Origin of the sequence: Legionella cincinnatiensis (assembly GCF_900452415.1) — a bacterium.
Lineage (GTDB): Bacteria > Pseudomonadota > Gammaproteobacteria > Legionellales > Legionellaceae > Legionella > Legionella cincinnatiensis.
On record NZ_UGNX01000001.1, the window covers coordinates 2,940,077 to 3,055,419 of the forward strand.

Here is a 115,343-nt window from a genome sequence, read left to right on the forward strand (position 1 = left end):
TGCCCAGAAAAATAAAGTGAACGTATATCTCCACCAGCACAAAAAGCATTTCCAGGCCCCGCACGCACCACTACAGCATGAACAGTCTCATCTTCTTTCCAAAGACTTAATTGTCTTTGCATTTTAAGAATCATTGTTAACGTCAGGGCATTAAGGGCACCAGGTCTATTTAAAGTAATGACGCCCAATGAACCTTCTTGGGTAAAAAGTACTTCATCAGTCATGATCATTTTCCTTCAAACTTTGCTACTCGTTTCTCTAAAAATGCAGCAACTCCTTCTTGCTTATCCTGAGAAGCGCAGACTTTTGCAAAATGAATTGCTTCTAAATGTAATGCATCGGCCAAAGCCAAATCATAACCATGATCAATCACTTCCATAACACTTGCTATCGCGAGTGGCGCCATACTTAAAATTCCCTGTAATATGTTTTTTCCTTTTTCTAACAAGGCCTCAGGCTCAACAACCTCACTCACTAAGCCCCACTGTAACGCAGTTTCTGCCTGAATAAATCGACCAGTTAAACATAAATCCAAAGCACGCCCTTTGCCGATTAATCGTGCTAAACGTTGGGTGCCACCATAACCAGGAATAACCCCAAGCTTTACTTCAGGCTGGCCAAATTGTGCCTTAACTGAAGCAATTCTCATTGTTGCAGAAATAGCTAACTCGCATCCGCCACCAAATGCAAATCCATTTACTGCTGCTAAGGAAGGTTTTCCTAGAGTTTCCAAAAGTCTAAATACTTCCTGTCCTCGACATGCAAACTCATATCCAGTTTGGGCAGTACATTCCGCAAGTCGGCTAATATCAGCCCCTGCACAAAAAGCTTTTCCATTTCCTGTGATCATTAATGCTTTAACTTTTGAGTTTGTTCTCGCATAACTAAATGACTCCACTAAGGCATCTAATACTTCGCTACTTAAAGCATTCAATTTTTCGGGTCTATTTAAAGTTAACGTCAAAATTCCCTGATTATCTAATTCTTGTTCTATTAAATTCATAAACTCACTCCTTTTTTATTAGCACAAAAAGTGCTCCTCATCTAAAGTCGCTTTAGCTACAATTTCCCGCATAATTTCATTAGTACCTTCAAGAATTTGATGAACTCGTAAATCCCTAAAGATTCGCTCAATCTGATAATCACGTAAATAGCCATATCCGCCATGTATTTGCATTGCTTTATCACTAATACGAAATGCAACATCTGTGGCAAAACGCTTAGCCATAGCACAATACATTGGGACATTAGGATCATTTTTATCCATAGCATTTGCTGCTCGATAAACCATTAATCGTGCTGCCTCATAATCAGTGAGCATATCTGCAAAGTAAAAACGCAATGCCTGCATTTCCGAAAGAGGTTTTCCAAATTGTTTCCGCTCATGCATGTATGCTTGAGTCAATCGCAAACAAGCAAGAGCCCCTCCTAAGGAACAGGATGCGATATTAATTCGCCCACCATTTAATGCATTGAGTGCAATTTTAAATCCCATGCCTTCATCACCAACTCGGTTAGCAATGGGTACACGACAATTTTCAAAATAAACAATGCACGTAGGTTGAGAACACCAACCCATTTTTTTTTCTAATTTGCCGAAACTCAAACCCGGAGTATCTTTTTCAATGAGCAAACAACTTATTCCGTGATGCGATTCATCACCAGTACGAACCATACACAAATAAACATCACTCACTGAACCACCCGAAATAAACGCTTTTGAGCCATTAAGAACGTAATAATCTCCATCCTTTATCGCTTTAGTTTTTAAAGAAGCAGCATCCGAGCCTGATTCAGGCTCCGTTAAGCAATAACTCGCTAATACTTCCATTGCAGTTAATTTTGGGCCCCACTGAGTTCGTAAGTTCGAGTGAGCATATCGATCCACTAAAGAGGTGACCATGTTATGAATCGAAAGATAAGCACTCGTGCTTATACAGCCTGTTGCCAATTGCTCAAACAACAAAGCAGAATCCAAACGTGTTAATTGCGCTCCACCAATATCCTCTCGCGCCATCATCCCCGCCATTCCTAAAGCCGCTGCTTCACGCAAGACCGTAATGGGAAAATAATCATGCTCATCCCAATTATCTGCCATAGGCGCTAATTTCTCACGAGCAAAATCAGCCGCCATCTCTCTGAAAGCCAAATGCTCAGCCGTGAATTTAAAATCCATAAAACTATCCTTAGAAAAGTGGTTTCAAATGTACTATTATTGCGAATTTTTATCATCCATGAAAGAGATATGTTCCAAAAATTACCCAGAACGTTTTATGAGCGCGACACAATTATTGTGGCCAAAGCTCTTCTAGGCAAATACCTTATCCATCATAAAGATGGAATAGAATATATAGGAAAAATTGTCGAAGTCGAGGCTTATTTAGGACAACATGATCTCGCTTGTCATTCCTCTAAGGGTCTTACCTCAAGAACAAAAGTGATGTTTGGTCCCGCTGGCTTTGCCTATGTTTATTTAATCTATGGGATGTATTATTGCACTAATGTGGTTACAGAAACTGAAGGCACAGGCTCAGCAATCTTACTACGTGCCCTCGAACCCATTAAAAACATCCAGGGAAAAACGCAAGGCCCAGGGTTATTATCAAAAGCAATGCATATTGATAAGCAACTGAACCAACATGATCTAACGAGTGATACTCTTTACATTGCTGAATCAGGTTCCCCTCAAACTTTTACAATTGTTGAAAAATCACGAATTGGTGTTCATTATGCAAAAGATTGGGCAGAAAAATTACTTCGTTTTTACATAAAAGAGAGTACTTTTATTTCCAAACCATGATGATATACTGCGCACAGTATATCACTGTAATTCTTTGGCGCTTGTAAGAAAAAAATAAGAATAAGCACATGGAAACTATTGTAGCCCCTATAACTCGCAATACTTTATCAGTACTCAAAGAGTATTTTGGTTTTGATTCCTTTCGAACACCCCAAGAAGAAATCATCAATGATGTCCTTGTTGGCAATGATGTTCTCGTTTTAATGCCTACTGGTGGAGGAAAATCACTATGTTATCAAATACCTGCTCTAATAAGGCCAGGTGTTGGTATTGTTGTTTCTCCATTAATTGCACTCATGGAAGATCAAGTAACCGCTCTGCGCTTACAGGGAATCCGTGCTGCTTACTATAATTCTTCTTTAACCAGTAAAGAAGCAAAAAATGTATTAAGTCAGCTGCATCATGGTGAGTTGGACTTACTGTACATTGCCCCTGAGCGTCTTATCAATATATCGTTTTTAGAACGATTAAAGGAATGCAATATCGCTCTATTTGCAATAGATGAAGCGCATTGCATCTCTCAATGGGGACATGATTTTCGTCCTGAATATGCTGCTTTAGGTGTTTTAAAAACTCAATTTTCTGATGTTCCAATTGTTGCTTTAACTGCAACTGCAGATAGACAAACTCGTCAGGACATTGTAGCCAAACTCAACTATGTACCCAATAAATACATTGCTTCATTCAACCGCCCTAATATTCATTATAAAGTAGTGCCCAAAACTTATGCGCTAAAACAATTAAATCAGTTTTTACTCTCAGTGGAACAACAATCAGGAATTATTTATTGTGGAACACGTAATAGTGTAGAAAATCTAGTCGAAAAATTACAAACCATGGGTTTCAAAGCCCGTGCTTACCATGCCGGACTTTCTCACGATGAACGCAAAGAGGTGCAAACTTTATTTAGATACGATCGCATCGACATCGTAGTGGCCACAATCGCCTTTGGAATGGGGATCGATAAACCCAATGTCCGTTTTGTAGTGCATTATGATTTACCTAAAAATATAGAAGCTTATTATCAAGAAACCGGCCGTGCTGGAAGGGATGGATTACCTGCCCAGACGCTTTTGCTTTATGATGCAGCAGATAGTGCCCGACTTCGCTCTTGGATTGTGAATAACCCTATTGATGAGCAACGATATGTCGAAACCAATAAACTGAATCATATGCTTGCTTTTGCCGAAGCATCACATTGTCGTCGTCAAATTTTATTACGTTATTTTGATGAGTCCTCTGAGACAAAATGCGAATATTGTGATGTATGTGATAATCCACCTATAACCACTGATGCAACTGAAGATGCACAAAAATTTCTATCGTGTATTTATCGATTACGCCAAAATTATGGCTTAATGCACACCATAGATGTATTACGGGGCAGCACTTCCGATAAAATAAAGCAATACGGTCATGAGCAACTAAGCACCTTCAGCATTGGCAAAGACAAATCCATCCATTATTGGAAACAACTTGCTTGGCAACTTATTCATAAGGAATATTGTATACAAGACATGAATCATTTTAATGTGCTGAAATTAACACCTAAGGCTATTCCATTGCTTAAAGGTGAGGAAAAGATTTTTTTAACTCTGCCTAACAAGGAGCCTAAGAATGATAAAAAGAAAAACAAAGAGCGACGGTCTATTCAATCTACAAATAGTCCTTTATTTGAAATGCTACGTGTTTTAAGACGTAAACTTGCTGACGAAGAAAACAAACCGCCCTTTATGATTTTTAGCGATGCAACCCTACATGCAATGACTGAAATAAAACCTCAAAATATGGAACAATTACTGAGTGTACCTGGTGTTGGACAACACAAATTAACTCGTTATGGAAGTCAATTCCTCAATGCATTAAATGAATACACGGAATAAAAAAACTAAGAGGATGCCATCTCCTGCTTTTGCCAAAGACAGGGTTTATGGGCTTCATATCTTGCCTATCGAACCCGCAAAACGCTCGTACGCTATACTCAATTTACAATGGATTGAAATTAAGGATTTAAATTGCCTTTCTCTTATGAAGAAGAAATGATATTTCTTTTTGAAGGAGCACTTAGGGCTATACCTTTTAATGTAATTTTGGCTTTATTATTAACTTTAGATCTTCTCCACAATAAAGCACCTCTTCAATTAATTATCTGGATTTTATTTATTATCGTAAACAGCATCATCCGATGGATTTTTTGTCGTTATGTCATGATAAAACGTCTGTATATGATTCCTAAAATTCTAACGATTTTTGTTGTCTTGACTTTTCTTATGGGAGCTATATGGGGAGCTTGTTATTTGCTTGTGCTGGATCATATTTCTACACTTCAAGAATTTATCATTATTTTAGTATTAGGTGGAATGAGTGCTGGAGCAATTGCCCCGTTATCAGTTTATCTACCCGCTTATTATGCCTATATATTACCCATGTTTTTACCCATCATTACCTATAACTATTTAACATTTGAATTAGATAGAGCCATACTAGCTACTATGTTTTTACTTTTTGTAATTATGCTTTTCACCTCTGCAAAAATTAATAATTTATTGCTAAACAGGGTTTTTCGGTTATCAAGAGAAAAACAAGTATTAATTGATGACCTGCATCAATTATCCATAACAGACCCATTAACGGGGCTGTACAATAAGCGTTATTTTGAGTCAATTTTAAAAACAGAATGGAGTATAGCGCAGCGTAATCACTACTCACTTGTTTTGATATCAATCGACGTAGATAATTTTAAATTGATAAATGATAATTTAGGGCATCCTTATGGAGATCATTTTTTAATTTACATCTCAGAATTATTAAAAAGTTCTTTTCGTCGCTCGAATGACTTCATTTGTCGCATTGGAGGAGATGAGTTTTCAATCATTCTTGTCAATCAATCGATTAAAGAGTCTTTGGCTCTTTGCGATTCATTTAATAATAAATTCAATCAAAATAAACCCCAAGAAGAGACGATTATGAGGCAAATAACTTTGAGTATGGGCCTTGCATGGATAAAATCAAATTACAATCTTCAAGTTGAAAAACTCATTACTTGTGCTGATGAAGCTTTGTATCAAGCAAAGAAGAAAGGTAAAAATAAAATAGAAGTAATTGCTTTAGATTAATGTGAGTATCGTATAAGCGGTGAATTTACTTCGACCCGTTCGGACTGGAAGTGCATAGCTCTCTCTTGAGGCCTTCGCACGAATTTTCAAGTTCTGTGTCAAGGCTTCGAGACGGCATAAATGCCTCCTCAACCCGAACGGTTCAAAGCAAAGACTGGCTATAAAAAGCTCCTTTATCTTAAACTCACCTTAGATTAATGCCAACCCGATATAAAAAATTTATAAAGTCGCCAGGTATCCAAAATTATCTACTATTTATCTTGGTAATAACATAATTCCCGCAATACCGCTGTTGCATAAGAACCGGCAGGAAGAACAAAAGACAGCTCCACTAGATTGTTCTGAATGATACATTTAAGTTGTTCCACATGCAGAATATTTGCTCGCCAAGCCTCCTCTAATCCCAAAAGCACCAAACCATTCAACCATGATTGCCAATTGGTATAAATTTTATTGATTAATTCTAAAGCCTTATCTCTTGCTTTCTGTTTGCTTATTCCTGGCAAAGGACTTGCAGGAGAAATATCTTTATCTCTGATACGTTGCAACAGCTCCTCACTAACCTCATCAATAACAAAAATACTATTGGAACCACTAAGCTGTATCACATCACCAGGAAGGGGTGTATTCCAACAATTCTCTATAACACGTTGGGATAAAATTAAATTATAAAGCCATGAGCGTGCAGCAGAACTATAGATGCCCTTTAAAAATCGATCCTTAACTTTACGGCCATGCACCAACATTTCTTCGGCTTTAGATAAATTTCCTGCTTCACGACCAAATCGTTGCTCGCCAAAATAATTTGGAACACCAAATTCTTTAATTTGCGCGATACGTTGCTGCAAAGCCTCTAAATGAGAAACTTCTCGCAAACATATCACAAATTGATTGCCGGTTAAAAATCCTGGTCTTAATTTTTTATGATGACGAGTGCATTCTAAAACTCGCCAACCTGAAGCAGCATAATGTTCAATTTCTGGGATGATTTCTCCGGGGGCATGAATACTTAACCATTGTGTCGTCAGCGCCTGCCTGTCTTTTAATCCAGCATAACCAATGGATTTTATTGGCTTGTGCAGTAATTTTGCCAATGATTTAACAACTTCCTCTGTGGTTAAACCTCTTTTTTCAATTTTAAGGAGAATATGTTCTCCTTGACCAGTAAATGGACTATCAAAAAATTCATTCACTTGAAAATCTTCTGGAGTATTTTTAAAAACTGCGCGGGACTTCGGTAGACCATAAACTCGTGACCAATCTAATGAATACATCAAAAACAACCTTATCTGAAAAAACCATAACGCTAATTGTCTTGCAAAAAGTCTATAAATCAAATAATTTTCAGTGCATACTTAAACAATTGTTATTGAATGGATGAATTAACAATGAATTCAACATTTTCTTCCATAAGAAAAGCTGTATTTCCTGTAGCTGGTTTAGGGACACGATTTTTACCTGCAACAAAAGCAGCACCTAAAGAAATGTTAACTGTAGTGAATAAACCCTTAATTCAATATGCTGTTGAAGAAGCCTATGCTGCGGGCATACGCGAAATGATTTTTGTCACTTGTCATAACAAAACAGCCATCGAAGATCATTTTGATCTCGCCTATCAACTGGAAAATGAATTAAGAAACCATGATAAAAATGAACTCTTATCTATAGTCCAATCCGTTACACCTCCGGATATGGAGTGTTTTTATGTTCGCCAAGCAAAGCCTCTTGGTTTAGGACATGCCATTTTATGTGCCGAGAAAATCGTAGGTAATGATGCATTTGCAATAATTCTGGCTGATGATTTAATGACTGGGCAAATACCGGTTATCAAACAATTAATCCAATTATATGAGACATACGGTCATAGTATTATAGCAGTAGAAAATGTACCTAAAGAATTAACCGAATGTTATGGAATTATTCAAGGTGTTCCATGGCACGATAACATTTTGAATATACATCATTTGATAGAAAAACCGAAATCACACCAAGTTTCATCTAATACAGCTATAGTCGGACGTTATGTTCTTACGCCAGGTATTTTTGACCAAATCAGAGCCTTACCCCATAAAGAGCATAAAGAAATTCAACTTACTGATGCAATTAATGGTTTGCTCCAAAAAGAAACAGTTTTAGCTTGCACCTATGAGGGAAAACGTTATGATTGTGGTAGCGTACTTGGATTTCTAAAAGCGAACGTAGATTTAGGAAAAATACACCCAATCGAAGGTGAGAGCTTTTCCAAATGGCTTACAGCGCAATAATTAATGAAGTTTAAATAGGAATGTTATGGAACAACTTACACAAAAAAACGCTTGGAAAAAGCTCGAAAAACTTGCAAAAAGAGATAATGGAGCGAATGTTGAAATAAAAAATCATCCTAAATCTGCTGCTCATATTACTTTGGATTACAGTGGGCAACAGGTAAATTCTACAATTATGGATACTCTTTTTGACCTTGCCAATGAATGTCAGCTCTCTGAACATATAGATGCTTTAATGAGTGGAAAGCCTATAAACAATACAGAAAACAGACCTGCTTTACATACAGCACTTCGCGTCCCAGAAAGTGAAAGAATATGGGTTAATCAACAGAACATTGTTCCTGAAGTCATTAATGCTCGAAAACAAATGTATGAGATTTCAACTAAAATCAGAAACAAAGAATGGCTTGGTTATTCTGGAAAACCGATCACTGATGTCATTAACATTGGTATTGGTGGTTCCATGCTTGGTCCTTTCTTTTGTATTCATTCACTCAGTGATTTAGTAACGAATCAATTGCGATTCCATTTTATTTCTGACCTAGACCCTCAGGCTTTTCAACGTGTTACAGCAACACTGAATCCAGAAACCACGCTGTTTATCATTTCCTCAAAATCATTTACTACTCCAGAAACTTTAGCTCATTACCAACAAGCATTGAAATGGGTTAAGGTGCAGCAGCATCTTGAAAAACACTTTATTGCAGTGACTGCCAATGTAAAAAAAGCGCAGGAAATGGGTTTTAGTACAATTCTTCCCATATGGGATTGGGTGGGTGGGCGCTACTCTTTCTTCTCTGCAATTAATTTGATTTCCTGTATTGCAATTGGTTACGACCATTTTTCTGAAATCATCTTTGGCGCGCATGAAATGGATATTCATTTTCGTACTGTGAATTTTGCCGATAATCTGCCTGTATTATTGGCATTACTTGGCATATGGAATATTAATTTTTTAAATACGAATAATTTACTGTTGATGACTTATGCCCAAGATCTCCAACATTTTGTTTCTTATCTGCAACAGCTTGATATGGAAAGTAATGGAAAATCAATCAATAAACAAGGACGAAAAGTAGATTACGCAACTGGCCCTATTATTTGGGGCGGTTTAGGTAATCACGCCCAACATAGTTATTATCAACTTTTATGCCAAGGAACCCATAAAGTAGCAGCTGATTTAATTAGTGTTCAGACCTACGAAGATAATGTAATTAACAAAATATGTCGGGCCCATAAAGAAGTACTCACCAAAGGAGGAAACCCAACGGATAATCCTCATAGTGATATAGCTGGGCAAATGCCAGTAAATCTTCTTTCATTAAGAGATTGCTCACCAAAGACTCTAGGCTCTTTAATTTCTTTATATGAACATAAGATTTTCGTACAAGGCATTATCTGGAATATCAATTCATTTGATCAACCTGGGGTTGAAAGCTCTAAGGAAATAATTCGACAAAATAAGTGGATTAACTAATATTTTAACCAGATTGGGTTTATTGTTATGGCTAACGTAAACCCAAAGCAGTTTTTATTTAGATCAAATCATTTGAAAAAAATTTAAAATACACGAAAGAGCTGTTGTTTCCATTTTGTCCCCTATGGAATCTTGACATCAACATGTTCCTCTTGTATCTTTTCAAAAAGATAAAAATATAAGCCAATATGATTAAAAACAAAGCTACTTCTATTATAGGCACAGGCCACTTAGGTTGTGCATTTGCACGGGGTCTTATTAAAAGCGGATACCCAACAAATTTGCTCACCCTTAGCAATCGTAACTCCCATAAATCAGAGCAATTAGCTAAAGAATTAGGTGTCTTATCTACACCCACAAATACTCAGGCAGTTCAAGATGCGGAGATTATTATTCTTGCAGTAAAACCTCAATTTATACAAGATGTTTGTCAAGAAATTGCTCCAACAATTCAGAACAAAAATCCTATAATTATTTCTTTAGCAGGTGTCATAGACATAGATAGCATTTCTCGATGGCTTAACAATAAGGCACTAGGAGTTATTCGAGTCATGACGAACACCCCAAGCGAATTTTGCAAAGGAACATCAGCATTATTTGCCAGCCCATCAACCACATCCGAACAAAAATTATTGATTGAAACTCTTTTTAACAATGTGGGTTATACATTTTGGGTCGATCAAGAATCCATGATAGACACCCTTACAGCGCCTATTGGTTGCGCACCGGCTTATATTTTTCTATTTTTAGAAGCATTGCAAAATGCAGCAATGAGTAGAGGGATTTCCGCAGAGCTCGCAGAAAAAATTTCCTTGGAATCTCTATTTGGTGCCGCAGAATTAGCAAAAAAATCCGGTCGCTCTTTTGCGCACTTACGAGAAGGTGTGACTACACCACAAGGTGTTACGGCCTATTCTTTGGAAAAACTGTCTATGGACAATTTTTTTGATATCTTCAAGAAAATTTATGCAGATGCCGAAGAGCGTATTGAACAAATTTCACAAAAATTGCCATCCTAATAAATAGAGTATCGGCACAGAGAGACTCTATTCCCTCTTGAAATCATATCCTATCTTTTACCTAGGTGTTAGCGAGGATAAAGGTGTCTCATCATTTCGAGCTTGGAAGCTCTCGTTGCGAACAACCGATTAAGATTCTGGGCAAAATGTTCCACTGGTACTTCCGAAACTTGCAGCTTATCAAAAAATTCCATCATTAATCCGCCATGCTTAAATAAATGGGATGTTATAGTTGGCGTTAATTCAAAAGCTTTATCCACCAGATTAATGAGGATTAGATTGGTTGCAAAAAAAGAATCATATTTTTTGGACAGGTAGTTTTTAAAATCTTGCTGTTGTTCTGAACTAACATTAAGGCTTTGTATTATTCGTATCTTTTGCGCTCAATACCTCCCCATCAATGCTTTTATCCCAAGCTTCTTTAATGACATCACCATTGCTTGAATTAATTGCTTTTTTGAAATGTGCCACCAGAAACTCATTGATTTCTGCTTTAATGACTTCCCCTGTAACTAACTTCAGCAACGGGTGCCCGAGGACTGCTTGAAAAAGCCTACGCTTTATCCCAGAATAGCAGCTAGGGCGATCTCCTTCCAGATCATCGTATTGTTCAAGGTGATTGTTTTGGTTATATCTACTTTGATCCCAATTGTGCGCACGTCCTATGTGAGCCAGTTCATCGATAAAATGTTCCAGACGAGTTTCCAAAGTGTAGTCATCAATACATGGGGTGTCTTTATCGATAACAGCCAAATACAGAAGGCTAATGAGCGACTTGTATTCTTCAAATGTGGACCAACTCTCGGTATGACTATCGTTGGTGTAGACATAACTGGCATGCTTATGCATCCAGTAATTGGGCTTCGAGAGATAACGCCAAGCAGTATGCGCTTTGTTTTGATAGTAAGCTGTGAAGGCTTGCGCGGTTTGTATTGGGTCTAAATTAAGGGATGTAAAGTCATTCCATGCCATAGGTAGGATTAACTCATGACTATGGCCATTTTTTTGGAGGGTGATCGTGGCAGGATGAGCTTCATAGTAAGCTTGCAAAATAGTACGCAAATCGTTCATCATCAGTTACTAAAGTATCTTTTATAGACCAAGAGTTTTAATCAATTCTGAAACTTACTTGGCGATCTATCTTGAATAAAATACTCTCCAAATACTTATATGGTCCTCTATGTCACGCTTTTGAGAGTCATTTTGATCCAACCAGGACTCGAATCTGAATTTTTCCAAAATTTTTAAATTAGGATTAAAAGACAAACAAAAGAAGTTGATCCAAGACAAGTGTTCACGAGTATGTTTATTTTGTCGTTGCGAGCCTTGATGAAGCAAAGCAGAACAATGTCATATTGAGGATTTGAACTGGATTGCTTCACCTCGTTCGCAAGGGCACCTGTTTTCTATTCTGACGCTAAAAAATAACATACCTGTGAATGTTTACGATCCAAGTTGGGTTTAATTCAGGGATAAATTGTTTTATCCAAAACTAGATACTGGTCTAACCCAAGGATGCAATTTTGCTAAACTTGTTGGCAACTTGCTGACGCGGTGCTGTGCTTGAACTTTATTTTGATATTCTCCTAAAGTAAGTACATACCACACACCTTGTGAATTAGTAACACGTCTTAATTTAGCATTTTGGGCAAGCAATTTATTCGTCTTACGAAAATATTCAATGTGCTTTTTATCATGACTGGCAGTTAATTGGATTGTATAGAGATTAGTAGCTAATTTAGGAGTAGTTTTTTTGGCTGGGGATTTAGCCAATTTAATTTGTTTTTTTGATGAAACTTTCTTCCGTTTCGCTTCCCCAACATGTTTGGCGGGCATTTGATGTTTTTCGGCAAGCAGATTGTTTGCAGGTAATTTGGGGATAACAACAACCTTATCTACAATTGCCTTAGTGTCACTGAGCATTTCATCATCTGGATCCTCGAAAGCTTCCTTTTTGGGTAAGGAAGAGTAAACCAATTGACGAGTAGAAGAATCCTGCCAAGAAGCAATATAACTCTCTAATTTTTCAGGCAATTCGGGTAGCTTCATTACAATAGTTTGTATCTCTTCGCTATGAGCAGGAGGAGTAGCTATGCTGTCCTGAGAAGGTAAAAAATGAAACGCCTGAGATAAATAAAATCCCAAAAAACCAGCTACAACTATCGTACCTGCAGCAATTCCTGCTGTTTTTACCCTCTTGAACACGTCTTTTTTCTTAGGAGGAGTACATTGATTTACAAACGCTTCCAAATCATTATTGATTTTTGCTAAATTACCCTTAGTTAATTGATAAAATTGTTGAAATTGAGCATCACTCAGAGGCTTACTAATTAGATGCGATGCCATCGCACGCTGTAATACATAAGTTCTTGCCTCACTTTCATTTAATGTCCCTAATTCTATAGTATGAATAAAACTATCGCTCAAAGAGGCTCTTAAATGATTGAGCGATGCAACTATTGAATAATCTGAGAGAAAACATAAATGAAAAAAACTATAATTTTCTTGGCTTTTTATTGCAAACAATATCTCCTCGATTAAATCGTCAGGCAAATACTGCGCATCATCAATCAACAACAATACATGTGACTTTTGCTCGTTAATTTGTCTTACTATTGAAATTATATCCGTATTTTCATCGGGGTTAAGCTGTAATTGAGTTGCAATATCTTTTATCAGGTTTTCTTTATGATAAGGAGGTTTAATCACTATGGAAGCTGATTTAATTTGTTGATCCAGATTATTCTGTAATAAAGTACCAAAGGAGGTTTTACCCCCTTCTTTTTCAGATAATACAGTAACGAGCACATTGTTAAAAAGAATCAAATGATTAATGAAGTCAATTTTTGCCAGCCAAGATCCAGGTTTAAACAATACTCTTGGTTCGGTTTCAGCCTTTGCTTCAGACTGAATCATTCCCTCTGTCATTTTTATTCTCCTCCTACAGCCGTAGCAAGTGCATGATACAAACTATCTTCTGTGATTCTAGCCTCGAGATAACAACTACCAGGACTTTTAATTAAGATAAAGCGTAAGCGATTATTTTTAACTTTTTTATCCAATCGCATTAAATCTATAAGTTTTTTTAGATTTATAGTGCTTGGAATTTTATGAGGCAAACCAGCACATGCTAATATTTGCTCAATTTGCTCTACCAATTGCTCATTGATCAATTTCATTTTATAAGACAAAACCGCCGCGCAATAGATACCTATTGCAACTGCTTCGCCATGCAGCCATTGTTGATAATGGGTATACGCCTCTAAAGCATGAGCAAAAGTATGGCCAAGATTGAGTAATGCACGTTGACCTGATTCTTTTTCGTCGTTTTGAACAAATTCAGCTTTAATTTTGCAACATGTTGCGATTAATTGAGGTAATTGCGGGTTATCAGCAGTTAATCCCATTTGCAATGCGGCAAATAACTGCTTGTAAAACTCTCCTCCAGCAAGTAGTCCGTACTTGATCATCTCAGCAATTCCTGCACGAAATTCTCTTTCTGGAAGCGAGCTTAAGGTAGCTAAATCAATAACTACTGCTTGGGGTTGATAAAAACTACCAACCATGTTTTTACCTAAAGGATGATTAATTCCAGTTTTTCCACCAATTGACGCATCGATTTGCGCTAATAAAGTAGTCGGTATTTGTATAAACTTCACCCCTCGTTGGTAAGTTGAGGCTGCAAATCCTGTTATATCACCCACCACACCCCCGCCTAAAGCGATAAGCGTAGTATCCCTATGATGTTTGTTTTGTATTAACGCATCATAAATCGCAAATAAACTTTGCTGATTCTTATATTGCTCACCATCTTCTAAAATCACCACATCGCATTGAATTGCAGCAAAAGCAGCTTGTATTTTTTTTAAATAAAGTGAAGCAATGGTTTGATTCGTAACAATCAAAACCTGTGAAGAAATCACCAATGTTTGCAAAAAATTCAAATTTTGCAAGCCATTTCGACAAATAATAACAGGGTACTGATGTTCGGTTAAACAAACATCAACCTGCTTATAAACTTCAAAGTTCGCCATAAATATATTTTATTATATTATTTGCAACTGCTTTAACCGTTAACTTATCAGTTTCAAAACTGACATCAGCTAACTCATTGTAAAAAGGCTCTCGCTCATCTCTTAATGATTCTAATCTTCCTTCAAGATCATTTGTTTGCAGTAAAGGACGCTTAGTATCTCGCTTAGTTCTTTCAAACTGTTGCTGTAACGAAGTCTTAAGATAGATTACGGTTCCACGCCCTGCTAGGGCATTTCTGTTTTCAGGAGTGATTACCACACCACCGCCAGTTGCTAAAACAATGTTGGTTTTTTGAGTTAACTCATCAATAACTTTTTGTTCACGACGCCTGAAACCTTCCTCACCTTCAATATCAAAAATCCATGATATATCAGCACCAGCACGTTCCTCTATAACTTCATCCGAATCAAAAAATTCTAACTTGAGCTCCTTTGCCAAAGCACGACCTATTGTGCTTTTACCAGCACCCATAGGCCCGATGAGAAAAATATTTCGTACTTTAACTATGCTCATTTTTTATTACATACCTCTTTAAACTATAAAGTCATTAATTCACAGATTGGATTCTAAATAACCCTCTTTGGCATCAATACAGAGATATCATTATTGCCAAAAAACAGGAGGTTATTGACACTCAATCCTAATTGTACCTCTCGTAGTAAAAATTCTCGAACAGTATTCTACAACAAATGGACATATTTTATAACCATTTACTTTTAATCATTTACTATTATATCACCTTCTTAAAAAACATAAGCCTATGTCATCAATTAAATAGTATTTTCTTTAATTATAAATCGAAGCCACAACTTAATCTCTAAATTGAGAGTGCACTCCCTTATTTTTCATCAAAACGTAGTAGATTTCGACCTTCAATTGTAGTGATAGATAATGAATTAGCTATTATTTTAGGAGTAATAAAAATAAGTAGCTCATCATTTTTAATGCCAATTTGTGTATTTTTAAATAAATTTCCTACTACCGGTAATTGGCCCAAAAAAGGCACTCGAGTAATCGTCTTGCTCTTATCTTGTTGATAAATCCCTCCCAATACAATAGTTTTTCCATTGCTCACTAAAACATTTGTCTGAATTTCTTTAGTTGCAATTGCTGGAACTCCATTATAAGTCTGATTAGGTAATGCAATATCTTGATTAATCTTTAAATCCATAAGGATTTTATTATCAGGAGTAATTTGTGGAATTACTTTTAAACTCAATACCGCTTTTTTAAATGATACTGCAGTTGCCCCACTAGAAGTTGATTGCTGATAAGGGATTTCCTGGCCCGAGTCAATTAATGCGGGCTGCTGGTTTGCTGTAATCAACCTTGGACTGGAAATTAGCTCTGCAAGACCTTCACTTTCTAAAGCAGAAAGCTCCAAATCAAGTAAAATATTATCACCAAGCTGAGCTAAAGCAATACCTACTGTAATCGGATTTGCCTTTGTCAAAGGCGCTGCTATCAAATCCAAATTTAATCTATCTGTAAAAGGTGTAACATTTGCAGGAGCAGCTCCTTGCGCTAATTGATTTGCTCCAGCTAAAGTACCACTTAAATGTTGAGGCTTAGAAACACCCCAACGAATACCTAGATCTTGAGCAAAATCTTTAGTCACCTCCACGATACGAGCTTCAATCAGCACTTGTTTTACAGGAACATCTAATTGTTTAATTAATTTTCTGATCTCATCTACTCTACTGCCATTATCTTGAAGCCATATCGTATTAGTACGTGTATCGATACTGACTCTACCCTTATCCGATAAAAGTGAGTTTTGCCTGTCTTTAATTAAGATCGCGAGATCAGCAGCTTTGGCATAATTAATTTGTATTAGTTCAGAACGTACTGGTTCGAGTCTTTGGATTTTATGTTGACTTTTAAGTTGCTGCTCCTCCATGTCATTAAACGATTTTTGCGTGTCGATCACCATCACGTTTCCATTTTGATGCTTTGCCAAGCCTTGTGTTTTTAAAATAATATCTAATGCTTGATCCCAGGGAATATTATTTAATCGTAAAGTGATATTACCTTGAACTCTGTCACTTGCAACAATATTTATCCCTGTGAAATCAGCAAGTAACTGTAATACCGATCGTATGCTGATATTTTGAAAATTTAAAGAAATCCGTTTTCCAGAAAATATCTGTTTCTTAAGTTTTTCCTGTTCTATTTCTTCTTGGGTCAACGGAAATACATCAACCATGAATTGCTTGTTAACCTGATATATATTGTGACCAAAATATCGTTCACCCAATAACGTCATACGCGCATTTTTACCTTCCTGTTGCAGGGTAATCAGATTCACCGGACTGTGAAAATCAGAAACATCAAAGCGTTTCCTTAAGTTCTGTGGCACTTTAGTATTTAAAAATTTAACTCTAATTTCTTTGTCATGTTCTTCTACATCAATTGGAATACTGGTACTTGAAACATCAACTACGGTACGTCCACCCTGGCGCTCAGCTCTTCGAAAATCAAAATGGATAATTTCGTAGCTTGTAGCCAAAACCTCTTTAGGAGCTTGAAATACTTCCTTGCTCTTTCCATTTAAAACAATCGTATAAACTTTGCCTGAGACCGAGCCTAAATAAGGCACGGCGTAATTTAAATCCAAAACAGCTCGAACACGAGCGCCAACAGTTACAAGGGTATAATTATTCAGAGAACCTAATTTAATTTTCTTGATTTTCTGCTTCGTAGGTAACTGTAAGTGAGCATCAACAAAATCTACAACAATACGTGCCGGATTTTCGGTTACAAAACACCCTGGTTGTTGTTTAATCGGATGAGCAAATATAAAATCCATACGCAACTTCTCCTTCGGTAAAGGAATCACCTTTACGGATATCAAAGAATTATTCTGGGCAAAAGCCATCCCTAAGCTCATTCCTATAAAAATTAAAAAAACAACTATTCTTCGCACTTATGCTCCTACTTCCCAGTATATAACTTAATTTTAGTTCTATGTTTTTTCCATTTTCCTGAACTTTGAGTTGTTTCAATTAACTCTATTGAATCATTCTTTATGGACACAATACGACCATAATTGTGTCCCATATAATCTCCGATTTGCACTGGAGTTATTCCCTGGTTAGGTAGCTCAATTAAGGCCCATACTTCATTATCTTGTTGCAAAGTACCTACAAATTTTAATGCATCAAGAGGAAAAGCCTCCAAAGGGTGCTTCGGCCTATTTTTATCAGGCGCATTTACATCAACCTCTTTTTTTTGAGAAATAGGCCTAAATGGGCTACGCCTGTTCCCATTATGTGGAAATTTAAAAGAAGGCAAAGGGGTAAATGAAGGAAGCGGTTCAATTTCTCGTGTTTTCTTGTGTTTTACCTCATTAATATAGTTCGCTAAATCCCCATTATCATCGGTGCAACCAACCAATAATAAAGATATGAAACAGACACAACAAATTCCTTTGTTCATCATTACACGCGATATCGATATATTTTAGCGGTAATATTCATCACCAATTCATCCTCTGAAATAACTTTATGATCTTTGGAAGATACTCCTTCAATACTAAAGTCATGTAAGGTAACAATCCTTCTCATTTCAGCAACTCGACTTACAAACATTACTAATTGAAAATAAGTCCCTGTCACTGAAATTTTTATAGGTAATTCTATATAAAAATCATGAATTACCTCTGGCTGAGGGGCAAATAACTCAAACCTTAAACCTGATGCAACTCCGGTTTTAGAAATTTCTTCAAGTAAACCAGGCATTTCATTTTTTTCAGGGAGCTGCGTAAGCATCAATGCAAAACGGTTAGCCAAAGTCTTTAATTGAGTACGATAAACAGGTAAATTATACAAGTGGTGTTGTTTGTTTTCAAAATCTGCTTTTAAAGTTGTTTCTTGCTGTTTTAGCGTATCAAACTGCGTAAAATTATCTTGAATAATGAGCCAATATCCCAATGCAATAATTAAAAAACTTGTGCCTAAAAAAATTCCAATTTTTACTACTAGCGGCCATTTTCCTACATTTTCCAAGGTTAATTCACTGAGATTAATGGAATTCATCGTATAATTCCAAGCCGAAATTGAGGTGCAAGCACAAAATTTAACTTAAATTCATTATTGGCAGACTCGTGCCTGTTTTCCTTCTTAATTTCACTCAGAACAGGAGAATGAATCCATTCATTATTCTCTATATTTTTCATTAAAATTGAAACGTAGGTATTCGATTCAGTATAACCAGTGACAGAAAGAATATCATTTTTTCCTTCTATCTTTGTGAGATAAATTCCGGAAGGCATTACGTTAATTAATTCATCAAATACATGAACCATTACTGTTCGAATTGATTGTAAATGTTGAACTATAAACATTCTAGAAATGAATATTTCTCGAGTTTTTTTCAAATTTTTAATTTTGTTTAATTGGTTAGTCATAGCTGTTATTTCATCTTGCAACATCTGATTGCGAACAAGTTGATTACTCACTAAATTAGAGGCATAAGCATTAATTAAAAACACAATTACTACTGAAAGCGCTATAATTATGAAAAATAAAACCAGGAACCGCTTTTTTTCTCGCTCTCGCTTTTGTTCACGCCAAGGAAGAAGATTAATTTGAGCCATAGAGTCACTCTATATTTCTTAATGCTAGACCACAAGCAACCATAAGTGCAGGTGCATCATTATTTATAGCATCCAAATGTATCTTTTTGCTTGGGATCATATATGAAAGTGGATTAGCAATAGTGGCTGTTTTTCCTAATTGGTCTTTAACTAAACCAACTAAGCCTGGTAATCTAGCTAATCCTCCCGCCAATAGAATATGATCAACATCTCCTGCTTGGTTTGTAGAATAAAAAAACTGCAATGTTCTCTTAATCTGTAACAAGATATTTTCTTTAAAAGGGTCTAAAACTTCTGTTTCATAATTAGAAGGTAATTCGTTTTTATTCCTGGCAATCATTACCTCTTCTAAAGTCATTTTATAGCGTTCAGCAATCGATCCAATTAATTGCTTCTCGCCAAATTTTTCTTCTCGGGAGTAAACTAATTTCATTCTATGCAATACGAATAAATGGGTATAACATGTTCCAATATCAACAATAGCAATTGTTTTATCTTTACCAAGTATGGGTAAAGATAAAACAATTCGTTGTGCTGCTCGCTCCACTGCATAAGATTCAACATCTACTACCACAATATCTAAACCCGCAGCTGCAGCTACGCCAACACGTTGGCTGACATTTTCCGCTCGCGAAGCAACAATAAGTACATCAAGTAGATGTGGATTTTTCCGAGAATGCCCTAAAACTTCGAAATCAAGATTAATTTCCTCAATTGGATAAGGAATATATTTATCAGCCTCAGCAACGATCAGCTCCTCCATCTCCTCCTCATTTAAGTCTTCGTTAATTTGCACTACTTTACTGATGATTGCCGCATCTGGCACAGCCAAAGCGGCTTGCTTACATGGAGTATGCAAACGGCCAACTATTTTTTTAATGCATTGGGAAACTGCATCAAGATCCTTAATAACATTCCCATCCATTGCATTGGGTGGCAATATTGCATGGCCATAGCTCTCAATAACAAGCTCACCAGTCTTACTTGAGATTTCTAATATTTTGACTGCTGTGGATGTTATGTCTATTCCGAGAATTGAACGATGCTGAGGTTGTAATAATTGAAGTATGTTCTTTATTCCTTTGAATCTTCCATGCATTGAGGTATTCCTTGTAGCGTACATGCAAATTTTAACGTAACCTATTAAAAAATTACACTATTTTTTACTCCTTTAAGTTATTGCAAATAATTATCAATTATCATTTTTACTTCGATAACCAACTTGCGCTTCATCAAAACATTTAATATAGTGAAAAACCAACTTGCAAGGGGATTTTACATTTATGCTTTAACAAGGAGATTCGCATGACTAAATTAGAGGATTTAATCAATTCTTTGGCATCCATCATTGTACGCTATCACGACACTCAAAAAGATGTTACTAAATTAATCGTCGAAAGCGATCAAACGCTACTCAGAAAAAAATCTCGTAGATATGCGATTGATATCATGCAAAATACGGAAGTCAAGTTTGACCAAAGACTTGGAAGATTAATCGATGCATGTACCAAAAAATATCCTGATCGTAAGCCCTTTCTTACATTCATATTAAAAGAAACTATTTTTCTAAAAGAACAACTTGATAGAAAAGTTCCATTTACTTCTGAAGAACTAGAAAAATTGAAGCAACAAATAAGTCAGCTTTTTATTGATAGTCGACAGCTATTAAAAATTTATAAAAATACCTCATACAAAGTAACCTACAGCAGCCTGGACGACAAAACCTTAGCCTATGATGATTTAAATGGTTTAATCAACGATGCTTATTATGGTAACCATTTTTGTAATTCAGGAGATATACTTCTTGACGAAGTTCTAGGTAGATTTCACATAACCATAGACTATACTGATGACGAAATTAAAGAGATCGCAGCAGCTCTGTGTCTTGAACATCAGAATGCCCTACTCGTTGCAGAACTTAAAAATCAAAAATTTGAATTAGAGTCTCAACAATCCACTTTGGTGTTACAAAAATCTGAGTTAGAAAGCCAGAAGTCTACATTAGAACTGCAAGTATCCCAATTAGAAAGCGATAAATCGATATTATCACGTCAAAAATTGGAACTAGAGGAACAACAATCCACCTTAAAGCTGCAAATATCTGAATTAGAGAATGAGAAATCTACTTTAATGGATAAAAATACTGAATTAGAGGAACAAAAATCTACATCAGAGCTACAAATATCTCAGTTAGAAGACGATAAATCGATATTAACTCACCAAAAATCTGAGTTAGAGGCGCAAAAATCTACATTAAAGCTTCAAGTATCTCGGTTAGAAAAAGATAAATCTACCCTCACTCACCAAAAATCTGAGTTAGAGGTACAAAAATCTACATTAAAACTTCAAGTTTCTCAGTTAGAAGAGGAGAAATCTACTTTAACACACCAAAAATCAAGCTTAGAATCAGATAAATCCTCACTAACACTTCAAAAATTAAAGCTTATGGAAACCAATAAAACACAGGAAAAAACTATTGAGGAATTGCATCGTGATTTGAAAAATGCTCAAGCAGAACTAGAAAAAACCCAATTAGAGTTTGAGAGCTTCAAAAAACAAAAAGCTGAAGAAGTACCGTTTACAAAACGCCCCTTCCCTTCTCTATATAGTGGTTTAGCTCCATTCTATTTACTCAACCAGCAAAAGGGAAAAGGAACATTTTTCCAATCGAAACTCTCTTCTGAAGAAGACATAGATATCGTTGAGGACAATACTAATACTTCACGGCCAAACGTCGATTAAATAAAGATTAGACATTAGATCCGCATCTTTTGCGTGTTTGCTGTATTGAAAGTGTTTTTATGGCGCTTCGTTTCATTGAATTTTTAAAAGAAAATTCAATGAAACAGTTAAAATCAGTATAAAATTCCTTCTCTTTTTTGCACAAAACTCGCAATCTTACTGAGAATCACTGTATAATACCCGCCAAATTTCATTTAAACCATATAACTCTATGAAAATGGCATACTTCTGGCGTAAAGGTCTATGGGCGCTGATGAGCCTACTTTTTCTTTTATTAGTAGTAGGTAGTTTTTTATACCTCTATCTTGAAAGTCAACTTCCTAATGTAGATTCATTAAAAACAGTACAATTACAAGTACCTTTACAAATATTCAGCAAAGAAGGTTTGCTGATTCAGGAGTATGGCGAAAAAAAACGCATTCCTGTTACTTACGATGAAATTCCCCCAATGCTTATTCATGCATTAATAGCCACAGAAGATCAACGTTTTTTTGAACATCCTGGCGTCGATGTTATGGGCCTTGGCCGTGCTGCAGTTCGCATGATAAAAACTGGAACAAAATCCCAGGGAGGTAGTACAATTACCATGCAAGTAGCACGTAATTTCTTTTTAAGTCGTAAAAAAACATTTTTACGTAAACTTAATGAGATTATGCTTGCCATAAAAATTGATAGAGAATTAAGCAAAGAGAAAATCCTTGAACTTTATCTGAATAGAATCTATTTAGGTAATCGCGCTTATGGTGTCGGTGCTGCAGCGATGGTTTATTTTGGTAAACCACTTAATGAATTAAACCTAGCAGAACTTGCAATGATTGCAGGTCTTCCTCAAGCACCTTCAACACAAAATCCTATTGCCAATCCCCTGGCGGCTAAAAAACGCCGTGATCATGTATTAGAACGCTTGTTAGAAGAACGTTATATCAATGAAGAGCAATATCAAAATGCGATTAACCAACCCATTACAGCTAAGTATCATGGTACTCCTATTGAAGTAAAAGCCCCTTATGTTGCAGAAATGATTCGTCAATCTTTATATGACAATTTCGGTCCAGATGCCTATACCAAAGGTTATAAAGTTTATACTACTATTGATGGAAAACTGCAAAATACAGCAAATAGTGTAGTAGAAAAGAATTTGATTGCTTATGATCATCGCCATGGATATAGAGGGCCTATTGCTACTATTGGTGAAAAAGACAGTAAATCTCTGCATGAAATTCAAAAAAATCTAGAGAAATATCCCGAACTTAATCATCTTTCCCCAGCCGTAGTAACCGAAGTACGAGAAAAAGATGCTACTGCTACATTACCAAATGGCCAAACTGTACTGCTCCCTTGGAAAAGTTTGTCATGGGCAAGACCAGCCCTTAAAAATGGGTGGGTAGGAAAAGCTCCCGTAAAAGCCATGCAAGTAGTTGCCGTTGGAGATATTATTTATGTTCATTCAACAAAAGAACATTGGGAATTAGCACAAATTCCTGAAGCAGAATCAGCAATGGTAGCACTTAATCCTAAAAATGGAGCCATAGAAGTTCTAGTGGGTGGATTCAACTTTCAAAAAAGTAAATTTAACCGGGCCACTCAATCAAGCAGGCAACCTGGTTCCAGCTTTAAGCCATTTGTCTATGCTGCTGCACTAAATAATGGTTATACTTTAGCAACGTTAATTAATGACGCCCCTATTGTTGTTGATGATCCAAGCCAACCAAATTTATGGCGTCCTCATAATGTAAACCTGAAATTTAATGGCCCAACGCGCTTAAAAACGGCTTTGGTTCAATCTAAAAATTTAGTATCGATACGTATTCTTGATGACATAGGTATCAATTACACGATAGATTTTCTTACTCGTTTTGGATTCAACAAAAAAGCATTGCCTAAAGGTTTATCCCTTGCGTTAGGAAGCTTGTCTATTAGTCCTATGGAATTAACCACTGCTTATGCTGTTTTTGCAAACGGCGGCTATAAAATAGAACCTTATCTTATCGATCACATTACGGACGCAGATGGAAAGATTTTATTGCAAGCGAAACCCACTGTTGTTTGCAACAACTGTGACAATATGGATCATTCTACTTTAGCTCCACGAGTCTTACCTGAAGATATTACCTTTTTAATGAATACCGCATTAAAAGATGTGATTCAACATGGCACTGCACGTGCAGCCAGAGTGCTTAATCGCCAAGATATAGCGGGTAAAACAGGAACAACTAATGATCAGGTTGATGCGTGGTTTGCAGGTTTTAATGCAGATCTTGTGGTGACAACCTGGATTGGTTTTGATAACCCTAAATCGTTACACGAATATGCTGCAGGACTTGCTCTTCCTTTATGGATTGACTTTATGAAAGTTGCCTTAAAAGGAAGACCTGAAAGCGAAATGAAACAACCAGAGAATGTAGTTGCAGTTCGTATTGATCCCAATAGTGGATTATTGGCCCGTCCTAATCAATCAAATGGTATCATAGAGTATTTTCGCAATAAGGAAGTTCCAGCAGAAGAAGAGCTTGCCCCTGTTTATAATGCAAGCAATGATCAGCAACAGCTGGCACCGGTAGAAGAGAGTTTGTTTTAGTCATTAGCTTGTGGAGATGTAACATCTGTTATTAAAAAGGAAAAAGTCATCTCCACATAGAAAGCTCATTCTCTATGCGATTTATATACACTTTGTGGCTTCTTCTCTAACGGAGTGATGACAACTTTTTTTAACTAAAATAGTTATATTCTTAACATTGATACTCCTTTCAAGCCTATTGTGTTAGCACGTTATTATTTGCAGAGAAACTAAAAAATGTCAGACGAGTTGATAAATTATAAAGCGATGCAAAAAGCAAGTTGGGGACTGTTTGCTCCTCTAGAGTTATTAACCACCCTAGTTGCGCCGAAATTGATTCAATTTTCTGGAATTAAAGCTCATGATCATATATTGGATGTAGGATGTGGAACAGGAGTGACCGCGATTACCGCTGCTCGTATAGGAGCCAACGTATCAGCGCTTGATTTGAGCCCGACACTATTAGAAAAAGCGGAACTAAATACACAATTAGCTCAGGTTGCTATTGATTTTAAAGAAGGTGATGTAGAGCAACTACCTTATCCTGATGCAAATTTCGATGCGATTTTAAGCCAGTTCGGCCATATGTTTGCTCCCAATGCACAAAAAGCAATCGATGAAATGCTTAGAGTTTTAAAACCTAGTGGTGTGATAGCCTTTTCTACCTGGCCGCCTGATGATTTTGTTGGTCAATTGTTTGCATTAGTCAGTAAGTATAATCCTCCGCCACGTAGCATTGATCCGCCAGTAAAATGGGGGGATCCCGAATATGTTAAATATCGATTAGGTAACCGTGTAACAAATGGATGCTTTGATTATGGCATAATGCATGTACCAACAATGAGCCTAGGGCATTATTTGAATTCTATTGAAAAAAGCTTAGGACCTGTGGCAAATCTAGTAAAACGCTTTGGAAGCGACTCATATGAAATGAATAAATTTCGAATTGAAGTTCGTGCTCTTGCTGAAAATTATTATCATGACAATATCATTCATCAAACTTATATGATGTATCGGGCAGTCAAACTTACTTAATTCATGATTCAGGTAATTAATTACAACTTCATATAATCTTCCAAGCATGAGGGAAGCAAAAAAAGCGGTGTCTCCTAGGCGAACAGTTAATTCTATTAAATATAAGCTTGACAAAAACAGAACATCCACCGACACTTAGTCGTCAAGCTTTATTAGCCTTTATTGAATGGTTTCAAAACCAAAACCACTGGCAAAACACATCAAGCCATAGCTAAGAACATAGTCAAAGCTCACGGAAGATATCGAAATCTTAGTTAATGTTGTGTTTTAGTTTAGACTGATCAAAAATAGCCCCCAAGGACACAGAATAAAAGTGCACGCCCTAACATAACGCTTAAGGTTAAAACGGCAATAATTAACAAATAAAGCATCTATACGTTTAACATAACGCGAGACATTACTGGAGCAAGGAATTAAAACTTAATGAACAATAGTAGTAAATCTTCGTATCTCTTTTTAATTTTAATCTCATTTCTTTTATTGCTACGAATATTCTTTATGTTTAAGTCTAATTTATTAGTTGAAGAAGCATATTATTGGAATTATTCGAACCACCTTGATTTTAGTTTTCTTGATCATCCACCTATGGTTGCTATTTTGATTAAATTGGGGACCTTAATTTTTGATATAAATGAATGGGGGGTACGCTTTGCGACAATTCCTTGCTGGATTTTAACCTGCTACTTTAGCTTTAAATTAACAACATTAATACGAAAGGAAGCAGGATTGTATGCAGTAGTATTACTGTCCATAATGCCATTTTTTTTTATACATTCTTTAATTATTACCCCTGATATTCCTCTTATTCTATGTTGGTCGGCAACTCTGTATTATCTTTATCAGGGACTTGTTTTAGATAGATATAACAGTTGGTACTGGGCAGGAATGTGGATTGGTTTAGGACTCCTTTCAAAATATACCATTGTACTGTTAGGATTATCAACAATAACCTATTTAATATACGACCCTGAATCCCGAAGATGGTTCTTGCGTAAAGAACCTTATTGTTGCGCGTTAATAGCATTCATTATATTTATGCCTGTTATTTATTGGAATGCTACTCATGATTGGGCATCTTTTTTATTTCAAAGCTCACGACGATTTCATGATTATTATGCTTTCTCTTTTCATAAATTAATTGCTTTAGTCCTGGCGTTTTTAACTCCTACTGGTATTTTTGGTGCATGGCTTTTATTCTCACAGAAATATTCGAAAAAATTTATAGCGATTAAAACAAAATACTTTTTTCAAATTTATATTGTTGTTCCACTTTTATTTTTTTCCTTGTTTAGTTTATTTCATGGAATAAAAATGAATTGGATTGGTCCCATCTTTCTAGCTATTATACCGTGGCTTGCACTCTTAATAGCTGATAATCAACACATACTCGGTATGACTTTTCGTAAAAGTTGGGCCATAACTTCTGTCATTACGGTTTTTATTTATAGCAGTATTATTTATTGTATTTTGTCCGATAAGCCGGAAAAAATTAATCATTATTTTTTTGAAAAATTAATTCCTTGGGATAATCTTACCTGGGAAATTCATCACATTGCCCAACAATTGGAAGATAAAACTCATAATGCGCCTATTATCTTACCTCTAGATACTTATAATATTGCAAGCGAGCTTGCTTTTTATCAAAAAAAATACTTCGAAGAAGGACAAATAAATACTTCATATGAAGTTATTGGTTGGCATGTTTTTGGTTTAAATAGTTTAATGTATCAATATTGGGGAAATATAGAGAAGGCTAATGGTAAAATTTTAATTTTAGTTTCCCCCAAAATTTCCTTTTTTTCACATCCCCAAGTGAAGCAAAAAACAATCTCTTTAACTACTGTAAAACCTATCCATTATCATGATGAGAATGGGCATGAATCGCCAGCTTTTTATTATAAAATTGTTAAGATGATTTAGTATAAAGATGCTGTTAAGTCCATGAAGAATACTTCATCTCTAGGATTCAACAACATCTTTAGGATTATCGCCCAGCCAGGGCTATAGCAGCAGGTGTATACTCATAACCTAAATCACGAGCAACTGCTTCAAAAGTAATTTTACCTTGATGAACATTCAATCCATTAAGTAAGTGCTGATCATTTAATAAAGCCAGCTTCACCCCTTTAGTAACAATACTTAAGACGAAAGGCAAAGTTGCATTATTCAAAGCAAAAGTTGAAGTCCTTGGCACAGCTCCTGGCATGTTTGCAACACAGTAATGAACTACATGATCAATAACATACGTTGGTTCTTGATGTGTCGTTGGACGACTTGTTTCAAAACATCCACCTTGATCAATAGCAACATCTACTAAAACTGATCCTGGGCGCATTGAACGAAGCATAGCTCGAGTTACCAATTTAGGCGCTGCTGCTCCAGGAACCAAAACTGCTCCAATCACTAAATCAGCTCTAGCAACATATTTTTCTATAGTATCAGCAGTAGAATAAACAGTATTAATCTTAGAGCCAAATTGAAAATCTAATTCATTTAAGCGCATTAAAGAACGATCAAGTACGGTTACTCGCGCTTCCATACCCATAGCCATGCGTACTGCATTAGTACCAACCACTCCTCCACCAATAACCACCACATTGGCAGCAGCAACTCCGGGCACACCACCTAATAAAACACCACTACCTCCCTGAGCCATTTCCAAACAATGCGCACCTGCTTGAATAGACATACGACCAGCAACTTGAGACATAGGTGTTAATAATGGCAAACCACCATCATCTTGAGTCACCGTTTCATAAGCCACTGCTGTGACACCAGACTCTTTAAGCATACGTGTTTGATGTGGATCTGGAGCCAAATGCAAATAGGTAAATAAAGTTTGGCCTTCACGAAGACGTTTGCATTCAATAGGCTGTGGTTCTTTTACCTTCACAATTAATTCGGCCCTAGAATACACTTCATCAGCAGTATCAACAACTTCAGCCCCGGCGTGCCGATAATCATCATCAGAGATACCAATCCCTAAACCTGCACCCTTCTCAACAATAACTGAACTTCCTACTCTGATAATTTCCCTAATACTAGAAGGAACAAGACCCACACGATTTTCTTGAGGTTTAATTTCTTTTGGAACACCTACTAACATACTTTCTCCCCTCTAACGATTTTTTAATTGTTCGATTAACTGTGGTACTAATTCAAATAAGTCGCCAACCAAACCGTAATCTGCAATTTGGAAAATAGGCGCATCTTCATCTTTATTTATTGCAACAATCACTTTGGAATCTTTCATTCCTGCTAAATGCTGTACAGCACCGGAAATCCCGATAGCAATATAAAGCATAGGTGCAACTATTCTTCCTGTTTGTCCTACTTGATAATCATTAGGAACAAAACCAGCATCAACAGCAGCACGAGAGGCCCCTACTGCAGCCCCAAGAACATCTGCTAACTCTTCGATTAATTTAAATTTCTCAGCACTTTGCAAACCCCGACCGCCCGAAACAATAATTTTGGCACTTCCTAAATCAGGTCTTTCCGATTTACTTAATTCATGTTTGACAAATTGAGTTCGTTCAGCAAAAACCTCTTTATCGATGACCTCAATATGACAAACCGCTTGGTTGGCTGTTATCGGGGTAAATGCTGTTGATCTAATTGTTAATACTTTGATGGGATCCAAAACACGCACTGTTTCTATAGCATTACCTGCATAGATTGGATGTTCAAAAGTATTTGCATCAATTATCTTGCTTACATCGGAAACTTGAGCCACATCTAATTGTGCAGCAATACGTGGTGCAATATTTTTACCAAAAGTACTAGCAGAAACTAATATATTATCAAATGAGCGTGCAAATGAAAGCACTAAATCACTAATTTGTTCTGCTACCGGATGCTTATAGCAGGGCTTATCAATACACCAAACCACATGAGCTCCTGCAAAGCTCGCAGCTTGTTCTGCCACTGATTTACATTCATGTCCTATCACTAATAAAGTTGGCTTATCGTCCAACTCTAATGCTGCAGCTAAAGCATTACGAGTAGATGGATGTACTATTTTATTATCATGTTCAACAAGTACTAAAGTGCTCATTGCTTCTCCCTATCAAAGCACTTTGGCTTCATGATGTAATTTATTTAATAACTCAGTCACTGATTCAATTTTCACACCAGCACTGCGAATCGCAGGTGCGGTCACCTTTAATACTTCAATATGCTTTTTAAGTGACAATCCCATATTTTCTAATTCGAATACATCTAACGGTTTCTTTTTCGCTTTCATGATATTTGGAAGGCTCGCATATCGAGGCTCATTCAAACGTAAATCGGTACTCACAATAGCTGGCAAATGCACACTTAGAGTCTCTAAGCCCCCATCTATTTCACGAGTTACCTGAAGAAGAGTACCATTTGGCTCGATTTTGGAAGCATAAGTAGCTTGTGGCCAATTTAATAAAGAAGCTAACATTTGTGGCGTCTGATTACTGTCATCATCTATAGCTTGTTTACCCATTAACACCAAATCTGGTTTTTCATCTTCACTAATTTTCTTTAATATTTTAGCGATATTTAGGCTTTCAAAAGAATCTTGGGTTCGTACCAAAATTGCTCTATCAACACCTAAAGCTAAAGCATGGCGCAATGTTTCCTGTGCACTGTCCCCACCAATACTTACTGCAACAACTTCAGTCGCCCAGTTTTTTTCACGCAAACGTAATGCTTCTTCAACAGCAATTTCATCAAATGGATTCATTGCCATTTTGATATTTTGTGTTTCAACTCCGGTATTGTCCGATTTGACTCTAATTTTTACATAAGGATCAATTACACGCTTCACTGCCACGAGAATTTTCATAATTCCTCACTGGATAATCAAAACAAACGCATCTTGCCAGAGATACGGTATCTAATTCAAGGGAAAGTAACAATTTAAACAAAATTTACCGTAGTGTTTGTTTATAATTCTACTATGCTGTTCAAAATAGCTTGATTTTTTACGCTGTGACGCTTACAAGCACACTACTAAAAATCAAAATATTTTGACCCAAGTTTGTGCATTGTATACCGCCCCTAACGATTCGACAACGTCATCTGATTTACCATATTCCCTGTTAATAAACGAATCACTCGATCAGCTCGATCAACTGCTAATGCAGTATTACCAGTATAAACATTTGAGTCTTGTTTCACCAGGAGTAACCTCTCAGAAGCTTTTTTTATTTTTTCCTCTACTTCTATATCATTCTCTTTATCGATAACACGCATGTGGAGTAAAAATGCTTCTAACGATCGAGATTTTGCTCCTCCTGCGCGCCAATTTTTAAAAAATTGCTGATCCAATAATCCAAGGTATGACTCAATAGGGGCTGCAATCATTTTTAGTTCTGGAGTTCTAAAATTTTCAACAGTACTTTGATTTTGACTTGCTAGAACTAATTCCTTACATATTGACACATCACTAGGCTCTTCATAGGGATCCTTCGTAGTTGAAGAAACCGCAATAAGAGGAGTTAAAAGAGCGGAGCCAATCTGTAAACTCACATCATAAAATTGGCGCGTCGCCCAGAAAGTCATTTCAAGTAAACGAACCAATAAAGTTGTTGTCGCTGTTGCTGTCACTGCACTAATCTTCTGTAATGTTTCACCCAGTTTTTGTAATTCCTTAGATTGACTACTCCCCAGGAATTGTCCACTTTTTAATAAAGCAAAATAAAGCGCATAAACAGCAAATAGCTCTTCTGCAAAAACAAAAGTTCCAAAACTGATAAATACCATAGGAAGAAACGAGATTAGAGCACGTAGTCCCGTTGGTTTTATCTTACCAACTTCATCAAAATAGCTGGTGGACTCATCTAATAAACCTAAGAGGCTGGCATAAAAATGACGCTCGGTATAAGTTCTAGAGCGATTTTTTAACATTTCCAACCACCTTTTTAAATCTTCGCGAGTAGTAATTTCATCAAACTGAATGGGTTTAAAATCTTGTGGTGAAGTTAATTTCTCATAACAAAGCATTAACGTTTTAAAACATGCTCCATCACTACGACCTTCAGATAAATTTTGCTCAAGCCATTCAATTTCAGGACCAAATGTAGAACGATGATCTGGATGAAACTGAACTGCTATTTTTTTATAATTTTTGCGAATTTTTATTTTGTCCGGACCATCTTTTAATAATAGCTTATTGATAAATCTAATAAAATCAGCATCTAAACGTAAAAGGGTTGTTTTATTCAAATGACTCAAATAACTTTTTTTTTCCTCATCATAACTGGCATAAATGCTAACCAGAGTTTTTAATTCCGTTTCTATACTCATCAGCACTCCTTTGCATTAGTTATGGATCGATACTGTTACACTTAAGATTGCAATTTTACTCCGAACAATACCACCCATTTTTTTGAACCAACCTTCTTTTTAAGATATTCAGTAAAAAAGCTCACTACTAATACACTAATATAAAAGGCACTCATCACATCACTCAAATAATGAAAACATAATAAAATTCTTGATAGAGCCACTAAAAATGCAAGAATAAGTAAAAGATAAAAATAACGCGGAAAAAGTACCCCTAATCCTGTGGCTAAACTGACAACAGTTGTTGTGTGCCCTGAAGGAAAAGACCAGTAATTACTGCTCAATTTAAACCAATAAAACCCAAATTCATGACTCGAAAACAATAAATCAGGGCGAGCACGACTTAAGGCAACTTTCAGAATCACACAAACAAAATTCGCAATAAAAACACAACCTAACAAATACCAAGACCTTGCTTCGTATAAGGGATTAATCTTAATATAATGAAAATATAATCCTGCGATAAAAAATAAAGCAATATAAGCAATCCATTTGCCTAAAGCAGTTAATATCTCTAATAAAGGAACTTTGGTCCCTAGATCTAATTGATGCAAATAAATTGCCAAAGATCTATCAACAAAATAATAGGCTACAATAACGGAAATTGCATAAACAAAAATAACCCAAGGTTTTTTCATAAAATAAGCTGTTTTTTCAAATTGTGTCATCAATCAATCCTTATTAACGTAAATACCAAGGTATTGTAATTACAATAATACGAGGCTCTCTTTCTAAAAAAAGTAACGCACGTAAACCTGTTGCATGAATATTGTGTAATAAATACTCATACCATTTAGGCTCTACTAATTCAGGTATAATAATCGCAATAAGTTCATTTTTCCTGTCTTTTCTTACCTTACTTACAAAATTTAATAAGGGTTTATAAATACGGCGATATGGAGATTTAATAATTTCAAGTTTAGGAATCTTTTTATCTGCCTTTTGAGCGGGTATCTCAATTTTTTCATGCCAAAGTTTTTGCAATCCCTCAACATCCTCATAACCAGCATCGATAAAAACAGCCGTAATATCCTCTGAAAGTAACATTCCAAATTGTATTGCTTTTTCGGCGATTAAATCTAGGCCATGTATTGGGATAATAACTATAGGGGGTTTTAAGGAGTTAGGATTTATCTGAATTGGATTTTTAATTTCATGGGCAATTTTTTTATAATGAAGTTTTATACGGTGCATTAAAAATGCGAGTGTGGGTGCTAGAACAATAATTATCCAAGCACCTTCTATAAATTTTGTAATGATAATAATAAGTAGGGCAATTGCAGTTACCAAGGCACCTAATGCATTGACTATTAACTTATAACGTACTTTGCGATTTTCTTGGCGTAGCCAATACATTACCATACCACTCTGAGAAAAAAGAAAAGCACTAAAAGCACCCACAGCAAATAATGGAATCAGGTTACTCGTAATTCCATTAAAAGCAATGAGGATGATAGCCGAAAAAATTGCCAGAATGACAATACCGACTGAAAAAACCAGACGCCGTCCACGCTCAGCAAAAAAATAAGGCAAATAATTATCTTCGGCAAGTAAACGACATACTCTGGGAAAACCTGAGAAACTAGTTTGTGCAGAATAAGCAAGAATAATAAAAATACTAACAATTGAAATATAATAAAAAACGCCTTTTCCTGTGGTAACCATAACCAATTGTGACAATATAGTCTGATACCCAGGCTGATTTTGATTCATAGCTACAATATGATAAGCAGGACATAAGTAGCCTATGAGTATTAAAAAAAGAGCTAGAGTAATAACAATTATAGTTAAGGTCCATTGTGCATTACGAACAGTGGGTTTATGAAATAGAGGGACTGCATTACTGACAGCCTCAACTCCCGTCATGGCAGTTAATCCATTGGCAAAAGCCGTTAACAACATCCAAAATGTTAATGCTTCAAACGAACTCGTTTGTATTTTTGGAGGTTCATGAACCGGATGTGGATGCCCACCGCTAAACCAAATATCTACCACACCAATGCACATAGCAATTAACATACATAAGATAAATATAAATACTGGAATTAAAAAAAGAGTTCCTGTTTCGCGAATTCCTCGTAAATTAATTAAGGTAAGCATGAGTAAGATAACAAGACATAATATAAGAGTATAGGGTTGTAATGATGGAAGCGCTGAAACTATTGCACCAACACCCGCTGATATTCCGACGGTAACATTCAACAAATAATCCAATATCAAGGAAATTGCTGCACCTAAACCGTATTTTTTACCTAAATTATCACTAGCGACAATATAAGCACCACCTCCATTTGGATAAGCTGCTGTCGTTTGCAAATAAGAAAAATACAAAAACAAGAGAACAAGAACCACAAATAAAGAAACAGTAAAAAAATGATTTAGTCCTACTATTCCTGCTGGTAATAAAATGGTGAGTGCGGCTTCCGGACCATAAGCGGTCGAAGATAAAGCATCTAATCCTAATGCAGGAATACCTGTTAGAACAGACAATTCTTGTTTCTTTCTTGCTTTTAAAGTAAGAGGCTTTCCTAAGATTTTATTAATTAATGACATATCCCTATCATTTCATTATGTTTTGATCTATTGTAACCATTCAATAAATCATAATCAAAGTTTCCCATTTGAATTATGGAGTTTATTTAGATCCAGAGCCTACCTGTCTGCGTTGGGGTAAAAAGATCCACTACTACCATTAAGTTAGGTTAGCCTTAAGTTTTACTCGACATGTTAAAAAGCCAAACGACGGATGGGGTCTTAACTTAACGTGGATTTACTTAGCGCCGTTGGCTGAGAAGGTATTTAGGTCGTCTCGAAATCTTAGCACAGCACTTGAATTTGTACTAAGGCTTCGAGATAGTGCTTTGCGCTTCCTCAGCCCGAACGGCTCTAAGTAAACCCATGTTCGCTTATAAGAAGCTCATATTAATGACCGTGAGGAGGTAATGATTCGCTTTCTTCAACTAGATCGCATGGACCATTGCCACTTGCTCAACAGGTGCCTTAGTTTGAGATGTGGTTGTTTTTTCGTTAAAAAACCGATGCTTCCTTGAGTCAGATCTTAGAGAGGTTAAAATATCCTCCTTCATCGACTCCATCCAACTTGGAGTATCTCTATATCCTCCAAGGCAATATCTTTGCCACGCCCCATCTAGCTTCATTTCAATAAAACAATGATCGGAGTTAACGACAACAGAAACAGGAACTTCAGGGTATAAATGTTTCATTTCTTCTTTAAATGCAATGGCTCTTAAGCGACAACTTGCAATACCCAGGTTTCGCGCTTCCTTAAGATATTCATATCCATTGTGAATGCTGACTCCGATAGAATCGCGTAATGCTCCATGATCTTTGCCAAACTTTAGGTATTTCATTAATAAACGATGAATTTCTGGATGCTCTGGATTCTTTGCTAAGGTATTAAATACAGGATTTGCTCTATAATGTTTGGACATACGCAGCAGTAAATGCACTGTCGTATCAACAGGAATTGCATTGGGTTTGGCTAACCGAATGTAGTAGAGATGATTTTCTTTAGAATATTTTATCTCAAAATCATCTTTTTTTAATCCTTTAATCGCAATATCCACCAAAGTTTCATTGGGATCTAAGGAAGGCAAAGCTTGCCAGTCTCTTGTGAGACAAAAATTCTTTTCTCCTTCAAATAGCGTCAATGCTGACTCTTCTTTCCTTCTTTTTATTAGCTCTTTTGTGATTCCCTTTGCATGAAATTTATACTTACAATAAGCCAGCTTTTCAGTAGCATTCATTCCTAGCAATTCGAAATATTGGAATGGAGAAGATGGAGTCTTATGAATCGTTAAATCAGAATATACTTCATTACGGTAATACTTACTTGATGGAGTCAAAGTGGTTAAATCAACAGACTTAAACACAGATTTTCTGTATTGAGGCTGAGAAACAAAAGCCTTAGTATCGATACCACTTTGAAAAGTTCTTTGCTTCACATTCACCCGTGCCGCAATACGCTCCTTGAGTTGTTGCAATCCAACTCGCTCTGCTGGATTATTTTCGACATTTGCAATCTCAACATCAAGAATATCTTGCTTCGCCTGGCCCAAATGATAATCATCAAGTTTTGCTGCAAACAAGGGAGCAACATGATCGAGTTTTGCTTCTAGCGTTTCACGATCCTCGACTAGATTCTGACATGCTTTATAGTCAAGAAATTGTATCTTTGTTATATCTAATTGTTGTTGTTCTGCCTGTTGAGTCAGTATAGCTCTCGTTGCCGGCATTAACTTAGCAGCTAACAAATCGTCAAAATCTTCGCCATTGATGGCTTTTTGCAAAGATTCTTTGTTCATGTTAACCAGTTGTCCATTCTCCCAAGTATATAAAGAATGCCCTGCGGCAAGTAAATCAATCATATGTTCCAGTAAAAGCTCACGTTTATTTGTTGGCCAGCTAGAGAATGACCAATCTGCAAAAATATATATTTGACTTTTTGCAGCACTTTCAGGATGCATACATTTTTTTTCTTGAGTATTTTTATCCTCTATAATCCCTCTAGAAGGTTTATTGTTTAATTTCTCTACCGCTTCACGAATATCACCATCAAAAATACCTTGGGTTCGTGCAAATGCGCGTACATTAGAATACGAAGTTGCTGGAAACCACTCTCCTAAAAGCCCAGTTTTTCTTTGCAGTGTAGGAAGTAACGTTGCAATAAGCTTTAAACCAACATCAACCTGCAAATTAACGGGATATGCTTGAAATTTAGGATTACGGAAAGGCAACAACAGCTTTTTCAAATCAGATGCTTTTTGCCGGTCTGCTTCATTAGCCCACCACTTGGATTCGATTCGCATAATTTCATTATCAACCACCTCTAACAAAGTACTCACCAACTTGCGACCTGAGGAAGGTAAAATCTGCAAAGTAAACGGTGGAAGTAATTGTTCTTGTGCCGCAATCATATCCTCAAAATCATCGAATTGTTGTTGCTTAACTGTACTTTCGACCTGTATTTTTCTTTTTGTGGCTTCTCTAAAACCTGCCTCCAAAGTTTTTGGTAACACATGTCTCCCACGATCTACCAAATTAGGATCTACTTGATTCAGAACTTGTATTAGATTGCGTGAACAATAAGTAGCTTCCGAGGGGGGATTTTTTTCTCTATCTGTCTTATCTTGGCCTGACCATTTAAAAAAAGATTTGATAAGAACCCAAAGACTAGTACGCACTTTTCCTTGAGTATGAAGCTTTTCGGTCAGCTTCACTTGCTCTAAATACGCATCAAGAAATTGCTGCCTTATTTTACTGTCGGTATGCTTAAAAAGTAATAAACTTGAATTAACTACAGGGAGAATTTCAGCTTGCCCTGTAGCACGCCAAAAAGTGACTAATAGTTGAATTAAGCGATCTTTATTCTCTTTAGATGCAGCAAGAAATTGTTCAATAAGCTCATCTTTATCCTCTACCCCTTTCATATTTTTAGCCAATCGCTTCATCCAGCGAGGACCAGTTGCAAGTGCTTCTTTGATGCGGGTAGCAGTAAACTCTTTAGTACAGTAATTTAAAAGCAGTACAGATAGCTCTTCCACAGTTTTTTCTTGGAGGGTTTTAGTAAATGACTCCGTAGATAAGGATAGTTTTCGCTCAAAATTATGACAAATAATGCCATATTTATTCTTTTCGGTGCAAACAAAGACAGAAATAACTTCTCTATGTCCATGTTTGCTCCGAGATGTTGTTAGTGATTGTGCTGCTTGCTTAAATAGAGCCAAGGGCTTTTTGCTATTGGTCACCACAAACAAAATATCGCCTGGATCAATAGCGCAGTCATTCATCACTAACATGATGACTCTCCTAATAGATTAATTACCGATGACCATGGAAATGACTGTGTGCGTAAGGATGGCCATGATGATGGCTATTACCAGACAGCAAAGAAGTTTCACTAGTAACTACTGAAGTAATAAGAGTAGCGAGATCATCATCATTGACTCCAGGTTGTTCCATCCCTTTAGTAATTTCATCGATGGAATCATTAGAAAAATCAACTTCTTTTAATCGAGATGCTACATCTCCTGGTTTTGAAAATGATACAGCAACGACTTCTCCGGCATGCTTTTTTAATTGTGCAAGAAAAGGCTCTCTTCTGCTTTCACTAGTAGAAGTTCCTTCAATTGCCTTATATCTTCTTATTACAGAATCCACATACTTAATAGCATCTTGGTTATCTCTAAGCGATTCATGTTTGCTTTTTTGAAGCAGTGTTTCATATTGAGGTCCAAGTGTTTTACCTAAAGCATCTTTCATTTCAGGTGTTAACGGATTTAACATTGGCATTTTCTCTCCTAGACTAGTTAAATTTGGCCCGCATTCTATCACCCCAAGATCAATCAATCAACTTATTGGTTTTTATTTGAACTTTTTGGTTTGAGGCACTTTATTTTATTGTAAAAATTCTGTTTTTACATCGTATTGCATGAGTAGGATTCTAGTCTACATGGCTCAGAGTCTGTAGATTAACGAGTAGCTCATAAATCAGCTCCCAACGGCTTACAACTCAGATTATAAAAAAATAATGTCGATAATGACCATATTTTGACCTTTTTTTTACTTGTTATTTCAAGTCACAATTCGTTAGAATCAGAGTACTTTGATCATGAGTCATTTTTAATGTTGGAATTTACTTTAATTCAAAAAATATGCATTTGGGCTATTCCTATTTTGCTTGCAATCACCTTACATGAAGCAGCCCATGCTTATATCGCCTATCGATGCGGAGATACTACTGCAAAAATGTTTGGTCGTTTAAGCATAAATCCCATCCGTCATATTGACCCTATAGGTACGATACTCATTCCTTTGTTAGTTGGTGTTTTGACTCAGTTTAATTTTGTTATTGGTTATGCCAAACCAGTACCTATTAACTGGAGACAATTTCGTCACCCTCGCCGCGACATGATTTTTGTTACTCTTGCAGGACCTTTTGCAAACATACTTATGGCATTCTTATGGGCAGCTTGTTATAAAGTTTCTCTAATTCTCAATCCTGGATCCTCGATGCCTGTACTTTTTCTTTATGCCACAGCCCAAGCTGGGATATTGATCAACTTGATTTTAGCTACTTTAAATTTGCTTCCCATCCCCCCATTAGATGGTAGCCGAGTAGTGAGTAGTCTTTTACCTCCTAAACAAGCCATCGCTTATGAAAAAATAGAACCTTACGGATTTTTTATTCTACTTCTTTTAGTATTTACTGGAGCTTTGGGGATCATATTAACACCATTGATCAATTTAGGTTTAGTTACACTTAGTGCCATTTTCAATATATGAACATTTTAGCTGATGCTTCCCTTCCAGGATTAGAGCAAGCTTTTCCTAAGCCTTTTAACTTAATACGTTATTATCATGCCGATGAACTTGCTCACTTACTTGTTGGACAAGATATACTTCTTTGTCGTTCTACTCTTAAAGTAAATCGAACTTTATTAGAAAATCATTCGATAAGATATGTAGCTACTGCAAGCTCTGGCACTGATCATCTCGATCGCTCCTGGTTAAACTCACAACAGATTCAAATCATAGATGCCAAAGGGTCAAATGCTCGAGCTGTTGCTGATTATGTGGTTGCCTGTATTGCCTTTCTAGAGCAACACCATTTTATTCAAGCACATAAAGCAGGTGTAATAGGTTTAGGTAAGGTGGGAATCCAAGTCTCTGCTCGATTGCAAGCAACAGGTTTCCAAGTAGTTCACTATGATCCACTCAAAGCGATGCGTGAATCTGACACTTTTCAAAGTTGTTCTCTAGAAGATTTGTATCAAGCTGATCTTATATGCATTCATGCAGAACTACATGACAATCCACCCTTCCCAAGTCGTCATTTAATCAATCAAAATTTTCTGACACAATTAAAGCCTGGCTGCATTATTATTAATGCCGCACGCGGAGGAATTGTTGATGAAAGTGCCTTGCTTAATGAATCTAAGCCTTTGATCTATTGCACTGATGTATTTCTAAATGAACCAACAATTGATAAACGTATTATTGATAAAGCGGTACTTTGTACACCTCACATAGCAGGCCACAGTATTGAAGCAAAATATGCTGCTGTAACTATGGTTAGCACATCTTTACATCAAATTGCGAATTTGCCAATTCCTCAATTTTTCACGCCCCAAATGATAAAAACTATGCATATGGAAAAAAATAAATCATGGTATGAATCCGTATTAACCCTTTATAACCCCATTGAAGAAACATTGTCTTTAAAAAAAGCTATAGATAAAAAGTCTGCGTTTATAGAATTACGCAAACAGCATCAAAATCGTCATGATTTTTGTCAGTATTCTATGGAATGGATTTGTGATAAAAAAACGAGATCCTTATTGGGAATGTAAATCAATAAAAGTGCTCCATAATTGTATTTAATGTCATTAAGATTAACTTTGTTCATTGTAAATTAGCAAATCAAATGATACTCTCATACCGGTTTTTATAAAAATAAAGGAGTATTTATAATGTCTTTAGGAACAAAGTTAGCCTCTTTCACAGCTGCTTTAATTTTTGCTGGTTCTACTTTTGCCCAAGATGTGGTATGTCCTGATCTCAGTGAAATCCAAAAAATAGGAATCAATCAAGCCTCAATAGTTGATAGAAATCATTATGTAGGCTACTCAGTTCACCACTACAACACAGATTCGGATTGGGGCTTCGCCATTGGACCCGTAAAAGCAAGTTCAGAGGAAGAAACTCTAGAAAAAACCAATCAAATCTTATCAAAGATGAGTGGCTTTGGCATTCCTGACTCATATAATGATGAGGTAATTTGTTTTTATGAATCAGGCCAGAAAGACGTTTTGGCAGTCGCTATCAAAGGATATTATGAAATCTCCCCAATGAAATTAAAACAGTTGATGTATAAAGCACATTAAAAATCAATGCCTGGGCGAAATTTGACGCAGAATGCGCTCAGGCTAAATCAAAAACACACGTATAATCATTTATCTTGGGATCAATCTTCTTACTACCTCTTGATCAGAAAATTGATATTTCACTGTACCAATCTGCTGATACGCTTCATGCCCTTTTCCTGCGATCAGAATCACGTCGTTTTCATCTGCTTTATTTAAAGCATAAGCAATTGCTTCCTCGCGATTGACTAATTGAATCACTTTAGAAGAGAGAACGATGCCTTGTGAAATTTCATTGATAATTACTTGTGGCTCTTCAGTACGGGGATTATCACTCGTAATAACTATTTGATCCGCCAGCTTATCAGCAACTTTTCCCATAATGGGTCTTTTGGTTTTATCTCTATCGCCACCACAACCAAAGACTACCCATAAACGTCCTTTTTTCAATTGATTTAAAGTCATTAAAGCGTTCTCTAAAGCATCAGGCGTATGAGCATAATCAACCAAAACATACGGGGAATGGGCAACAATTTCCATACGCCCTGGAGCAGCTTTTAATTGGGACATTACCTCTACTACCTGTTCAGGAATATAATTAGCAGCTAATAAACTACTAAATATTGCTAAACTATTGTAAATATTAAATTGCCCTAAAGATTTTATGTTTATTTGATGCTGGCCCCAAGGTGAGTGCACTTCGATTTCCGTGCCATAAATATCCATAAACCAGTTTTTAGCTCTAACATCACAATCTCGATGTATTCCATAAGTTAATTTTTTTACGTGTGGTTTAATCGCAGCAGCCATAATGTTATGATGAGAATCATCTTGATTAATAATAGCCCACTCTAAAGACTCTCTGGCAAATAATAAAGACTTTGCAGTAGCATAATTTTCCATACTTTGATGATAATCTAAATGATCTAGAGTCAAATTAGTAAATATAGCTTGCTTAAATTCAAGAGCATCAACGCGATGCTGTGCAAGTGCATGAGAAGACACTTCCATACATACTTGTCGCATATCCTGACGCTTATATTGATGCAATAATTTCTGTAAACATAAAGAATCGGGAGTTGTATTATCTAATAGTTGTAATTCATTCACATTGCCTTGGCCAATAGTACCTATATAGGCAGCTTTTTGTCCTAGTAAATGATGTGCTTGAGCAAGTTGATATGCAATTGTTGTTTTTCCATTAGTGCCTGTCACGCCTGTTATATTTAAAAAACATCCTGGATTATCATAAAACTGTTTTGCAATATGAGAAAGTTGCATCGATAGTTCTGGTACAGGAATACAAGGAACTGATTCAAGTAATATGCAGTTTTTAGGAAAATTGGCAGGATCATAAGCAACTGCAACTGCTCCAGAGGCGATAGCCTTATCTATAAATAAACGACCATCAGCTGCAGTACCTGCATAGGCAATGAACAAATCTCCCGGATGAACTCGGCGGCTGTCATTTTCTAGACCAGTAATCATACAATCTGTTGGCGATTGTTTTATCCAAGGCTTTAATAATTGAGAAAGTTTCATTAACTTGTTCCTAATAGTTAAAATGTAGCCCAGCGCCTTAAGTTAACAGCAATTATGGGTAAGGATGTAATTATAAGTTATCGAACCGTTCGGGCTAAGGAGACGTTTTTTACGCCGTCTCAAAGCCTTGGCACCAGGTTCGAAAGTACCTGTCAAGGCTTCGAGACGGCGCTGGCGCGCCTCCTCAGCCCGAACGGTTCGTATAACCCGATCTCTTATCCACAACTCACGTAGTCATCCTCACAACGACTGGGGTCTATTTTTGATACAGCACTGTGCTACCTTTATCAATGAATTCCCGCCTGCACAGAAAAGAGAAAATTTACCCCACTAACTCATCCGTAGGTATATTAAACAATCTCAACGATCCGGACATGACTTTGGTAAACAAAGGAGCTGCAACAGCGGCAGCATAATATCCTTTACGAGAGGGTTCATGGATTATAACCACCACAACAAATTTAGGTTTTGAAACAGGTGCAATACCGACAAAACTTGCGGTATATTTTTTATCTTTATATCCATCCTTTCCTGCTACACGAGCTGTTCCGGTTTTCCCTGCTACACGATATCCCGGTACTTTTGCGGCTCGACCAGTTCCATCTTTCATAACCGCTTCCATCATATGTAGAACCTGTTGTGCTGTTTCAGGTTTTATGACTTGTGCTCCAGGAGTGGGTGGATCATTATGCAACAATGTCACCGGAATCAATTGTCCTTGATTTGCAAAAATCATATTAGCCTTTGCCAATTGCAATGCCGTAACAGATAGACCATAACCGAAGCTCAAGGTAGCCAAAACGAAAGGGTTAGCATCTTTGACATTAACAATTCCACCTTCACTTTCCCCAGGATAAGTACTTTCAGTACGTTGCCCAAAACCACAACGTTGTAATAGCCCTATTAATTGTTCTGGAGGGCTTGCCAACACCATTTTTGTTACCCCAACATTACTCGAGTGTTGCAACACACCTGTCACATCCAAAACACCATAATTATGAATGTCACGTACCGCATGGCCATGAACAACCATCCAGCTCGGGTTTGTATCAATAATAGTTGACGGTTTAAACAAACCGCTTTCTAAGGCACTTGCTATACTGAACGTTTTGATTACGGATCCTGGTTCAAACGTATCCGTAACCGCCCTATTTCTATAAGTATCTTTGTCATAACGGCCGCGCGAATTTGGGTTATAGGAAGGAACATTAGCCATAGCTAAGATTTCACCATTTTCAGTATCAACGACCACCACAGAACCGGATTTTGCAGCAAACTCGTCAACAGTTTTACTCAACTCACTGTATACTAAATACTGCAATCGTCTATCGATACTTAAAGTCATATCACGGCCAGGCCGTGGCTCTTTAATGACACCTAATTCGTCAATAACTCGACCTAAGCGATCTTTAATTACTCTTTTTTTACCAACAACTCCTTTTAGCCAATCCTGATAGGCTAACTCTATTCCTTCTAACCCCTGGTCATCTACGTTTGTAAAACCTATCAACTGTGAAATACTGTCTGAATCAGGATAATAACGTTTAAACTCTTTTTGAAAATTAACCCCAGGGATCTTAAGTGCTTTTATTTGTTTCGCTAAAGGAGGAGGCAATTGCCTTTGTAAGTAAACGAATTCTAATTCTTTATTTTCAGCATCTACTATTTTGCGACTTAATTGTTGGGGAGTAAAATTTAAATAGGCTGCCAAGGACATAAATTGCTCTTTGTCAGGAGCAAATTCCTTAGGATTGACCCAGACTGATTCTACAGGAGTACTAATTGCCAAAGGGGTGCCATTCCTATCCATGATCATCCCTCTATGAGCCGGAATATCAACTACCCGTAAACTTCGTGCATTACCTTGACCTTGAAGAAATTGACGATGAAGAACGGTTAAATCAATCATTCGCAAAACTAAAATGAGTAAAAGCAAAGAAAAGAAAGCAGATACAATGATAAGTCTATTTAGATGGGTTGATTTTTTCATGGGTATCTACCATTTATAAGCTGGGGCAATGGTACTCGTTTGAAACAAAAACTTCTACTGCTGAGCTTGCAACCAGTAAGTATTTTTAGAGTTTGGTAAAACCATTTGTAATTTCTCGTGAGCTAGCTCTTCTACACGAGCTGGAGTAGCCAAGCTCGCTTGCTCCAGAAGTAATTGCCCCCATTGCAACTGCAAATAGTGGGTAAGCTGTTCTTGTTGTTCTACTTGATTTAAAGTCACACGATATGAATTGGTACTGTAAACAACAGCCAATGCACTTACCAATACAGCTATTAACAATATAACCAGCATGTATAATGACTTAGACATATGTATATCTGCCAGTTGACCATTAAATAAAGTACCTTCTTGGTTGATCACTTTCGCTGCAGCGTTCATGATAATTTCTCCCCTATTCTAAGTACTGCACTTCGAGCCCTGACGTTCTCAATTACTTCATTTTCTTGCGGCATTATGGCTTTACCTATTCTTTTAAAATTTGTTTTTAATTCTTCATAACGTATAGGTACTTCAGGAGGTGGTTTAGCACCTTCTTCTTTATTCTTCATAAATTGTTTGACAATTCGATCTTCGAGGGAGTGAAAACTAATCACTACCAATCTGCCTTTAGGTGCCAAAACATGGATACATTGTTCCAAACAGCTCTTTAAATCATTAAGTTCTTGATTGATATAAATCCGAATCGCTTGAAACACTCGGGTTGCTGGATGTTTGTGTTTTTCCCATTTTGGGTTTGCTTCTTTTACAATTTCTGCTAATTGCAACGTGGTAGAAATCGGAGCTACATTTCGTGCAGCAACAATTGCTTTTGCTATTCTTCCAGCAAAGCGCTCTTCCCCATAAAGTTTAAAGACAGCAGCCATTGCATCAGCTTCTGCTTCATTAACAAAACGTGCAGCACTCATTGGTTGAGATCTATCCATACGCATGTCTAATGGACCTTGCTGCATAAAACTAAAACCTCTTTCTGGATTATCTAATTGCGGTGAAGAAACGCCTAAATCAAGTAAAATACCATCCACTCTACCCAATACACCTGCCTCAGTTGCGAATTCTTCAATTTTTGCGAAAGAACCTTGAAATATATGAAAGCGTTTATCTTGGTCAAAATGCTCTCTGGCATATGTGATAGCATCTAAGTCCTTATCTATAGCGTACAAATGACCTTCTTCATTTAAATGACTTAAAATCTCCTTGCTATGGCCGCCTCGTCCAAAAGTGCCATCAAAATAAATACCATCGCTTTTAATGGCTAAGCCTGTTATTGATTCATGCAATAATACGGATTGATGTGTTGCCATATTTGTTTCCATTACAAAGAAAACGTTTTCATTTCATCGGGTAAACCAGAAGTTCCAGAACTTTCCTCAGCTAACCATTGTTCGCGCCGAGTTTCCCAAATATCTTTATTCCAGACTTCAAATTTATTTCCTTGGCCTATCATCACTACATCTTTTTCCAACTGCGCATAATTCCTTAAAACTGTTGGCAGCAACACGCGTCCATTTGTATCCACTTCGACATCCGTTGCATGACCAATCAATAAACGTTGTATTCTTCGTGCAGCTGCATTAAAGCTAGGTAGTTTTTGCAAATTATTTTCAATGATTTGCCACTGAGCTGCTGTATACAGCAACAAGCATGTTTCTTCAGTATCAATAGTCACTACTAAGGGAATTTTTTCATCAGCTCCCAAAGCGGCTCGATAACGCGTAGGAATCGCTAAGCGTCCTTTGGTATCGATAGTAATGGCATTTATTCCCCGAAACATGCTTTTCTGTATGTGAAGGTTTTTATTCCTCCACAATTCTCCACTTTTTTATTATTTTACTCCACTTTTATACACTATAGAAACACATTTCTCCATGCGTCAAGATAAAAAATTGCTTTTTAAGTAATTTATTTAAGGTAATGAAAATAATCGATTAAAAAAAAATCTAGGTAGTAAAATAATGAGCAAACTCACAATAATAAAGAAAATCCATTTTGAAAAAACAGGTTTAAAACGGGGCGTAAATCATAAGTTAGGTTTGATTAACTACGCGTTTGTTTCTGAGAAGGCTTTTCCCTCCCTATCTTCTTAAAACTAAAACTCGCATCATGAGGCCAGGTGGGTTAAAACAACGAATCAAAATCAATTATTCATCAATGCAGCTAAACGTATTCCCTGAAGTACTAGATCTGGAACTAAATGATCGTATAAGCCTTGCTTCTCGAATAATGACGCAAATCCTCCCGTAGCTAAAATTAAAGTTTTTTCTGCGCCAAAAACCTCTTGAGTCATGCGTTGAATCAACTCTCGGCAAGCACCAAGAACGCCATAATAAACACCGGATTGTATGCTCTCGATGGTCGAACGTCCTATTGAGTTTTCTATTTTTATTATCTCCACTGCCGGCAATTTGGCAGTATTTTTTGACAAGGCATCTACTGAAAGTCTAACTCCAGGTAGAATAGCTCCTCCCATATAGGCTTTTTGTGCGCTAATCACACAAATAGTAGTTGCCGTACCAAAATCAATAACAATCACATTTTGATGGGGATAAAGATGAGTAGTGGCAATTGCATTGGCAATTCTATCTGCTCCAACTTCCACAGGATTACGGTACTTGATATTTAATCCCGTTTTAACCCCTGCTTGTAATAAAAAGGGTTCTATAGAAAAATATTTAACGCATGCGGCACGCAAAGAATAGTCAATTTGAGGAACAACAGAACAAATACCGATGTGTTTAATTGATTCTGGTAAACAATTATTTTCTCGCAAAACACTTTTTAAAAAAATACCCAATTCATCTGACGTACTTATCTTAGATGTATGGCGAAAACGCAACTTTATCTCATCACCATCAAAAACACCGCCATAAATATGTGAGTTTCCAACATCAATACAAAGAATCATAACTTAATCAGATCCACTTTAAAAAAGTACGATAGTAAATGTCGATTCGGTTATTAGCAAGTTGTTCCTATGAAAAAAACAATAGAACTCATTAAAACTCATCATAAAAGAATAGGAATAAGCGGGTGCCAAAATCAAAGAAGATGCGCTGTTAATTTATCAATAAATTATTCTGCTTATTTAAAAAATAAAAAAGCCCTACATTTGCAGGGCAATAGGAGATAACGATGTTATTAAGCTAGAGTTTTAATATGGTTTTACAATTACTGTTGTTCCAATATCAGCAAAATCTTCATTTAGCCATTTTGCGGCACTCGGTAATACACGAATACAACCATGACTTACGTTGAAATTAGGTACTTCGTATGCGGCATGAATAGAGTATCCTCCGTGGAAATGCATACAATAAGGCATTCTTGCCCCTCCATGAGTTTCAAGAGGATAAAGGCTAGAGGTACAATCCTCTCCTTTCTTGGAATAAATACTAAAGGTTCCTGTAACAGTATGGCAGGGCTTGCCTTCATCTTCACAAAAGTCCTTCCCCCCAGACGCACTGCCAGTGTTCACCCTGTTTCCATCTTTATCGTAAGCCGCCCAGGCTGTTGCTTTTGGATCAAATACAATAACTTTTTTTCCTGTTGCTTCTCTTTTCACCGGAAAATAATTAGACCCTTTATGATCAGCACCCATGCTCATTGTATAGTGAGTATAACCTGCGTCATCCACAATAGGCACTGATCGATCCATAGAGGCACAAGATGCCGTTAATGCACATACGGGAACTAACACGAGATATTTTTTCACTTTATTTCTCCCTCTTTTTTATCTTATTTATCGGGAGTTTTAAAAATAGGTTTAGGCTTTTTTGTAATTTTTTTTGCTTTTTTGTATTTTTTATGAACTTATAGAGGGAATAATGATTATTGTTTAGAGGGCTTGGGTAGCATATATTGAATCGCTAACATCAGTTGTTTATCAGTGCATTCAAAACATCCACCTCTAGGAGGCATTGCATTTAAACCTTCCTCTGTATGTTTAAAAAGGATGCTTATCCCTTGCTTTAAACGAGCCTCCCATTCGTCTTTTTCACCAATTCTTGGCGCACCTATAGAAATTAAAGGCTTGATCGCATGGCAATTCACACAAAAATGATTATAAATTTGCTCTCCTTCATTTTTGGTTCCACTAATTGATTGTAAAAACTCCTGAGGATGGTGGCTCTCAGCATAAGCTGATATTTGGAAAATCAATAAAATTACTATATATAAACTGAAACGAATCACCATTTATACACTCCTAAAATTGGCATAGCTGATACTCATCAGAATAGGAGCATACTAAGTGTTTTACTATTTTTTGCAAGTAGGAAGCTTTCTTTCGGAGGAAGAGTAAGAGATTAAATAAGCTTATCATTCAAAAAAATCAATAAAAATATCTAAAGATTTTTTAAAAGAAGCCGATAAAGATAGAAGTCGAATTGCTTAAGGAGAAATTATGTTAAATTCAATCAGTGATATCGCTCCTGTAAAAACAATAGAAGTAGAGGAACATTTAAAAAAAATACATGAAGAAGTTAAAAATTTAGTTGATACTCCCTCATCACATATCAGTATCAATGAAACCTCTAAACAACTAGAAGCAATAAAAAACTCCTTAAAAGAAATTTCAGAAATTAATGAAGCTCGTGTTTTATATTTTAAAGCTGAAATCGCACTCGGCAACTATCAGATTGATAGTGACAAAATTGCTATGAGAATGTTAAAAGAACCTATTATCGTTGATTAAAAAAATTGCGAATAAAAAATAAGAACTAGCCTATTTATCAACAAATCCATATGCTTACCCTATTATCTTTCCATTTAAAATTTTCTAAATCCCGAGCTATTTTTTTCAGAAAAGCTCGCTATTTGCTTTTCTGAAATCGTAGTGGAATACTCGAGTGCTTATCCTAGGCACGAAGATTTTACTAAAATTATTTACCTAAGATACTCCTAATACAAACCTCACTGCATACGAAGAGCCCCATCAAGACGTATCACTTCCCCATTCATCATCTCATTTTCAATAATATGAGCGACCAATGCGGCAAACTCACTGGGTTTTCCAAAACGTTTAGGAAAAGTCATTGTTGCCACCAAATTATCTTGTACTTCCTGCGGCATATTCAGCAACATTGGTGTAGCGATCAAACCCGGTGCAATTGTGTTTACACGAATTGCAAACTGAGCTAACTCACGAGCTGCAGGAAGAGTCATAGCAACAACCCCACCTTTCGAAGCACTGTAAGCAGCTTGGCCAATTTGACCTTCAAATGCAGCAATCGAAGCAGTGTTAATAATCACACCTCGCTCCTGGGAGTTACTCTCCAACTCCAGGCTACTCATCGCATGAGCGGCTACCCTCATCACATTAAAAGTACCAATAAGATTCACATCAATTACTTGCTTAAAAGCAGCTAAGGGCATGGGGCCGTCTCTTCCAACAATGCGCTTTGCTGGCGCGATTCCCGCACAATTAACACAAACTCGAGGGACACCTAATTGTTCTATGGTCTGCTGCATTGCTTTTTCGGCAGACTCATCAAGGGTCACATCACAACTAATAAATAAATCTGCTTCACTTTGTTCATCAACTTGTTTATCCCAAACAACAACACGCATCCCGCGCTGCTGTAGGTATTGAACACAAGCTTTTCCCATGCCCGAAGCACCGCCAGCAACTAAAACGATTTGATTTAAAAAATTCACTCTTTACTCTCCATGAATTATCACTAGGCAAAATAAAACAAAAATCTGTTGTTTTAAAGCATACTTTGTTTTTGCTTCTCTTCAAATAATTACTTTAATTTAACGTGAGTTTCGGATAAAGAATCTATTAGATCCAGTCTTCATCTCGAACCGTACAGGCTAAGGAAGTATTTATGCCGTCTCAAACTGTTCTATCTTCATGAAATTTAAACTAAAAAATGATTTTGAGCTATTCCCCAGTTGGATCGTTCGGGCTGAGGAAGCGCAAAGCGCTGTCTCGAAGCCTTATACCAAGCCTTCGAGACGGGGCATTTTGCCCCTCCTCAGGCTGAACGGCTCTAAATAGTGACTGGAATTCTCTTTTTTAAATTTCATGAGACGGCATAAATGCTTCCTCAGCCCGAACGGTTCGAAGTAAATTCACATTCGCTTATCCGATACTCACGTTAATTTAACTAAAAAACTCTTTACTTAACATCTTAAATTCGGGAGTTCCTGCTTTTTTTAACCATTCAAAAAATACCATCTCAGAAGTAACTAAATGAACTCCTTCTTGTTTCATTCTTTTTAATCCATATTTCATATTTTGTTCACCACGACAGCTTACTGCATCAACAACTACAAAAACATCATACCCTTCACTTCTCATTTCTAGCGCAGTTTGCAAAACACAAACATGGGTTTCAATACCTATCAAGATAAGCTGTTTTTTTTGAAATTGCTTTAAGCGTTCTGTATATTTGGACTCGCCCATACAGGAGAAGTACACTTTATCGATACATTCTTGTTGATTAAAATAAGGGTGAAATTGTTTAATAGTCGGACCAAGTCCTTGTGGATATTGTTCACTAACCAGAACAGGAATTTCTAATCTTTGTGCTAATTTGAGTAACCATTCACAGTGGTCTATCAATGCTTCACTATTAAGAACAGCTGGTGTTAGTTTTTCTTGTACGTCAATTAATAATAAAAGTGAATCATCTTTATTTAATAACATCCCTATTCTCCCTAGTATAAAGTCATCATGCAGCAAGAAAAACTCATATTATCTCGCTGCATTATATAAGTTTTTTATTTAATGCAAATTCAATATAAAAATAAACATCATTTTTTATATCGAACTGATTTTATTTAGAATTGGCTCCCACATAAATGCTACGCATTTATGGGATAACGTTCGTTTAACGACGTAAGGAATGGAAATACCTTACGTCGAACTCAGTTATTTATGAAATTCCAGCTACATCAATTGTTCTCATCGTTACATCCATTTGCTTGTTACCACGCTGAATAGAAACAGTTACGCGTTCACCTACTTTGATTTCAGTGAGCATGTTGTATAAAACATCATAGTTTCGAACTGCATGGCCATTCAATGCCACAATGATATCACCTAATTCAATACGGCCCCAAGCATCTTTATGAGTACCTTGCAAGTGCGCTTTACTCGCAGGTGTATTTGGTAAAACATCTGCAATAAGTATTCCTTTGTGTATCCCTAATCGATGGGCAATATTAGATGGAACACTTTGAATACCGATTCCAGATAACACCACACGGCCATTTTTAATGATTTGCGTCACAATACGCTCAATATCATCAGCAGGGACAGCAAAGCCAATCCCAGCAGATGAGCCTGAATTAGAGTAAATCATAGTGTTCATACCAATTAATTGCCCAGCACTATTTAATAATGGACCACCTGAATTACCGGGATTAATTGGTGTATCTGTTTGAATCATATTGTGAATCGTCACTCCACCAATTCCTGGAACTTTTCTACCTAATGCAGAAATAACCCCTTTAGATAAACTATGATCGAGCCCAAAAGGATTACCTATTGCAATTGCTTTCTGTCCCACCATAAGATCATTAAGATGTACTATTTCAAATGGCTTAAATCCTTTAAGTAAAGCTAGTGCTTGTGGTGAATCAATCTTTAACACAGCAATATCTTTACGTGGCTCTGCGGCAACTACTTTTGCGGGTACAGTCAATTTACCTAAAGTAACTGCTAACTTTTCAGCCCCTTTTATCACATGATAATTTGTTACTATATAACCACCGTTATTCCACACAATACCAGAACCAGCACCAGCTGGTATTTGCATTTTTTTTAAAGATTGATTGGTTACAGTTGCTAATCTATGAACATAAACTACTTTAGGCGATGCCTCATGGAAAACGGTTACTGTGTTTTGCTCATCTGGAAGTAGTGAGTTCACACTTAAACTATATCCTGGAAACGTCAGAATGGAACATAAAATAAAAGAAATAAATCCCAAAAAACGATCTCTTGCCATTAATATATCTCCTCCAATTAGCTCAAAATCACGCATTTCCCAAAAATGCAGGAGAATTGTAATATATAACAACAAAAATGTCACCAATTGACTTAGAAGAATAATTTTAAATCAAATATTGATTGATGCTCTTTAGTCTCCAAATGTACCAAGAAATTAATGGTGATACTCTCCCCATTCACCCCGAGTCTTATATAAATCGCTAAAAACCCAGCCTAGTTCGACTCTCCAACGTTTCACGGCTTGTTCGCGAAATCCAGGAATACCACACTAAAACACTGGCCCCCGCGAACACGTCGCAGGGCATAGTTAGAGCAGTGCTTATGCAGAGAGTGTAGAAGGCAAATCATCACTTTGATCAATGCCGTCCATGAAGTACGGCATGCAGTTTAGAGATGCAAATGTATTAATTGAGTATGTATTTCAATCGCAAAATACTGATTAAATGCTTGAAAAGAATCAATAATTGGCCATTGTTCACACTCATCCAGTATATTCCTCATTGCAGTTGCGGATATTGAAAAAAAGTTTTTTTGAATAAAGGGTTTTATTTCAGTCAAATTGGAAAAATCTCTGACTAAAACTGTTGTATTTTTTTCTAACTGAGTTAATTTTATTTTTTCAACGACATCTCGCAAACCCTCTTGTCTTTTTTCTACGGAATTAATCCAATTCAACAAGGTTAAACGTGGTTGAATCAATAATAATTGATGGCCTTTTTCGATTGAGGGTTCCATCAAAAGAATATGATGATGTAATTCAAATTTAAAACAACAAAGAAAATCAAGAAAATTGATTTTTATCTCGCTTTGTACTTTATCTCCTAACCAACGAAAAACTTCATGACGAAACATAATTGAAAAATGTTTTTCTATTTGATTAAGGATAACTTCAGAATGATGTTTTTCCAACGCATATGCAGTATTATCAATTTGCAACAATCTTAAATCAGGTAATTTAATCCCGGGTAACTTTGACGTGAGAAATGATAAGAAGGCAGCCGTAGGTTTTAACACAACTATTTCATACTGACTTTGGCGCATATATCTCTCCTTGATTGGGGTTACTCATCCTAAATACAACAGGCCCTTGTCAACGTTAGTTTCGAATAAACGATTGAACGAATATTTCGAACCGTTTAGGCTGTAAAACATTTAAGCAGTCTTAACGCTTGCCCTGACGTTTTGAAGATTCTTAATGTTTCATGCCAAGACGTGGAGAAGAAATACTCAGATTCCTCAACTCGAACTGACACAAACTAGCTCCCATAAAACTCTTATCTGAAACTGACGCTATTTAAAACGATAGACTATATATCGTCATTTTGCGAATCCGCTTTAATTTTTCTATGAGTTATAACGCGGAATTTCTGATCCTTGATAAGCTAAAAAAACGATGAGCTTTTTTAATGATTGACCTCAAACCTTACTTTTTTTACAGTATGCCCCTAAGAAAACATTACAAAGAATCATATTAGAGTGAACAAACAAAATTTATATGAGCAATTTAGTAAACCATTACTTCTTTGGTTTACTCTTCATGGTCGTAAAAATCTACCCTGGCAACATCCACGTACTCCTTATAGAGTATGGATTTCCGAAATTATGCTGCAACAAACCCAAGTACAAACAGTTATTCCCTATTTTGAGCGTTTTATGCAGCGTTTTCCCAATATTAGTGACCTAGCACTTGCACATGAAGATGATGTGCTCTCTTTATGGTCAGGACTAGGCTACTACAGCCGAGCTAGAAATCTTCATCAAACTGCAAAAATCATTTTGCAACATCATCAGGGAATATTTCCGAATGATTATACGTTATTAAATGAATTACCAGGAATTGGTCCTTCCACTGCGGCGGCTATCTTATCGCAAGCATTTAACAAGCCCGCAGCGATTTTGGATGGCAATGTGAAAAGAGTTTTAACCCGCTTTTTTAGAATCCAAGGTCATCCAGAACAAACGCAAGTCAAAAAAACATTATGGGAACTGGCTGACTCCTGTATGCCTCAAGAAAACTGTGCTGACTATACCCAAGCAATTATGGACTTAGGAGCTACCTGTTGTACCACAAAAAATCCCCATTGCCCTAATTGCCCCTTGCAAAAAAATTGCTTGGCCTTTAAACACCAAGAGCAATATTTATATCCTACAAAAAAAATTAAAAAATCAATACCTATTCAATATCAGCAATTATTAGTTTTACATAATGAGCAAGGACATATTTATTTAGAAAAACGTCCTCCTGTGGGATTATGGGGCGGTTTATGGTGTTTACCAAGCATTGATACAGAGGAATGCCCCTTGGATTTTATTCGAGTAAACTATGATTTATCGGGTGAACATCCCCAACCATTACTTGCTTTTAAACACCGTTTTAGTCATTTTCATTTAGAAATTAACGCACTAAGTATAAAAACCATATTTTTAGGCATGCAATTGTCCGAAAATCAAGGTCAATGGTTTGCAAAAGAACAGTTAAATTCCTTAGGATTAGCTCAACCTACCCGCAAAATACTCTCTTATCACTACAATACATTCCAGAAATTATGAAAATTATTTTAGCGCAAGACACGCAAAATAAAGGCTTTCAATAGGGGGGAAGAAAACAAATTACGTCCCACTTATTCGAAATCTACAGTTTTTATTGAGAGGCGTAAAGCAGGTTCAGTTTAACTCAAAGAGCCACCACGGGCTAAAATTCGAATTGCTTCTTTTGCATCAGGCTGACCTAAATTTGCTGCAGCATTGATCCAAAACCAAGCTTTTTTACGATCTTCTACAACGCCTTTACCATAATAATACATATAGCCTACTGCATATTGAGCATCAGGCTGACCTTTTTCAGCCTCTGGTTTTAACCGGATAAACGCTTTACGGTAATCTTCAACTCTAAAACTATCGATGCCCTCTCGCAAATTAACGGCGCTGGATAGAACACAAGCCCCAAGAGTAAAAACAAAAACGACAACAGTTAATAATTCCAATACACGTCTCATAAATCCTTATCCTCTGTCAAAGGCTTTGCTGTTGGCTCAAAGAGTAATTCATTTTTAGGTAAACTTAAACTCTCTAAAGTACCACGTCGATCTACTAAAATTCCAGTGGCCATAATACGCTTAATAACAGCGCCACCAGGTACTGTATCACCAATTTTATAGGTTTTTTCATCACCATTAGCAGAACGTATAATTACTTGAGAATCATTTATTTTATTAGCAAATAAGATTCCAACCAAAGTGACATTCAACATTGATTTCTTAATACTCGATAAATTATTAGAAACATAAACGCCAAATAATGAGGAATGCAATAGAGCATCAAAGGAGTTCTGTGCCTTTGTTACTTGTACTTCATTTATTGTTTCAGATGGAGATTGAACATTTGCAGAAAAAAATAAAGTAGACCATTCACTAATGATCAATAGAGAAAAAAGAGAGATTAAAGCAATAACAACCCACTGTGCATATTTTGCTGTTAACAAAGCAAGAAGATCAAATTTCATTGTCAAACGCCCTGATTAATAAAAAAACCGAAGTCTGAGTAAACCACAACAAAAAACACACCTTTTTAGACTCATTTAAGAAAGGTAAACTTTTCTGTACATATAAGCCCCACTAGAATATCCTACATCATCTAGTCTGAAAAGATCGCTCTTCAATACACGAAGAAAAATCAAGTTACTTAAAAAGGATAGATCTCAATGAAAAAAAACCATTTTGATACCCGTGCAATACATGCCGGCCAAGAACCCTGTCCAAGCACAGGCGCGGTAATGACTCCTATTTATGCTACTTCCACCTACAAACAAAGTGCTCCAGGCGAACATCTAGGCTATGAATATTCGCGTACCCACAATCCCACCCGAGGAGCTTATGAAGGATGTATTGCTAGTTTGGAGTCAGGGGTACGTGGTTTTGCATTTGCCTCTGGAATGGCAGCAATTAACACAGTCGTTGATTTGTTAGACGCCGGAGATCATGTCGTAGCTATGGATGACTTATATGGAGGAACTTTTCGCTTATTTGATAAAGTGAAAACACGCACCTCACACTTATCTTTTTCATTTGTCGATATGTCGGATTCACAAAAAATAGAGGCCGCAATTACCCCAAAAACACGCATGCTTTGGGTTGAAACTCCCTCAAATCCTATGCTAAAACTCGCTAACTTACGAGAAATAGCCTTAATTGCAAAAAAATATAATTTAATCGCTGTTGCCGATAACACCTTTGCAACCCCCTGGATTCAACGCCCTCTCGAACTAGGATTTGATATAGTCCTTCATTCTGCTACCAAATACCTTAATGGTCATTCTGATGTAGTGAGCGGGGTTGTGGTTGTCGGTGATAATCCAAATTTAGCAGACAACCTTGCTTTTCTCCACAATTCATGTGGAGGAATTGCTGGTCCATTTGATAGTTTCCTTGTTTTAAGAAGTTTAAAAACTCTATCCTTGCGAATGCAAAGACATTGCGAGAATGCCCATCATTTAGCAAATTGGCTCGATAGCCATCCCAAGGTTATTAAAGTCATTTATCCAGGGCTTGAAAGCCACCCACAATATAAACTTGCGAAAGAACAAATGCATGGCTTTGGGGGGATGATTTCCATGGTTATAGATGGTGGTCTCAATGCTGCTAAGCGATTTTTATCACGCTGTGAATTATTTACTCTAGCTGAAAGCCTTGGAGGTGTAGAAAGCTTGATTGAACATCCTGCAATTATGACCCATGCCTCAATTCCTCCAGAGCAACGAAAAACATTAGGAATAGAAGATGGATTTATTCGCCTTTCAGTAGGTATAGAGCATATAGATGATTTACAAGCTGATTTGAAATATGCGTTTGAAGATTGAAAATATTTAAACTTAACTGCCATTGACTTAAAGAACTTGTTGTCGACCTCGCAAAAACCTTTAAATAATGGCAGTAAAGCGAACCAAACATCAGGTAATATTATACACAGGAAAAAAAGATGCACACGTTACAAACTCTAATTGAACACGCATTTGAGCAACGTCAAACTTTATCCATTGATACAGCAACGCCTGAACTCATCACCGCAATTAGTGAAGTACTTTCTTGCCTCGACAATGGCCAACTTCGTGTTGCAGAAAAAATAAATAACGAATGGGTTGTTCATCAGTGGATAAAAAAAGCCGTTCTCTTATCGTTTAAACTAAATCCTAATCAAATTATTGATTCTGGTTTTTGTCAGTTTTACGACAAAGTACCTCTCAAATACAATAATTATACCGAAGAACAGTTTAAACAAACCGGGGTACGAGTAGTCCCTCATGCTATGGTTCGTAAAGGTGCCTATGTCGCAAAAAACTGTGTTTTGATGCCCTCTTATGTGAATGTAGGGGCATATATTGATGAAGGAGTCATGGTAGATACTTGGGCAACCGTGGGTTCTTGTGCCCAAATCGGTAAAAATGTCCATCTTTCAGGTGGAGTAGGTATTGGAGGGGTGCTTGAACCCTTACAAGCTAATCCTACAATAATTGAAGATAACTGCTTTGTCGGTGCCCGCTCAGAAGTAGTTGAAGGGGTTATCGTAGAACGCAATTCCGTTTTATCTATGGGGGTTTACTTAGGACAAAGTACTAAAATATACAATCGACTCACTGGTGAAATCACTTATGGACGAATCCCAGAGGGCTCGGTAGTTGTTGCAGGGAGTTTACCCAGTGACGATAAAAATTATAGTTTGTATTGTGCCGTCATCGTAAAGCAAGTGGATGAAAAAACAAGAGCGAAAGTGAGCATTAATGAATTACTGAGAGCAAATTAAGATGACTCAATCCGCAGAAATTGTATCTTCTCATCGTGTTGAAGAGTTGCAAAAAATCTTAGATACACTTATTAGTTTTCCCTCGATTACCCCAGAAGATGCTGGATGTCAGGAGTTTATGATTCAATTTTTAGAGCAAGTCGGGTTTGTTTGCCAACGCATGAATCAAGGCCCTGTATCTAATTTTTTTGCATCCTACGGCGACACCGGCCCTCTTTTAGTCTTTGCAGGACATACAGATGTGGTTCCTATTGGCGAAATCACAAAGTGGTTGACCGATCCGTTTGTGCTCGAAAATCGAGATGGGCTGCTCTATGGGCGCGGTGTAGCTGATATGAAGGGAAGTTTAGCGTGTATGCTCTTGATGGTACAACGTTTTGTTAAAACATACCCCCAATTTCACGGAAGATTAGGCTTTCTGATAACAAGTGCAGAAGAAGGTGAAGATTATGATATGGGTACACCTTATGTGATGCAGCTTTTAGCAAGTCAAGGTGTTCATATTGATTACTGTGTTGTAGGTGAACCTTCAAGTACTCATAGCGTTGGTGATGTCATTAAAATCGGCAGACGTGGGTCACTGAGTGCAAAAATCAATGTTCATGGAAAACAAGGGCATGTCGCCTACCCTCATTTGGCAGATAACCCAATACATAAAATGAGCCCTGTATTGACTAAGCTTACTACTACAGTATGGGATCAAGGTAACTCCCATTTTCCACCGACTACCATGCAAATTACCCATATGCATTCTGGTGGTCATGCTGCAAATATTATCCCGGGTGAGCTGATTTTGCATCTTAATTTTAGATATTCAACAGAACAGACCCATCATGCATTAAAAGAAAAAGTGATTTCTACCTTTCAAGAATTTAACCTTAACCCAGTCATCGAATGGCACCTCAGTGGTGAACCTTTTTTAACGACTCATGGTAGCTTACTCGAAAGTTGCAAAAAAGCAATCATCGAACTCACAGGAAATTTACCCGAGCTATCTACAAGTGGAGGTACATCAGATGGCCGTTTTATAGCGCCCTATGGTGTTGAAGTTATAGAGCTTGGGCCTGTAAATGCAACAATCCATCAAGTTAATGAATGTATTACTTTAAGCCAATTAGAAGAATTGGAAACTTTATATTTTTTAATTTGTGAAAAACTATTCATTAAGTAATTCTTTAGTCTATACTTCCAAAGAAATTAAGGAGTACAAAACAAAAGGGAGTAAAGACACTGGGCCAACCCCGCTAATTTGGACATTTTAATCTCTCCTTTTAACAGAGTAATCTTTAATTCATTTCCGAATATCACGCATAAAAAACCCATCATTAGGGGGGTACTATAGGGAGAGACAAATATGAAAGGTTGCCAATTAAATCCTGTAGCTTTAGGTCTCGCATTTGGAGTTCTCTGGGGAATATCCATATTCGTTTTAGGATTACTCGCTTATTATTATACTTATGGACATGCTTTTGTTTTAGCTGTCGGTTCGTTATATCCAGGTTATGCGCCTTCAATCAAAGGCAGTATCTTGGGGGGAGTTGTAGGTTTTATTGATGCGTTTATAGCAGGTTTTCTTATTGCGTGGCTTTATAATCTGTTTAATTGCTGCACATGCATCTGCTGTAATAAAAATAAAGATGAAACAGCTAAATGACATTCATGTAGCCTGAAACCTTTCAGGCTACAAAAAACATATCAACTGTGATTTGAAGATTATTTAATTAACAACATGCCATGTACCATCTGGCTGACGACATGCACTACCACGTAATGTTTCTGTTTTTCCATCAATAATGGCTTTAGTAATATACTCTCGACAAGGCAAGCGCTCACGATAATAAGTACGCGTTGGTTGTACGGAATATCTGTATCCTGTATCAGGATTCGACCAATTTACCGCTTTACCTGTAGGAGCAGTTTCTAATGCGCGTTGCATTTCCATTCGATCTACCTTATCCATGGTTTTACCAATTTGGCCACCCAAGTAAGCACCAACAATGGCACCACCTGCTGCTGCAGCCATTCTAGCTGCTGATCCACCACCAAATTGACTTCCAATCAATCCACCGATAACGCCACCTGAAATAGTGCCTACGTCTTCATGAGTTACTGGTCCGCAACCCACCAAAAATAAAGACAATGATGCAACAGCTAGCTTTTTCATAACATATCACCATTTAATAAGGTTACAAAATCGGTTCTCATTCTAACACCACGTTCAGTTATTATCCATAGTTGTAACGATCATCCTATAGATCTCATGTAATCATGTAGGAAATCCAAATAAGAAACACAACAGCAATCGATAATCCTACAATCTACCATGGCGTACTCGCTCGGAAATTTGGCATAGCAATTCATAACCCGAAGTGCTCGCAGCATGTGCAACTCGTTCAACTAAAATGTGTTTTCCCCAAAGCTCAACTGGTGCTCCAGGCTTAACCTCTGGATGATCTGTTAAATCTACAGCCAGCATATCCATTGATACTCGCCCAACAATAGGCACTTCCTTACCTTGAACCCACACCGGGGTATTTTCCATAATATGTCGTGGATAACCATCCCCATAACCCGCAGCAACAATACCTATAACAGAAGGCTTTTCGCTTTTCCAAATACCACTATACCCTACTGAGGCTAAAGGGGGATTATGATGCACCGCACTGATTGCTGATATAAAGCGCATTACTGGCTGCAAACCCAGTTCTATCGCCGTCTGGTTGGCAAAAGGAGAGACGCCATAAAGCATAATACCAGGTCTCACCACATCCACATGAGTTTGTGGAAAAGAAATAATGGCGGCTGAGTTAGCAATACTTCGTTGACTAAACCCAGCAACAGAAATACTCTCAAATAAAGAAATTTGCTGAAAATTTTCCATACGCTCAGGCTCATCCGCACACGCTAAATGAGTCATCAAACCAATCTCTTTATCTATCCAGGGGCAAGTTTGTAATGCATCCATTACTTCCTGTAGTTCTTGAGGTTTAAATCCTAAACGATGCATGCCTGTATTTACCTTAACCCATAATTTAATAGGTCTATTTAAAGGGGTATTTAAAAGCCATCGTAATTGATGAGGTTGGTGTATGACACATCCAAATTGATGTTGAGCCACTATTTTAAATTCATCCGGACTAAACACGCCTTGAAAAAGAATACAAGGAGTACGACTGCCTATTTTATGGAGAATTAAAGCCTCCTCAATACAAGCGACCCCAAAAGCGTCAACATGCCCTTCCAATACCGGGGCCACAACATGTACACCACAGCCATAGGCATTTGCCTTAACCATCGCAATTATTTTCTTGCCTGGAGCAAATCGTCTTATTTGCTCTAAATTATGAAGTAAAGCACTTGGCTCTATTACCAATCTAGTAGGTCTTGACACCTCAATCTACCCCTTGATAACCAGTATAAGCTAAATCTTCAAAACGCGTGTATTTACCTATAAAGGCCACACGCACCTTACCAATAGGACCATTTCTTTGTTTGGCCACAATTATTTCTGCAGTACCTTTATCAGGGCTGTCTTCATAATAAACCTCATCTCTATAAATAAAACAGATTAAATCAGCGTCTTGTTCAATTGCTCCCGATTCTCGCAAGTCAGACATAACTGGTCGTTTATCCGCCCGTTGCTCTAAACTTCGATTTAATTGAGATAAAGCAATTACGGGTACCTGTAACTCTTTAGCCAATGACTTAAGGCTACGGGAAATTTCAGAGATCTCTGCAGTCCTGTTATCTGCACTAAATCCGGGTACTTTCATTAATTGCAAATAATCCACTACAATAAGCCCCAATGAACCATGTTCTTTGGCTAAACGTCTAGCTCGCGCCCGCATTTCCCCAGGACTTAAGGCTGGAGTATCATCGATAAACAATGGCGCTTCTGACAGCATGTGCACGGCTGAAGTGACCCGAGGCCAATCATCATCATCCAGTTTTCCAGTCCTAATCTTGTGCTGATCGATACGGCCTAATGAAGACATCATTCTCATGGCCAAAGAATCTGCGGGCATTTCCATAGAAAAAACCAGTACAGGTTTACCCGACTTAATTGCAGCATGTTCTGCCATATTCATCACTAAAGTAGTTTTACCCATGGAAGGGCGACCTGCAACAATGACTAAGTCGGATGGTTGTAGTCCAGAAGTCATTTCATCTAAATCAGATAACCCCGTAGCCAGACCAGTAATCGCATCCCCATTGTGGTAAAGAGCATCAATTTTTTCTACTGCACGGACTAAAATGGATTTTATGTTTTCGGGACCTCCATCCCCTCCTGTTTGCTCACCGATTGCAAATACTTTAGTTTCTGCTAAATCGAGCAACTCAGGAACTTCTCGACCTCCAGGATTATATGCTGAATCAGCAATTTCTGTTGCTACCGCAATAAGCTGTCTTTGTACTGATTTTTCACGAACAATCTCAGCATAAGCCGATATATTAGCAACACTTGGTGTATTATTAGCAAGTTCAAATAAATAAGCTTCACCACCTGCGTCATCTAATTCATTATGTGATGTTAAGCCATCAAGTAAGGTCACAACATCAAAAGGTTGATCTTTTTTTGCTAATGCAGAAATGGTCCGAAATAAAATTCGATGTTCCGTACGATAAAAATCAGTTTCGCAAAGCTTATGGCTAATTTTATCCCAAACCTGATTATCCAACATCAATCCACCTATAATGGATTGCTCCGCTTCCACTGAATGAGGTGGCCGTTTTAATGGATCAACCGTTTTTTTGGAGTTTTGTAGCTCATACATGGCAATGATACAATGAAAATTAGAACAAAATGTATTGTAATGTTCTTTTAAAAAGATGTCATCCCGAATAGATGTTATTCGGGAGCAATTATCCCAGATAACCTTAGCGTTATTTTATAGTATTGCTTTATTCTCTATGCCAAACTTGGGTACGGCCTAATAAAGAAATTCCAATATACCCTCGAACCAAAACTTCATTTCCTTGAGCAATGAGCTTAGCGCGATAAATTTTACCTGTTTTGGGATCTAAAATAGAACCACCACTCCATTCATTATCACCTTCTTTCTTTAATCCCCACATAAACCGAAGCCCCACTATTTTTTTGCCTTTAAAAGCGCCAGGACAATTTTCACAAATTCCAGTATCCCCTGGTTGAGGATATATTTTATCAATAACACCACTTAACACGCCTCCAGATTCAGTAATAGTAACAACCGCTCTTTTGGCGCCCGTTTTATCATCTACAGTGACCCAGTTACCGACTGGAGCTTGAGATGCAGCTAGTACTGTAGGGAAATAAAAAGTAGCAAGAACAAGACCACAAGCTCGCTTCCATAAGTTCATAATTTTCTCCATGTTTACAATCTGTTAATAGCTTATGCTATGAATAAAAACTATGCTAGTTTTTATTTCAATTTAACTTAATGGCATAAAAAATTGATCAATATCTTTTTCACTTAAAACCGTTGTTTTTGCGGAATCCTGGGATAGTACGCTTTCCCCCAAGAGCCTTTTTTTCTCCTGCATCGTTAAAATAGCTTCTTCTACAGTACCCGCGGTAATTAATTTATAAACAAATACCGGATTTTCCTGGCCTATGCGGTGAGCTCTATCTGTAGCTTGGGATTCAACAGCAGGATTCCACCACGGATCATACTGAATCACCGTGTCGGCACGCGTTAAATTCAAACCCGTACCACCCGCTTTTAAACTAATCAAAAATACAGGTGTATTGCCCTCTTGAAATTTATCTACCATGGCCTGCCGGTGCTGCGTTTGGCCTGTTAACTTCAAATAATCATATTGACGCGTACGTAATTCCTCTTCAATTAATTGCAACATGGAGGTAAATTGTGAAAATACTAAAACTCTTCGACCTTCGCCAATTAAATTATTCAACAAATCCATTAATACTTCGAGCTTTGCAGAAGTGCCATGAGCTATAGCTGCTTCTGGCAAAGACAATAATCTAGGATCACAGCAAACTTGGCGTAGCTTAAGTAACGCATCAAGTAAAAGAATATGGCTTTTACCTAATCCTTGTTTGGCAATCGCATCACGTACTTTTTTTTCCATACTCATACGTATCGCCTCGTAAAGATCGCGCTGGGCTCCAACAAGGTCTATAGTATGAGTCATTTCCGTTTTTGGTGGCAACTCTCTAGCAACCTGATTTTTTGTTCTTCTGAGAATAAAAGGTTGTACACGCTTTCGTAGAATTTCTCGTCTTTCTCTATCGGCATATTTTTCAATAGGCGTTCTAAACCAAAGCCTAAATTGCTTGGCATCACCTAATAAACCAGGCATTAAAAAATGAAATAATGACCATAATTCACCTAAATGGTTCTCTAAAGGAGTGCCTGTTAGACATAAACGATGAGTGGCATGTAATTGTTGAATAATTTGGGTTGTTTTGGTACGCGCATTTTTAATAAATTGAGCCTCATCCAAGATGAGATAATAAAAAGGATAACTTACAAATTTTTCCTTATCACGTTGAATTAATCCATAGGTGGAAATCACTAAATCATAGTCATCAAAATTATCTTGATGTCGTTCGGCTCCATGATGGATTAGAACATTTAATTGGGGAGTAAACCGTTTTGCTTCAGCCAACCAATTACCTACAAGACTTGTTGGTGCAACAATTAATGTAGCTGCTTGAGTACGTCCTTGTTCCTTTTCATAGAGCAAATGTGCCAAAGTTTGTACTGTTTTACCTAATCCCATATCATCTGCCAGAATACCGTTAAAATGGCTGCTGCGTAAAAACTGCAACCAATTTAACCCATAACGTTGATAATCTCTTAATTGGGCTTGTAATCCCAAAGGAGGTTGTACCTCAGGAATATTGGTTAATAGGGTTAAGTGTCTTATTTGTTCCCTTAGTGTCTCTGCGCCTTGCCAACGAGTTTTAATTGCTGCAATAGCTAATTCAGCCTCACGCATCAAGATTAATTGATATTTATTAAGAGAAACACTTTGATTTGCATCAAAATGGCGCAAACCAAATTGCAATAATAACCGAACCAACGGCTTAATTCGCCCCATTTCCAACTGCAACGCACGACCATCTTGCAAAGGAAGCTTTATCAATTGATCATCAGAAAGATTATCCAAGCTATTGGCACTATAACGCTGAATTAAATCAGCAATTAAAGGCACAATGCTCACTGGTTTGCCTTCCACTAAAATTCCCAATTGATAGGAAAAAAAATCAGTGGTATTTTCCTGAAGATCAGAATACCACTCTACTTCATCAGCGCTGACAATTTCCTGATACAAGAAACCAATACACTCTACTCGCCAACCTCTTTCTTTTAGCTCAGGGATTGATTGACTACGAACAAACTCCAAGTCTTCTAAAACATTAATATTCTGAATAATAAAATCTACGTTCTTTACTTTGCCCCATTGCTCATCTTCCCAAGTTCTAGGCACCCTTAGGTCTAATATAGACTGAACTTCATCCCATTTTAATTTTTCAAAATCTTTATCGCGTAGATATTCAATTAAAACATCTTCCTGCTGGCACACAACTGTGTCACCTGGATCGGCACCAGTAATTATTAAGCCCGCATAATCAAAAACAATATGTACTGTAAATAAAGCATGTAATTCTTCCTCGGTATCATAGAGCCAAGAAGATTCTTCATCAAATTCACTAATAGTATCAAGAATCAGCACTGGTATGGGAATAACTTGCCGTACCTCTCGTTGTTTAAAAACTTGTGGTACTGGAAATTCAGGACAAGTATGAGCCATTTTATTTGCTAACAATTCAGCCTGCTCCAACGGAATTGAAGGTGCTTCCAATAAATAACTCAATTGTTTTATGGGATATGTGGTAATTAAACGCCCTATTTTGGCTTCTGAATAATTAAAATACCAACTGTTATCAAGTAATAAAGGTTTAACCACCTCGTCTTCATGCATTAATAATAAATTTTGATTTCCATTATGAGACAGTACCCATTGGCAAGTACCTTGGATGGATTCACCTAAGTGAATTGCCTCATTATGATTTTGTACAAAAAAAGATCTTCCAGTGGTAATAATTCGCTCAAGCAGTTCACTATTACGGATGTTTAAAGAATCAAACCAACCTGAAACACCACATTTAAACAGCAATAAAGCCACAAGATCATTATCATCACCAATAAAATGCTGTTTTTTGGAATCAGAAAGACTATTAAACGTGATCATTTTTCCATAACCACCACGTTTTAATAATTTAGCCAAAGCTAATCTAATGACAACTCGATGCTCATAACCATCAATCTTTAGATCCAGAAGATAAACTAAATGATGCGTAGCCTCTTGTGTTTTAACGATCGCAGCTTCTTGAGCTCGTAAATTTTTCAGCCAACTGTCTAACCTTTTATCTAACTTGTTTGCAGGCAAAGACTGAGAACTCCCTTTTTCTCTATCTCGTAATGCCAATAGACAGGCTGCGGCATGTTTGCAATTATATTGATACGCACAAGTACAATGAGCCTGTTTCTTCGGCCAAGCTTTTAAATCCATATGAACATCATAAATCTGGCTTGCACTGCCCTTAACTCGTCCCTTAAGCAAACCATCACTGAACCGAATATTAAGCACATGCCCTTTTTCAAAATATTCTTGTCCACGCAATAATATCTTAGTCTCAAAAACATCTGGCATTGTTGAAAGTGCTTCTTTTAACATAAAATGTATTTATTACTAGGCAAAGGATCTATTTTAATGTGAATTCGCTATAAAAATAAGTGCTTTTATAGTGGGCGGCTGTTATTTAGAACATTTTTACGTAAAATATGTAGCATTTATACAGTGTCATGTTCGTTTAATATCATAAAAAGACATTTCTATGCCTTTTACGTCAAACTCACATTATTTTAGTCAAATTTTAAATTAATTAACAATTTTATCTTTTAATTAATAATACTTTGTATTAATTTATCGCACTTTGATTCTCTTAGAGTATATATCATGCAAAATAAGCTTACAGTTTTAATGGCACAAATTAATCCTACTGTAGGGGCATTAACATCCAATAGAAATCAAATCATTGAGATTATCAAAAGCCAACAACTTAATCATGATGTCATAGTCTTTCCTGAACTCGCATTAACAGGTTACCCTCCAGAAGATTTACTGTTTCGTAAAGAATTTCAACAAAAAGTCAATGAAAACTTACAGTTAATTCAGTCTGTAACCGAAGATTGTTATGTCCTGATAGGGCATCCATCTCAAGAGAAACAACACCGATATAATAGCGTAAGCCTCTTTTATCAAGCGCAAAAAGTTGCTGAGTACCATAAACAAAATTTACCGAACTATGCAATCTTTGATGAAGCTCGTTATTTTACTCCGGGTAAAAAGAATCCATGCATCTTAGAAATCAACCATTATAAAGTAGGAATTATTATATGCGAAGATTTATGGCAACCAGGTCCAGCAGAAGATTTAATTGAACATGGTATTTCAGTTCTCCTCATTTTAAACGCATCACCATTTGATTACAGTAAATATCCAAAAAGGGAAGCCCTATTAAAATCTTATGCCAAACGAGGCATAGCAATTGTATATGTAAATCAAGTTGGTGGCCAAGACGAACTTCTTTTCGATGGGCAATCAATAGCTATAGACTCCCAAGGAAGAATTAGTGCGCGCGCAGCAGCATTTACAGAAAATTTATCTACGGTTGAAATACAAGGAAATCAAATCAAAGGGCTTGTGTCGCCCTTGCTTGAAAATGAAGCATTACTCTATGAAGCCTTAGTTTGTGGTACTCGCGACTATGTTAATAAAAATAATTTCCCAGGCGTTTTAGTTGGACTATCTGGGGGGATTGACTCTGCTTTAACATTAGCTGTTGCCGTAGATGCCTTAGGTGCAGATCGAGTTCATGCCGTACTCATGCCTTCGCGCTATACAGCACAAATGAGTAATGAAGATGCTCTAACACAAATTAAACATTTAAACGTATCTCATGCGATACTTTCGATTGAATCAGCATTTGAAGCCTTAATAACTACGCTTGAACCTCTATTTAGAGGATTAACTCCTGATACTACAGAAGAAAATATACAAGCAAGAATTCGCGGATTATTAATCATGGCCCTTTCCAATAAAACAGGTAAAATGGTGCTCACTACTTCTAATAAAAGTGAATCTGCAGTCGGCTATGCTACTTTATATGGGGATATGGCTGGTGGCTTTGCAGTACTAAAAGATGTACTTAAAACCCAAGTTTATGCCTTAGCACGCTATCGCAATAGTCTTTCTAAGATCATTCCCGAACGTGTCTTAACTCGGGCACCTTCTGCGGAATTAAGACCCGATCAAACCGATCAAGACAGTTTACCTGAATATGCGGTGCTCGATGCAATCATCGTTGGATACGTGGAACAAAATTTAAGTCCCGAAGAAATCATTCAACAAGGATTTGCGCCTAAAACAGTGACAAAAGTAATTCAACTGATCAAACATAATGAATACAAACGCCGTCAATCTCCACCTGGAATTAAAATAAGCCCAAGAGCTTTTGGCAAAGATTGGCGTTATCCAATAACTAATGGATTTGAAAATCAATAGATAAATATTAGAGGACCCGTACTCATTCACACTAATAAGCGTGCTATCGCACGCAAATATGTTTCCAATTTTAGAAGCTTTTCTGAGTCCCAAAACTTTGATGTTTATTTCAATGAGTTATTAAGGGATTGAGGTACCTCTTCCGCTGTCATTTCTCGTTGTTTTTGCCAAAAAGTTGGTAACTGGGAAAGCACCGCATATCGTTCTGGTTCCAATTTTTTAGGAGGACTCTCAATATCGGTTGACTCCTTAAGAGGCTCAGAAACAAAGGGGGCTCTCTCCGCTATTTTTTTTACTCTATCTTCCAGATGATGTTTTACTTGATTAAATAATTCCAAATCCAGCTTGCCAATATGATCGTCCTTGGTAAGCTCATCTTTTGGAGCTTGTTTTTTTAGCACTTTCTCCAACATTTCATTCATACTTTCTAGTTTAGAGGTAGAAAAAGGTTGTGTCGTTTTGATATGCAGCAAATTAGCTTTTAATTGTAACCTATCTGCTTCATTCAATGGCGCTGTATGAGTAGCCAACCAAGAATCCAATTTAGGATAATCACTCAAAGTAATTTTATTTGAAACCCCTATGCTATTAATCCACCAAAGGCTAGTTTCCTTTTCTGCATGGCGCAACACAAAAGTTGATGTAATCCCGTTGGTTATCAAACTTTCATTGGTCAACGAAGTATGTGAGTTTTTATCTTCTGGATTAATCATCACTTGAATTTTAGAAAGATAGTGATCTCGAGCTTTAAGGCATTCTTTTTTGATTTGTTTTAAACGAACTGAGCTTAGTTTTTCAATATCAGGTTCCTCCAATGTAGCAAGCTTCAGAATTAGCTCATTGCTTGGAGAAAGTGGGTAAGTTTCCCCATTTTCATCAACCCAAGACAAATGCCATAAATCATTTTTAAAACTCAAAGAAAAAACTGTTTTATCTTGCTGTTTGCAGAGTGTTTCTTTTGCAATAGTTAATTCATTGCAAATTAATATATTCTCAAGTGACTGGTTCTCATTTTGACGTATTGTTTCTCGTTCAATCTCTCGAGCCTTAATTGTTTCTAATGTAGATTTATATTGAAACATAAAGCTATCAATTTGTTTAATGACTGAATCTTTAAGTTCAAGAATGAATGAATGGACAAATGGCTCGTCTAGAGAAGCGTAGTCAGGAACAGCATCAATTAACTCTAAAAAAAGCAGGTAATTATATGAACCTATATTCCACTCACCATCACTGATTATCAGTTTAAATTCTTGCAACCGAGTATAAGCGTCTGGAAAGTTCTGCATCACATTGATAGATTGATCTACCTTCTCACCACGAGTGCGGGTATATTGATAAAACCATCCTGTTAGCCAGGATTTTATAGGACGCTCATATTTTTCTTCCGCTCTTTTTGCGATAGCAACAATTTTTTTACGTCCTTCCTCTGATTCGTTTGCAATTATAGCCAGCACTTGATCAACAAATTCTTTAGATATCTCGAATGGTTTTTTTTTTGGCATTTTTTGAAACTCCCTTTTCATGATGCAAAATCATCATTACATTAATGTTTATTTTATACAAGTAGAAAATTATTATGCTAAATTGTTCGCATAAATCTAGAACCATCAATTTTTCTTCATTATGCATTTTTAGGCTTTAATAATTATCTTTTTCTCTCAATTACTATCTTCCATGAGCTTTTTGCCTAGATTTTTATCTTTCAAAGATAAGGCTTTGATTAAGGTTGGAACAGATACTCTACATCTAATTGTCTATTAAGAATCTTTAAGATTTAAAAAGAACACATTGAAGTATAGACATGGTTTTAGATCTTGCCACAACAAATCCATCACTCTTTAAAAAAATATATGCTTCTGATATTGCAAATTTAAAGTAACGCGTTAACATGATTCGACAAAAAAATAATAACGAAGGGATGTTATGAAATTAGCATTATTTTCTACCGCATTATTAGCTAGTGGCCTTGCTTCGGCCGCAACTCCAGTCAATGGTTGGTATTCCAGCGTCTTTGGTGGTTATGCATATATACCTGGATATACTTCTCGATTTGATTCTGGGTTTTTCTTTTCAGACACGGCTTATCGAAATGGTTTTAACGTGGGTGGTCGGTTAGGGTATCAAAGTAATCCCATCCGCTACGAAATTGAATACACATATCTCCAAGCAAATACCAAAAAATTTGATGTTTTTCTTATTCCTCAAACTGGTGTTTCAGGTAACACTCATGCAAACATTGGTATGGCAAATATTTACTATGATTTCGCAGATGTTATTCTACCTACAATTTCCCCTTTTCTTGGTGTCGGTATCGGCTATGCCTATATTCAAAACTCTTTAGAAAGCAGTGGTCCATTTGATGCCATCTTTTTTAAACAAAATAATGGTGTTTTTGCCTATCAAGGCACTGCTGGATTGACTTATAACTTTGCAGAAAATTTCGCCTTAAATGCTTCATATCGTTATTTAGCAACGAGTTCTTCGAATACATTTGGAAAAACATTTCAATCTCAAATGGGTGATGTGGGTATCGTTTATCGCTTTGATCAATGCGATTACAAATAGTTATTTTTGTTCAAAGTTTACTCTTGCTTTAGAGGTTAGTTAAAAATCCTTCTCCTTTAGAGTAGGCCCTGATTTCACTACTAAACTTTCGAAAAAATATCACCCTCCGCTCAAGTGGGGGGCCCACTAAAAGTTATGCTGTAAGTGGTGATGACTACGAGGGATAGTGAAGCTCCGGTTATTCATAGCGCCTTCATATGCTGCTCATTTAATTGATTACAATTTGCACGAACTTGTGGCTCTTGCCATAAAGTAACAAATAAAACCATAACTAATGGTCCTACAAACAAACCCAGCAAACCTAAAGTTTCAACCCCCCCTAATATACCAAATAAAACAGCTAAAAAGGGTAATTCAATCGCACCACCAATTAGTGCGGGTTTAATAAAATGATCGGCAACAAACATAACGAAGGTTCCCCAAACAAGAACAACGATTGCCCCAAACATACTACCAAATGCAAATAAAATCATGGCCACCGTAATAAAAACTATAGGCACGACAAAGGGAATCATTGCTGCAAGTGCAGTAATAAATCCAACCAAAGTAGGTGCTGGAAAACCAACTAAACCATAACAAACTCCCATTAAAAAACCCACTCCAAGCCCTACAACTATTGTTCCATTCACTGTTGCTCTCAAAGCTCTAGGAAGTCTATCTGCATAGCGAAACCATCTTTTACCCAAACAGTTTTCACCTACCAGATAAATTTGGGTGATTAATTGATCTCCGTCGCGATAAAAGAAAAATAAACTTAATAAAGTAAAACCCACTTGAACACTTCGATGGGCTAAATTAGAACCAATTTGTTTCACATAGTAACTGGTTGGTGTTAAAGATAAATGAATATTGGATAACAATCCTTTAATCATTCCGGGCTTGCCAATATTATTATCCCAGTAAACTATCAAGTCATTTCCTATCCACGGAAAATGTTGCAGAAATTCAGGCGCTCCGCCTCCTTTTTCATTTAAACTTTGTAAAAAATTGATGAATATTTGTAACTCCTTGATGAGAAGCCCCACCAACCAACTGAGAGGAAGTAGAAACAGCAATCCAATTAACGTTGTGAAAAGTAAAGCCGATAAATCATCCTTACTTCCAAAAAATCGACGCCATCTTTCGTATAAAGGATAAGTAGCAATAACAATAATAGAGGCCCATATCATAGATGGAATAAAGCGATGAATAATAAATAAGCTAAGAACTATAATTCCTATAGTTAAGCCCATACTAATGAGCTCTTTGTGATTCTCATTCATCAAGCAAAACCCCATGCTAAAATTTGCATAATTATCCAAGCAGGAATCGCTGCTAATACATCATCAAGCATAATTCCTAACCCACCATGTACTTTTTGATCTATATATTCTATAGGTTGTGGTTTCCATATATCGAAAACTCGGAACAAAACAAAACCACAGATCATCCATGACAATCCTTTGGGAACCATAAACATAGTCAATAAATAACCAACAACCTCATCCCAAACAATTCCTTTATAATCGTGTATTCCTAATTCTTGCGAAACTTTCTCACAAACCCAAACACCTAAAATAAATGCGATTAATGTAAAAAAAAGATAAGTCGTCCAAGAAGTCCCTATAAGTAACAAATAAAGAGGTATAGCAGCTAATGTTCCCCAAGTGCCAGGAGCCTTAGGCATTAAGCCGGTGCCAAATCCAAAAGCAATAAAGTAAATGGGGTTTTGAAATACACTTCTCGCTAAATTAATTTGTTTCATCATTTTTTCTCAACCTCATTTATCGTCAATGTAGATAATTAAAAACACTCTACCTAACGAAAAAAATTTAAAAATGTGTGTAACCTACTGGTTTTAATACATTGCACTGATTATTAGCATTTTTTATCCTTACCCCAGGCACAGACTCTATCACACCTATAGGATAGCAAGGTAAATTCGCTTTCTTAAATTCATTCAGCAATGAAGGAAATTTATTTTCTGGCACCGTAAAACATAGCTCATAATCATCGCCGCCTGTTAAGGCTAAGTCAACTGCTTTACTGTGCAAATATTTCTTAAGTAAAGGATGTGTTGGAATAGCATCTTCATTTAAGCAAGCCCCTACATCACTGGCAACACAAATATGATTTAAATCTGCACCAAGTCCATCAGAAATATCTATAGCTGCAGTTGCATACATTTGTAAAAAACGAATTAAATCAATCCGAGGTTTAGGATGCAACAGTTTTTGCATTAATTCCTCTTTATCTTGTTGAGGTATTTCCATATCAAGTAATTTAATAGCTAATGCTGCGGCACCTAGCTCTCCTGAAACCAAAATAATGTCACTAGGTTTCGCACCACTTCGTGATACGGCTTGCCCTTCCGGCGTTAGACCCAAAATAGTAATTGTAATCGATAAAGGACCTCGAGTTGTATCACCACCAATTAAAGTCATATTGAACTGATTTAGAGAATCTTTTAATCCGTGCGCAAACGAGGTTAGCCACTGTGAATTTAATTCAGGCAAAGTTAAGGCAAGCGTAATCCAACATGGTTTTGCAGCCATAGCCGCCATATCACTTACATTGACCATGATGGATCGACAAGCAATATCATAGGCATTCCACTCAGGCAAAAAATGTACGCCTGAAACTAAAGTATCTGTACTGACCAGCAAATTCTTTCCACCAGAGAGATGCAAACAAGCTGCATCATCCCCAATACCTAATAAAACTTCATCACTTTTTAAATCAAGCGGTTTAAAAAACTGGGCAATGAGTGAAAACTCATCCATTGCTATGACTGATTTCAATTGAGCGAACCTGGTGTGCTAAATTGTTTAATACGCCATTCACATAACGATGTCCATCTTGGGAACCAAATTCTTTGGTTAATGAGATGGCTTCATCCAGTACAACTTTATAAGGGATTTCAGGACAATAAAGTAACTCAAAAGAACCTAAACGTAATACTGTAAGCTCAATTGGATTAAGTACAGAGATTTCTCGATCGAGAAATGGAGTAATACTTACTTCTAATGAACTAACATGCTCAGGGATGCCATGTAATAAACGGCAAAAATAATCAACATCTACTTTATCCATTTTATTAATGACTCGAAATTGTGCTTCTATTTCATACAAATCAGTTCCCGACATTAACCATTGATAAAGGGCCTGAAGTGCTAATTTTCTGGCTTTTCTTTTACCACTTATTGACTGCTTTTCCACCTTAACCTCATAAATTTTCTTAAATAACAATATAAATTGATCAATATACTAATTGTAACTATTAGTACTCTAAGTGAAAATCTTGGTGAACATCCTTATTTGGCACATCTTGATACAGAGGGAGTGGTTATTCTAATCTTTATTCATCTGATCAATAGTTAGCCTGAAATCACTCACATCTTTAAAGCGTTTATATACCGAGGCAAATCGTACATAAGCTACATGATCCAGACTAAATAATTCCTTCATCACTAACTCACCTACAATTTGAGAATCAATTTCTCGCTCTCCTCTGCGACGAATTTCTTGAGTTATTGAAATAATTGCGGCCTCCAATGCATCAACACTCACCGGTCTTTTCTCCAAAGCACGTAACATACCCGAACGTAAGTTTTCTATATTAAAAAGCTCACGTCTACCATCACGCTTTACAATTAATGGCATGATTAACTCAGCTGTTTCAAAAGTAGTAAAACGTTCATGACACACAAGGCATTCTCTTCTTCGACGCACTTGAGCCCCTTCCGCAACTAAACGTGAATCAACTACTTTTGTTTCTTCTGCATGACAAAATGGACAATACATGATTATTTATAAACCGGAAACTCACGACATAAAAGTAAGACCTGTTCTTTCACTTTTGCTATAGTCGCTTCATTATTAATATCATCAAGAATATCTGCTATCCAATTTGATAAAAGAATAATTTCTTTTTCTTTAAATCCTCGGGTTGTTACCGCTGGAGTTCCTAAACGCAAGCCGCTGGTGACAAACGGAGAGCGCGGATCATTAGGAACGGTATTTTTGTTCACAGTAATATTTGCTTTATCTAAAGCAGTATCCGCATCCTTACCTGTAATATTCTTATCAATCAAATCGACCAATAATAAATGATTGTCTGTACCACCAGAAACAATTTTATAGCCTCTAGTCATTAACACAGACGCCATTGTTTTTGCATTTAATAAAATTTGTTGTTGATACACCTTAAATTCAGGGAGTAAGGCTTCTGCAAAAGAAACAGCTTTAGCTGCAATGACATGCATTAATGGTCCACCTTGGGAGCCAGGAAATACAGAGGAATTTAATTTTTTCTCAATTTCTTCATTAGCACGACATAAAATCATTCCGCCTCTTGGGCCTCTTAATGTTTTATGCGTCGTAGTTGTCACAACATCTGCATAAGGTATAGGAGAAGGATACAGACCAACAGCAATTAATCCAGCAACATGCGCCATATCTGCCATTAGATAGGCACCTACTTTATCTGCTATTGTCCTAAATCTTTGCCAATCAACTACACGTGAATAAGCGGAAAATCCAGCAATAATTAATTTAGGTTTATGCTCTAAAGCTAAATGCTCAACAGCATCGTAATCAATTAAACCAGTCTGAGCATCTACACCATAGGATACGGCTTCATACAATTTACCCGAGAAGTTAACCTTGGAGCCATGCGTTAAATGTCCTCCGTGAGGTAAGGCCATTCCCAAAACTACATCACCAGGAGCTATTAATGCCATCATTACCGCCGCATTCGCTTGAGAACCGGAATGAGGTTGGACATTTACGTAATCAGCACCAAAAAGTTTTTTGGCACGAGCAATAGCTAATTGCTCAGCCACATCAACATACTCACACCCACCATAATAGCGCTTGCCTGGGTAGCCTTCAGCATATTTATTGGTTAATACAGAGCCTTGTGCCTGAAGAACACGTGGGCTGACATAATTTTCTGAGGCGATAAGCTCAATATGCTCTTCCTGTCGCTGTTGCTCATTAACTATCGCTTGAAAGAGTTCATCATCAAAATTTTTTATGGTATAGCTGTCATCAAACATAAATCATCCTAAAGAAAAAAGTTAAGATCGAACAATGATGTCATTACGTACCCTTCTCACACCATCTACATTTGCAGCAATTGCTCCTGCACGTTGTTTTAATCGTTCAGTAGCCACAAAACCACTAAGTTGTACTTCATCTTTAAAGGTTTTTACTTGTATTGCTAAACCAGTAGTTCCTAATTGATTCACTAACGTGGCTTTTACCTTAGTCGTTGTGGTAGAACTATCAAGAAATTCTCCTGTGCTTTCTCTACCTGGAGAAGCGACGCATGCTATAATTATTATAGATAAAAGCACCACAACCATCATTTTCAGTGAGTTACGCATCTCCAACCCCCTAAAGAAAAAACCCCATTAGACTACCACAAAATTTAATGGTATACGAATTGTGAATACAAATTAGAACAAATCATACTCAAGAAGAGTGTGCTTGAGGATTTTTAGAATCAACATTTACTTTTTTCACAGCTGGGCGATGACCATGCTTAGGATTTCGGTAATCATGGGGATGCTCATCAAAACCATATATTTCTGATCGAGGAGGAACAGAATGAAAATATCCAGCATCATAATATTCAGGCTGAGTCATTTTACAAGAAATCAAACTTGAGAGTAGTAAAAAACAAATCATCAAACGTTTCATGAGCAGTTTCCCTCATACAAAAAAGGGAAGTTGCATTAAAATGCAGCTTCCCTTTTTGCTAATAAGTAACCTTAATTCTTACTTATTTTGCTGTTACTTCAACTTTAACATTTTTATCATTTTCGCTCTTATTAAGGCCATTAGCCAAGTAAGGGACGATTCGAATTGTAGAATTTACAGAAGTATATTGATCATAAATTACTACGTTATATGGGAAGCGTATCGATTCAATTGTAACACGCATGCCAGAGTGGCAATAGCCATAATAAAATAAATCAATATAATGAGCTGAATCCAAGCGAGGAATCATAAAACCAGGTAAACCAATGCCATCATCGAAAATACCATAGACATAAACATCATCATAAGATCTGTTTATCACTTCAATTTGGCAGTAACCTGGAACCATAGAAGGCTTAATGGCTGCACTCTTACTATTGTTAACTTCATTAGCTTTAGGATGCATATGTTGATTTGCTGCAATAGCATGACCAAACAATCCAAAACAAATAGCAAACAACAAGGACTTCAACTTCATGGTTTCTCCTTTGATTGATGAAAGCCGCATAGTAGCAAAGTGTTGAATTTAGTCAATAGGATATTTTTGTAACCATGAAATATATTCTTAATAAATCTCATATCGATAAAATTGAATCACATAAAACAATTATAAAATTTATCTTTCGTGTTATATTTGGCAAACTTGAAAATTTGCCGTTTTCTAAAAATTCGGGGGAGCATTGATGAAGTTAGTAAAAAAGCGAATGACCATTATGGGAATAATCTTACTGATTGTTTTCGGTGGGATCATTGCGTTTAACTTGATAAAAGCATTCTTGATCAAACGCTTTTTTGCAAACTATCAACCACCGGCTGTTTCTGTAGCTTCAGCGGTTGCAAAAGCAGTAGACTGGCAACCAACGATTAATGCAGTGGGTAATTTCGTAGCTATTAATGGGGTAGATGTAAACTCACAAGCATCAGGAAATGTCATTAAAATTGATTTTGAGTCTGGGCAGTTTGTTGATAAAGATGCACCATTGATCACAATTGATGACAGTGTTGATCAAGCAGTACTAAAGTTTAATCAAGCTGAACTCGCCATTAAAAATTTAAATTATCAACGCCAAAGTGATTTATATAAACGTGGTGCATCACCCATATCTAATGTGGATGAAGCTAAAGCAAATCGCGATCAAGCTCAAGCTAAGTTAGAGCAAACTGAAGCACAAATAAAGCAAAAACATATTACTGCTCCTTTTGCAGGAAAATTAGGGATACGTCAGATCAATTTAGGACAATTTATCAGCCCAGGACAAACTTCGATTGTTTCCTTACAATCACTTGATCCGCTGTATTTGCAATTTTATCTTCCAGAGCAACTTTATAAAAAGATAAAACCAAATCAAACCATTACATTTTCTGTAGAGGCATTTCCTCATGCTCTTTTTGAAGCAAAGGTTACAGCAATTAACTCCAAAGTGGATCAAAACACTCATAATGTGCTCGTCCAAGGGACTCTTGCTAATTGCCCTACTTCAGCAATTAAAGATCCTGCAAAATCATCCCTAGTAAAAATTCGCAAAGAACATTTGGGAAATAAATTGATTGTTTCTTGTAATTCAGACCTTAACGCCCAAAATAAAGTCCATAGTTTTACATTTGTTCCAGGAATGTTTGCTTCGATTGAGATAAACCAACCGTCTCTACCCAACACAATTATAGTTCCCTCTACCGCAATTTCTTACAGCTTATACGGCAACGCGGTCTATATTATCGAAAAGAATGCGGAGGGTAAGAAAAATAAAGATGGATCTGATCTTCTAACCGTTAAGCGTGTCTTTGTCACTGTAGGTGAACAACAGGGTAATTATACAGTCGTTAAAAAAGGGATTAAAGCAGGACAATTAGTAGTGAGCGCAGGGGAAATAAAATTACAAAATGGCACTCCTGTATCAATCAATAATGAAGTCAAACTTGATGAAGTGAGTAATCCAGATATGTTAGGACAATAGACTCAAAATAACTTGTGTTCGATACAAAAGGCATAAAAATGCCTTTTGTGTTGCTAGCAGAAGTTTATGCGCGCATCGTCTGTTACAGAATTTTTTAATCAGGAAAAGTTATGAAATTTACCGATCTCTTTATCAAACGGCCTGTGCTTGCCATGGTAATTAGTTTGCTTATTTTTCTTTTTGGTATTAATGCCATTTACAATATGCAAATTCGCCAATATCCTCGTATGGATAATACAGTGATTACCATTATGACTGGTTATCCAGGAGCTGATGCAGATCTCATCGCGGGTTTTATTACTTCTCCTATAGAAAAGGCCGTAGCCAGCGCTGAAGGTATCGATTACATGACTTCTTCAAGCACCCAAGGCTTAAGTACAATTACATTAAATATTAAATTAAATTTCGATCCACAAATTGCCTTTACCGATGTAATGAGTAAAGTGCAACAAACAATCAACCAACTTCCCAAAGAATCTCAGCAACCCGTTATTCTAAAAACATCCGATGCTTCCACGGCATTGATGTACATCAGTTTGGATAGTACCCAAATGACACCCCAGCAAATCACTGATTATGCAACCCGTGTGGTACAACCGCAACTGCAAACAGTAGATGGGGTAGCCAAAGCGGACATCCTCGGAGGCTCTACTTACTCGATGCGTATTTTTCTTGACCCAAAAAAAATGGCTGCATTGGGTGTTGCACCTTCTGATGTATCGGCGGTGCTTGCTAAAAACAATTTCTTAACCGCAGCGGGGAATACAAAAGGAGAATATGTAGCACTCAGCATTACGGCAAAAACAGATCTAAATAGTGCAACCCAATTCAGTAACCTTATTGTCAAAAGTGATAAAGGCTCTATAGTGCGCTTACGAGATATTGGAACAATAGAGTTAGGTTCGCAAAGTTATGATTCCTCAGTAACCTTTAACGGAAAAAAAGCGGTATTCATTTCTATAACACCCACTCCAACAGCGAACCCTCTAACCGTGATCAGTGCTGTTAGGAAGATGTTGCCTTCTGTGATCAAGGAATTCCCTCCTTCTTTAACAGGAACAATAGTCTATGATGCAACGGCGTTTATCAGAGCTTCTCTGGACGAAGTAACACATACTATTATTGAAGCTGCTTTAATTGTTATTGTGGTCATCTTTTTATTCTTAGGCTCTATTCGCTCTGTTTTTATTCCTATAGTGACCATTCCTTTATCATTGGTAGGTGTGTGTACCCTCATGCTTATACTGGGATACAGTATTAATTTATTGACTTTGCTTGCTTTTGTTTTAGCGATCGGTTTAGTTGTGGACGATGCAATTGTAGTGGTTGAAAACGTACACCGTCATATAGAGGAAGGGAAAACCCCTTTTGACGCTGCGATGATAGGCGCACGAGAGATTGCGACACCTGTTATTGCGATGACGATAACACTTGCTGCAGTTTATGCACCTATTGGCTTTATGGGGGGGCTGACTGGCGCTTTATTTAAAGAATTTGCTTTTACCTTAGCAAGTGCAGTAATTATTTCTGGGATCATTGCGTTGACTTTATCGCCAATGATGTGCTCTAAAGTTTTATCTAAAGACATAACGAGCGGTAAGTTTGTCCATTTTCTTGATAATTTTTTTAATAAACTTAAATCAAAATATCAAAAAGCATTACATAGTTTACTCGACACTCGTGTGATTATGCTCTATTTTGCCGCGGTTGTGATTCTGATGCTTCCTTATCTCTATACCCATACTGCAGCAGAAACAGCACCCGATGAGGACCAAGGCTTCTTTTTTGTCATGGCAATGATCCCTCAATATGCAACACTTAATTATATTGAAGCATTTACCAAACCTTTTGACGAAATTTATAAAAGTTTTCCTGAGGCAGAAAATTACTTTACTGTAAATAATAATCAGCCTATATCCGGTATGGTACTTAAGCCCTGGAATGAACGCCAAAAAAGCCAATTTGCTTTGAAACAACCCTTACAAGATAAGTTATCCAATGTCGCAGGATTAAATGCTTTTGCTATTGTTCCTCCTCCTCTTCCTGGTGGTGGTGGAGGAACACCTGTTCAATTTGTTATCAAAACAACAAATGATTTTCAGAGTTTGCTTGATGTATCTAACAAACTTACTGAAAAAGCCAAAAAAAGTGGCTTATTTATCTATGTAGATAATTCACTTAAATTCAACCAACCTCAAATTGTAATGAATATTAATCGCTCTAAAGCATCAGAAATGGGATTAGACATGCAAGCGGTTGGCAGTAGTTTAACGAGCGCTCTATCAGGTAATTATGTCAATTATTTTAATCTTGAGGGACGTAGTTATCAGGTGATACCCCAGTTAAGTCGTTCCTTTCGTATGAGTCCAGAAGAATTAGGACAAATTTATGTACGAACCATTAATGGCACTATGGTTCCACTCTCAACTGTAGTAACCTTGGTAGAAAAAACCGTACCAAATGCAGCTTCGCATTTTCAACAAATGAACTCGGCAACCATTCAAGCAGTAATGATGCCAGGAAAAACCTTAGGTGAAGGATTACAATTTTTACAAAAAGAAGCAGATCAAGTATTACCCAAAGGATTTTCTTATGATTATGGTGGCGAATCAAGACAGTTTATGCAAGAAGGTAATGCATTGCTCTTTGCTTTTGTTTTTGCAATCATAATTATATTCTTAGTACTTTCTGCTCAATATGAAAGCTTTCGCGATCCACTTATTGTCTTAATTAGTGTCCCTATGTCGATTTGTGGTGCCTTGATTCCTTTAAATTTAGGATTAGCAAGCATTAACATTTATACCCAAGTCGGTTTAATCACCCTCATTGGCTTAATCTCAAAGCATGGAATTTTAATTGTAGACTTTGCCAATCAATTACAACGAGAAAAAAATCTTGATAAGCGAGCTGCCGTAGAAGAAGCTGCTGGAATTAGATTAAGACCCATTCTCATGACCACCGCTGCAATGGTATTCGGAGTTTTGCCACTTTTAATTGCCAGTGGTGCTGGTGCTGTGAGTCGCTTTGACATTGGGCTAGTTATCGCAACAGGATTACTCATAGGAACTGGATTCACCTTATTTGTGGTCCCTACCTTATATACTTATCTTGCCGAAGACCATCGTTCAAAAACATCTGAACCTCAATTTGATGAAGCAAGAATTCCTGATGTGCACTTGCCTAATCAACATCATTAAATAAGGTGAATTTCTACCTAGATCTATTCAGGATGAGGAAGCACTGCCCTTGACTATAAGAGACACTCGACGTCCCGCGGCTTGTGCACGGGACGTAGGAATAAGAATAAATTCCTTAAGTTAACCAGTTATGGATAAAGATATAATTATAACGAGTCTCTATCACGAGCCGTTCGAGCTGAGGAAGCATTTATGCTCTCTCGAAACCTTGGCATCGGGTTCGAAAGTACCTACCAAGGCTTCGAGACGGCGCTGGTGCGCCTCCTCAGCCCGAACGGGTCGAAGTAATAACTCGATCTCTTATCCATAATTGACGTTAAGTTAACGTGAGTATCGTATAAGCGAACGTGGATTTACTCCGAACCGTTCGGGCTGAGGAAGCGCGTAGCGTTGTCTCGAAGCCTTAGTATGAATTTTCACATTCTGTGCTAAGGCTTCGAGAGAGCATAAATGCTTCCTCAGCCCGAACGGTTCAGGGCAAAGACTGGATCTAAAAAGATTCTTTATCCGACACTCACGTTAAGTTAATGGCAGTGAGGCCGAGGAGATGCGCCCGCATCGTCGCTAAGCATACCAAAGCTTAGCGACAACAGCATAAATGCCTCCGTGAGGTAATATTTGCTTTCTTATCCCATAACCAACCTAGTGTGACCCTTGCATTTAGCACCGAAAAACGCCAGTATAGTCGCCCCAACTGCGCACATCCTTGCTCAACTTATTAAATAATTTGTGATACCATTTCTAGTTTTATCAGTACAGGTTTAATTATGGATAAAATCTATTCCCCAGAAGCAATTGAAAAAGCGCGCTACAAGCATTGGGAAAATCATCATTATTTTCAACCTCATGGTGACGGCCAAAAATTTTGTATCATGCTCCCACCTCCTAATGTCACTGGTAGCTTACATATGGGGCATGGTTTTCAGCACACAATTATGGATGCATTAACTCGTTATCACCGAATGTTAGGTGATAAAACGTTGTGGCAACCTGGAACTGATCATGCAGGTATTTCAACTCAACTTGTGGTGGAGCGACAACTTGAAGCATCAGGCATTTCTAGAAAAGATCTCACTCGTGATCAATTTCTCCAACGTGTGTGGCAATGGAAAAACGAATCGGGCAATACCATAACCCAACAAATGCGACGTTTAGGTGCGTCAGTTGACTGGAGTCGCGAACGATTTACCATGGATGAAGGATTGTCTGCTGCTGTGCAAAAGGTATTTGTACAACTTTATGATGAAGGGTTAATTTATAGAGGTACCCGTTTGGTAAATTGGGATCCTAAGTTAGGTACTGCTGTATCAGACCTTGAGGTAATTTCAGAAGAGGAAGATGGCTTTCTTTGGCATATTCGTTACCCAATCGTGAATTCAACAGAGTTTCTGATTGTTGCTACCACGAGACCTGAAACAATGTTAGGTGATACAGCTGTTGCTGTACATCCCGAAGATTCAAGATTTAAACATCTTATTGGACAAGAGGTACAACTGCCTCTTTGCGACAGAACTATTCCCATTATTGCTGATGAATATGTTGATAAAGAATTCGGAAGCGGTTGTGTTAAAATTACACCAGCCCATGATTTTAATGATCATGAAGTAGGTAAGCGTCATCAACTACCCTTAATCAATATATTCACTAAAAAAGGCTCTATTAATAAAAATGCCCCCATAAAATATCAAGGCATGGATCGATTTGTCGCGAGAGAACAAATCATTAAAGATTTAACCGCAATCGATTTATTACTTAAAACAGAACCACATAAACTCAAAGTTCCCCGCGGCGAAAAATCAAATGTCATTATTGAACCGCTTTTAACCGATCAATGGTATGTTAAAACTCAACCTTTGGCAGAGCCAGCTATTGCTGCAGTACAAAACGGTGATATTCGTTTTATACCCGAAACATGGACGAAAACTTATTTTCAATGGATGAATAATATTGAAGATTGGTGCATTAGCCGTCAATTATGGTGGGGACATCGAATCCCTGCCTGGTATGACAATAATGGTAATGTATACGTAGGCTATAGTGAAAATGATGTACGCTTTAAGTATAAAATTAAAGACTCTACGGTACTAAAACAAGATGAAGATGTCCTTGACACTTGGTTTTCCTCGGCTCTCTGGCCTTTTTCCACTCTAGGTTGGCCTGAGCGTACCCCTGAATTGGAACAATTCTATCCAACTTCTGTCCTAGTTACCGGTTTTGACATTATCTTTTTTTGGGTAGCTCGTATGATTATGATGGGCTTAAAATTTACAGGTAAGATTCCTTTTAAAGAAGTATTCATTACCGGCCTCATCCGTGATAGTGAAGGGCATAAAATGTCCAAATCAAAAGGGAACGTACTTGATCCTTTAGATATTGTTGATGGTATTGATCTTGAATCATTAATTGCAAAACGAACATCTAATTTAATGCTTGAATCAGTTCGCGATAAAATCGTTAAGGCTACACGTAAAGAATTTCCAGAAGGCATTAGTGCCTATGGGACAGATGCACTTCGCTTTACATATTGCTCACTTGCATCAACAGGACGTAATGTACGTTTTGATATAGGTCGTGTTGAAGGATATCGAAACTTCTGTAATAAACTATGGAATGCTGCACGATATGTCTTATTGAATACAGATGAAGAGCAAATTGATTTCGGAGATGGAGCATTTCAGTACAGCCCTGCCGATCAATGGATTCTATCTCGCTTACAACGCACCATAAGCAAAGTTCACCATTATTTTGAAACCTATCGATTTGATTTATTATCAAACACTATTTATGAATTTGTCTGGCATGAATATTGTGACTGGTACTTAGAATTATCTAAGCCTATATTACAAGATGAACATGCATTGAGCGCCTTGAAAAGAGGAACACGAAAGACACTCATTCATGTCTTGGATCAAATTCTAAAAATGTTGCATCCGTTAATGCCATTTATTACCGAAGAAATTTGGCAACGAACCACAAAATTAACCAGTGAGAATGGTGCAAGCATCATGGTCAGCGCCTATCCTCAGGTCAATGAAGAGTTTATTGATAATACTATTGAAGAAGAGTTAGAGTGGTTAAAATCAGCGATTCAAGCAGTACGTACCATACGCAGTGAAATGTCGATTTCACCAGCCAAGTATATTCCACTTTATATTCGTAATATTACACCAATACTCAAAGAGCGTTTAGAAAAGTACCAAGATACTTTCAAAGCATTGGGTAAATTAAACCATATTCATTGCCTTAATCCGGATGAAAAAGCCCCTGTCTCAGCAACAGCAGTATTGAACGAAATTGAATTACTCATTCCGATGGCTGATTTAATTGATAAGGAAGCTGAATTAACTCGACTCGCAAAAGAATTAGCGAAATTGGACAAAGACATCAGCCTTGCTGAAGGTAAATTAAATAATCCTAAATTCACGGATAAGGCACCTGCAGAAATTATTGCCAAGGAACAAGAAAAATTCACTCAGGCACAGCAGGCTAAAGAAAAATTATTAGAACATAAAACAAGGATAGAGTCGCTGTAAACTGGAGCACTACTGATGGTTACAAACAAATTAAACTACGAATATCACCATATGGGCATACCCACCTCTACGCCTATGCCAAATGAAAAATATAGTTCTACATTTAAAATGTATACAACAGATGGTAACAATCCTTTCCGGATCCAATGGCATCGTTTTGAAGAAGACTGCCCATTGCATCCGCTTATTCAATCGACTCCACATGTGGCATTTAAAGTAAGGAGTATTGATGAGGCTATTGCAGGAAGAACTGTTTTACTCGAACCTTATTATCCTTTCGCTGGTTTTCGCGTTGCAATGGTGGAAATTGATGGTGCTCCCGTAGAGTTCATTGAAACGACATTAAGCGAAGAAGAAATTTGGGGTAACTCTCATAAAGGTTCTGTGATTTATCCTGAAAGAGAGTAAAGGCTCCAGTTACAGAAAAAAATGTAAGCGCTCACGCCTCATGCACCGAAAGGCTGCATTTGGCTTTGGAGTGTACGTATACTCAATTGCTCACTTTCCTCGGCATACTCTCCGATTAATCCACCATGCCAATAATAAAGTTGATAATACTCCTAGATAAACACCCGTATCTTTCCAATCACTACCAACCAATTGCAATGCATCTGGACTATGCAAAACTGAAAAGGGTATCGCCAGCAAAACATCCATAATTGCCGAACCTGCAACAAGCCCACAAGCAATAAGAGTTCCTTTTTGCTTTCGAAGCACTACTTCATCTTTAACAAGATTACTTTTTTTCAAATGATTATTCACCCAAAAAGCAATCATACCTCCAATAAATAATGGAAAAGAGGAAGAAAGAGGTAGGTACATCCCTATAGCAACTCCTAAAATGGACAAGTTTAAATAACGTCTTAATTTAAAAAAATGATTTAAGAAAATAATAATTAAAATAATACTTGAACCAATTAACATCATTGCCCATGGCAATGAATTTCTAAATACTGCTTCAGTAATCGCAGCCATTAATGCTGCTGTAGGCGCGGGTAAAGATTGATTTATATCCATATTAGGATGAGGCATTACCCCTGCTATACCATACACTTCAAACAGCAATTGCATTACTGGAGGAATAACCAAAGAAGAAATAACTACGCCAAGCAATAACATGAGTTGCTGTTTCCAGGGTGTTGCTCCAACTAACTGACCCACTTTCAAATCTTGGGTATTATCATTAGCAATGGCTGCAATGCCTGTGACTACAGCCCCAATCATGATCGTAATTGCCTCCGCTGCTTGAATTTGTTCCGTGCTTAATGGGAGAGGTAACATATGATCAATCGCGACCAGCAATAGCCACGCTGCAAAAAGCATCCCTGAAATAACCACCGAACTTCCGGGACTTGCTGTTACACCAACCATCCCTGAAAAATAGGCAGTAATTACTGAAAAAATAAATCCAATAAATAAAACATAAAGTACCGCTAAGAAAACTAAGGTAGGTGAGTATTGATTGTCTAATCCTACCTCCCCTAATGGTAAAACAAGTTGAAAAAATAAAAATAATATTGCTGCGAATGCACCAATGCCTATTAAGATAAAGGGTAGCGGTATATCTTTATCAATACGAGGCAGCTGCTCCATTTTTCCTTTAGAGCTAAAACTATTTAACGAAGCCCGAATATTTTTAGACAAAGGTTTAATTAGCTTTAAAAAGGTCCATACTCCAGCAAACAGCATAGCCCCTATTCCCATATAGCGCATCTCACTGTTCCATAAAAATGATGCTGCTTGTTCCGGAGGATAATGATTGATAAAGTCTGGGTAAATGTGACTGACTACAGGTAATGCAATTAACCAAGAAATTACTGCCCCTAAAAATATGCTGATCGCCATATCATGACCAACAAGATAACCAGCACCTATCATTGTTGCGGAAAATCCAGCACCAAGACCAAACAAAGAGCGCTTTACCACAAACCAATATCCCCAACTATTGGCAATTATTTTAAATCCAGTTTGTAATAATTCAATAAAACCACCAATTGCACCACCAATTAATATGTCTTTAATACCTGATTTTTCAACGGATGATTTTAATACTTCAGCGATAGCTCTACCTTCTGGAAATTTTAAAGACTGGTCATGGACCAAAATACGACGTAATGGAATGGAAAATAATACGCCCAAAATCCCCCCACAAACTGCAATAAAAAAATTGGTTAGATAATCAAAATGATTCCAAAAACCAATAATAATTAATGCAGGAATAGTGTATACAATTCCACCAGCAACTGCTTCACCAGCAGAAGCTGCAGTTTGAACCGCATTATTTTCGAGAATAGTAGGATTTTTAAAAAAGCGTAAAATCCCCATGGAGATAATCGCTGCTGGAATTGAAGCCGAAGTTAGGATCCCCAACTTCAATGCAAGATAAGCATTAGACATGGCTAACAATACAGTAAGTATGATAGCAAGTAGTATCACTCGGACAGTAAGTTCCGATACTTTTTTGTCTGCAGCTATAAAAGGTGTATCTGCCATTAACGACCCCAAACTTTGTGTGCTATTTCAGGTTTTAATAAAGAAGCGATTTGAGATAAAGGAACATTCACTGTCTGCGCGCCATAGACATAAGCCGCAACTTGATACGTATCGAATATAACATCTATCCCTTTTGGCGAAAAAGACCAGATTTTATAGTTTTTATCTGTAGGCTTAGTACCTTCTGCAATCCATTTTTTATCTGAGATATTTTTTGCAATTATTTGCTTATAGCAAAAATCGGCCATAGGCTTTAAATAATCTGCTTCTGGGCGAAATAGCTCGGATAGTTGAACTTGAGATCCATCAATAAAATTTAACGTACTTACTGTATTTGCAGGATGTGCCGCACCTTTATGATAGATAGAAACCATAATACGTACACTTAAAGCATTTTTTGTTTTGTAGGGTAATGAATAGGTAATATTCAAACCTGATTTACCTGGTGCATCAGCAGAAACATCAGCATCTGCTCCAACTTCTTTAAAAAAACGTTGCTTTGTATTTTCAATAAATCCCTGTAAGGCTGCATCAATACGAGGATCTTTAAATCCTTGGGGATACTTGATATCCAAAATATAAGCAGAAGTTTCTTTTTGAACTGATGCTGGATAAATGGCATAAACAACAAAAGAACATACTATAAGACCTAAAGATAAAACGATTTTTACTAATTTTAGCATAATATTATTCCCAATCATTTTTCTTAGAAGAAACCCATTCCCCTGCTATCATCATTTGATGAGGTAAAGGATAGGCAAAATAATAACAAAGGGCGGCGCTGTCATCCGTAGACCAAAGCACTAAATCTGCTACCATACCAGGGGCAATTACTCCTACTTCATGTTGTATTCCTAATGCTTTTGCTGCTTGGCTCGTAACAGAAGCTAAAACTTCAGGAACAGTTAACGAAAAAAATTGGCAGGCCATACTCATCATTAAACGTAATGATGCAGTTGGTGATGAGCCAGGATTACAATCAGAAGCAACAGCGATATTCACAGCAGCTTGACGCAATAAATCAACCGGAGGTTTGTGTTTTTCACGCAGAAAATAATAGGCTCCTGGAAGCAAAACAGCAACTGTGTTTGCCTCTGCCATGGCAAATGCTCCTTGAGCATCAAGAAATTCTAAATGATCACAAGATAAAGCACCAAATTCGGCTGCAAGCTTGCTTGCGCCGAGATTGGATAGCTGCTCAGCATGACATTTTATAGGAAGACTTAATTCACGAGCGGCACTAAAAATTTGCTCTGTTTGCTCAAGCGAAAAGGCAATAGATTCGCAAAAAACATCCACAGCATCCGCTAAATTTTCTTCAGCTACGGCAGGTAGCATTTCTTGACAAATCATATCAACATATTTTTGACTGTTTCCTTTAAACTCAGGCCCAATTGCATGTGCCCCAAGAAAGGTTTTTCTAACTCTTAAACCCGTTAACTCACCTAAGCGTTTGGCCACACGTAACATTTTCACTTCATTGGATAAATCTAATCCATAACCTGATTTAATCTCAACAGTAGTCACTCCATCATCTCGTAGAGCTAGAATTCTTGGTAACGATTGCTTGAGCAATTCCTCCTCAGATGCTTCTCGGGTCTGTTTGACGGTGGATAATATCCCGCCCCCTTTTTTAGCAATTTCAGTATAACTTACTCCAGCAAGTTTCATTTGAAACTCAGACGAACGATTGCCTGCATAAACCAAATGAGTATGACAATCGATGAGACCGGGAGTAAGTAACTTTCCATGGCACTCTTCTTTGTGAGGTGATTGATAAAACTGGGGTGGCATTTGTTCTTGGGCGCCACACCACACTATAAGGCCGTTTTTAATTGCTACAGCTTGGTGTAGCAATTGATTTCCTTGAGCATCAATAGTTGATGCATTTAATAATAATTGATTGCAAGCAAGCATTAAAAATCCCAATGAAGAACTTGATGAGGAGGCTTGAGCCAAGCGTGGTGATGCTCAGTATCATATATATCCCATTCCTTAGATGCATAAGTTTTCTTATCGATATCTAATAAAAGCCATGTCAAAAATTCAGCAACTGTATCTGGGGAAATCAAGCGATTTTGATCTTTCAAGCTCTGATAAAAATTGATCCGTTCATAATCTGGATTAGTGCTACTTCGGGCTATCACCTGCATATGAGTATCAATTATTCCAGGCATAACACTCGCAAAAGCAATATCCGCGGACTCTAACTGCCAACATTGAGTCAGCATTGATAAAGCAGCCTTAGAGACACAATAAGCAGCCCAACCCCTAATAGGAAAATAAGCTGCTCCTGAACCAATATTAAGTACTCTTCCATGAATTAATTTATCATAGAGTTTTTGCGTCAGAAAAAGAGCCGCATTCAAATTGGTATTTAAAGCATGCTGCCAATCTTTTAGTTCAACTTCTCTTAAAGGGACTAAAGGATTTAAAGTACCCGCATTGTTGATCAGGGCCTCAATGTGAGGAACCTCAAATAAATAATTTCTAATAGACTCAAGCCCTTCAGAAGTTGTAATATCAGCACATACATATTGAATCTTTGCTGAAGTCGCTGCTGTTTCTTGCAATAACTGCTCTCGACGACCAACAATTAAAACAGATTGATCACGTTTTGCCAAAGAAAAAGCTAAAGACTTCCCAATCCCGCTTCCACCGCCAGTAATTACAAACATGATATCCTCTGCACATTTATTAATGTGTGCAAATGATACCAGACATTGACTAAACTTGGCATAATTTTATGCGTTCTTGCTGCAGAAAAGAACAGGTACATGATCAGGGTTGAATTAATGCAAAAGTTTCCTGATAGGACTAAAAAGCATACCTCATGTATAATACATAACTTTCTCAAGTTATTGCTATCGATTATGTGTCAAATTGAGATTGGCGTAAACATCATCTATCAAAACAGAGGAGGAATTTAATGTTTGAACATCTTTCCAATTATCACCAACCCAATCCTGCACTTTGGCAAGGCAGAAAAGATACAATAAAAGCGGAGCGATTTTTTCAAAAAATTATTTTTCCCAAACAACAAACAGATCTAATCACGAAAGAGAAAAAAACAATTTTCTTAGGGTTTGCTAGCGATGCTGGGGTTAAACGAAATCTGGGGCGACCCGGAGCAAAATTAGGTCCTGATCACATAAAAAGCCAACTGGCGAAATTACCTTGCTCTCTGGATAAGGAATTTTGGGATTTAGGAAACATTATGTGTGAAGAGGATGAATTAGAAACAGCCCAATCCCAATTTGCGCATTTGATCAGTTTTTGTCATCAACAAGGCCATCAAACCATTGCCTTAGGTGGGGGACATGAAATCGCATGGGCACACTATCAAGGACTAGCACCACATTACACTAAATTAGGTATTATTAATTTTGACGCCCACTTTGATTTAAGACCTTATCAGAAAAACCAACCAGGTACATCGGGCACCCCTTTTTCACAGATTGCTGCTTATTGTGAAGAAAACAACCAAAATTTTAAATATTGTTGCCTTGGCATTCAAAAAATGGGGAACACGGATTCTTTATTTCAACAAGCTAATGCACTTAATGTCCATTACCTCACTGCCGAAGAAATCTATGCCAACAGTTTAGCTTGGCATTTAGCTTTTCTTGATGATTTCATGCTGAATCTGGATCATATATATCTAACCATATGCTTAGATGTATTAGCAGAGTCTTTCGCTCCTGGAGTGAGTGCCCCACAACCATTAGGACTTACTCCATGGCAAATCCTACCTCTCTTGAAATACATTATTCAAAGTGGCAAAGTAGTAAGTTTTGATATTGCTGAATTGTCGCCGCCTCTGGATCAAGAACAAAAAACTGTTAGACTAGCGGCTCTTATTGTTGCAGAATTGATACATATAATTTAAGGAGTCAGTTTCATGAAGAATACGATACTCTGGGGTGTTCTTATCACTTTGATTGGTACTCAAGTACAAGTATATGCTGATGTTGCTCAACCATCAGCCCCAGCACCTAATGCACTTGCTAGTCCTCAAACGACACAAATGCCTCCACCAGCAGCCCAGAGCGGGCCATCACTTAATCCAGCACAGTCTACACCACCCCCTGTGATCAATTGTAACTATAAGATTCCACCTGAAACAAAAAAAATTGACCAATCACTTGTTATAACTTGGTCAGAAAAAGCGGTAACCCAAGCTTTTGACTTTGATCCAAATAACTTAGATGATCAATTACAAAAATTAGAAGCTTGTTTTACAGAACAAGGATGGACAGGTTTTAATACAGCACTCCAAAAATCAGGAAATCTAGAAGCCATCAAATCACAAAAACTTACTGTAAGTAGCCAAGTAATGGGACAAGCTGTTGTTACTGAAGCCAAAGAAAATCAATGGAAACTTAATTTACCGCTCCAAGTTGTTTATCAAAATGATAAGGAAAAAGTAACCCAACTACTTAGTATTGACGTGACTGTTGGTCGAAAAATAACTGGGGATTTGGGAATTGTGCAAATGATTGCTGCACCAAGAAATACTGAAAAATCGCCAAACTCAAATACAACAAGCACTACCCCAAGTAACAACAATGGAGCAACTTCCACAACCACTCCAGCTGCAACTACTCCTGCTGCAACTACTACTGGACAACCAACAAAACCGGCACTACCAGCAAACAGTCAATGATTTTTCGACATAAGACAGGCCTTCTTTTCACCAGTGAAGGGAAGGTCAAGCCAGATAATTCTCTATTTAATAGTAAGCGTTTACGTAATGGTGTCTTAAGGAAAACCGAGTTCTATTCTTCTGTAATCCGGGGGAATGTGGCAATAAATCCCCGGATTACGGCTTTGCCTAATCCGGGCTACACGTACTTAAGTCAATAATTCCCCAAAACGGTTATGCTGCTTGTTTTTTATGAACCCCATTTTCGTCAGGATAAGCCAAAACAATTACCTTAGTTCCAATTTGGAAGAAGTTTTCACTTAACCATTTAGCCGCACTCGGGAAAATACGGACACAGCCATGGCTTGATGGATGCTCAGGAACTTCGTATGCCGCATGGATAGTATATCCTTGATAAAAATAGGTACAATAAGGCATTTTTGCACCACCTTTTGTATCTACTGGGTATTCCCCGGAGCGACACTCAAGTCCTCTTCGATTATATACCTTAAAAGTTCCTGTCACTGTTCTACAGGATTGATTTGTATTTTCCTCACAAATATCTATCCCGGCTGAACCACCTCCAGTTAATAATCGATTTCCTTCTTCATCATATGCAGCCCATGCAGAGGCCTTTGGATCAAAAACGAATCGTCTTTCCCCTGTTGCGCTAATTTTCTTAGGAAAATAATCACGGCCACGCTTATCTTTTGTATAATGAACCGTTCTGTGAACATAACCTGCATCATCAGTAATTAAAGTGGATTCATCATATTCAACACATGCGGTTAATCCCAAGCATAATAACAATGCCCCAAACAACTTATTCATCTAAATTCTATCTCCGATTAATTTTAATTATGATTCTAATTTTCTGTATTTAATACGTGAAGGTCTATCCGCAGCATCACCCAAACGACGTTTTCTATCCGCTTCATAATCACTGTAATTTCCTTCAATAAAGGTTATTTGCGAATCCCCTTCAAAAGCCATTAAATGTGTGCATATTCTATCCAAAAACCAACGATCGTGGGAAATTACAATAACGCAACCCGGAAAATTGAGAATCGCATCTTCCAAAGCACGTAAAGTTTCAACATCTAAATCATTACTCGGCTCGTCAAGTAACAATACATTTCCACCACTTTTCAGTAACTTAGCCAAATGTACACGGTTTCTCTCTCCTCCAGAAAGTTGTGACATTTTCTTTTGCTGATCAGAACCTTTAAAATTAAAACGTCCTACATAAGCACGTGAAGGCATTTGAAAACTACCTACTTGCATAATATCATGTCCATCAGATATTTCTTGCCATACTGTTTTGTTGGAATCTAATTCATCACGTAACTGATCCACGTAGGCTAATTGCACCGTTTCACCGATACGAATAACACCGTTATCAGGTTCTTCTTGACCCGTGATCATTTTTAAGAAAGTTGATTTACCTGCACCATTTGGACCAATAATACCTAAAACACCTCCTTTGGGAAGTTTGAAATCGAAATTATCAATTAAAATACGATCACCAAATGATTTAGTAATTTTTTCTCCTTCGAGTACAAGATCACCCAATCGTTCACCAGGAGGAATATAAATTTCATTAGTTTCATTCCGTTTTTGGAATTCTTTAGAGTTCATTTCTTCAAAACGAGCAAGACGTGCTTTATTTTTAGCATGCCGTCCTTTAGGTGAAGTACGTACCCACTCTAGCTCTGCTTTAAGAGAGCGTTGGTGTGCATCCTCTTGTTTTTGCTCCATCTCTAAGCGTGCTTCTTTTTGCTCAAGCCAAGAAGTATAATTACCTTTATAAGGAATCCCTTCGCCTCGATCTAATTCTAAAATCCATTCAGCAGCATTATCCAGAAAATATCTATCATGAGTAATTGCTACTACCGTACCAGGAAAACCTTCAAGATAATGCTCTAACCAAGCTACAGATTCAGCATCCAAATGGTTTGTTGGTTCATCGAGCAATAACATATCTGGATTGGAAAGCAATAAACGACATAAAGCAACACGCCGCCGTTCACCTCCTGATAATTTTCCAACCACAGCATCCCAATCTGGTAATCGCAGTGCATCAGCAGCAACATCTAATTTTCTATCTAAATCCCAGCCGCCACCCGCTTCAATTTCATTTTGCAATTCACCTTGCTCCCCAAGCAAAGTATTCATTTCATCATCACTCATTGGCTCAGCAAAACGCATACTGATTTCATCAAAGCGCGCAAGTCTCTCTTTCATGTCTTTTACGCCCTCTTCAACGACCTCACGCACTGTTTTATCCAAATGAAGTTGTGGTTCTTGTTCAAGATAGCCAATCTTAATCCCTGCTTGGGGTCTAGCTTCTCCTTCATATTGTGTATCAACACCCGCCATAATGCGTAATAAAGTTGATTTACCAGAACCATTTAAACCTAAAACACCAATCTTGGCGCCTGGGAAGAAACTTAATGATATATCTTTTAATATAAATCGTTGATTTTCAACAATTTTGCTAACACGATTCATGGTAAAAATATATTGTGACATAACTACTCCGTCTTTCTTTAAACTTGTCTGTATAGCCAGGATGATGACTCAATCAATCTACCACTCAAGAATTACTTTACCTGATTGGCCTGAAGCCATAATTTGAAACGCATGTTGATACTCATCAATTGGAAAATGATGGGTTATCACTGGTGAAATATCCAAGCCACTTTGCAACATGGCGATCATTTTATACCATGTTTCAAACATTTCGCGACCGTAAATCCCTTTAATGACCAGCCCCTTAAAAATAACCTGATTCCAATCAATGGATGTTTCCTGAGGAGGAATACCCAACATTGCAACATGGCCACCATGATTCATAGCTTTCATCATGTCATTTAAAGCCATAGGATTTCCTGACATTTCAAGTCCTACATCAAATCCCTCAATCATTCCTAATTCAGCAGCCACATCAGAAAGTTTTTCATATTTGATATTTACTGCTCGTGTTACACCCATTTTTCGTGCTAACTCTAACCGATGATCATTAACATCAGTAATCACTACATGACGTGCGCCTATATGTCTTACTATAGCAGCCGCCATAATACCAATTGGTCCAGCACCAGTGATCAATACATCCTCTCCAACAACATCAAAAGCCAAAGCACAATGAGTTGCATTACCAAAAGGATCTAGAATTGAAGCCTGCTCTCCAGTAATGTTATCGGGAAGCACAATAACATTAGTAGCCGGTAAGGATAAATACTCCGCAAAACAACCTGGTCTATTTACTCCCACACCTAAAGTATTACGACAAAGATGTCGTTTTCCTGCGCGGCAGTTACGACAGAATCCGCAAGTGATGTGTCCTTCACCTGAAACTCTCTGACCAACACTGAGGCCTCGCACTTCCTGACCCACAGCAACGATTTCCCCATAAAATTCATGACCTACAGTCATAGGCACAGGAATCGTTGCTTGTGCCCATTCATCCCAAGAATAAATATGGATATCAGTGCCACAAATCGCTGTTTTTTTCACTTTAATTAATACATCGTTAACGCCATATTCCGGCATGGCGACTTCTTCCATCCAAATTCCAGGTTCCTTTTTCGCTTTGACTAATGATTTCATGAAGTACCTCAAAATAAGATCCTCTCTACCCTAATGAGAGAAGAAAGCGTTACTTAATGTAGCTCGATATAAAAAATAAGGTAATTTTTATATCGAACAGTTTTTTGGAACTAAATCCCATATAAATGCGGCACATCCTTGCTTAGCTAGTTTTAAGGAATAACGCTCATTCAGCAACATAAAACGCATTTTTATGCTTTTTATATGGAGCTTACGTTACTTAAATAACGGAAAATTCCTTACCTACCGTTTCAAATGCAGCAATCGCTTTATCCAAATGATGCAATTCATGGGCAGCCGACATCTGGGTGCGAATTCGCGCTAGCCCTTTGGGAACTACTGGATATGAAAAACCAACTACATAAATACCCAACTCTAATAAACGATTCGCCATACGCCCTGCTAGACTCGCATCACCCAGCATCACAGGAATAATCGAGTGTTCGCCTGGAATGAGTTTAAAACCTAAGCGAGTCATACCTTCGCGGAAATATTGGCTGTTACGCTTTAATTTTGCAGCCCAATGGTTATTTTTCATTAAATTATCTAAAACGATGCAAGAAGTATGTGCTATCACAGGAGCTAAGGTATTCGAAAATAAATAAGGTCTAGAACGTTGACGTAGCCATTCCACGATAGTTTTATCAGCTGCCGTATAACCTCCTGATGCCCCCCCTAAAGCTTTACCTAAAGTACCGGTAATGATATCAATTCGCTCACTGACGCCAAAATGCTCTGGGGTTCCTCGGCCTGTTTCACCCATAAAACCAACAGCATGAGAGTCATCAACCATAACCATAGCGTTATATTTATCGGCTAACTCACAAATGGCCGGGAGATTTGCCAAGATACCATCCATAGAAAAAACACCATCTGTTGCAATTAATCGAAAGCGCGCATTTTTGGCAGCCATTAACTGCTCTTCTAATGCCTTCATATCATTATTGGCGTATCGATAACGTGCCGCTTTACATAACCGTACACCATCAATAATACTTGCATGATTTAAGGCATCACTAATAATCGCATCATCTTCCCCCAGCAAAGTCTCAAAAAGACCTGTATTTGCATCAAAGCATGAAGAATAGAGTATCGTATCTTCTTTGTTTAAAAATTGGCTGATTTTCTGCTCAAGCTGTTTGTGTGGAGTTTGTGTCCCACATATAAAACGCACGGAGGCCATACCATAACCATATTGAGCCAATGCTTTTTGTCCTTCAGCAATTAATTCAGGATCATTCGCCAAACCCAAATAGTTATTCGCGCATAGATTTATTACTTCTTTATGATTTACTGTGACAGCAGCTTGTTGTTGACTGGAAATAACCCGTTCTGACTTATATAAGCCTTCACTTTTAAGCGTTTCTATTTCTGTTTGCAAAAAATCAATAAATTGCTCACGCACAGTATTCTCCTAAATATTGAATTTTCGTATTATAGCCTGAGGACAGTGAGGCGAAATTGAAACCCATTTCGCTATGTCCAAGCTACAAATCATAAGGAAACAACCCACTTTCAAAATAGGTTATCCTATTAAAAGATGCAGATCATAACAAACTTTAAACAGAGTAACCATGAAATTTAGGATTCAAACATTATTTCTTAGCACATGAGTTGATTTTTTGTTAAGATTGAGTCCAAGTTTTGAAAGTGCATTGGCCATTCGTTTCCGCCGCATTGTTTCGCAGTAAGTCTGCGGAATCCAAAAACCAATCAAAATATGGATCTCATGCAGGCATATTTAGATAGAAACAAAACTCAAGGAAATAAACTGGCCCAATATAAAATCTAAATAATCAACACGGTAGAACAAATGAGTTATCAAAGCGCGCGTATTAATATGGTCAAGCAACAACTTCGAACTGGTGATGTTTTAAACGAATCCATACTTGATTTGTATGAAGTACTACTCAGACATGAGTTCGTCCCTGAACAATTTACCCATTTTGCCTACTCAGATATGCAAATTCCACTGAACCATGACCAACGAATGCTTACTCCTTTAGAGGAAGGTCTAATTTTGCAAGCACTTAATCTCCAAGGTCATGAAATAGTTTTAGAAGTAGGTACAGGGAGCGGTTTCTTTACTGCCCTACTCAGTAAACTGTCTAAAAAGGTAATTAGTGTAGACTATTATGCTGATTTTACGGCTCAAGCAGAAAAAAAATTAAAGGTACATCATTGCCATAATGTAGAATTAATTACAGGCGATGCGAGTCGAGGCTGGTTGGAGAAAGCACCTTATGATGTTGTGATCTTCACCGGTGGATTAGAAAAAATAACCGAAACCGAAAAACTCCAAATTCTCCCTGGTGGTAAGCTATTTACCATATTAGGTAAGTCCCCTGTATTGCAAGGCAAATTATATGAACTAGACCATAATGAAAATTGGCATGAGTCCCTGCTTTTTGAAACAAATATTCCTTTATTGATCGACAAATCAAAATCCAAAGAGTTTGTATTTTAGGAATTAGATCAAATGAAAAAATTGCTGTTCTGCTCCCTCTTGGCTTTAGGTCTATTACCACAAGCATTTGCAACCGATCTAATGGATATTTATCATCAGGCTCTTGAAAATGATCCTGTGTTCAAGAATGCCTATGATACTTACATGGCTAATGCAGAAGCTCTTCCACAAGCACGTTCAGCACTACTGCCTCAAGTTGGGATTTCAGGCCAAGCAACTCGTAACTTTTTCCATGTGAATGATGGTTTTTTCACCATTCAAGACACCTATTATAATTCTAGAATGTGGCAAATTTCAGCCTCTCAAGCAATTTTCAATTTTCAAGCATGGGCAAAAGTACAACAAGCCAAAGCTTCTGTAAAAGCAGCCCAAGCTCTTTTTAATGATGCAGCACAAGATTTGATTCTCAGAACCGCAAAGGCCTATTTTGATGCGCTCTATGCCCAGGACACACTCAATTTTGCTGAGGCAAAAAAAAGAGCAAACAAACGCCAATACGATCAAGCCCAGCAACGGTTTCAAGTTGGGCTCGATCCTATTACTTCTGTTTATGAAGCAAAAGCCGCCTATGATCAATCTGTAGCTACCGTTATTGCTTCGCGAAATAACCAAATCAATCAAAATGAAAACTTAAGAAAATTAACCAATCATGTTTATGATTCGATAGTACCTTTACGTAACGGTAAAATCCCATTGATAAAACCAGAACCTAATTATGCCGATCAATGGGTGGATACAGGACTGAAGCAAAATTATAAGTTATTGTCAGCCAAATACAATCTTGAAGTAGCACGTGAAAACGTAAAAGCACTTTCTGCAGGAAACTGGCCTGTTATTTCACTGCAAGGAAATACAGCAGAAACAACAAATAGCTTAAATACTACAACTGACAATAATCCTTTATTACCCGCAAATCAGAAACAATCCACCGTTGGACTTGCTTTAAATTTTCCAGTATATCAAGGAGGCCTAGTTCGTTCTCAAACACGCCAAGCAAAACACAATTTTCAAGCAGCAAGCGAGCAAGTCGAACAGGCCTATCGAGAAGTAGTCGTAAACAGTCGTATTGCGTTTAATACAATCACCGATGGTATTAGTAAAGTTAAAGCAGACAGACAATCGGTTATTTCCCAGAGAAATTCATTGGATAGCACAGAGGCGCAGTTTGAAATAGGTACACGTACCATGGTAGATGTAGTCAATGCCCAACAACGCCTATTTGAAGCCCAAAATTTACTGGCTAATGACCAATACAACTTAATTAATGCCGTGTTAACGTTAAAATATCAGGCCGGAACATTAAATGCCAATGATCTGGAGCTAATCAATTCATGGTTAGAAACAACAAGGGTTAATGGATTCCCCACAACAGGAAATACCAAATAACAATTTTTATTTAACCCCACTAAATGAGTTTTCAATAATGTCCAATCCTTCCCAAGTTGAAAAAAAATTACTTCATTACACAGGTAAAGCCATTGCAGATTTTAATATGATCCAACGTGGTGATCGAGTTATGGTCTGTTTATCAGGAGGAAAAGACTCTTTTACCTTGCTTACCATTCTCAATCAATTGCGTCGTCGTTCAGGTAATAAGTTTGAACTTTTTTCGTTTACTCTCGATCAAGCGCAACCTGGTTGGAATGATTCTGCTTTACGTCAATGGCTTAAAGAGCGTTCCATTCCACACGAAATCTTAACTCGTGATACCTACAGCATCGTTAAAGAAAAAATCCCCGAAGGCAAAACCTATTGCTCTTTGTGTTCTCGACTGCGACGAGGCATTATTTATCGTTATGCAGAAGAAAATGGTTTTAACAAAATTGCTCTAGGTCATCATCGAGATGATCTAGTACGAACTTTAATGATGTCCATTCTCTATAATGGTGATATTCGATCGATGCCACCTAAGTTACTCAGTGATAACAAAAAACATATTGTGATTCGCCCATTATGCTATGTCCAAGAGAATGACATCATCACTTATGCAAAGGAACAAGCCTATCCTATTATTCCATGCAATCTTTGTGGTTCTCAAGAAAATTTAATGCGTAAAAAAGTAGCTCGTTTAATTGATCAACTTGCAGAAGAAAATCCTAAGGTTCCTAGTAACATCCTTCATGCTCTACAAAGCATCAAACCTAGCCAGCTTATGGATCAAAATATGTGGAATTTTAGAAATCTGGAACATGAATTAATCATTAATCAAGTAACTAATGCAAGTGAGGTTTTCAGTTCAGAAGAATTTGATACGGTAGATGAATAAAATTCAGTTCAAATTCGAACAAAAATAAAAAGCTCGAAGAATCATGCTCCAATGCATGTAGAGTTCTACAGCGCATCCACTAAGTTCTAGACAAGGTACAAGTAAAGTGAGGTGAAGGAGTGTACTCAAGTACATGACTGAGCCGAGCGAGCTTGCAACGATGTATAGGACTTAGTGGGCGGCGCTATATATAAATAAAGAAATCTTTTATATCGAGCGTTCCTCTTATCCTCTTCATATTTTTAAACATTTTTTGTATTAAAATAATCAAATAGATGTTTTTGTAGGCAAAAAGAAGGAATTAATCACAAAATCTTAACTAAAAAGAAACACTTTTATAACATTTTTGTAACATTTATGTTTTATTAAATATCACTTTAGTCTAAAATTAGAAAAAATTTTTTAATAAAATATTAAATTGCTCTTATAGGAATTTCTTCATGTTTACAAATACAACGGTTGACTCTCGTATATTTCGAATTTATACAAAGCGTTTTCTTAAATTTGATTTTGTCGCAGCCATAGTCGTATTTCTCGTGGCTATTCCTTTATGCTTAGGGATTGCTCTAGCTTCTGGTGCCCCTTTGTTTTCAGGAATTTTAAGCGGGGTTGTAGGGGGAATTGTTGTTGGTTGCTTGAGTGGCTCTCATGTCAGTGTGAGTGGACCTGCAGCCGGGATGGCAGCTGTCGTTGTGACAGCTATTGCTCATCTTGGTGATTTTAATTCATTTTTACTGGCGTTGATACTTGCTGGTTTACTGCAAATAATCATAGGCAGTTTTAGAGCCGGATTTATAGCAGATTACGTGCCATCAAACGTAGTGCAAGGTTTACTTTGTGCTATAGGAATTTTATTAATCATCAAACAACTACCACTTGCATTTACGCTGTCTGCAGATTTTAATGAACTTAAAACCCACTTATTGGAAACAACAGAGGAAATTACATTAAGTCCTATTCTCGCGCTCTATCATCACATCAACTCAGGAGCCATGCTGATTACCACAATTTCTTTGGTCACATTAATCTTTTTTGATTTAACAAAAAATAAAGTACTTAAGGAAATACCCGCACCGATTATTGTAGTGATCTTAGGCGTACTACTCAACGAATTCTTCCAATGGACTGACTCAAATCTTGCGCAAAATTCACCGCAATTAGTTAATATTCCCCAAACAAGCGACTTTCATGAGCTACTTAGCAAATTGGAATATCCTAACTGGTCTTCCTGGGCTAATCCTAAAGTTTATCTTTATGCATTTATTATTGGTATTGTCGCTTCTCTTGAGACTTTACTAAACTTCAAGGCTGGTGAAAAACTCGATAAAAAACGTCGTCATCCCTCTTCGAACCGTGAATTAGTGGCACAAGGTGTAGGAAACGTAACGGTAGGATTAATTGGTGGAATTCCGATCACATCTGTAATTGTTAGGACATCAATTAATATTCAAGCAGGTTCTAAAACCAAAATATCTAGCATTTTGCATGGCATTTTCATCTTATTTGCAGTGATGTTAATCCCAGGTACTCTAAATAAAATACCCTTGTCTTCCTTAGCAGCTATCCTGATGTACACCGGCTATAAACTCAATAAGCCCTCTATTTACAGGTCCATTTATGCACAAGGTTATGATCGCTTTATTCCATTTATAGCTACAGTCATTGGCATCATTGTCTTTAATCTTTTGATGGGTATTTTAATTGGATTAGCGGTGAGTTTGTTCTATATTTTAAAATCAAACAGTCAAGCACGTATCAATATTCTAAAGGAAATTCATCCTACTGGAGTCATCAATCGTTTAGTACTCCCACAACAAATGACTTTCTTAAATAAAGCAGCTTTAATTGCTGAACTTAATTCTATCCCTAAAGAATCACAATTAATTATTGATGCGCGTTATTCACAATACATCGATAAAGAAATTTTAGAGTTATTAAAAGAGTTTCAGGACGAACAAGCTCCTAATAAGAAAATATCCTTAAATCTTATTGGTTTTAAAAAACATTACAAAATTCATAACCATATTGATTTTATTAATGTAACTACATACGACGTACAATCCCATTTATCTCCTGCTGAGGTATTAAATATATTAAATGAAGGAAACCATCGATTTTTGAATGGTAATTTAATTCATCGCTCTAACCAATTGGATATTAAACATACAGCAAAAGAGCAACATCCTATCGCTATAGTTCTGGGCTGTATTGATTCCAGAGTCCCCGTTGAAACTATTTTTGACATGAGTTTTGGCGATATTTTTTGTGTGCGTGTTGCAGGTAATGTGGTCAATAATGATGTGCTTGCCAGTATCGAATATGCCTGCAGCGTAGTTGGGGTAAAACTGATCATCGTTCTTGGCCATACTCGTTGTGGTGCGATTCAGTCCGCCTGTGATGGAATAGAAAAAGGACATATTACCGAGTTATTGGAAAAAATAAAACCAGCTATTAATGCCGAAAATCAAACATCAAATGATCGCCATAGTAAAAATGATACTTTCGTTCATCATGTTACAGACTTAAACGTAGCTAATACCATGCAAAATATTTATAAACGCAGCTCCATTTTACATGACATGATAGAAAAAAATGAAATTGCGATGGTTGGTGCAGTCTATGATGTGCAAACAGGTAAAGTCCATTATAAAGACTATGTTTATGAATTAAATCAACTTGATGGAAAAGATAATTACCATTTAGCTTCTAAATTAAATGCCTTATTGAAAGAAGCTAAGATTCATATATAAATTTGTAGTTTAAGCGCAAAGCAAAATACTCCTTTTGCTTTGCTACATCCAAAATTTTTTATATTCAATAGAAGTCCAATGTACTTCTTCCTCCTCATCTGTTTTTGCTCAAAAACTTCTGTATAATGCCTGAAAATCTAAGAATTAAATCAGGAGCTGAAATGCGTGCATCTCAATGGTTTTTAGCAACCCTTAAAGAAACTCCAAACGATGCTGAAATTGTGTCTCATCAATTAATGTTGAGAACAGGAATGATTCGTAAATTGGGTTCAGGGCTTTATACCTGGATGCCTCTAGGTTTAAAAGTATTGCGCAAAATAGAGCAAATAGTTCGCGAAGAAATGAATAACATTAATGCAATAGAAGTACTTATGCCCGCAGTCCAGCCCGCTGAGTTATGGCAAGAAACAGGACGATGGGAGACCTTTGGCGGCCAACTGTTAACCATGAAGGATTCCAATGATAGAGAATACTGCTTTGGCCCCACTCATGAAGAAGTCATCACAGATATTATGCGGCATGAATTGCAATCTTATAAACAACTTCCTGCAAGTTTTTATCAAATCCAAACAAAATTTCGTGATGAAATCAGGCCTCGTTTTGGCGTCATGCGGGCACGCGAATTCATTATGAAAGATGCTTATTCGTTCCATTTAAGTCTGGAAAGTCTGCAAAATACTTATAAAGATATGTATCATGCATATTGCCGTATTTTTGATCGCATGGGACTTAAATATCGTGCCGTAGAAGCAGATACTGGAGCTATCGGCGGTTCTGCCTCTCATGAATTCCAAGTATTAGCTGATTCAGGTGAAGATTTAATCTTTTACAGCGATCAGGGTGATTATGCAGCAAATATTGAACAAGCAACAAGCTTAAAGCCCGCTAAAGCAACTCCTATCAGTCAAAAAATAATCCTGGTTGATACACCAAACAAAAAAACTATAGCTGAGGTGGCTCAATTCCTACAAGTTTCACCTAAGCAAACCGTCAAGACATTAATTGTCAAAGGAAAAGAACACCCCATGGTAGCGCTTATTTTATGTGGTGATGATGATCTCAATGAAGTTAAAGCTACAAAACATCCTTTGATTGATACCCCATTACAATTCATAGATGAAGAAACAATTTTAAAAAACTTAAATGCGCCAATTGGATCACTCGGACCAGTTAACTTAGCAATACCTATAATCGCGGATTATCATGCCCTTGCCATGGATTCATTTATATGTGGCGCAAATCAAGCAGATAAACATTATCAACATGCTGCCTGGGACAAAGATGTTAAAGAATATCTTGCCTTCGACTTACGCAATGTGAAAGAAGGGGATATTAGCCCTGATGGGCAAGGTACGCTTTATTCATGTCGAGGTATCGAGGTTGGTCATGTTTTCCAACTAGGTGATAAATATGCTAAAGCCATGAATGCTGTTGTCATCAATGAGCAAGGCCAATTAGAAACCATGTTAATGGGATGCTATGGCTTAGGTATTACTCGAGTCGTTGCTGCAGCCATAGAACAACATCATGATGAACGGGGCATAATATGGCCACAAAATATTGCTCCATTTCAGTTAGTGATTATTCCATTAAATGCCCATCGCTCGCCTGAAGTTAAAAAGCAAGCAGATGCTTTATATCAACAATTCAAAAGCTTAAACATTGATGTTTTAATTGATGATCGTAACGAACGAGCTGGAGTATTGTTTGCCGATCATGATCTTATTGGTATTCCTCATCGCTTAGTGGTCAGTGAAAGAAATATTGAACAAAACTGTGTGGAATATAAAAACAGAGCTACTGGAGAAATTCAACAATTCAATTTAGATACAGCAGTTGATTCAGTACTCAACTTAATCTCAAAAAACTGAGATACTGAGTTGCAAAACATAAGCATGATACGGCTTGTCAATTCAATGGTAACAAGCCCTCATGTTTTTTTGCCTAATTGACCTATTTATTAGGAGTATTAAATGTCCAGAAGGAGTATTCAATTTCTAAAAAATGCTATCTTCTGCTGTTGCACTAAATCTTATACACATCTCTAAAAAACCAGCTAGCTCGACTTTCCGATGTTCTGTGGCTTGTCCGCAGAATATAGAGTGCTGTGCTAAAAGTCTCGACCCTGCGAAAACAAACCGCGGGGCATTAGCAGAGTTTTGATCAAGAAACAGGGCTTGTCCAAGGGACGTCGGAAGCTGAATTGTCAACACATCCTAATATTTGAAATAATATTAATTAAACATCATGCAAAAAATGACAATTAGTAATAATAAACAATAACTCTTGCCATAAACTTTATCAGGAATGAGATCGCTACAATATATTCCTAACTTCGCGCCTATAATACTGCCTAAAAATATAGTAATTAATGCCGGCCAATATAAATAACCGGTGCTGTATGGAGGTAAGTGAGGTATATGAATTCCCGCAGCTATAAAAATAATACTTCCTATCAAACCACTTGGTGCAGCAAGTCCATTTGCAAGTGCAGAAGCTTTATTCATGGACACACCATAATGCCTAAAAAATGGAACAATAATCACACTTCCTCCTATTCCCAATAAGGCGGCAATTGTTCCTGTAAAATAACTAACAAAATACAAAATTGCATTTGTTGGCTTTTTGTGGACAGAAATATTTTCTTTAAAAAACTCCTGCTTCAAATTCCTGAGTAAAACCATAAAAATCAAAATTAAAAATGCGTATTTGAGTGAATTTGCGCTTAAAATTGTAGCGATTAAAGCACCACTTACAGCACCCAAAGCAACAGGTGGCAACATTTTTCTTAATAAGATCATATCCATATTTTGTTTCAGATAATGCAACCATGCTGCATATATCATATTAATAAACATCAGCATTAAAGAGGTTCCTACAGCCATATGCATGGCCAATTCTTTTGGAATACCATCCAATGGTAATAACCAGAATAACAATGGAACAACAACAAATCCCCCCCCAAAGCCAAACAACGTTGCAAGTAGTCCTGTTACTATTCCAGCAAATAAATAAATTCCAATCATAAATTTCCATCATCCTTGGGTGCATGTTCATAAAAATCAAGCTGCACTACAAAATCTTCCTCAATTTTATAATGCAGGCAATTATTTTTTAATTTTTCAATATAACCTAATGCTTCCAATCTATTGAGTGCGGGGAGTATCTCTGCAGATAATTCATAACGTAATCTTGGAGTCGATGAATTCAATATTGCATCTTTATCAACCACAAAAAATTCCCTTATATCTCTGCAATGAGTAGCACTAAGATCATCTTTAATGGAATTCATAAAATTAGGGTAATCATTAAAAAGCTTATCTAAGTCAAACTTTTTCGTGTCCGCCTGTTCAGAACTTCTACGGGAATTGACGAATTTTTGCAAGCAATGCTGGCTTATTAGGGTAACAACACCCCCAATAAAAAAACCATATACAAATGAAATACTCATAGATACTGTTTTAAAGTTAGATTTCTTAGTGATTCCAGATGAATCCTAAGGAATTCATCATTTGGCAAATTATATAACAAAATTTCTATAAAAGTTAACCACCACATATTGCTTAAAACAATCAAAAAATAAATAACAATAAACCATTTCCCAAAGAAGTACCCATACTAATGCCCACCTTATTTACGATAAATGAGAAAAATTCAATCTTGATTTTTTAACCCCGCATTAATACACTGGAGCAATTTGACTGACCAATTACTTATCATGCTGTATACTAGCAGTATCTAAACTCCCACTTATCATTAAAAAGAGGATATATGCTAAAACATTGCTCTATTTTTTCTGTTATTGCTTTAGTTGTTCTATTAACCTCCTGTGGCCCCATCTATAATACCGAATATAGTTATATTCCACCTAAATCAGATGTGGCAAAAATGTGCACCGCTCAATGTGTACAAGGAAGAAATGACTGCGAACAAAGTTGTAGAGTAGACAATGAAAATTGTCGACTAAGAGCACAGCAAAATGCTTTGTTTGAATATAAACACTATAAAGAAGAACAAATGCGAATGGGTTTTCCAATTAATAAAACCATTAAAGATTTTGATAGAAGCGGCAGCTGCAACAATTCATGTCATTGCGAATCTACTTATAGGGAATGTTACTCCGCTTGTGGTGGAGAAGTTAGAGAGCATCAAGTATGTGTGGCTTTTTGTGACAAAAAAGCATAGAGTCTGTTGATAAATAATTCTCTAGATATCCTCACGAGATTTAAGAGGGACAAGGGAACAGAATGAATTATCAACACTGCCAAAAAAATACAGTCATTTGCAAGCGGTACGCACTCAAAAAACCAGTAATTGCTAAGTGTTAATTACTGGTTTTCCTTTAAATATAAAAATATCAAGGATATCATACAAGTTATATTTATAAAAAATTTTACAATTTGACAAATATTTGCCAAACTTTACGTTAAATCACAAGTCTCACGCGAATTAATATGAAGAAAGCAATCCTCTATTTTTTAGCAGTCATTGGCGCCTTTGCATTATTAATTATTCTCTATCTTTGGCTTGGCAGAGTATCAGAACCAACGATGTTTGGAGCAGCCGGCCCTGTTCCCATGCCTGCAGGAGAGGCAATTCCTACTACCATAGCCATGCAAAGAAACCAATATTCTCAAACCACGAACCAACCTTCAGAAAATACCATGAGGGGAATGATAATTCGTAATGCAAATATTTCCTTACAAGTAAACAACATTAACACCGCGATGCAAAAAATTACTCAGCTCGCAGAAAATTCCGGTGGCTATATTGTGAACTCAAATATAACTCAAGACAGTAATACTGGAGGAAATACTTATGCCAATATCAAAATAAGAGTACCTGCTCAAGGATTAAATGATGCATTAACTGCCTTAAAATCACTTGCAACCCAAGTCATACAAGAATCTATAAGTGGTGAGGATGTTACGCAACAATATGTCGATCTACAAAGCCAACTTACAAATTTACAAACTGCAAAAGAACAACTTGCAAAAATTATGGCAAGTGCCACTAAAACACCCGATGTTTTGAGCGTCTTCAAACAATTAACTGAAGTTCAAGGCCAAATTGATGTTATTCAAGGACAAATTAAATATTATAAAGAATCTGTTGCTTATTCATTAATTAATATTGATTTGAGCATGAATCCAATGATTGAAACAGCTCAGCAAAAGCAATGGAAAATAACGGAAGCATTTATTAATTCCTATCATGCATTAATCGATCAATTACGCCAGTTAACTTATGGTTTAATCGAATTTTTTGTATATTTTTTACCATTGATTCTATTATGGATTTGTATTTGCTTCATTGTTTATTGGATAGGGAAAAAAATTTGGCGACACTTTTAATAAAGGCAGAGCATGCCAACCACTTTATTCTCCATACTCGGATTAGGCATGCGTCCTCCACTAAGCAACGATGTTATAGAGCTTAGTGGATGGTGCTATAGAGACCAAATCCGAAAGTCCCAATAAATAAAATCCCTATATCTTATAAGAAATTGGTTCGTCTAAATCAGAACTGACCTTTGTGTAAGATGGGATGTTTTTATTTGCACCTGTCTTGTCTTTAGAATAAATGATATTTAAATTTCTTTGATCAATTTTTTTACCATCAAAATGAACCAAATAGGCTTCCATATTATATATATGCAAAGTAACACTAATCGTTACATCCAAACCTTTTCTGCATTTGAGCTGATGCACAAAAGTACTCGTTAAGTCATCGCTATTACTATGAAATCTATAGCGATCAATACGATTGACAAGCTGTGCTGATTTCTCGCCAGTTGGTTGATAAAATTTCTCGGATATAGGGCCTTCAAGAACAGTTACAGTACCTTTATATTTGTGGTCATGAATTGTTGTTTTCTGTCTCGGTGCAAATGCAAATACCCATATCGAAAAAGGATTGGATGAATCATGATCATAGAGAAGGTATCGCCCTACGCCTTTAGGTAGATTCGTTGATGGATCCGCTGGGGTATAAACACTATGATCCAAGTGTAATGCCCCCTCAGCGAGTAACCTAGGGAGATGTTTTGAAACCGTTTCATAGTTTACAACCTCCAATTCATTCATTGCCTTTACGATTTTTTCTCTATTTGCTTCTCTTACAAACTCAATTTTATCCTGCATATCACTTCCTTAAATGATCTTTTTATGTTTGAGGTCAATAGCTTTTAAATTCGTACTTCGATGATGTATATAGCCAATAATAAGCATAAAAATCAATGAATTAATTTCAAATTTTAAAATTTTATCTTAAACGAAAAATGAAGAAAGAGAAGTACCCTCATAAAGGTTTAGTGATACCCAGTGATAGGCTAGATGATGAGGAAAGATCATGAACAAGATTTAGTTGTGCTCCGGATAATGTACCTGATTCATGCTCACTGAAAAAAAGCATTCTGCTTACATGTAACTTCGCTTCTCTTTTTTTGCCATATAATTCGTCAATTATCTTTATTGCTTCAGTTAAAACATCTGACTGAGATAATGAATCAAAAGCTTTATGTGCATTGTTGAGAAGAAGAGAGGCTTGTTCTGTTAATGGAACATTTGAGAGACGTACCTGCAAAGCCTCTCTGTAATAACTCTTCAAAGCACGACGGCACCTATCGGTATATAAAATTCTTTTACTATCATAAAACTCTTTTAAAATAAGCAAATCATCAAGAGGCAACTCTTCGTTTTGCGATCTTGCGATTGCTTCCCAAAGGATTTTATCAGCAGCGATTTTTTCATGAAGCTCTTTCACTATTTTCTCTTGTTCTTTTGTTTGCTCCCTACAAGAATGAGTTGTAATCAGGTTATTGCTGCCCTTTTCAGGAGAAAACTCCATTTTTTCGTTCCATTTTTCCTGCTCCTCCAACTCAATGCTGCACCGGCGTTGCCATTTTCTAAATTCATCCTGTATTTGATTCAAAGTAGTTACCAATTTCATCTGTAGAAACTCAGGAAGACTCTCAAAAAGTCGGGTAAGTTCATTAACAACAACTCCCTTTGTAGCAAATTGTGCAATTGACGGGAACTCACCGGCTAAAATTAAAAATTGAGTGAAATCTTTTTGAAATTTCTGAAGCTTTGTCAGGTGGTAAGCCGTTTTCTCTTGATAAAGTAACTCTTGAGCTTCTGTTAAAGTTCGATTCACACGCTCCCAAAGTTTTGAATTTTTTAGCATGATTCCAATCAGTACACTTGAATTCATAAAATCCATTTCATGAAGACAAACACAAGCAAGTTGTGAATCAGACATACAACAAAGAGCATGCTCCAATTCTTTTAAAAACACTTGATGGAGTACACTAAAATCATGTAGATACTTTTTTAAGGTATCAAATAAAAAATGAATGGCAGAAGACTTAGCAAGCATGATTGAACTTTGAGTGTCTTGTAATACGCGAATGGTAACAAGAATATTAAAACTCGTAGTGAGCACGCTTTCCGTAAATTGCCAATAATCTTCTGTTGAAGACGCTTTTATTTCCGCGCGAGAAGAAAGATATGGTTTTAAATCAGCATCAAAAGTAAATAAATTGCGATAAAAAGAACTCATTGGATGAGGCTGTATCGCTTTATCACAAAATGCGGTAGTACTCTCATCATGAGAAAATTGATCTAATTTTTCAACTTGACGTAATAAACTTTCCATAAATAAATTAAATTGTTTGGCTAATTTAACACGATCAATACTATTAAAATCAAAAATACTCCGTTCATCGGATAAAGAAAGTATATTTAGCCAAATATTCATTTGTTCTGCAAAAGGCGTAACCTGATTCACAGGTAATACTATTGCTGTTGGCATACTTTCAACATACATAATCTGAGGTTGTTCTATATCAGTTATACTCGTCGAAAAATCTTGTAGTAACGTCATTTTCTTTAATCGATTTGATAAAATCGTTGCTATATCATGCGCAAATTGCTCATAATGCCCTTTTTCACCAAAACTGATATTACTAAAGGACTCCATACATAAATATTTTGCAAGCTCTGTTTTGGTCTTGCTATCTACTAAATCAATGGGAAGTTGTCTTAAAACAGTGCTAACCATATCGACAAAAAGGGCTTCATTTACGTTGCTTTGTAACAGTCTTGCCTGTTCTGCAAGAGCTGGAAACAATCCTTTGATTTTTCTGTAATTTAGAAAATAGCCTTTAGTGTATCCTTTAGGATTGAGCCATCCTTGATATTCAAAAGGACAAAAAAGATCTTCATTATTTTTTTTGTGGCCATAATAACGAAAAGCTGCACCCCAATCGATACGCGCAAATTGAATAAATATCATTTCTACTGAAGACATCACGTCTAAACAGACCACATTGCCGCTATGTACACTATGATCTCCCAACAGTAAAGAAAACATTAATGCCACCGCAAGACCATAATATTGTTTTAATTGGGTGAGTAATAAATAGGATTGAGGTCCGTAAAACATCTCCACAAGTGGATCTCGATCAGAACCATCTCGATAACCAGTGCCAATGATTTTGTACAACTCTTTGAATTCTACTTTAGGTTGAATAAGTCCATAACTACCATCTTCAAATTGAATCAATTGAGCACAAATTAAGGATGAATGATATATTTTTTCAATCAAATTACGGTGCTTAAACTCTTGCAACAATAAACCAGCAAACAATTCGGTGAACAATTCTCGACGATCCTTAGGTTTTTTTACAAAATATTCCATCCCATCCGAATCACGATAAAAACCGTCTACTCTATTTTGATTTTTACCACCTTTTTTATTTTTAAACTTAGTGAGTATCTTGCCTTTATAAGTGAACATCCCTGACTCAAACACGCTTAATTTACAGATAGTTTTATCATTTTTTAATCTTTTGAGAAAGATTTACAACACTATGATATTAAATAATGAAAAGTAGGATTTATTGACAAGGGGATTTCGCAAATAAAGCCCAGCCCATAGGGAATTATCAACAGATCCTAATCTTAGGTGCAAATAAAAACCCAATATTATGAATGGCGTTTACAGTTTTGCAAAATAAGTTGACGACAATGAAATAATACTTTAATTTGTACCTATAATTTGTGATGACCCAAAAATATTAAAGAAACACCGCATGAAAGGGAGCACTCATGTTAATTAAATTAATGCTTGGAGTACGCCAGTTTCAAGGCGAATCATTTAAACAAATGCAGGGAATTTTTGAGCATTTAAGTGTGGGACAAAACCCCGAAATTTTATTCATTACTTGCTCTGACTCACGCCTTATGCCAAGTCTTTTAACCCAAACAAAGCCTGGAGAATTATTTGTCATTCGCAACGTAGGTAATATTATTCCCCCTTCCAATGTACCTTCTAGTGAAGCAGCAGGTATTGTATTTGCTTTAAATGAGCTAGATAGCATTAAAGACATTATTATTTGTGGTCATTCGCACTGTGGTGCCATGAAAGGACTATTAACTCCAGATTTAAAAGATCATCTCCCTGAAGTAAGTTCATGGTTACAACATTCGCATTCCGTTTTAAAACAAATGAATGAGGCAACCCCGTCTCATAGCAGTAGCTTTGCTTTCAACGTTCGTCAAGCAACCAAGCTCAACATTTTAACTCAGCTAGAACATTTAAAATCGTATCCTATTGTAGCCGAAAAGTTGGCTCGTGGAGAGCTGAATCTACATGGATGGCTCTATGAGTTTGAAAAAGGAGAAGTGCTTGTTTATGAACCTCAAGCTAAAGAATTTATTTCTTTTGAGAACGCATTAGCACTGGCTGTTTCTACCCGTAGAGACAAAATTATTGAGCAAGTGGCAATGAACTACCTAGAGTCCTTTACTCACCCCCGAACAATTAAAGAATATGAAATATTAGTCCAGTTATTTTCTCTTCTTGAAAAAAACAATTTACTGACTATCTGGCCTGCAATAAAAACGGAGGCGACCCAAAAATTATGGTCGGAATTAGGAGGGTTATATCCTAGTATTGAAGACTTGCAATTCAATACCTTATTGGATCAAGGATGCCAGTTAAAACTAAAAAATCTCCGCAGCTTTCAAAAAAATATTATGGAATCTCAAGGGTATCATCAATACATGGAACAAATTATGCGTTACTCACTCTTTACTCCATCTTCACCTCCTTTAACTTCAAATACACCCCATGAATCGATCAACATCCGTTATTAGATGTTGGTCTTAAGAAAGCTAAGTTTTTAAAATGAATGTTTTAAAATAGAAGCAATAAAATATTACTTCAAATCACACAACGAAATGAGAAACATTAAATTCTATAGGTTACTTTTGTTTGCAATTTATTTGTATGACCTATAATTATACCTAATTAATAAATAATACATTACCTGGAATTTAAAAATGGAAAACTCATGGAAAAAACAGTTATATCAACAGGTTATAAACAAACTAGGCACTAAAAAAGGAAAGAAATTTGCGGAAAAATACTGCCCTATTTTACCGCTGAGTTACTGTGAGCAACATTCTGCTGATGAAACATTAAGAGATCTCTTACAAATTGATTCATTGTCGTTGCAAAATCCATTAACGATTGATTTTGTAGAATCACCACGTACCGAATTCCCTTTACATATTATGCTCTATCGCTATGGTAGCCCTATACCTTTATCTGATATTTTACCCATTCTTGAAAACATGGGGCTGCGCACTTATACGGAACGACCTTATAGAATAGAGGTTGATCAAAATGAAGTGATTTGGATTAGTGATTTTAATGTCACCTATACTCGGGCTAATTTACTTACCCTCGATAAAGTGAAAACCATTTTTAATGAAGCCTTGATAAAAATTAGTACAGGTGTTTGTGAAAATGACGGCTTCAATAAACTGATTTTAGGAGCAGGATTATCTTGGCGTGAGATTATTATTATTCGCGCTTATGCAAAATACATGCAACAAACTGGATTTCGTTTTAGTAAGCAATATATTGAAAAAACGGTGGATACCTATGCTCTAATTGCCAAAAAACTCATTCAACTTTTTTATTTAAAATTTAGTTTGAAACAAAATGTCGCCATTCAAAAAGAAAAGATTGCCCTGGAACATGAAATTCAAACGGATATTGATGCAATCAGCAGCCTAGATGAAGATCATATTATTCGCTATTTCTGGTCCTTAATAAAAGCCACTTTACGTACGAATTATTTTCAGCCTAATGCTGAAGGAGAACCCAAAGAATACTTATCCTTTAAACTTGACTCAACAAAAGTCCCAGATTTACCTCCAGGGCAACCTATTTATGAAATTTTTGTCTATTCCGCACGTTTTGAGGGCATTCATTTACGTAGCGCCAAAGTAGCTCGTGGTGGTATTCGTTGGTCGGATCGTCCTGAAGATTTTCGTACTGAAGTTCTAGGACTAATGAAAGCTCAAAA

General features: G+C 36.9%; 98 protein-coding genes (2 of these 98 running past the window's edge). 36 read left to right on the plus strand and 62 right to left on the minus strand.

Translation table 11 applies throughout. The features are described 5' to 3' along the window. The 3 genes in view from DYH34_RS13125 to DYH34_RS13135 are tightly spaced (at most 18 nt apart) and all read right to left on the minus strand, a layout consistent with a single transcriptional unit that may run on beyond the window. Window positions 1-224: the beginning of an enoyl-CoA hydratase/isomerase family protein gene (locus DYH34_RS13125; RefSeq protein WP_058464608.1), read on the minus strand. 823 nt of this gene lie to the left of the window's left edge; 224 of the gene's 1,047 nt are visible here — the first part of the coding sequence; the start codon lies at window positions 222-224; its stop codon lies beyond the left edge, outside the window. A gap of 2 nt (window positions 225-226) precedes the next feature. Further along, on the minus strand, window positions 227-1,003 hold the full coding sequence (locus DYH34_RS13130; RefSeq protein WP_058464607.1) for an enoyl-CoA hydratase/isomerase family protein: 777 nt from the start codon (window positions 1,001-1,003) through the stop codon (window positions 227-229). Window positions 1,004-1,021: 18 nt separating this feature from the next. Continuing rightward, the gene (locus tag DYH34_RS13135; protein ID WP_058464606.1) at window positions 1,022-2,176 is read right to left on the minus strand and encodes an acyl-CoA dehydrogenase family protein; all 1,155 of its coding nucleotides are present in this window, start codon (window positions 2,174-2,176) and stop codon (window positions 1,022-1,024) included. Between the two features lie 69 nt (window positions 2,177-2,245). On the opposite strand from DYH34_RS13135, the gene DYH34_RS13140 reads away from it, so the two are divergent. The 3 genes from DYH34_RS13140 to DYH34_RS13150 all read left to right on the plus strand — a co-directional run bounded on the left by DYH34_RS13140 (window position 2,246) and on the right by DYH34_RS13150 (window position 5,916). Then, window positions 2,246-2,800, plus strand: coding sequence for a DNA-3-methyladenine glycosylase (locus DYH34_RS13140; protein ID WP_058464605.1), 555 nt, complete (start codon window positions 2,246-2,248; stop codon window positions 2,798-2,800). A 68-nt stretch (window positions 2,801-2,868) separates the two neighbouring features. After that, entirely contained in the window at window positions 2,869-4,683 is a 1,815-nt protein-coding gene (gene recQ / locus DYH34_RS13145; protein WP_058464604.1) for a DNA helicase RecQ, read from the plus strand. 132 nt (window positions 4,684-4,815) lie between these two features. After that, on the plus strand, window positions 4,816-5,916 hold the full coding sequence (locus DYH34_RS13150) for a GGDEF domain-containing protein (RefSeq protein WP_058464603.1): 1,101 nt from the start codon (window positions 4,816-4,818) through the stop codon (window positions 5,914-5,916). A gap of 251 nt (window positions 5,917-6,167) precedes the next feature. On the opposite strand, the gene truD is transcribed toward DYH34_RS13150, so the two are convergent. Next, complete coding sequence (truD, locus tag DYH34_RS13155; RefSeq protein ID WP_058464602.1) at window positions 6,168-7,190, minus strand: tRNA pseudouridine(13) synthase TruD; 1,023 nt, start codon at window positions 7,188-7,190, stop codon at window positions 6,168-6,170. Window positions 7,191-7,304: 114 nt separating this feature from the next. Between truD and galU the strand changes: the two genes are divergently transcribed. The 3 genes from galU to proC all read left to right on the plus strand — a co-directional run bounded on the left by galU (window position 7,305) and on the right by proC (window position 10,676). Next, window positions 7,305-8,180 (plus strand): UTP--glucose-1-phosphate uridylyltransferase GalU, encoded by an 876-nt coding sequence (gene galU / locus DYH34_RS13160; RefSeq protein WP_058464601.1) that lies wholly within the window; start codon window positions 7,305-7,307, stop codon window positions 8,178-8,180. A 25-nt stretch (window positions 8,181-8,205) separates the two neighbouring features. Next, the gene (gene pgi, locus DYH34_RS13165) at window positions 8,206-9,657 is read left to right on the plus strand and encodes a glucose-6-phosphate isomerase (protein ID WP_058464600.1); all 1,452 of its coding nucleotides are present in this window, start codon (window positions 8,206-8,208) and stop codon (window positions 9,655-9,657) included. A 188-nt stretch (window positions 9,658-9,845) separates the two neighbouring features. Then, complete coding sequence (gene proC, locus DYH34_RS13170) at window positions 9,846-10,676, plus strand: pyrroline-5-carboxylate reductase (protein WP_058464599.1); 831 nt, start codon at window positions 9,846-9,848, stop codon at window positions 10,674-10,676. Window positions 10,677-11,027: 351 nt separating this feature from the next. Here proC and DYH34_RS18100 read toward each other — a convergent pair whose 3' ends face one another. The 9 genes from DYH34_RS18100 to pilM form a co-directional block, all read right to left on the minus strand. Then, the gene (locus DYH34_RS18100; protein ID WP_058464598.1) at window positions 11,028-11,747 is read right to left on the minus strand and encodes a hypothetical protein; all 720 of its coding nucleotides are present in this window, start codon (window positions 11,745-11,747) and stop codon (window positions 11,028-11,030) included. A gap of 411 nt (window positions 11,748-12,158) precedes the next feature. Further along, the gene (locus DYH34_RS13185) at window positions 12,159-13,604 is read right to left on the minus strand and encodes an AAA family ATPase (protein ID WP_058464597.1); all 1,446 of its coding nucleotides are present in this window, start codon (window positions 13,602-13,604) and stop codon (window positions 12,159-12,161) included. 2 nt (window positions 13,605-13,606) lie between these two features. Beyond that, window positions 13,607-14,710: a 3-dehydroquinate synthase gene (aroB, locus tag DYH34_RS13190; protein WP_058464596.1), complete on the minus strand. Its 1,104-nt coding sequence runs from the start codon at window positions 14,708-14,710 to the stop codon at window positions 13,607-13,609. After that, window positions 14,697-15,224 carry a shikimate kinase AroK gene (gene aroK, locus DYH34_RS13195; RefSeq protein ID WP_003632469.1) on the minus strand — a complete coding sequence of 176 codons (528 nt, stop codon included), beginning with the start codon at window positions 15,222-15,224 and terminating at the stop codon, window positions 14,697-14,699. Before aroK ends, aroB begins: the two co-directional genes overlap by 14 nt. A gap of 325 nt (window positions 15,225-15,549) precedes the next feature. Continuing rightward, complete coding sequence (locus tag DYH34_RS13200) at window positions 15,550-17,637, minus strand: type IV pilus secretin PilQ (RefSeq protein WP_058464595.1); 2,088 nt, start codon at window positions 17,635-17,637, stop codon at window positions 15,550-15,552. Between the two features lie 8 nt (window positions 17,638-17,645). Then, entirely contained in the window at window positions 17,646-18,152 is a 507-nt protein-coding gene (locus tag DYH34_RS13205; protein ID WP_058464594.1) for a pilus assembly protein PilP, read from the minus strand. Then, complete coding sequence (locus DYH34_RS13210; protein WP_058464593.1) at window positions 18,152-18,748, minus strand: type IV pilus inner membrane component PilO; 597 nt, start codon at window positions 18,746-18,748, stop codon at window positions 18,152-18,154. The genes DYH34_RS13205 and DYH34_RS13210 overlap by 1 nt, the downstream gene beginning before the upstream one ends. Next, window positions 18,745-19,308 (minus strand): PilN domain-containing protein, encoded by a 564-nt coding sequence (locus DYH34_RS13215; RefSeq protein WP_058464592.1) that lies wholly within the window; start codon window positions 19,306-19,308, stop codon window positions 18,745-18,747. The genes DYH34_RS13210 and DYH34_RS13215 overlap by 4 nt, the downstream gene beginning before the upstream one ends. A gap of 4 nt (window positions 19,309-19,312) precedes the next feature. Further along, on the minus strand, window positions 19,313-20,377 hold the full coding sequence (gene pilM, locus DYH34_RS13220; protein ID WP_058464661.1) for a type IV pilus assembly protein PilM: 1,065 nt from the start codon (window positions 20,375-20,377) through the stop codon (window positions 19,313-19,315). 236 nt (window positions 20,378-20,613) lie between these two features. On the opposite strand from pilM, the gene DYH34_RS13225 reads away from it, so the two are divergent. The 4 genes from DYH34_RS13225 (at window position 20,614) to DYH34_RS13240 (ending at window position 27,562) form a co-directional block, all read left to right on the plus strand. Beyond that, window positions 20,614-22,050: a coiled-coil domain-containing protein gene (locus tag DYH34_RS13225; RefSeq protein ID WP_058464591.1), complete on the plus strand. Its 1,437-nt coding sequence runs from the start codon at window positions 20,614-20,616 to the stop codon at window positions 22,048-22,050. 211 nt (window positions 22,051-22,261) lie between these two features. Further along, complete coding sequence (locus DYH34_RS13230) at window positions 22,262-24,628, plus strand: penicillin-binding protein 1A (RefSeq protein WP_058464590.1); 2,367 nt, start codon at window positions 22,262-22,264, stop codon at window positions 24,626-24,628. A 216-nt stretch (window positions 24,629-24,844) separates the two neighbouring features. Then, window positions 24,845-25,642, plus strand: coding sequence for a class I SAM-dependent methyltransferase (locus tag DYH34_RS13235; protein ID WP_058464589.1), 798 nt, complete (start codon window positions 24,845-24,847; stop codon window positions 25,640-25,642). Window positions 25,643-26,140: 498 nt separating this feature from the next. Continuing rightward, window positions 26,141-27,562: a glycosyltransferase family 39 protein gene (locus DYH34_RS13240; protein ID WP_162263052.1), complete on the plus strand. Its 1,422-nt coding sequence runs from the start codon at window positions 26,141-26,143 to the stop codon at window positions 27,560-27,562. Between the two features lie 64 nt (window positions 27,563-27,626). Here the strand turns inward: DYH34_RS13240 and ald are convergent, their stop codons facing one another. The 8 genes from ald to DYH34_RS13280 all read right to left on the minus strand — a co-directional run bounded on the left by ald (window position 27,627) and on the right by DYH34_RS13280 (window position 38,275). Further along, window positions 27,627-28,748: an alanine dehydrogenase gene (ald, locus tag DYH34_RS13245; RefSeq protein ID WP_058464587.1), complete on the minus strand. Its 1,122-nt coding sequence runs from the start codon at window positions 28,746-28,748 to the stop codon at window positions 27,627-27,629. Between the two features lie 12 nt (window positions 28,749-28,760). Next, window positions 28,761-29,699 (minus strand): electron transfer flavoprotein subunit alpha/FixB family protein, encoded by a 939-nt coding sequence (locus DYH34_RS13250; protein ID WP_058464586.1) that lies wholly within the window; start codon window positions 29,697-29,699, stop codon window positions 28,761-28,763. Window positions 29,700-29,711: 12 nt separating this feature from the next. Beyond that, window positions 29,712-30,461 carry an electron transfer flavoprotein subunit beta/FixA family protein gene (locus DYH34_RS13255; protein ID WP_058464585.1) on the minus strand — a complete coding sequence of 250 codons (750 nt, stop codon included), beginning with the start codon at window positions 30,459-30,461 and terminating at the stop codon, window positions 29,712-29,714. A gap of 215 nt (window positions 30,462-30,676) precedes the next feature. Further along, window positions 30,677-31,924 carry a hypothetical protein gene (locus DYH34_RS13260; RefSeq protein ID WP_058464584.1) on the minus strand — a complete coding sequence of 416 codons (1,248 nt, stop codon included), beginning with the start codon at window positions 31,922-31,924 and terminating at the stop codon, window positions 30,677-30,679. Between the two features lie 41 nt (window positions 31,925-31,965). Then, the gene (locus DYH34_RS13265) at window positions 31,966-32,631 is read right to left on the minus strand and encodes a phosphatase PAP2 family protein (RefSeq protein ID WP_058464583.1); all 666 of its coding nucleotides are present in this window, start codon (window positions 32,629-32,631) and stop codon (window positions 31,966-31,968) included. A gap of 13 nt (window positions 32,632-32,644) precedes the next feature. Continuing rightward, window positions 32,645-34,516, minus strand: a complete 1,872-nt coding sequence (locus tag DYH34_RS13270; protein WP_058464582.1) for an APC family permease — start codon at window positions 34,514-34,516, stop codon at window positions 32,645-32,647. Between the two features lie 407 nt (window positions 34,517-34,923). Next, window positions 34,924-37,782, minus strand: coding sequence for a hypothetical protein (locus DYH34_RS13275; protein WP_058464581.1), 2,859 nt, complete (start codon window positions 37,780-37,782; stop codon window positions 34,924-34,926). Between the two features lie 22 nt (window positions 37,783-37,804). Then, the gene (locus DYH34_RS13280; RefSeq protein ID WP_058464580.1) at window positions 37,805-38,275 is read right to left on the minus strand and encodes a hypothetical protein; all 471 of its coding nucleotides are present in this window, start codon (window positions 38,273-38,275) and stop codon (window positions 37,805-37,807) included. Window positions 38,276-38,608: 333 nt separating this feature from the next. On the opposite strand from DYH34_RS13280, the gene DYH34_RS13285 reads away from it, so the two are divergent. From DYH34_RS13285 to DYH34_RS13295, 3 genes are all read left to right on the plus strand, one after another. Beyond that, window positions 38,609-39,268, plus strand: coding sequence for a site-2 protease family protein (locus tag DYH34_RS13285; protein WP_058464579.1), 660 nt, complete (start codon window positions 38,609-38,611; stop codon window positions 39,266-39,268). Next, a complete protein-coding gene (locus DYH34_RS13290; RefSeq protein ID WP_058464578.1) occupies window positions 39,265-40,335 on the plus strand; it encodes a 4-phosphoerythronate dehydrogenase in 1,071 nt (356 codons plus the stop codon). Before DYH34_RS13285 ends, DYH34_RS13290 begins: the two co-directional genes overlap by 4 nt. A 120-nt stretch (window positions 40,336-40,455) precedes the next feature. Beyond that, a complete protein-coding gene (locus DYH34_RS13295; RefSeq protein ID WP_058464577.1) occupies window positions 40,456-40,869 on the plus strand; it encodes a DUF4949 domain-containing protein in 414 nt (137 codons plus the stop codon). A 69-nt stretch (window positions 40,870-40,938) separates the two neighbouring features. Here DYH34_RS13295 and DYH34_RS13300 read toward each other — a convergent pair whose 3' ends face one another. The 8 genes from DYH34_RS13300 to DYH34_RS13335 form a co-directional block, all read right to left on the minus strand. After that, the gene (locus tag DYH34_RS13300; RefSeq protein ID WP_058464576.1) at window positions 40,939-42,390 is read right to left on the minus strand and encodes a UDP-N-acetylmuramoyl-L-alanyl-D-glutamate--2,6-diaminopimelate ligase; all 1,452 of its coding nucleotides are present in this window, start codon (window positions 42,388-42,390) and stop codon (window positions 40,939-40,941) included. A 322-nt stretch (window positions 42,391-42,712) separates the two neighbouring features. Continuing rightward, window positions 42,713-44,380 (minus strand): peptidoglycan D,D-transpeptidase FtsI family protein, encoded by a 1,668-nt coding sequence (locus tag DYH34_RS13305; protein WP_058464575.1) that lies wholly within the window; start codon window positions 44,378-44,380, stop codon window positions 42,713-42,715. A gap of 54 nt (window positions 44,381-44,434) precedes the next feature. Next, window positions 44,435-44,779, minus strand: coding sequence for a cell division protein FtsL (gene ftsL / locus DYH34_RS13310; RefSeq protein WP_058464574.1), 345 nt, complete (start codon window positions 44,777-44,779; stop codon window positions 44,435-44,437). After that, window positions 44,776-45,702, minus strand: a complete 927-nt coding sequence (gene rsmH / locus DYH34_RS13315; RefSeq protein ID WP_058464573.1) for a 16S rRNA (cytosine(1402)-N(4))-methyltransferase RsmH — start codon at window positions 45,700-45,702, stop codon at window positions 44,776-44,778. Before rsmH ends, ftsL begins: the two co-directional genes overlap by 4 nt. Window positions 45,703-45,713: 11 nt before the next feature. Beyond that, window positions 45,714-46,172: a division/cell wall cluster transcriptional repressor MraZ gene (gene mraZ / locus DYH34_RS13320; RefSeq protein ID WP_012978904.1), complete on the minus strand. Its 459-nt coding sequence runs from the start codon at window positions 46,170-46,172 to the stop codon at window positions 45,714-45,716. A 363-nt stretch (window positions 46,173-46,535) separates the two neighbouring features. Further along, a complete protein-coding gene (locus tag DYH34_RS13325; protein ID WP_058464572.1) occupies window positions 46,536-47,303 on the minus strand; it encodes a type III pantothenate kinase in 768 nt (255 codons plus the stop codon). A 246-nt stretch (window positions 47,304-47,549) separates the two neighbouring features. Then, window positions 47,550-48,107 (minus strand): L,D-transpeptidase, encoded by a 558-nt coding sequence (locus tag DYH34_RS13330; RefSeq protein ID WP_058464571.1) that lies wholly within the window; start codon window positions 48,105-48,107, stop codon window positions 47,550-47,552. A gap of 116 nt (window positions 48,108-48,223) precedes the next feature. Then, entirely contained in the window at window positions 48,224-48,589 is a 366-nt protein-coding gene (locus tag DYH34_RS13335; RefSeq protein WP_058464570.1) for a c-type cytochrome, read from the minus strand. Between the two features lie 208 nt (window positions 48,590-48,797). Between DYH34_RS13335 and flgM the strand changes: the two genes are divergently transcribed. Next, window positions 48,798-49,088, plus strand: a complete 291-nt coding sequence (gene flgM / locus DYH34_RS13340; RefSeq protein ID WP_058464569.1) for a flagellar biosynthesis anti-sigma factor FlgM — start codon at window positions 48,798-48,800, stop codon at window positions 49,086-49,088. Window positions 49,089-49,306: 218 nt separating this feature from the next. On the opposite strand, the gene DYH34_RS13345 is transcribed toward flgM, so the two are convergent. The 4 genes from DYH34_RS13345 to DYH34_RS13360 all read right to left on the minus strand — a co-directional run bounded on the left by DYH34_RS13345 (window position 49,307) and on the right by DYH34_RS13360 (window position 53,396). Then, window positions 49,307-50,050 carry an SDR family NAD(P)-dependent oxidoreductase gene (locus DYH34_RS13345; RefSeq protein WP_058464568.1) on the minus strand — a complete coding sequence of 248 codons (744 nt, stop codon included), beginning with the start codon at window positions 50,048-50,050 and terminating at the stop codon, window positions 49,307-49,309. 451 nt (window positions 50,051-50,501) lie between these two features. Beyond that, window positions 50,502-51,047: a hydrolase gene (locus DYH34_RS13350; RefSeq protein WP_058464567.1), complete on the minus strand. Its 546-nt coding sequence runs from the start codon at window positions 51,045-51,047 to the stop codon at window positions 50,502-50,504. 229 nt (window positions 51,048-51,276) lie between these two features. Beyond that, the gene (locus tag DYH34_RS13355; RefSeq protein WP_058464660.1) at window positions 51,277-52,353 is read right to left on the minus strand and encodes a S1C family serine protease; all 1,077 of its coding nucleotides are present in this window, start codon (window positions 52,351-52,353) and stop codon (window positions 51,277-51,279) included. 389 nt (window positions 52,354-52,742) lie between these two features. Next, on the minus strand, window positions 52,743-53,396 hold the full coding sequence (locus DYH34_RS13360) for a hypothetical protein (RefSeq protein WP_058464566.1): 654 nt from the start codon (window positions 53,394-53,396) through the stop codon (window positions 52,743-52,745). 435 nt (window positions 53,397-53,831) lie between these two features. Here DYH34_RS13360 and mutY point away from each other — a divergent pair, with 435 nt between their 5' ends. Next, a complete protein-coding gene (mutY, locus tag DYH34_RS13365) occupies window positions 53,832-54,905 on the plus strand; it encodes an A/G-specific adenine glycosylase (RefSeq protein WP_058464565.1) in 1,074 nt (357 codons plus the stop codon). A 119-nt stretch (window positions 54,906-55,024) separates the two neighbouring features. Here mutY and DYH34_RS13370 read toward each other — a convergent pair whose 3' ends face one another. Together DYH34_RS13370 and DYH34_RS13375 are read right to left on the minus strand one after the other, a co-directional pair. Continuing rightward, window positions 55,025-55,351, minus strand: a complete 327-nt coding sequence (locus DYH34_RS13370) for a tetratricopeptide repeat protein (protein ID WP_058464564.1) — start codon at window positions 55,349-55,351, stop codon at window positions 55,025-55,027. Beyond that, window positions 55,348-55,857, minus strand: coding sequence for a type II secretion system protein N (locus DYH34_RS13375; protein ID WP_058464563.1), 510 nt, complete (start codon window positions 55,855-55,857; stop codon window positions 55,348-55,350). The genes DYH34_RS13370 and DYH34_RS13375 overlap by 4 nt, the downstream gene beginning before the upstream one ends. Before the next feature lie 198 nt (window positions 55,858-56,055). Here DYH34_RS13375 and DYH34_RS13380 point away from each other — a divergent pair, with 198 nt between their 5' ends. The 4 genes from DYH34_RS13380 (at window position 56,056) to DYH34_RS13395 (ending at window position 59,805) form a co-directional block, all read left to right on the plus strand. Then, on the plus strand, window positions 56,056-57,210 hold the full coding sequence (locus DYH34_RS13380; protein ID WP_058464562.1) for a trans-sulfuration enzyme family protein: 1,155 nt from the start codon (window positions 56,056-56,058) through the stop codon (window positions 57,208-57,210). Window positions 57,211-57,329: 119 nt separating this feature from the next. Further along, window positions 57,330-58,151 carry a 2,3,4,5-tetrahydropyridine-2,6-dicarboxylate N-succinyltransferase gene (dapD, locus tag DYH34_RS13385; protein WP_058464561.1) on the plus strand — a complete coding sequence of 274 codons (822 nt, stop codon included), beginning with the start codon at window positions 57,330-57,332 and terminating at the stop codon, window positions 58,149-58,151. Window position 58,152: 1 nt separating this feature from the next. Beyond that, the gene (dapE, locus tag DYH34_RS13390; protein WP_058464560.1) at window positions 58,153-59,322 is read left to right on the plus strand and encodes a succinyl-diaminopimelate desuccinylase; all 1,170 of its coding nucleotides are present in this window, start codon (window positions 58,153-58,155) and stop codon (window positions 59,320-59,322) included. Window positions 59,323-59,505: 183 nt separating this feature from the next. Beyond that, window positions 59,506-59,805 (plus strand): bacteriophage holin, encoded by a 300-nt coding sequence (locus DYH34_RS13395; RefSeq protein WP_058464559.1) that lies wholly within the window; start codon window positions 59,506-59,508, stop codon window positions 59,803-59,805. Between the two features lie 63 nt (window positions 59,806-59,868). On the opposite strand, the gene DYH34_RS13400 is transcribed toward DYH34_RS13395, so the two are convergent. The 5 genes from DYH34_RS13400 to DYH34_RS13420 all read right to left on the minus strand — a co-directional run bounded on the left by DYH34_RS13400 (window position 59,869) and on the right by DYH34_RS13420 (window position 66,839). Continuing rightward, window positions 59,869-60,315 carry an RT0821/Lpp0805 family surface protein gene (locus DYH34_RS13400; protein WP_058464558.1) on the minus strand — a complete coding sequence of 149 codons (447 nt, stop codon included), beginning with the start codon at window positions 60,313-60,315 and terminating at the stop codon, window positions 59,869-59,871. 147 nt (window positions 60,316-60,462) lie between these two features. After that, the gene (gene alr, locus DYH34_RS13405) at window positions 60,463-61,542 is read right to left on the minus strand and encodes an alanine racemase (RefSeq protein WP_058464557.1); all 1,080 of its coding nucleotides are present in this window, start codon (window positions 61,540-61,542) and stop codon (window positions 60,463-60,465) included. A gap of 1 nt (window position 61,543) precedes the next feature. Continuing rightward, on the minus strand, window positions 61,544-62,926 hold the full coding sequence (gene dnaB / locus DYH34_RS13410; RefSeq protein ID WP_058464556.1) for a replicative DNA helicase: 1,383 nt from the start codon (window positions 62,924-62,926) through the stop codon (window positions 61,544-61,546). 127 nt (window positions 62,927-63,053) lie between these two features. Further along, window positions 63,054-63,491, minus strand: coding sequence for a DUF2147 domain-containing protein (locus DYH34_RS13415; RefSeq protein ID WP_058464555.1), 438 nt, complete (start codon window positions 63,489-63,491; stop codon window positions 63,054-63,056). Window positions 63,492-63,563: 72 nt separating this feature from the next. Beyond that, on the minus strand, window positions 63,564-66,839 hold the full coding sequence (locus DYH34_RS13420; protein WP_058464554.1) for a DEAD/DEAH box helicase: 3,276 nt from the start codon (window positions 66,837-66,839) through the stop codon (window positions 63,564-63,566). 282 nt (window positions 66,840-67,121) lie between these two features. Here DYH34_RS13420 and DYH34_RS13425 point away from each other — a divergent pair, with 282 nt between their 5' ends. Next, complete coding sequence (locus DYH34_RS13425; protein WP_058464553.1) at window positions 67,122-68,729, plus strand: NAD+ synthase; 1,608 nt, start codon at window positions 67,122-67,124, stop codon at window positions 68,727-68,729. 104 nt (window positions 68,730-68,833) lie between these two features. Here the strand turns inward: DYH34_RS13425 and DYH34_RS13430 are convergent, their stop codons facing one another. Continuing rightward, the gene (locus DYH34_RS13430) at window positions 68,834-70,234 is read right to left on the minus strand and encodes a hypothetical protein (protein ID WP_058464659.1); all 1,401 of its coding nucleotides are present in this window, start codon (window positions 70,232-70,234) and stop codon (window positions 68,834-68,836) included. A 421-nt stretch (window positions 70,235-70,655) separates the two neighbouring features. Between DYH34_RS13430 and DYH34_RS13435 the strand changes: the two genes are divergently transcribed. Further along, on the plus strand, window positions 70,656-71,297 hold the full coding sequence (locus DYH34_RS13435) for an outer membrane protein (RefSeq protein WP_058464552.1): 642 nt from the start codon (window positions 70,656-70,658) through the stop codon (window positions 71,295-71,297). Between the two features lie 182 nt (window positions 71,298-71,479). Here DYH34_RS13435 and DYH34_RS13440 read toward each other — a convergent pair whose 3' ends face one another. The 9 genes from DYH34_RS13440 to DYH34_RS13480 form a co-directional block, all read right to left on the minus strand. Further along, window positions 71,480-72,559 carry an AI-2E family transporter gene (locus tag DYH34_RS13440; protein WP_058464551.1) on the minus strand — a complete coding sequence of 360 codons (1,080 nt, stop codon included), beginning with the start codon at window positions 72,557-72,559 and terminating at the stop codon, window positions 71,480-71,482. After that, the gene (locus DYH34_RS13445; protein ID WP_058464658.1) at window positions 72,559-73,041 is read right to left on the minus strand and encodes a phosphatidylglycerophosphatase A family protein; all 483 of its coding nucleotides are present in this window, start codon (window positions 73,039-73,041) and stop codon (window positions 72,559-72,561) included. The genes DYH34_RS13440 and DYH34_RS13445 overlap by 1 nt, the downstream gene beginning before the upstream one ends. 67 nt (window positions 73,042-73,108) lie before the next feature. Next, window positions 73,109-74,059, minus strand: coding sequence for a thiamine-phosphate kinase (thiL, locus tag DYH34_RS13450; RefSeq protein ID WP_058464550.1), 951 nt, complete (start codon window positions 74,057-74,059; stop codon window positions 73,109-73,111). Further along, window positions 74,052-74,495, minus strand: a complete 444-nt coding sequence (gene nusB / locus DYH34_RS13455) for a transcription antitermination factor NusB (protein WP_058464549.1) — start codon at window positions 74,493-74,495, stop codon at window positions 74,052-74,054. The genes thiL and nusB overlap by 8 nt, the downstream gene beginning before the upstream one ends. A 132-nt stretch (window positions 74,496-74,627) precedes the next feature. Further along, the gene (nrdR, locus tag DYH34_RS13460) at window positions 74,628-75,080 is read right to left on the minus strand and encodes a transcriptional regulator NrdR (RefSeq protein WP_058464548.1); all 453 of its coding nucleotides are present in this window, start codon (window positions 75,078-75,080) and stop codon (window positions 74,628-74,630) included. Between the two features lie 2 nt (window positions 75,081-75,082). Continuing rightward, window positions 75,083-76,336, minus strand: coding sequence for a serine hydroxymethyltransferase (gene glyA / locus DYH34_RS13465; protein WP_058464547.1), 1,254 nt, complete (start codon window positions 76,334-76,336; stop codon window positions 75,083-75,085). Between the two features lie 21 nt (window positions 76,337-76,357). Next, the gene (locus DYH34_RS13470; RefSeq protein ID WP_058464546.1) at window positions 76,358-76,666 is read right to left on the minus strand and encodes a BON domain-containing protein; all 309 of its coding nucleotides are present in this window, start codon (window positions 76,664-76,666) and stop codon (window positions 76,358-76,360) included. A gap of 88 nt (window positions 76,667-76,754) precedes the next feature. After that, window positions 76,755-76,982, minus strand: a complete 228-nt coding sequence (locus DYH34_RS13475) for a hypothetical protein (RefSeq protein ID WP_058464545.1) — start codon at window positions 76,980-76,982, stop codon at window positions 76,755-76,757. An 82-nt stretch (window positions 76,983-77,064) separates the two neighbouring features. Then, window positions 77,065-77,520 (minus strand): hypothetical protein, encoded by a 456-nt coding sequence (locus DYH34_RS13480; RefSeq protein ID WP_058464544.1) that lies wholly within the window; start codon window positions 77,518-77,520, stop codon window positions 77,065-77,067. Window positions 77,521-77,725: 205 nt separating this feature from the next. Here DYH34_RS13480 and DYH34_RS13485 point away from each other — a divergent pair, with 205 nt between their 5' ends. The 4 genes from DYH34_RS13485 to DYH34_RS13500 all read left to right on the plus strand — a co-directional run bounded on the left by DYH34_RS13485 (window position 77,726) and on the right by DYH34_RS13500 (window position 86,135). Beyond that, window positions 77,726-78,997, plus strand: a complete 1,272-nt coding sequence (locus tag DYH34_RS13485; protein WP_058464543.1) for an efflux RND transporter periplasmic adaptor subunit — start codon at window positions 77,726-77,728, stop codon at window positions 78,995-78,997. A 110-nt stretch (window positions 78,998-79,107) separates the two neighbouring features. Further along, entirely contained in the window at window positions 79,108-82,194 is a 3,087-nt protein-coding gene (locus DYH34_RS13490; protein WP_058464542.1) for an efflux RND transporter permease subunit, read from the plus strand. Window positions 82,195-82,961: 767 nt separating this feature from the next. After that, a complete protein-coding gene (locus DYH34_RS13495) occupies window positions 82,962-85,727 on the plus strand; it encodes a valine--tRNA ligase (protein WP_058464541.1) in 2,766 nt (921 codons plus the stop codon). Between the two features lie 15 nt (window positions 85,728-85,742). Then, a complete protein-coding gene (locus tag DYH34_RS13500; RefSeq protein WP_058464540.1) occupies window positions 85,743-86,135 on the plus strand; it encodes a hypothetical protein in 393 nt (130 codons plus the stop codon). Between the two features lie 90 nt (window positions 86,136-86,225). Here DYH34_RS13500 and DYH34_RS13505 read toward each other — a convergent pair whose 3' ends face one another. From DYH34_RS13505 to DYH34_RS13520, 4 genes are read right to left on the minus strand one after another with little or no spacing between them, the layout of a single operon-like run. Beyond that, complete coding sequence (locus DYH34_RS13505) at window positions 86,226-88,220, minus strand: OPT family oligopeptide transporter (RefSeq protein WP_058464539.1); 1,995 nt, start codon at window positions 88,218-88,220, stop codon at window positions 86,226-86,228. Continuing rightward, the gene (locus tag DYH34_RS13510; RefSeq protein ID WP_058464657.1) at window positions 88,220-88,903 is read right to left on the minus strand and encodes a DUF3298 and DUF4163 domain-containing protein; all 684 of its coding nucleotides are present in this window, start codon (window positions 88,901-88,903) and stop codon (window positions 88,220-88,222) included. Before DYH34_RS13510 ends, DYH34_RS13505 begins: the two co-directional genes overlap by 1 nt. A 4-nt stretch (window positions 88,904-88,907) precedes the next feature. Beyond that, window positions 88,908-90,137 (minus strand): imidazolonepropionase, encoded by a 1,230-nt coding sequence (gene hutI, locus DYH34_RS13515; protein ID WP_058464538.1) that lies wholly within the window; start codon window positions 90,135-90,137, stop codon window positions 88,908-88,910. Beyond that, window positions 90,137-90,898, minus strand: a complete 762-nt coding sequence (locus DYH34_RS13520) for an SDR family NAD(P)-dependent oxidoreductase (RefSeq protein WP_058464537.1) — start codon at window positions 90,896-90,898, stop codon at window positions 90,137-90,139. Before DYH34_RS13520 ends, hutI begins: the two co-directional genes overlap by 1 nt. Window positions 90,899-91,149: 251 nt before the next feature. Here DYH34_RS13520 and hutG point away from each other — a divergent pair, with 251 nt between their 5' ends. Beyond that, entirely contained in the window at window positions 91,150-92,109 is a 960-nt protein-coding gene (gene hutG / locus DYH34_RS13525) for a formimidoylglutamase (RefSeq protein WP_058464536.1), read from the plus strand. Window positions 92,110-92,121: 12 nt separating this feature from the next. Beyond that, window positions 92,122-92,886 (plus strand): DotI/IcmL family type IV secretion protein, encoded by a 765-nt coding sequence (locus DYH34_RS13530; protein WP_058464535.1) that lies wholly within the window; start codon window positions 92,122-92,124, stop codon window positions 92,884-92,886. Window positions 92,887-93,099: 213 nt separating this feature from the next. On the opposite strand, the gene DYH34_RS13535 is transcribed toward DYH34_RS13530, so the two are convergent. The 4 genes from DYH34_RS13535 to DYH34_RS13550 form a co-directional block, all read right to left on the minus strand. Further along, complete coding sequence (locus DYH34_RS13535) at window positions 93,100-93,696, minus strand: L,D-transpeptidase (RefSeq protein ID WP_058464534.1); 597 nt, start codon at window positions 93,694-93,696, stop codon at window positions 93,100-93,102. 27 nt (window positions 93,697-93,723) lie between these two features. Next, window positions 93,724-95,397, minus strand: coding sequence for an energy-dependent translational throttle protein EttA (ettA, locus tag DYH34_RS13540; RefSeq protein ID WP_058464533.1), 1,674 nt, complete (start codon window positions 95,395-95,397; stop codon window positions 93,724-93,726). 57 nt (window positions 95,398-95,454) lie between these two features. After that, window positions 95,455-96,477, minus strand: coding sequence for an L-threonine 3-dehydrogenase (gene tdh / locus DYH34_RS13545; RefSeq protein ID WP_058464532.1), 1,023 nt, complete (start codon window positions 96,475-96,477; stop codon window positions 95,455-95,457). A 220-nt stretch (window positions 96,478-96,697) separates the two neighbouring features. Beyond that, window positions 96,698-97,882: a glycine C-acetyltransferase gene (locus DYH34_RS13550; protein ID WP_058464531.1), complete on the minus strand. Its 1,185-nt coding sequence runs from the start codon at window positions 97,880-97,882 to the stop codon at window positions 96,698-96,700. A gap of 408 nt (window positions 97,883-98,290) precedes the next feature. Here DYH34_RS13550 and DYH34_RS13555 point away from each other — a divergent pair, with 408 nt between their 5' ends. From DYH34_RS13555 to DYH34_RS13575, 5 genes are all read left to right on the plus strand, one after another. Then, on the plus strand, window positions 98,291-98,944 hold the full coding sequence (locus DYH34_RS13555) for a protein-L-isoaspartate O-methyltransferase family protein (RefSeq protein WP_058464530.1): 654 nt from the start codon (window positions 98,291-98,293) through the stop codon (window positions 98,942-98,944). A gap of 12 nt (window positions 98,945-98,956) precedes the next feature. Further along, window positions 98,957-100,330, plus strand: a complete 1,374-nt coding sequence (locus DYH34_RS13560; RefSeq protein WP_058464529.1) for a TolC family outer membrane protein — start codon at window positions 98,957-98,959, stop codon at window positions 100,328-100,330. A gap of 37 nt (window positions 100,331-100,367) precedes the next feature. After that, on the plus strand, window positions 100,368-101,210 hold the full coding sequence (gene ttcA / locus DYH34_RS13565) for a tRNA 2-thiocytidine(32) synthetase TtcA (protein ID WP_058464656.1): 843 nt from the start codon (window positions 100,368-100,370) through the stop codon (window positions 101,208-101,210). A 440-nt stretch (window positions 101,211-101,650) separates the two neighbouring features. After that, window positions 101,651-103,960 carry a SulP family inorganic anion transporter gene (locus DYH34_RS13570; protein ID WP_058464528.1) on the plus strand — a complete coding sequence of 770 codons (2,310 nt, stop codon included), beginning with the start codon at window positions 101,651-101,653 and terminating at the stop codon, window positions 103,958-103,960. Between the two features lie 161 nt (window positions 103,961-104,121). Beyond that, on the plus strand, window positions 104,122-105,831 hold the full coding sequence (locus DYH34_RS13575) for a proline--tRNA ligase (RefSeq protein ID WP_058464527.1): 1,710 nt from the start codon (window positions 104,122-104,124) through the stop codon (window positions 105,829-105,831). 363 nt (window positions 105,832-106,194) lie between these two features. Here DYH34_RS13575 and DYH34_RS13585 read toward each other — a convergent pair whose 3' ends face one another. Both DYH34_RS13585 and DYH34_RS13590 read right to left on the minus strand, forming a co-directional pair. Beyond that, window positions 106,195-106,986, minus strand: coding sequence for a sulfite exporter TauE/SafE family protein (locus DYH34_RS13585; RefSeq protein ID WP_058464526.1), 792 nt, complete (start codon window positions 106,984-106,986; stop codon window positions 106,195-106,197). Next, on the minus strand, window positions 106,983-107,411 hold the full coding sequence (locus DYH34_RS13590; RefSeq protein ID WP_058464525.1) for a hypothetical protein: 429 nt from the start codon (window positions 107,409-107,411) through the stop codon (window positions 106,983-106,985). The genes DYH34_RS13585 and DYH34_RS13590 overlap by 4 nt, the downstream gene beginning before the upstream one ends. Before the next feature lie 320 nt (window positions 107,412-107,731). On the opposite strand from DYH34_RS13590, the gene DYH34_RS13595 reads away from it, so the two are divergent. Both DYH34_RS13595 and DYH34_RS13600 read left to right on the plus strand, forming a co-directional pair. Continuing rightward, complete coding sequence (locus tag DYH34_RS13595) at window positions 107,732-108,145, plus strand: hypothetical protein (protein ID WP_058464524.1); 414 nt, start codon at window positions 107,732-107,734, stop codon at window positions 108,143-108,145. Between the two features lie 269 nt (window positions 108,146-108,414). Continuing rightward, window positions 108,415-109,314 carry a DUF4349 domain-containing protein gene (locus DYH34_RS13600; RefSeq protein WP_058464523.1) on the plus strand — a complete coding sequence of 300 codons (900 nt, stop codon included), beginning with the start codon at window positions 108,415-108,417 and terminating at the stop codon, window positions 109,312-109,314. 135 nt (window positions 109,315-109,449) lie between these two features. On the opposite strand, the gene DYH34_RS13605 is transcribed toward DYH34_RS13600, so the two are convergent. Together DYH34_RS13605 and DYH34_RS13610 are read right to left on the minus strand one after the other, a co-directional pair. Beyond that, entirely contained in the window at window positions 109,450-110,103 is a 654-nt protein-coding gene (locus DYH34_RS13605) for a cupin domain-containing protein (RefSeq protein ID WP_058464522.1), read from the minus strand. 157 nt (window positions 110,104-110,260) lie between these two features. Continuing rightward, window positions 110,261-112,762, minus strand: a complete 2,502-nt coding sequence (locus tag DYH34_RS13610) for a LepB GTPase-activating domain-containing protein (RefSeq protein WP_058464521.1) — start codon at window positions 112,760-112,762, stop codon at window positions 110,261-110,263. 311 nt (window positions 112,763-113,073) lie between these two features. Between DYH34_RS13610 and DYH34_RS13615 the strand changes: the two genes are divergently transcribed. After that, the gene (locus DYH34_RS13615) at window positions 113,074-114,123 is read left to right on the plus strand and encodes a carbonic anhydrase (RefSeq protein ID WP_058464520.1); all 1,050 of its coding nucleotides are present in this window, start codon (window positions 113,074-113,076) and stop codon (window positions 114,121-114,123) included. 186 nt (window positions 114,124-114,309) lie between these two features. Then, on the plus strand, window positions 114,310-115,343 hold the 5' end (the start) of the coding sequence (locus DYH34_RS13620; protein WP_058464519.1) for an NAD-glutamate dehydrogenase. 2,329 nt of this gene lie beyond the right edge of the window; 1,034 of the gene's 3,363 nt are visible here — the first part of the coding sequence; its start codon is at window positions 114,310-114,312; its stop codon lies off the right edge, out of view.

Bases quoted from the DNA above. Each gene is read 5' to 3' on its own strand.
- DYH34_RS13130 (WP_058464607.1), bottom strand. From the start codon at position 1,003: ATGAATTTAATAGAACAAGAATTAGATAATCAGGGAATTTTGACGTTA.
- DYH34_RS13135 (WP_058464606.1), bottom strand. From the start codon at position 2,176: ATGGATTTTAAATTCACGGCTGAGCATTTGGCTTTCAGAGAGATGGCG.
- DYH34_RS13140 (WP_058464605.1), top strand. From the start codon at position 2,246: ATGTTCCAAAAATTACCCAGAACGTTTTATGAGCGCGACACAATTATT.
- recQ (WP_058464604.1), top strand. From the start codon at position 2,869: ATGGAAACTATTGTAGCCCCTATAACTCGCAATACTTTATCAGTACTC.
- truD (WP_058464602.1), bottom strand. From the start codon at position 7,190: ATGTATTCATTAGATTGGTCACGAGTTTATGGTCTACCGAAGTCCCGC.
- galU (WP_058464601.1), top strand. From the start codon at position 7,305: ATGAATTCAACATTTTCTTCCATAAGAAAAGCTGTATTTCCTGTAGCT.
- pgi (WP_058464600.1), top strand. From the start codon at position 8,206: ATGGAACAACTTACACAAAAAAACGCTTGGAAAAAGCTCGAAAAACTT.
- proC (WP_058464599.1), top strand. From the start codon at position 9,846: ATGATTAAAAACAAAGCTACTTCTATTATAGGCACAGGCCACTTAGGT.
- DYH34_RS18100 (WP_058464598.1), bottom strand. From the start codon at position 11,747: ATGAACGATTTGCGTACTATTTTGCAAGCTTACTATGAAGCTCATCCT.
- DYH34_RS13185 (WP_058464597.1), bottom strand. From the start codon at position 13,604: ATGACAGAGGGAATGATTCAGTCTGAAGCAAAGGCTGAAACCGAACCA.
- aroB (WP_058464596.1), bottom strand. From the start codon at position 14,710: ATGGCGAACTTTGAAGTTTATAAGCAGGTTGATGTTTGTTTAACCGAA.
- aroK (WP_003632469.1), bottom strand. From the start codon at position 15,224: ATGAGCATAGTTAAAGTACGAAATATTTTTCTCATCGGGCCTATGGGT.
- DYH34_RS13205 (WP_058464594.1), bottom strand. From the start codon at position 18,152: ATGATGAACAAAGGAATTTGTTGTGTCTGTTTCATATCTTTATTATTG.
- DYH34_RS13210 (WP_058464593.1), bottom strand. From the start codon at position 18,748: ATGAATTCCATTAATCTCAGTGAATTAACCTTGGAAAATGTAGGAAAA.
- DYH34_RS13215 (WP_058464592.1), bottom strand. From the start codon at position 19,308: ATGGCTCAAATTAATCTTCTTCCTTGGCGTGAACAAAAGCGAGAGCGA.
- DYH34_RS13225 (WP_058464591.1), top strand. From the start codon at position 20,614: ATGACTAAATTAGAGGATTTAATCAATTCTTTGGCATCCATCATTGTA.
- DYH34_RS13230 (WP_058464590.1), top strand. From the start codon at position 22,262: ATGAAAATGGCATACTTCTGGCGTAAAGGTCTATGGGCGCTGATGAGC.
- DYH34_RS13235 (WP_058464589.1), top strand. From the start codon at position 24,845: ATGTCAGACGAGTTGATAAATTATAAAGCGATGCAAAAAGCAAGTTGG.
- DYH34_RS13240 (WP_162263052.1), top strand. From the start codon at position 26,141: ATGTTTAAGTCTAATTTATTAGTTGAAGAAGCATATTATTGGAATTAT.
- ald (WP_058464587.1), bottom strand. From the start codon at position 28,748: ATGTTAGTAGGTGTTCCAAAAGAAATTAAACCTCAAGAAAATCGTGTG.
- DYH34_RS13250 (WP_058464586.1), bottom strand. From the start codon at position 29,699: ATGAGCACTTTAGTACTTGTTGAACATGATAATAAAATAGTACATCCA.
- DYH34_RS13255 (WP_058464585.1), bottom strand. From the start codon at position 30,461: ATGAAAATTCTCGTGGCAGTGAAGCGTGTAATTGATCCTTATGTAAAA.
- DYH34_RS13260 (WP_058464584.1), bottom strand. From the start codon at position 31,924: ATGAGTATAGAAACGGAATTAAAAACTCTGGTTAGCATTTATGCCAGT.
- DYH34_RS13265 (WP_058464583.1), bottom strand. From the start codon at position 32,631: ATGACACAATTTGAAAAAACAGCTTATTTTATGAAAAAACCTTGGGTT.
- DYH34_RS13270 (WP_058464582.1), bottom strand. From the start codon at position 34,516: ATGTCATTAATTAATAAAATCTTAGGAAAGCCTCTTACTTTAAAAGCA.
- DYH34_RS13275 (WP_058464581.1), bottom strand. From the start codon at position 37,782: ATGTTAGTGATGAATGACTGCGCTATTGATCCAGGCGATATTTTGTTT.
- DYH34_RS13280 (WP_058464580.1), bottom strand. From the start codon at position 38,275: ATGCCAATGTTAAATCCGTTAACACCTGAAATGAAAGATGCTTTAGGT.
- DYH34_RS13285 (WP_058464579.1), top strand. From the start codon at position 38,609: ATGTTGGAATTTACTTTAATTCAAAAAATATGCATTTGGGCTATTCCT.
- DYH34_RS13290 (WP_058464578.1), top strand. From the start codon at position 39,265: ATGAACATTTTAGCTGATGCTTCCCTTCCAGGATTAGAGCAAGCTTTT.
- DYH34_RS13295 (WP_058464577.1), top strand. From the start codon at position 40,456: ATGTCTTTAGGAACAAAGTTAGCCTCTTTCACAGCTGCTTTAATTTTT.
- DYH34_RS13300 (WP_058464576.1), bottom strand. From the start codon at position 42,390: ATGAAACTTTCTCAATTATTAAAGCCTTGGATAAAACAATCGCCAACA.
- DYH34_RS13305 (WP_058464575.1), bottom strand. From the start codon at position 44,380: ATGAAAAAATCAACCCATCTAAATAGACTTATCATTGTATCTGCTTTC.
- ftsL (WP_058464574.1), bottom strand. From the start codon at position 44,779: ATGAACGCTGCAGCGAAAGTGATCAACCAAGAAGGTACTTTATTTAAT.
- rsmH (WP_058464573.1), bottom strand. From the start codon at position 45,702: ATGGCAACACATCAATCCGTATTATTGCATGAATCAATAACAGGCTTA.
- mraZ (WP_012978904.1), bottom strand. From the start codon at position 46,172: ATGTTTCGGGGAATAAATGCCATTACTATCGATACCAAAGGACGCTTA.
- DYH34_RS13325 (WP_058464572.1), bottom strand. From the start codon at position 47,303: ATGATTCTTTGTATTGATGTTGGAAACTCACATATTTATGGCGGTGTT.
- DYH34_RS13335 (WP_058464570.1), bottom strand. From the start codon at position 48,589: ATGGTGATTCGTTTCAGTTTATATATAGTAATTTTATTGATTTTCCAA.
- flgM (WP_058464569.1), top strand. From the start codon at position 48,798: ATGTTAAATTCAATCAGTGATATCGCTCCTGTAAAAACAATAGAAGTA.
- DYH34_RS13350 (WP_058464567.1), bottom strand. From the start codon at position 51,047: ATGTTATTAAATAAAGATGATTCACTTTTATTATTAATTGACGTACAA.
- DYH34_RS13355 (WP_058464660.1), bottom strand. From the start codon at position 52,353: ATGGCAAGAGATCGTTTTTTGGGATTTATTTCTTTTATTTTATGTTCC.
- DYH34_RS13360 (WP_058464566.1), bottom strand. From the start codon at position 53,396: ATGCGCCAAAGTCAGTATGAAATAGTTGTGTTAAAACCTACGGCTGCC.
- DYH34_RS13370 (WP_058464564.1), bottom strand. From the start codon at position 55,351: ATGAGACGTGTATTGGAATTATTAACTGTTGTCGTTTTTGTTTTTACT.
- DYH34_RS13375 (WP_058464563.1), bottom strand. From the start codon at position 55,857: ATGAAATTTGATCTTCTTGCTTTGTTAACAGCAAAATATGCACAGTGG.
- DYH34_RS13380 (WP_058464562.1), top strand. From the start codon at position 56,056: ATGAAAAAAAACCATTTTGATACCCGTGCAATACATGCCGGCCAAGAA.
- dapD (WP_058464561.1), top strand. From the start codon at position 57,330: ATGCACACGTTACAAACTCTAATTGAACACGCATTTGAGCAACGTCAA.
- dapE (WP_058464560.1), top strand. From the start codon at position 58,153: ATGACTCAATCCGCAGAAATTGTATCTTCTCATCGTGTTGAAGAGTTG.
- DYH34_RS13395 (WP_058464559.1), top strand. From the start codon at position 59,506: ATGAAAGGTTGCCAATTAAATCCTGTAGCTTTAGGTCTCGCATTTGGA.
- DYH34_RS13400 (WP_058464558.1), bottom strand. From the start codon at position 60,315: ATGAAAAAGCTAGCTGTTGCATCATTGTCTTTATTTTTGGTGGGTTGC.
- dnaB (WP_058464556.1), bottom strand. From the start codon at position 62,926: ATGTATGAGCTACAAAACTCCAAAAAAACGGTTGATCCATTAAAACGG.
- DYH34_RS13415 (WP_058464555.1), bottom strand. From the start codon at position 63,491: ATGAACTTATGGAAGCGAGCTTGTGGTCTTGTTCTTGCTACTTTTTAT.
- DYH34_RS13420 (WP_058464554.1), bottom strand. From the start codon at position 66,839: ATGTTAAAAGAAGCACTTTCAACAATGCCAGATGTTTTTGAGACTAAG.
- DYH34_RS13425 (WP_058464553.1), top strand. From the start codon at position 67,122: ATGCAAAATAAGCTTACAGTTTTAATGGCACAAATTAATCCTACTGTA.
- DYH34_RS13430 (WP_058464659.1), bottom strand. From the start codon at position 70,234: ATGCCAAAAAAAAAACCATTCGAGATATCTAAAGAATTTGTTGATCAA.
- DYH34_RS13435 (WP_058464552.1), top strand. From the start codon at position 70,656: ATGAAATTAGCATTATTTTCTACCGCATTATTAGCTAGTGGCCTTGCT.
- DYH34_RS13440 (WP_058464551.1), bottom strand. From the start codon at position 72,559: ATGAATGAGAATCACAAAGAGCTCATTAGTATGGGCTTAACTATAGGA.
- DYH34_RS13445 (WP_058464658.1), bottom strand. From the start codon at position 73,041: ATGAAACAAATTAATTTAGCGAGAAGTGTATTTCAAAACCCCATTTAC.
- thiL (WP_058464550.1), bottom strand. From the start codon at position 74,059: ATGGATGAGTTTTCACTCATTGCCCAGTTTTTTAAACCGCTTGATTTA.
- nrdR (WP_058464548.1), bottom strand. From the start codon at position 75,080: ATGTATTGTCCATTTTGTCATGCAGAAGAAACAAAAGTAGTTGATTCA.
- glyA (WP_058464547.1), bottom strand. From the start codon at position 76,336: ATGTTTGATGACAGCTATACCATAAAAAATTTTGATGATGAACTCTTT.
- DYH34_RS13470 (WP_058464546.1), bottom strand. From the start codon at position 76,666: ATGCGTAACTCACTGAAAATGATGGTTGTGGTGCTTTTATCTATAATA.
- DYH34_RS13475 (WP_058464545.1), bottom strand. From the start codon at position 76,982: ATGAAACGTTTGATGATTTGTTTTTTACTACTCTCAAGTTTGATTTCT.
- DYH34_RS13480 (WP_058464544.1), bottom strand. From the start codon at position 77,520: ATGAAGTTGAAGTCCTTGTTGTTTGCTATTTGTTTTGGATTGTTTGGT.
- DYH34_RS13485 (WP_058464543.1), top strand. From the start codon at position 77,726: ATGAAGTTAGTAAAAAAGCGAATGACCATTATGGGAATAATCTTACTG.
- DYH34_RS13490 (WP_058464542.1), top strand. From the start codon at position 79,108: ATGAAATTTACCGATCTCTTTATCAAACGGCCTGTGCTTGCCATGGTA.
- DYH34_RS13495 (WP_058464541.1), top strand. From the start codon at position 82,962: ATGGATAAAATCTATTCCCCAGAAGCAATTGAAAAAGCGCGCTACAAG.
- DYH34_RS13500 (WP_058464540.1), top strand. From the start codon at position 85,743: ATGGTTACAAACAAATTAAACTACGAATATCACCATATGGGCATACCC.
- DYH34_RS13505 (WP_058464539.1), bottom strand. From the start codon at position 88,220: ATGGCAGATACACCTTTTATAGCTGCAGACAAAAAAGTATCGGAACTT.
- DYH34_RS13510 (WP_058464657.1), bottom strand. From the start codon at position 88,903: ATGCTAAAATTAGTAAAAATCGTTTTATCTTTAGGTCTTATAGTATGT.
- hutI (WP_058464538.1), bottom strand. From the start codon at position 90,137: ATGCTTGCTTGCAATCAATTATTATTAAATGCATCAACTATTGATGCT.
- DYH34_RS13520 (WP_058464537.1), bottom strand. From the start codon at position 90,898: ATGTTTGTAATTACTGGCGGTGGAAGCGGGATTGGGAAGTCTTTAGCT.
- hutG (WP_058464536.1), top strand. From the start codon at position 91,150: ATGTTTGAACATCTTTCCAATTATCACCAACCCAATCCTGCACTTTGG.
- DYH34_RS13530 (WP_058464535.1), top strand. From the start codon at position 92,122: ATGAAGAATACGATACTCTGGGGTGTTCTTATCACTTTGATTGGTACT.
- DYH34_RS13535 (WP_058464534.1), bottom strand. From the start codon at position 93,696: ATGAATAAGTTGTTTGGGGCATTGTTATTATGCTTGGGATTAACCGCA.
- ettA (WP_058464533.1), bottom strand. From the start codon at position 95,397: ATGTCACAATATATTTTTACCATGAATCGTGTTAGCAAAATTGTTGAA.
- tdh (WP_058464532.1), bottom strand. From the start codon at position 96,477: ATGAAATCATTAGTCAAAGCGAAAAAGGAACCTGGAATTTGGATGGAA.
- DYH34_RS13555 (WP_058464530.1), top strand. From the start codon at position 98,291: ATGAGTTATCAAAGCGCGCGTATTAATATGGTCAAGCAACAACTTCGA.
- DYH34_RS13560 (WP_058464529.1), top strand. From the start codon at position 98,957: ATGAAAAAATTGCTGTTCTGCTCCCTCTTGGCTTTAGGTCTATTACCA.
- ttcA (WP_058464656.1), top strand. From the start codon at position 100,368: ATGTCCAATCCTTCCCAAGTTGAAAAAAAATTACTTCATTACACAGGT.
- DYH34_RS13570 (WP_058464528.1), top strand. From the start codon at position 101,651: ATGTTTACAAATACAACGGTTGACTCTCGTATATTTCGAATTTATACA.
- DYH34_RS13575 (WP_058464527.1), top strand. From the start codon at position 104,122: ATGCGTGCATCTCAATGGTTTTTAGCAACCCTTAAAGAAACTCCAAAC.
- DYH34_RS13585 (WP_058464526.1), bottom strand. From the start codon at position 106,986: ATGATTGGAATTTATTTATTTGCTGGAATAGTAACAGGACTACTTGCA.
- DYH34_RS13590 (WP_058464525.1), bottom strand. From the start codon at position 107,411: ATGAGTATTTCATTTGTATATGGTTTTTTTATTGGGGGTGTTGTTACC.
- DYH34_RS13595 (WP_058464524.1), top strand. From the start codon at position 107,732: ATGCTAAAACATTGCTCTATTTTTTCTGTTATTGCTTTAGTTGTTCTA.
- DYH34_RS13600 (WP_058464523.1), top strand. From the start codon at position 108,415: ATGAAGAAAGCAATCCTCTATTTTTTAGCAGTCATTGGCGCCTTTGCA.
- DYH34_RS13605 (WP_058464522.1), bottom strand. From the start codon at position 110,103: ATGCAGGATAAAATTGAGTTTGTAAGAGAAGCAAATAGAGAAAAAATC.
- DYH34_RS13610 (WP_058464521.1), bottom strand. From the start codon at position 112,762: ATGTTCACTTATAAAGGCAAGATACTCACTAAGTTTAAAAATAAAAAA.
- DYH34_RS13615 (WP_058464520.1), top strand. From the start codon at position 113,074: ATGTTAATTAAATTAATGCTTGGAGTACGCCAGTTTCAAGGCGAATCA.